The sequence below is a fragment of the Clostridium sp. LY3-2 genome, from assembly GCF_024705715.1.
GTDB lineage: Bacteria > Bacillota > Clostridia > Clostridiales > Clostridiaceae > Clostridium.
Genome location: NZ_JAMDLQ010000018.1, coordinates 1 through 89,976 on the forward strand (window position 1 = coordinate 1; position 89,976 = coordinate 89,976).

The following is an 89,976-nucleotide window of genomic DNA, read 5'->3' on the forward strand; positions in this document are numbered from 1 at the left end:
CCAGATTCAATACTTCAAAAGCCTGGAAAACTTACAGAATCTGAATTTGAAACTATGAAAAAACATACAACTGTAGGAAATGAAATACTTAATTTTAGTAATGATATATTTATACTAGATACCTTTAAATATGCAAGAGATATAGCTTATTACCACCATGAAAAGTGGGGTGGATTTGGTTATCCTAAAGGCTTAAAAGGTGATGAAATCCCTTTAGTTGCAAGACTTATGGCTGTAGTAGATGTTTATGATGCCTTAGTTAGTAAGCGCTGCTATAAAGATTCAGTATCTCACGATGAGGTTATGAAATATATATTTAAAAATGAAAATAATCAATTTGATCCTAGTATTTTAGTAGTACTAGATAAGATCCACCTCGATTTTAAAGAGATATCAATTAAATTTGCAGACTAATTACTATAAAAAGAAAAGCAAGTGAAAAAATCACTTGCTTTTCTTTTTGGTTGTTCTTAATATATCATAATCTTAAAGAATTTAACTCTTTAAATATTTGTTTGGCGGCGCTTACTCCTCTACATAAAACTAGGATATTATTATTGCTTGCAACAGTTCCTGCAATCCTTCTATCCCCTAGTCTATCTATAAGTTCTCCAACTACATCAGCCATACCACTTAAAGTATTAACTGATATAAAGTACTCTTGTACAAATATGCTCACAACAGCATCTTTAAAGATTTTTTGACATCTCTTAGTCACATCTTCATCTGTTACAATTATGTATTTATGTTCTTTATTTTCAAGGCTCTTTCTAACTATGTTCATTTCGCGTAAATCTCTTGATAAAGTGGCTTGTGTTATATTTATGCCACGAGACCTTAATTCTATTACTAGTTCATCTTGTTTGCCTATACATTTGTTTTCTATTATATCTAATATTGCTTCTCTTCTTAAAGATTTATTTGAATTTCCCATAAATTCTCTCCTTTATCCCATAGCTTTGCTTTATATGTGCTAGCTCACTAAAAACCCATATCGTGAGCTAGCACTAAATAATTTATCTAACTATTTTAGTTCCTGATTCACCAGTTAAAGCGCCTTTTGCTTTGCTTAGTGATGCTATAATAGCCATTTTATTATCTCCACTTAAAACAAACTTTTTACAAGCTTCTACTTTAGGAAGCATGCTTCCAGGAGCAAATTGTCCTTCTTCTATATATTTATCAACTTCTTCTAAGTTTATAACTTCTAAAGCTTTTTGATCTGGTTTGTTGAAGTTTACACAAACTCTATCTACTGCAGTTAATACAAGTAATGCATCTGCGTCTAAAATTTCTGCAAGCTTTTCAGCTGCGAAATCTTTATCTATAACAGCTGGAACTCCAATTAAACTATCTCCTTCTTCTATTACAGGGATTCCACCGCCACCGCAAGCGATTACAACGAATCCGTTATCAACCATAGTTTTTATAGCATCTTTTTCTACTATATCTATAGGTTTTGGTGAAGCTACTACCCTTCTGTATCCTCTACCTGCATCTTCTTTCATTACATAGTGCTTTTCTTTTTCTAGGTTTTCTGCTTCTTCTTTAGAGTAGAATGAACCTATTGGTTTTGTAGGATTTTTAAATCCTGCATCATTTTTATCAACAACTACTTGAGTCACTATAGTATCTGCTGATTTTTTAATTCCTCTTTTTATAAGCTCTTCTCTAATAGAATTTTGAAGATGATATCCTATATACCCTTGTGAAAATGCACCAACTACATCAAATGGGAATAATGGATTACTTTTATCTGTTTGGTGTGCTAACTCTACGCTAGCTAAGATTTGTCCAACTTGTGGTCCATTACCATGAACTATAGAAACTTGATGACCTGCTTCTATTAAATCAACTACTGATACAGCAGTTTCCTTACAAGTTTGTAATTGTCCTTCTGCACTTTTATCTTTTGAATCTCTTTGTAATGCGTTTCCGCCTAAAGCTAATACTATTTTCATTAGCGTTTCCTCCTTTATATTTCTCACCTTTTATATTAATTTCTTATTTTAAATTGTTATTGTACCATTTGCTAATAATACTATAGCAATAATCGCAACTACTACAATTACAATAGCTATACCTTTTTCTTTTCCAACAAAAACTTTTGCGTTTGGATCTTTTGCATTTTGTTTTTTACCGATGTAGAAGAATATGATACCTACTGCATATAATATGAAGCAAAGTAGTAAGTATTTTAATCCTGCTGCATAGCATAACCAAATTGCATAGATTGTTGCTATCCAACCGCATATTTTGTCTCTAGTTCTTCCTTGTGGATTTTTATCATAAGTTTCACCTGATAAAGCAAGTTTTAATCCATACATAGCACTTAATAAATATGGAACTAGTATCGCTGTACTTGCAACTGAGTATAGTGCTTGATAAGTACTACTAGCTACTAGTGTAAGTATTAAGAATACCTGTACTAAAAGGTTAGTTATGATTAATGAACCGCTTGGTGTTCCTTTTTTATTTACTTTTGCAAATACTTTAGGTAAAACACCATCTTTTGCTGCAACATATGGAATTTCTGCTGCAAGTAATGACCATCCTAGTAATGATCCGAATAATGAAATAATTAATCCTGCATTTATTAAAACTGCTCCCCATTTACCAACTGCAAATTCTAATACGTATGCCATTGATGGATTATCTAATCCAGCAAGTTTTACTCTGTCCATTACTCCAAGTGCCATAAGAGATATTAACATATAAATTAATAATGTTCCTATAAGTCCTACAACTGTTGCTTTACCAACATCACTTTGTTTTTTAGCTCTTCCTGAAACAACTACAGCACCTTCAATACCTATAAAGCACCATAATGTTACTAGCATTGTACTCTTAGCTTGTTCTAAAATACTTCCTAAGTCTGGTGTACCCCAGAAATCAAAAGTAAATTTGTCAAAGTTAAAAGCAAATAATGCAACTACTATAAATACTAAAATTGGAACTAATTTAGCTACAGTAGTTATAAGGTTTACAAGAGCTGCTCCACTTACACCATTTAAAATTAATAATGTAAATAACCATACTAAAATTGATGCACCTATAATTGCTGCTGTATTGTTACCTTCTCCAAATACTGGAGCGAAATATCCTATTGCACCAAATAATAATACCGAATAAGATACGTTTCCTATCCAAGCACTTAACCAATAACCCCATGCTGAGTTAAAACCTATGTATTCACCAAAACCGGCTTTAGCATAACTATATACACCACCTGTAAGTTCTGGTTTTCTGTTTGCTAATGATTGATATACAAATGCTAATGCAATCATACCAATACCTGTTATAATCCACCCAATGATTACTGCTCCTGTACCTGCTCCTCTAGCCATATCTGATGGTAAGTTAAATGCTCCTCCACCGATCATTGACCCAACTATTAAAGCTGCTAATTGAGCAAAACCTAAATTTCTTTCTTCTCCGCTGTGTTCTGACATCTCAATCACTCCCTTTTATCTTAGTTAAAAAATGGTTTTTTATCAATAATTTTTTCATTTTTTTAGTTGTAACTAATGATAAATTTAATTTATACTCTTTCTTTTTGGTAAATGTATACATCTAAAGAATTAAATAAGGGGAAAACTCATATTAAATTTAGAGAGTTTAACCTTGAGCCTTCCCCTTAAATGATTTTTATTATTTTAAAAATCTATTATTTACCAGCAGTAGCAACCATTACAGCTTTGATTGTGTGCATTCTATTTTCAGCTTCATCAAATACTACTGAGTTTTTGCTTCTGAAAACTTCATCTTCAACTTCTCTAATATCAAGACCTAATCTATTCATCATATCTTTGCATACTTCAGTATCTTCATCATGGTATGATGGTAAGCAGTGCATGAATAAAGTTTTGCTGTTTCCAGTTTTATTCATCATTTCTTTAGTTACTTTGTATGGAGTTAATAATTTAACTCTTTCAGGATATAAGCTTTCATCTTCTCCCATTGATACCCAGATATCAGTGTAGATTACGTCTGCACCTTTAACTGCTTCATCAACGTTATCAGTAAATTCAATTATAGCTCCTGTTCTCTTTGAGTATTCTTGCATTTCTTTCATGATTTCTTCGTCTGGTTCTAAGCTTTTTGGTCCAAGTGCTACGAAGTGCATTCCCATTTTAGCTGCACCATACATTAATGCATAACTCATATTATTTCTTGTATCACCTGTGAATACTAATTTGATATCACTAAGTGGTTTGTGTGCATGTTCTTCTATTGTTAAGAAGTCAGCTAATATTTGAGTTGGATGGTCTGCATCTGTTAATCCATTCCATACAGGAACTCCTGCATATTTTGCAAGTTCTTCAACTGTTGATTGTGCATATCCTCTAAATTCAATACCGTCATACATTCTTCCTAGAACTTTTGCAGTATCTTCTATAGATTCTTTTTTACCCATTTGTGAGTTAGTTAAGAATGTTACGTGAGCTCCTTCTTCAGCTGCTCCACATTCAAAAGCACATCTTGTTCTAGTTGAAGTTTTTTCAAATAATAGAACTACATTTTTACCTTTTAAACTATCACCTAAGATACCTGCTCTTTTTTTAGATTTTAAATCGTGTGAAAGATCTAATAAATATCTTATCTCCTCTGGTGTGAAATCCTTTAATGTTAAGAAACTTCTTCCTTTTAAATTTACTGCCATTTTTAATTCCTCCTACTGGTTAAATAATTTTACGATACATTTTTGCTATTTTTTGAAAGTTAATTTACATATTACTTATGGTTTTCTTATATTTATGTTATTTAATTTAAAATTATATTTCTTCTCTTACTAGAGGCATAGACATACATCTTGGGCCCCCTCTACCTCTTGATAATTCTGATGATGGAATTACGTGAAGTTTGATTCCTTGTTTTTCTAATATTCCGTTAGTTACGTAGTTTCTTGAGTAAACTACAACTTCACCTGGCGCTATTGCAAGAGTGTTTGAACCATCGTTCCATTGTTCTCTAGCTGCGATGATTTCATCTCCGCCACCACATTTTATTAATGTGATTTCTCTTCCAAGGTATTTAGTTAATATGTTTTCTAAAGTATCTACTTCTTTAGTAGTTATTATTTCACCTTCGTTTTTAGGGTCTTTAGTTAATGCAAATACATTTAAAGGTCCTACGATTCCTGGGTGAACAGTGAACTTATCAAAGTCAACTTGAGTAAATACTGTATCTAAGTGCATAAATGCTCTTGTTGATGGTATTTGGAAAGCTAATACTGTTTTAAATGTAGTATCTGGATTATTTAATAATCTCTTAGCTAACTTTTCAACTGAAGCTGAGTCAGTTCTTTGTGAAATACCAACTGCTAAAGTTTCTTTAGAAAGTATTAATTCATCTCCACCTTCTATTGAAGTACTTTCATCTCTGTTAAACCAGAATGGAACTTCTTTATCTTTGAATCTTGGATGATTTCCGAAGATATATTTAGCAAAGATTGTTTCTCTATTTCTAGTTTCTGTTCTCATGTGGTTTAATGTAATACCGTGTCCAATTGTTGCAAATGGATCTCTTGTAAAATAAAGATTTGGCATTGGATCACATACGAATGGGTATGTATTATTTACTTGATCGTATAATGATTCTCTTTGGTAATCTTTGATTTCTTCTTTTCTTACCCCTGCCATCATTTTGTCGATCATTTCTTTATCTTCGAAGCTGTTGAAGTATTTAGTAAGTGCACCCTTTAAACTTTCACTTTCTACTCCAGCTTCATCTATGAATTCACTTATGAATTGTTCTTTTACTTTAGGATCAGTCGCAACAGCTTCAGCTGCTAAAACTTCTAAGTAAAGCACTTCTACTCCAGCATCTCTTAAAGTTTGTGCAAAAGCATCATGTTCTTCTCTTGCTACCTTTAAGTATGGAATGTCATCAAATAATAATCTGTCTAATAAGTCTGGTGTAAGATTTTCTATTTCTTCACCAGGTCTGTGTAATAGAACTGTTTTTAATCTTCCTATTTCAGAAGTTACGTTTAACGCTCTGTTCTCTTTCATAATTCTTCCCTCCACTTTTATCCTAGCTTTGTTTGTTGTAGGTGGTTTGTCCTCCCTACACCTATGTTATACACCCTCTAAAAAACGATTACAAACCAATATTTGTAAATTAATGAATAGGATTTTTCACTTTTATTCATAATAGAATAATATTATGTAAAAAGCTTTTATTGATATTTGCTTTCATATATGGATATAACTAGGAATACCTATATTTTGTATAAATTGAATATAAATTGTATAAAACTAGAATAAAGTTTTTATAATTATTTTTTAAAAATCTTTTATTCATTTTGGTTTTTGAGATTGTGTTAACAAAGTTTAAATTGAAGCCTTTTTTAGTTTCAATTTCTTAATACTTTATATATTCTATACCTTTATATTACCCATTTATTTAAAAATACATTATTTAAAAATAAAAAAAACTGAGTTATTTTTATTAATAACTCAGTTTCTATATTATAATTATAAATTATCTTCTGCCAATTGATGTTTGAACAGCTGATTGTAATTGTGATATAAAATCATCTACTGTCTTTATTCCACCTGTTACGAAGGCATCATACTTCTCTTGTACTGCTTTTCTTGCTGATTGAGCATTATTAACAGCTGGAGTATAGTATGAATATTCTAATGACTCTTCTGCAACTGGGTATAAAGTTCCGTATAAAGATTTTTTATCTGCCATAGCAGCTTTAACAATCTTAGTATCTGCTGAAGATCTTCTAACTGGTAAGTATCCAGTTTCTACAGCGAATTTTGCACTGTTTTCTTTGTTAGTTATGAATTTTATAAATTCATATGCTGCATATTTTTGTTCTGGAGTTGTGTTATTTGTTACAAATACAGAAGCTCCTTGTTGTATAACAGCTTTTTTCTTTCCTTCAAATACAGGAACTTGTACTACACCGATATCGAATTTACCATTAGTTTTAATGTGAGATGCACCTGCTGTTGATCCTTGATACATTAAAATCTTTTGGTTTGAGAATGATGGAGATAAGAATTTATCTTCACCTGGTATTCTAAACGCACCAGATTCATTCTCTTTTTTAAAGTAATCCATAAATGTTTTAACCCAATCGTTATCAACGTTTATAGTACCGTTTAATTCAACGAAATCTTTACCATCCATCTTTAATGATGAAATAAATGCATTTGAACTACTATCGAATCCAAATCCTGCGATTCCTAATTTATCGTGTGCTTTTTTAGCTATTTCAGCTAATTTATCGAATGTTAAGTTTTCTAGATCTTTCATTGAGTATCCAAGCTTTTCTAAAAGAGTTTTGTTTACATAAACAACCTCTGTAGACTTACTTAAAGGCATACCGTATTGTTTTCCATCCCATTGTTTAACTTCGTCAGTAAATGAAGGTATGAAATCTTTTTCGATTTCTTCTTTCATTCCAACTTTAGGATCGTTAATGTAGTCTGATAAATCAAATAACTTACCTTGGTCTATTAAACCTGTAGCTAAATCTGGATACACGTTTATTATAGCTGGTAATGAATCTGATTGTGATGCTGTAACAACTTTCTTGTTTAAGTCTTGGATTCCTCCTTGACTTACTGCTTTAACAGTAATTTCTTTACCGTTAGTTTTGTTGAACTCGTCTACAAGTCCATCAAATACTTCTTGTTGCTTACCTGTCATGTAGTGCCACATTTCTATTGTAACTGGTTTATTAATCTCAGTTACAAGAGCTTCTTTAGGCTTGTCATTTGCATCTTTGCTCCCACATCCAACAAAAATAGATGCTGTCATAGCAGTTAAAACTGCTAATGCTAGAAACTTCTTTTTCATCTTCTTGTTCCCCCTGAACTTTTATTGTATTTGTGTTTTTTATTATAAAAATTTTATAATCTTAACCTTTAACTCCACCTACTGAAATACCATTTATTATTTTCTTGTGTAAGAATACATAAATTATTACTATAGGCATTGTTATTATTGTTGATGCTGCCATTAATAACTCATATTGGCTTCCTGCTTCTGATTGGAACGCTGTAAGTCCATTTGCAAGAACCCTCATATTTTCGTTATTAGTAACAAGTAATGGCCATAGGAATGCATTCCATGAGTTTATACCAACTAAAATACAAATTGTAATTATAGCAGGTTTTGCTATTGGAACTGCGATTTTCCATAAGAATTTCCAATCTGATGCTCCATCTATCTTTGCTGAATAGTAAAGTTGATGAGGTATCTTTAAGAAGAATTCTCTTAGCATATAAATATATAAAACGTTAGCCATATAAGGCACAAATAACGCTTGATAAGAATCTATCCAACCAAGTTCTGAAATAGTTCTAAAGTTTGTTACTATTAAAACTTCTCCAGGTATCATCATTGAAGCTAAGAAAAGTGAGAATATTAAATCTCTTCCCTTAAATTCAAGATGTGAAAATGCAAATGCAGATAATATTGCAACTATTACAGTACTTACTATACTAAGTGCAGTTACTATAATTGTATTTATAAAGTATCTACCAAATGGCGCCATGCTAAATGCTGTTTCAAAGTTACTCCACATTGCTTTATGTGGAACCATTGTTGGAGGTGTTTGAATAACCTCAAATCCTGATTTTAATGCTGATGCTATCATCCAATAAAATGGGAATAATGTTACAACTGCAAATATAGTTAAAAATATATACTTAAATGCAGCTTTATAATTATTTTTCTTTATCATCTTAAGCTTCCCCTTCCTAATAGTGTACTTTGTTACGTGCAATAGTTCTTTGAACTAATGTAACTGTAAGTATGATTATTAGTAATACTACTGATGCAGCAAACGCTAGCGGGAAGTCTTGGTCTCCGTAGAATCTATCGATTATGTACTGAACAACTGTTGAAACTGCCCCGTTTAAATCTCTTCCACCAAAAAGAACATATACTTCTGTATAAACCTTGAAGGCTGCAATTAAGCTGATAATGTAAGTATAAAGTATCATAGGTGATACTAATCTTACTGTAATTTTTCTAAATATAGTGCTATCAGAAGCTTGGTCTATTTTAGCTGCTTGATAGTATTGTGGGTTTATAGTAGCTATACCAGTTGTTAATATTAAAGTGTTAAAGGCAAGTGATTTCCAGACAGCAAATATAATAAGTGCTGGCATTGCCCATTTTGGATCACTTAACCACTGTATAGGGTCTACTCCAAAAAATCCAAGTAAGTGGTTTATAATACCGTACTCACCATTAAATAACCATGACCAAACTACACCTATTGCAACTAATGAAGTTACATAAGGTAAGAAATAAACACTTTGGAATATTCCTCTAACTCTTTCGTTTTTAATATTTACTAATGAATTAGCTAATACAAGTGAAAGTGTTACTGATATAAGTGGTACTATAGCTGCATATACTACAGTATTTAATAATGCTCTTAAAAATCTTGTATCCTTGAATAACGCTTCGTATGTTCCAAATCCAAATACGAACCCTTGTGATTTAGTTTCATCAAAACTAAATATTAAAGTGTTTATTATAGGATATAAAACGAAGATCCCAAGAATAATTATAGCTGGTAGTAAGTATACATATCCTTTAACATTCTTAAGCTTCTTTAACATTTCTTAATGAACGCCTCACTTTCAGAATCAAATACATAGCTCTTACCTTTTTTAGGCATGATTGAAAGTTTTTGACCTTCTTCTGCCTCGAAGTCTTTTTGAACTAACATCTTATAAGTCTTATCGCCATGTTCTAATGTTAATAGTATTTCTCTTCCTAATATCTCTACCGCTTTTACTGTTGTTTCTAGTCCGTTTTCTGAAGGTTCTAAATCCTCAGCTCTAACCCCTAAATCTATAACAGTTTTATCTTCTGGTAATCCATCTATTTCTACTGAACCTATCATACCTTTACCATTTTTAACTTCAACACTTATAAAGTTCATTTCTGGACTTCCTATAAATGAAGCAGCAAACTTAGTTTTTGGGTTCATGTACATTTCTTTTGGTCCTGAGATTTGTTCTATTCTTCCGTAGTTCATAAGAATAACTTCATCTGAAATACTTAAAGCTTCTTCTTGGTCATGTGTAACGAAGATAGCTGTAACTCCAGTTTCTTTTTGTATTCTTCTTATCTCTTGTCTAGTTTCAACTCTTAGTTTTGTATCTAAGTTTGAAAGTGGCTCATCTAATAAAAGAATTTCTGGTTTTTTAGCTAATGCTCTAGCTATTGCAACCCTTTGTTGTTGCCCTCCTGATAATTGAGCTGGTTTTCTGTCTAGTAGTTGATCGATTTTTACTATTTTAGCAACTTCTACAACTCTCTCTTCTGCCTTCTTCTTGTCCCACTTTAAATTATCTAAAGGGAATTTTATGTTTTCTCTAACTGTCATGTGTGGATATAGAGCATAGTTTTGGAAAACTAAGCCAATACCTAGTTCTTGTGGTTCTAAGCCAGTAACGTCTCTATCTCCAAAAATAATTTTCCCACTCTTAGGCTTGTGGATTCCTGAAATAGTGAAAAGTGTAGTCGATTTCCCTGAACCCGATGGTCCTAGTAAAGAAACTAACTTTCCTTTTGGGATATTAACAGTTACATTATCGATAGCTTTAAAGTCACCGAACTGTACTACTAAATTTTCTAGTCTTATTCCCATATATAACGCCTCCTTGGTTTTTTTAAACAACATATTGTGTCTTTATGTAGTCTTTTAAACATTCAATATACATTTTAATGTAACAAAATATACACTGTCAATGAATTTATAGGTTATTATGAGGTTTTTTCTTAATTGTTCATAATTTATCGTAAATTTATCCTATATTCCATTAATTTGTCAACAATCAAGGCATATTTATGGAAATTAATCAATATTTCTCAATTTATTTAAATTAAACATCAATTTAATACCATTTTCTCTAAATAATTAGTTATTTTTTGATTTTATGTAGACCTTTTTGAACTTATACATTATTCTATAAACGAAGGTGGTGTTTGCTAAATGAACAATTTAATTAGCGATTTAGAGATTGATTTAATAAACATAAACATCTTAGATATAGATGAAGAACTTTTAATAAAACTTAAAGAAAAAGATAAAATTACAAAGGATAAATTTTACTTTTATTTGTTAGATAGAATTATAGAAGCTGAAAATTCTAAAGATACAGAAAAAATTTCTTATAGTTACTATTTAATGAGTTATTACTTGTTTTTAATTTATACTCCGTTTTTATACGAGGAGTTATCATATAAATATGCATATAGAGCTTATACTTTATCTGAAGATTTCAAATATAAAGAGTGGATGTTATTTTTTACTACTATAGAAAAGAAACTTTTAGATTCTGATCTCTCTTTAAAAATTGCAAATGAGATTTTAAATGATCATCCTACACACCAAATTGCAAATATGGTTATGTTAATGAACTAATTGTTTTTATTTTGTAATTTCTTAAGACAAAAAGGAGTATAAACTTAAAGAATAAGGAGGTGTATCGGGATTTGAAGAAAATTCTAACTACAATCTCTATGGTATTTGGCGTATTATTTTTAGTCAGTTGCTCTTTAGTCTCTCCTTCTAGTACTAGTGATAAGAGTTCTAATGAGAGTCTTGAAACTGATGAATACAAGTTCAAAAGTAGTAATGCTTATCTTGCAGCTCTAGCTATAGATGCAGCTTGGGACCTTGATAAAGACCTAAATAAAAATCTACAGTATGTAAGTATAGATACTGACACATTTATGGATTTTTCAAAAGATGACACTGCTGAACTTTTTAATTATATCAGTAAAAAATATAATGTTACTCCACTTGATATGAATATGGATGAACTTGAAGAAGCTGGATACGTAAAAGACGGTGAATTTGTAAACGGCATAGTTTATGATGTTTCAAGCTATAAGGAATACTCTAAAAATTCAGTTTCCTTTAGAGGCCGAAAGAGGCGTTCTAATCTCGGGGCAATAGGCTTTACATTTGAAGCTATAAAGGTTAAAGAAAAATGGGTTGTTATAAAATCCTCAGTAAATTGGGTTTATTAAAAAGACGCTAGAAATTTCTAGCGTCTTTTTAAATTATATTTTGATTTCATTTTCTAGTTTTTCTATATAATCTTTAATTCGTTTAAGTTTAGTTTCTTCTTTTTTTGCACTATTTATTGAATTTATATACTTTTTCTTCATTGAAAATGATAGGCTATTAAAAAATTCTTTTGCTTTATCATTTTTATTTAGTGCTTCTTCAAACTCCTTTGGAATTTCAATAACTCTCTCTTCTAAATCTTCTTCTATTTCTACGTTTATTGTATCGCCAAAAGTTTTACTTAACTTTTCCCTTATTTCTTTAGTTATGCCTATCATAAAGCAAGGCATTCCCATTTTGACTATAGACCCTCTATATTCTATTCCATCAAACTTAGCTTTTACTTTAACACGTTTCTTTTTATATACAGCTTCTACGTCAAAGGGGATTTCTATATAAGAAGCGTTCTTTCCTTCTACTTTTATTATCTGCGCTTTAAATTCCTTTTTCATTTTTATAAGTCTCCTTAAATCAAATTTCCACCCTATCTTTACCAAGAGTTTTTGCCTTATAAAGTAATTTATCTGCAAATTTTATCCCTGTTTCTAAATCTATATTTTTTATTTCTTTTACACCAGCTGAAAACGTAAATACTACTCCTCTATCATCCGGGTTAAGCTTTAATTTAGTTCTAATATTATCTAGTATTTTTTTTGCTTCAATTCTATCTTTAGAGATAAATGCAATTACAAATTCCTCTCCTCCATACCTGTAGATAATCTCATCTTTTGAAACTGAATCTTTTAATACTTTTCCAAGTTTTCTTAAAATATCATCTCCGTAGCTGTGTCCTAAACTATCATTTATATTTTTAAAGTTATCTATATCTAAGATAGCTATAGTTACTTTATTATCTTTTAATTTTTCGTGTATTAATTCTTCTCCGTATCCTCTAGTACAGACTCTAGTTAAATAATCAAAGTTAACTAGCTCTTTAAGAGCTTTTTCACTTTCTTGCTTCTCATTTAAAACTTTTCTAAGCTTTAAAGTTATAACTGCTAAAACTATTATGACTATCACTCCAGAAATTGAAACAAATTCTGCTATTGTAAGCTGCCTATTCATAAGGTTTAAAGTTGATTCATTTAACTCGTCGTTTGCAGTTGCCATCTTCGAAATTATACTATTAACTTCACTATTAGCTTCTGTACTTGCTACTTTGTAGTAAGTTTTGTAAATATTCATTCCATTTATTTTTATATTATTTTCTTCTAAATATGTAATAAGTTCGTATAAAACCTTTTTTTCGTTATAATAATCTTTGCCGTCTTTATGCATTTCTATTGCTTTCTCATAATAGGATATAGCCTTTTTTTTATCTCCCTTTTTTCTATAATAAATAGCTAATCCTACATTTGCATCTGCAACTGATTGATTATCTCCTATTTGCTGATTTAAATATTTAGCTCTTTCTATATCATCTTTTCCTTTTTCAAGGTCTCCTATTTCTAGTTCACAAAGACCAACTTCTAATAGAGAAGCATCTGATATGTTTTGATTATAAGCTTCATCTAACCTTTGATTTATCTCATTATACTTTAAAGCATGCTTATAGGCTTCTTTAAAGTCTTTCTTTTTATAAAAGTATTTCATTTTGCTATATTCAACTTTATAGTCGTCTTTTATATTTAATTTTCCTAATTTATTATAATAAAATTCTGCCTTATCCATTATGTTAAACTCCGTATAAACACATAAATACACTGAATAGGCTAAAGCTTCCGCTCTAATAATCTCATCTTCTGATAACAGATCACTATTTTTATTATTTATAATATTTAATAAATCATTTGCAGCATTAAAGCTATCTGTGAATTTCTCAATAGATAACATAGACCAAGATAGATATTCTAATTCTTTGGCTTTAAAATACTCACCACATTTTACTTTACTATATTCTAAAAGTGCGTTATTTGAAGCTTCTTTCATCTTTTCGTATTCATTTTTAGCTGAATAAATTTGCACAAGCGAGCTATAATATACACCCTTTTTGTAGGGGTCAGTTTCTTCTTCTAATGAACTTTTATATCTCTTTTCATAACCTTCTAAATCATTAAAGACTTTATTCCCAACTTGTACTCTATAATTATAAGCTTCATCTACTGCTCTTTTATCAACTGTTTTTTTAGTTAATAAAATGGCTAATAAAACCGTAACTATTATAACAAGTATCCCTATTAACACCTTTTTTATCTTCATATTTATCTCCATATTATTTTTAATATAAAAAGCCTTAACTATAAAAGTTAAGGCTAAAGCTCCTCTTTATAAAGTGCAGCTGGCTGACATAGTTTATAAACCTTAGTCCCTATAGTTTTGCGTAAATAAGATTTCTCTTATTTTGCCTAAATAATTATACTATTAAACGTATAATTATTATTTATTTTAATATATATTAATTTCTTTTTCTATTTAAATTATATACTATATTTAAATTTTATCAAAAATATTAATTATATATTAACTTAAAATCTATTTTTTCATCTTATTTAAAGTGTATAGTTTTATATGATATTTAAAATTTAGGAGACTTTTATGGAAATTTTAAGTGCAATACTTTTTGGGCTTTCATCTAATTTAGATAACTTTATTATTGGAATTTCTTATGAAATAGGAAAAAAGAAAATAACTTTTTTTGATAATCTTTTAATTGCTTTTATTGGAACTTTCGGAACATTTCTTTCAATGGAGGTTGGAAAAATAATTTCTTCGATCTTACCTAATTATATCTCAAACTTTTTAGGAGCTTTTACTATAGTAATTATGGGTGTATATTTTACTATTCAAAGTGTAATCAAGAAAAATTCAGAAGATGCTAAAATAAAAGACCTTAATTTAAAAACTACATTAGTTTTAGCATTTGGCCTTACTTTAAATAATTTAGGAGTAGGTATAGCTGCAAGTGCAACAGGTTTAAATATACCTCTAGTATGTTTTTTAAACTTCATTTTAAGTTTATTGACTATATTTTTAGGTCAAGTTCTTGGAGGAAAAGTTTTTGGAAGACTACTTGGTAAATACGGAGATATAACTTCTGGAATACTTCTTATAGTACTTGGATTAATAGAGATATTTAATTAAAAAATTTAGGGCTTAGTACTAAAATATAGTACTAAGCCCTATTGATTTTAAATTTAGAATCCTAGTGGTAATCCAAATACGAAGAAACCAATTAGTAAAGTTGTCCAGAAGATTAAGAATGCTATTGAGTAAGGCATCATTAATCTAATCATATCCCCTAAAGTATAATCTGGTTTATACTTTCTCATAAACACTAGTATTATTCCAGCGTATGACATAAGTGGTGAAATAACATTAGTTGATGAGTCTGCAAGTCTGTATGCAGCTGAAACTAAGTCTGGTGTTAAATTTTGATTTACGTTATATAACATTGGAATAAATATAGGTCCAAGTAGCATCCACTTTGAAGTTAATCCTCCAACAAATAGATTTATTAAAGCTGTTACTAATATAAATCCTATTAAAAGTAATACAGGATACTTATCTATCCCTAAGTTTTGTAAAAATGATGCACCTAAATACGTTATATACGTTCCAATATTTGAGAAACTTAATAAAGCTAAGAAGTTATATGAGAAGAAAGTTAATACTAAAACATATCCCATTCCTCCCATTTGCTTTGACATAGCTTTTACTATATCCATCGCATTTTTAAACTTTCCAACTTTCTTCCCATAGAATAGTCCAGTCATAAAGAATAAGAAAGTTATTATTAAAATTACATTATCCATTATTGGGTTTACCTTAGTTCCATCTTCACCTATAAATGGTGCAAGAGGCCCTAGTGCTAATCCTATAACTATAGCTAGTCCTATTAATAATCCAATTAATGCACTTTTTAAAGCTTTATTTTCTTCTGGCTTTACTGAAAAGTCATTTAAATTCATATCTTCTGGTATTACGTAAGTTTCTTTTTCAAGTCTAGGCTTTACGAATTTTGCTGTTACAAAATAACCTATAATTGATAAAAGTATAGTTGATGCAACTATAAAGAAATAGTGCATTGTTGCAGGATTTAAAGCTTCTCCTGCTCTTGATACAAAAGGAACACCTTGTCCTTCTGCAAATATCTTTGCATTGTTTCCAACTATTACATCTATAGGAGTTCCTGGGATTAGGTTTGCACTAAACCCGGCTGATACCCCTGCAAACGCAGCTGCCATACCTATTAAAGGATTCTTTTTAAGTCCTACGTATAACAATCCTGCAAGTGGAATTAAAATTATATAACCTGCATCTGTTGCTATACTACTCATTATTCCTAAGAAAACTAAAACTACTGGTAAAAATTTATCTGAAACCTTTAATCCTATTTTCTTAATTAAAGTACTTAAAAGCCCTGATTCTTCTGATAAACCTACTCCAAGCATAACTATAAGAATAGTTCCAAGTACCCCTCCACCGTATGCAAGCCAGTTATTTAATAAAGCATTATCAAAGATCCACCTAAAATTTTCAGCATTTAGCATATTTTTTACGCTATATGTAATATCTGCTCCGTCTGCTCCTAAAGTTGTAAATTCCTTTCCTCCCATAACTAAAGTAAGTACAAAAGTTACTGCGTAAAGTATCATAAATATAATTACTGGATCTGGAATTTTCTTACCAAACTTCTCTATAAAAGATTCTTTTTTTACTTTTCCCATATCTATATCACCCCATCATTGTTTACGTGTAAAATACACTTGTCCTTTTCTGTTCTTTTATGTAATTGATTATATCATATTTAGACGGTAAATATATATATTTTGTTAACTTTATGAATTAAAGTTAACAATTGCAGTTTTTTTGCATTATTTTATCATTTTATAATTTTTAGATATTGTTATTTAACACTTTAATAATAATCTATTTATACATCTTGCCTTTTAACTTAAAGAAAATTGTATTTGAGTAAGTTACCTAATACTCTCACTTTTTAATTTGTAGACTATTTTATTTCAATTACTATTTTTGTAATTTTCTTCATATAAAAAATAGACCTTCAAATTTGAAGGTCTATTTATTAAAAAGTGTTAATTCTTCTATGTATTGTACTATTCTTTTTTCATCATCTTCTGTACTACATAATGATTTAGTACACTTTTTTTCTCTTGACTGTATATCTTTTAAAAGAGAATTTAAATTATTTAATGTTTTAATAGCTTTAAATGTGACATTTTTATCATTTATTGCAATTACACTCTCTAAGCTATCTTTTAGATTTATATATTCTGATTCATTTATTTTAGATACATAGTTGCCCTTTTGAATATTGCTTGCTAAAAATCCAACATAGTTTTTAATCATTTTTTTATCATTTAAAGAAAGTTTTCCTTGATAAGTTTCATAGAATTTATAAGTTTCTTCAAGTTCTTCAATCGATTCTATTCCAGTTTGTAAAACTATCTTTTGAAATTTCACTTTTTCTTTATAATTATAAATACTACTTACAAACAAAATAACTATTATTGAAACTAATATTAAATATATTATATTCCGCTTCCGCGCCTTATCCTCTTTCATATAAATTCTCTCCTTTTACCTTTTTATTAAATACCTACATAATTATAACAAATATAATTTATTTATCAATTTAGTTTAATATTTAACAAAGTTAAAAGTTTTTGTTATTTTTCTAATTCTCCATCAAAGCTTAAAGTCCCACCTGAAACGTTTATAACTTTATAACCTTCTTCTTTTAATTCACTGCAAGCCCTTAAACTTCTCATTCCAGCTTTACATATTATATAATATGTTTTATCTTCTTCTAGGAATTCATCTGGTGCTTCTAATAATTCTTCCATAGGAATATTCTTTGCATTTTTTAAATGCCCTGATGAAAATTCATATTCTTCTCTTATATCAATTAAATTTATATCCTTTAGATTATTTAATTTATTTACTTCTATTGATTTAATGTTTGCCATTTTATATCTCCTTTTATAATTATAATTTTATTTAATTATACAACTTTATTTTTTAATTTAAAACTTTTGGAAATAATTGACAAATACTATTCTATAAACTAAACTTATTTTATATATGTAAAGGATGTGATTAGTTTGGAGCTTTGTGAGATATTATGGAAGAAAGATTATAATAGAGCTGATTCTATTTATTATACTCTAAAAGAAGAGAATGAAAGAATATTTTTTCTTTTAAAAAATTCTAATGAAGAATTTTGTTTTACAAATAAAGCATTAATTCACATTACTAAAGATACCTTTAACCCTAAAATAAATAATATTTTAAGATACTATTATTATAGAAACAAAATAACTAACGTTAACTTGCAGGTAATAGAGGATGTAGATATGTTTTTAGAGTTAAAATTTGATGTTTCGGACACAACAATTCTTTTATCTTTAGATATAAAAGAACTATCAAATATAAACAAACTTTATAAAGCTTTAATAAGTATAGAAGAAATGTATATCCAAAGTGACTTTTCTTTAAATACAGCTAGTAAAAGTTTAGATACTGCTTGCGAAGTTTTATCTAAATCAGCCTCAAAAGAAATGACTTTATCAGAAGATTTTATAGCTATAACAAAGTTTACTGAAGAGTGGATCACAAATGCTCGAGAAAAATATACATTATATGATTTATCTGAGGTCTTTAATAAGTTTAGACTCTAAAAGGATATTCATTATTAGTTTATAAATCTTTATTTTTCACTTTTAATTGTTTATACACTGATTATTTACTTTATTTGTATTTTATTCATAAATATATATTTATTTTTAAATTTTTTAATTATAATATAAATATAACTTGAATTTATTTAATGCCTTAGGGGGTTTATTATGAAAGAAAAAACTGAAGCACTTAAATTTATGTCAGGCATAATTGGAATATTTGTTTTTCTTGTCCTTTTTGGACTTTTTTACGCAAACTTCTTTTTATAATCTTAGTTAATTTATAATTAATGCGATGCATAATATTTTGCATCGCATTAATTATTTAGATCTATTTTAATATTTTAAGTAAATCCTCTGGAGAGTCTAGGTAATAATCGGCTTTTACTTTATCTAAATCGATACACCCCCACTTAGCTAAGGCGAATTCAACTTTTGCTTCTTTAGATGCTAACATATCTGACTCTGTATCCCCTACGTATAGAGCTTCACTAGGGTCTATATTTAATAATTCTAGAGCCTTAAGTATTGGTTCTGGATGAGGTTTATGTTTTTCTGTATCTTCTGCTAAAACTTCACACTCCATATATTTATGTAACCCTGTATCATAAAAGTCTATCTCGTATTGTTTTCTCATCTTTGAACTTGCTATTCCTTGAATAACACCTCTCTTTGAAACTTCCTCTATGACTTTATCAAAATTTTCATAAAGCTTTGCTCCCTTTTCATACTCATTTACATATCTTACCCACTTTTTATATGAGTTTTCAATATCCTTAAACCCTAATTCTTCTATAGTTTTAAGACCAGCATTAGCCCTGTATTTTAAAAGGTCTTCATATTCTATATCCTTTTTTAACTCTTCTTTAATAAGCCTTTGTAGTGGAATAAAATTCATCTCTTCTGTATCTAAAACTGTTCCATCTAAATCATAAATAACGCATTTTTTTCTCATAAAATTCACTTCCCTTCCTTTTACTTAAGTATAAAATATTTAAATTTTTAATTCTATGTATTTTAGGATATTTTTTCTAGTTTGTGTTAAAATAATAAAAAATACGTAAGGAGGATTTTTTATGTTTTATATTATGGCTATAAAAATAACACCTAGAAACAAAATCGCACCAAAGGTTCAAGAAATTTTAACTAAATACGGTTGCACAATCAAAGTTAGACTAGGTCTTCACGAAGCAACTGAAGACGCCTGCTCTCAAAAGGGATTAATCCTTTTAGAACTATTAAACAACCAAGAAGAAATAGCCGCTCTTAAAAAAGAATTAAATTCTTTAGATGGCGTTTCAGCAAAACTTATTGAAATTTAGATTTATTTTTAAAAAATTTTTTTAGTTTTGTCTAAACTCTTTATTTTCTGTCAAAGATAGAAATAAAGGAGTTCATTATGTTAAATTTTTTAAAAGCAAATTCAGTGCACATAACAAAGTTTAAGCTAAAGTTACTTTATATTTTAAATGTTTTTGATATAATTTTTACTCTTCTATTACTTGAGACTGGTATCTTTAAAGAAGCTAACCTCTTTATGAGAAACATTGTAGAGTCTCCTATTTTAAGTATTTTTATCAAAATAGTATTAGTATTCTTTTTAATAAAATATCTTTTAATAAGAATAGAAGATGCAAATCCTAAGCAACTTAAAATATCAAATTATATACTTAATTTCACCTTAGCTGTCTACCTAGCTATTATAATTTCGCATATTTTTTATTTTGCTATAATTTTATATATCAAAATATTTATTTAAACTTTAGCAAAATCTAAGGACTGTCTTATTTTAAGACAGTCCTTTGTTAACGTTTAATGACTTTTTTAACATCTACTTAATAGACTTAACATTTTGTATTTTTCCTATTCTGTTAAATATTTGATTTAATTTCCTAATTTTATTAAAATAGATTTACATACAAAAGAAAATTTAATAGAGAATGTATTAACTAGGTTGAAAGGAGGAACTTATTTCTAAAATGTTTCTGAAATTTCTACCTTAGCTTAATGTAAAACCAATTGTAAACGATTTAATGTTTTAGAGATAAGAAAGTGTTTATGGAAACTTTAAAAACAATCGGAACTGTTATCAATTTTGTAGGTGGTATATTACTCGTCTATTGTTTTATACCTCAAATCATTACATTAATCAAAACCAAAAGTCCTGGAAATAATAGTACTCAATCTTGGGTGATTATGACCTTTGGCATAACTTGTATTGGAATAAACCAATTTATTTGCCAAATTCCAAGAATACAATTAATCATCCAATCAATAAATATAGTATTAAGTATAGTTTGTACTTCTCTTATTGTTTACTACAGTAAGAAAGATGCAAAACTATAAGAATATTTTAGGAGGAAGTTTTTATGGAATCTCTAAAGTCTTTTGGTATTATAGCTCAATTTTTAGGTAGTTGTACTTTACTGTACTCATTCCTACCTCAAATTTATAAGCTATTTAAAAATAAAAATTCCGATGGTATGAATCTTCAATATTGGTCTATACTTACTCTTGGTTTAACATGCATAGCTATCAACTTAGCTATTAATAAGGTCAATTATTTTATTCAAGGAACACAATGGTTAAATATAGTACTAGCTTTAATAGTTTTAGTTTTGTCAGTTAAATACAGAAAACAACCACAAAACTAAATATTCTAAACTACGTAAAAACTTTGACATAATTTTAAGGAGGATATGCTTATGGAAAACAGATTTGACATAGTAGGAAAAGATATTACTAGGGTAGATGCCTATGCAAAAGTTACTGGTAAAGCTAAGTACTGCTCCGATTACACAGAAAGAGATATATTAATTGGTAAAGTTTTAAGAAGCCCTTATGCTCACGCAAAAGTTATAAAAGTTCATAAAGAAAAAGCTTTAAAAATCCCAGGAGTTCTTGCAGTTTTAAGTCACGAGGATTTGCCTCATATAAAATATGCAACAGCAGGTCATCCTTATTCTTTAGATCCAAGTCATAGAGATATAGATGATTATATGATGCTAGCTGACAAAGCCAGATTCGTTGGTGATGCTGTAGCTTGCGTTGTTGCTATAGATGAAGTTACTGCAATACAAGGATTAAAAGCATTAAAGGTTGACTACGAAGTTTTACCTTTTGTAGTAGACCAAGAAGAAGCTATTAAGCCTGGTGCGCCTGTAATTCATGATGAAAGGCCTAATAATATAATAAGTGATTTTGGAATTACAGTTGGCGATCCAGATGAAATATTTAAAAATGCTGATAAAGTGTTTAGTGGTAAATACGAAACTCAAATAGTTCAGCATTGTCAGATGGAAACTCATAACACTATAGCTAAAAGGGATGAAAAAGGAAGAATGCTTATAATATCTTCAACCCAAATTCCTCATATAGTTCGTAGGATTGTAGCTAAAGCTTGTAACTTACCTATAGGTAAAGTTAGGGTTTTAAAACCTTACGTAGGAGGTGGCTTTGGTGGAAAGCAAGATGTAATTATAGAACCTTTAACTTGCGCTATGAGTATGGCTGTTTCAGGAAGACCTGTTAAGCTTTGTTTAACACGTGAAGAAGCTATAGTTTCTACAAGAACAAGACACGCTATGAGGGCCTATATAAAAATGGCACTTGATAAAAATAATAAACTTCTTGCATTTGATATAGAAAATTACGTAAATAACGGGGCTTATGCTTCACACGGGCACTCAATTGCAATGAGTGCTGGAAGTAAGATACGTCCTTTATATGATATAAAAGCAGAAAAATACAGACCTAAAACAATCTATACAAACCTTCCTGTAGCTGGAGCTATGAGAGCTTACGGAATTCCTCAGATGTGTTTTATGCTTGAATCTTTAATAGATGATATCTGTTATAATTTAGAACTTGACCCAGTTGATTTTAGATTGAATAACTTTATAAAAGAAGGTTTTGTAGACGAGCCAACTGGAATAGTTATAAGAACATTTGGTCTTCCTGATTGTTTAAAGCGTGGAAGAAAACTTATAGATTGGGATAAAAAAAGAAAAGAATATGAGAATCAAACTGGCCCTATAAGAAAAGGTGTTGGTATGGCTTGCTTTAGCTACTTCTCTGGAACTTACCCTGTATCTGTTGAAGAAGCTGGTTGCAGAATCGTTATGAATCAAGATGGATCAGTTCAAGTTCAAGTAGGTGCAACTGAAATAGGACAAGGAAGTGATACAGTATTTTCTCAAATGGTTTCAGAAACTTTAAGTATACCTTTTGATACTATAACTTTAGTTTCAAAACAAGATACTGATGTTACTCCATTTGATACAGGTTCTTATGCCTCAAGACAATCTTTTATTGCAGGACAAGCAATAAAAAAAGCAGCACTTGAGGTTAAGAAAAAAGTTTTAGATATAGCTTCTGATAAATCAGGTTTAGATATTGATATGATAGATTTAAAAAATTCTAATATAATATCAAAAAGTTCTAAAAGAATATTATATTCTCTTGAAGATATCTGCCTTGAAGCATATTATAACAAAGAAAAATATGCTCCTATAACTTCTGATTTAACTGTAAAGGTTAGAAATAATGCAGTAGCTTACGGTGCTACTTTCGTAGAAGTTCAAGTAGATACAAGAACAGGAAAAATAAAAGTATTAGATTTATATAATATACACGATTCAGGTACTATCTTAAATAAGAAACTTGCAGAAGGTCAAGTTGATGGTGGAGTTAGTATGGCATTAGGTTTCGCTTTATCTGAAAAATTCATAATAGATAAAAATACAGGTGCGATTATAAATAACAACCTTTTACATTACAAACTTCCAACTATGATGGATACTCCAGATGTCAAATGCGAATTTGTAGAAAAATATGACCCTGAATCAAGCTATGGTCAAAAATCTTTAGGTGAAAATACAACAATCTCTCCTGCACCAGCTATAAGAAATGCTGTATTAAACGCTGTAGGTGTAAAGATAAATAAACTTCCTATGGACTGTCAATCAGTATTTGAAAAGCTAAAGGAAAGCGGCATAATTTTAAAAGGGGTGAAACAAAATGTATGATATTACAGGAATTCTTGAACCAAATAGCTTAGACCAAGCCCTTGAATTATTAAATAACGTAAAAGATTTAACTATAATTGCTGGAGGCACTGATGTACTTGTTAAACTTCGTGAAGAGAGATTTAAAAGTCTTTGCCTTTTAAGCTTAAGGGATATAGAGTCTTTAAAAAAGATAGATATAAATCCTGACGGTTCTATAGAGATAGGTTCTATGACTACATTTACAGAAATCTTTAGAAGCGACATTATAAATAAATATATTCCAACTTTAGCAGAAGCTGCAGTATCTTTAGGAGGTCCTCAAATAAGAAATATTGCAACTATAGGAGGAAATGTTTGTAACGGTGCAGTATCAGCTGATAGCGCTCCAACACTTTTTGCATATAATGCGAATCTTAAATTAAAATCTAGAAACACAGAAAGAATAGTACCTATTAAGGATTTTTATAGGGGTCCTGGTATAGTAAATATATCAAAAGATGAGATTTTAGTTAGCATTATAATTAATAAAGAAGATTATTTTAATAAGTTTGGAAAATACGAAAAGTTTGCAAGCAGAAACGCTTTAGATATAGCACTTATGGGAGTTTCTGTAGTACTTGAAATTGAGGATGATAAATTTAAGGATTTACGTATAGGTCTAGGGGTTTCAGGCCCTACTCCACTTAGATGCGAAACTTCTGAAAATTTAGCAAGAGGTATGGAAATCACAGATGAAAATATGAAACTTTTAGGCGAGACTGCCTTAAAATCATCACATGCTATTGATTTTTGGAATGCCTCAAAAGAATATAAAGAACATTTAATAGAAGTTTTATCCTATAGATGCATCGAAAAGGCTGTAGACAGAGCAAGGGGGAAAGATTATGAGCTTTAAAAAAATGATTCATTTAACAGTTAATGATAAAAAATACGAAATGGAAATAGATATAAGGGAATCTTTATCTGAAATTTTAAGATTTAGATTAAACCTAACTGGTGTAAAACAAGGCTGTTTAGTTGGAGAGTGTGGTGCTTGCACTGTTCTTGTAGATGGCATTCCTACTGATTCTTGTATTTATCTTGCAGTTTGGGCTGACGGTAAAACTATAAGAACAATTGAAGGAATAGAAAAAAACGGCAAACTAAGTAATGTCCAACAAGCCTTTATAGATGAAGGCGCAGTTCAATGTGGATTTTGTACTCCAGGACTAGTATTAACATCTACAGCTTTAGTTGAAAGTGGTAAAAACTTTACTGATAAAGAACTTAGACGTGAATTATCAGGTCACTTATGTAGATGTACAGGATATAACAAAATATTTAAAGCAACTAAAAAGGCTTTATCTATGAGATAGTTCTTTCTTTTAATAATTTATATAAAGAAGCTACCACTTTTAATAAATTAAAGTGGTAGCTTTTTAATTTATTAACGCATAGAAAGGTTTTGATATACTATAAAAATTGTAAGTAAAATCGTAAATATCATTTGTATAATAAAAATTTTATCTACATCTTTTTCCCATCTAGTTTTTTTCTTTAAACCAACCTTTTCATCTTTTTCATCCCTTAATACTTCTTTTAATCTATCTAATTTTTCAAGGTAAAAATCTAAGTTATATACTTTTCCATCTTCCTTTTCTGCTTGAAGTAATACTCTATTATCTACGAAGATTTTCATATTTTCTTTTTTTAGTTTAAAGCTTCTTATAAAGTTACCATACATAGCCCTCTCTACTCCATAAAAACCTTGATTTGTCTTTACTAAAGTTATAAAGAAAGGCCACTCAAAAAACATCGGATTTGAAAGATAACATCCAGGCCCTGCAACTGACATAATAGCTCTTTCACATTTAGCATCTACAGCGCTTCCTGAAATATGATCTATTATATATTCATCCTTAGCTAAAGTTTTAGAAAACTCATCCATAGCCTTTTTAAACTTCATTTGGACAAATGATTCATTTACACTATCATATGCCTCTTTAGCTAAATCTTTAGGTATTTCTTCTTCTTCAAACTTTTTAATCTCTTCGTCAGTTATATAATCTTCTACTATCATGCTTCTCTCTCCTCTCTAATTTCCTCACGTATTTTTCTACACTTATTTCTAAGCCTACTTATCCTTTTATAAAGTGTATCTCTACTTATAAAATATTTCTCTTTTAAATACTCTGTATCACAGTTTTTAATAAATTTATCCTTAAATAAAATTTGATCTTCTCTATCTAATTTTTTATATATTTCATTTATTATTTTTAAATCTTCTCTTTCTATATAAATGTCTTCTACCCCTTTAGACACTGCATCTTTATCATCTAATTCATCATTTTTATATAACCTTTTTAATTTTCTTTTATAATCTAAAGCAGTATACTTTGCTATTGTGTATATCCAAACTCTAAACTCACAGTCTTTTTTATGTTTACTTATATTTTCTAGTGCTTTCATATAAGTGTCATCATAACATTCAATTATAAAATCCTTTTCGTGTGGTTCTTTTAAGATACTTTTGATTATTTTTAAAATAGTTAAGCCGTATTTATTTACTATAAAGTTAAAAGCTTTTTCTTCTTTATTTATCAACCCTCTTATAAGTTCATCTTCTTTCATCCTTCGTCCCTCCTTATACTATATAGACGAATTATCTATATAATATCTGACCATATACTAATTATTTTATTTAAATTTTCATTTTATTACAAATAATAACATCTTTACTTTAAAATCTAAAAAGACTTGCATTCAAAATAGAATTCAAGTCTTTTATACTCATCATTAATTCTTTTTATTTGTAAGTTTTCTAGGATATAAACATAATATTACAGTTAAAATTAGTAATGAAACTATTAATAAAGGCATAGCAATATTCCCTTTGATAATTAAAGATATTATAGTAAATAAAGCACCAAAGACAATAAAAACTTTGCCTCCGAATTTATGAGTCTTTTCCCATATTTCGTCGTTTGATAAAGTTTTAGATGTTCTTATTCCAATTAATTTATTTCTTTTAAGCTTTGGTAAATACTTTCCTAAAATTATAAATCCTACACCTAAAGCAACATATATTAATTTAAAGGAAAATACATCATTTATATTAGTTACCTTATTAAAGCTTGTTATTAGAATCTTCTCCTTCTTATTTACCTGGAGTATCTAAACTCTGAATTCTTAAAAAGAAACTCATTTTTTAGTATAAATCTTAATCATTAAACTAAAAAATATACAATTATAATAGCTAAAATTATTATTAAAACTTCGACTAAAATAGTTTTATTGCTGTTTTTTTCCCACCTAGTCTTTTTTTCTGAACCATTAATAGCTTTATCTATGCTTCCTACAACATTTTCTAACCTTTCTCTTTTTTCAAGGTCGAAGTGAATATTATACTCTCCTAGATCTTCTTTTTTGCATTCTAAAAGAATTCTACCATCTATAAAAAATTTAAAAGTATCTTCCTTTAATTTAAAACTTCTGATATATTTTCCATACATCCCTCTTTCGATTGCATAAAAACCCTTATTAGTTTTTGCTAAAGTAACGTAGATTGGCCAATCAAAAAACATAGGGTTAGAAAGATAACAGCCAGGCCCCATAACAGATGTCATAGCTCTTTTGCAATTTGAATCTACAGCGCTTCCTTGAGCGTAACTTATCATATATTCATCTTTTTCTAAAGTAGCTTTAAAAGTATCTAATGCTTCATTAAATTTTTCACGTTTAAAATCTTTATCTAAAAGCTTATCATTTAATAAAATTTTATCTAAAATTTCACTCTCTGAAGCATCATGTTCTTCAGAACCTTTATAAATATTATCATCCATATTTATTTCTCCTTTTTAGCTTTTATTTTCTTTAAATACCTTTTGACATTATTTATACAACTAAGATTTAATATTAGAAATTCTATCTTTGTTTTATCTTTAAAAATTATCTCTACTTCCATCTTTTTTTCTAGTTTTCTCATAAAAAATATTCCAATTAAAACTGTAAATAAAACACTAAAAATAATTCCTCTATAATCGTTAAATCCAAACTCTAAGAGATAATCAAACAAAAGTGTAAATATTATTATTATAGGTAAAATACCAGCTAAAAATAATATACTTTTACAAATTCTTGTTATAACCGCTAAACGTTTATGCTCTTTGTAATGGTTAAAATAGCTTATCTTTTTGTGTAAATTTTTAGGTTTTACTTTAAATGATTCTATTGAAGATTTCTCATAAATCTTTAATTCTGGACTATTTGAATCACTTAAATGCTCATTTATAAAAATTCTCTCATTTGTTATAAAAATTAAATAATTAAATGCTGATTTATTGAACTTAAGTAAGGATTCTTCTGATAATAAAGATATTAAAGGAAGCGTTTTTAAAGCTTTTTCACTAAAACCTTTTATACAAACTTCTATCTTTTCATCTTTTTTTAGGAGTTTTAGAACTTTTTCTTTAGTTAATTTCAGATTTTCTTCTATAGTTTTATTATAACATGATAATTTATCCAAGCTAACTCCTCCTATTAAAATTTACAATTAAATATCTTATTACCTATTATATGTATACACATACATATTCTTCTATAATTTACCTCCAATTTCATATTGATATTTTTAGATTTACAATTTAAAATATAGAAGTCATTAAATTTCTATGTATCAATGTGATGCAAAAAAAAGAAATAGCGTTCCCCTACGCTATTTCAAAGCTTTAAAGTATTGATTTTTGAAGTTTAAAAAGGCACTATTTTCTCCCCTAGAAAATAGTGCCTTCTTCCATTTTTATATCTTATATTTATCTAAATCTTTTTTAAATTCCTTTGTGATATCTTCAAAATGTGAAATTCTTTCTATTAAATCTTTTATATCGTTAGTGTATGATGTAACATTTGCACTTACTTCTTCTGAAGAAGCAGAGTTTTCTTCTGCGATAGCTGCTAAAGATTCAATACTTGAATATACGTTAGATATTGAAGAAGCTTCAGTATTTAAGCTATTTATAGTATGAATCATAGCACTTGCTACTTCTTTTACTGACTCGTTAGCTTCAAAGCTAATATCTCTTACGTTTCCTAAATTATCTGTCTCAGATTCTAAAATATCGTATTGATCTTCTATTTGTTTAACTAGATTATTTATTTCGTGTCTAAATAATTCTAGGTTTGTATTAATCTCAGAAACTGCATCTTTTGATTGTTCTGCAAGTGATCTTATAGAATCTGCAACTACAGCAAATCCTTTTCCTTGTTCTCCTGCTCTTGCAGCTTCTATAGAAGCATTAAGTGCTAAAAGGTTTGTTTGCTCTGCTATAGCTGAAACTATTTGAACTATTTTAGTTATATCTGATGCTTTATTTTCTAAATCTACACCTTTATTTTTAACTTCGTTAAATTTACTTAAAGTAGTTTGGATGTTTTCACTAGATTTATTAACATGCGTATAACTGTTATTTATTTGACCCATTACTTCTTCAAGTTGAACTTTATTTCCGTTTTCTTTTTTTACTATTCCTTTTAGAGAATTTATATTTTCATTTAAAGATTCAACTGCTTCATCTGTATTTTCAGCTTGAGTAATAGCACCTGTTGCTACTTGTTCTACAACTCCACTTATTTCGTTTGAAGTGTTTTCCATAGAACTTGAAATGTTATTTATATTTCTAGTGAAAGTATTCATTTCGTCTACTATACCCTTAAAGCCTACAAAGTCAGTTTGTATACGACCTTTGTATTTTCCTAAAAGTTTATATATATCTTCAAACTCATCATTAGTTACTATCTCGCTATCAATATCGTATTTATGATTTAATAAGTTATTAATTTCATCTTTAATACTACTAATAGGTGAAGTCAATACTTTTGTAAACACAAATGTAAATGCTGCTACTATTACTGATGATATAAGGGATTTTACTATTCCACTTGTCCCAAATAACAATAAGTTAGGTATTAAACTAAATACAAAAGCTATTATAGAAGTTTTAGCACTTAAACTATTAAAAATACCAAAAGATAATATCTTATTTACTTTAAATGATTTTTTAAAGTATATATCCTTTTCAAAAGTAAGCTTTAAATCTAAAGAAGTATTAGTTTTATTTATTTCTTCTATCTTTACCTTTTCATTAAAATGCTTACAAACTCCATCTAACATTCCTAAAAAGTAATCAAACATTCCTCTATTAGAATTATAACTAAATATAGCCTCTCTCTTTGAAATAGGATCTATCTTTAGTAGTGGTGGTTTAGCCCCTTTAAACCTTTTAGTCATAACTACGTGTACATCAAACATCGATTTTAAAAATGAATATACATTATCATGTTTAAAGAATCCTGGATAATCTTTGCTAAAAGTTATAACATTATCTTGTCCAATCTTTCTCCAAAGCTCATTTGCTTTTATATTGTTTTTGTCTGCAATATATTTTATACATGCACGAACCTTATCATCATCTACATTTTCTATTGGCGAGAATATCTTATCTCTCCCAAAACCTACGCTATCCATAGCTTCATTAACTACATTATCATCAAACAGCTTTCGGTTAGTCTTCATCCATGTTGACACAACTGTCCCCTTCATAACTATCCTCCATTTCAATATTTTTACTACATAAATATTTTCTGTAAATTTTATTATAAGTATATATATTTTTTATAAAATTCATATTTAATTTTACATTCTATTAAACTCTTTTTCAACATTTGATAGATAGAATAAATATTGTTAACAATTTAGTCAAAAATAAAAAAAGCTATCATAAGATAATAATTATCATTATGATAGCTTTTCTATTATTGTTTTAGTAATCTATCTTTATATACCCTTAATGATTTTTTACAAATAACTATTAAAGATATTAATCCTAAAACTAAAAGTATATTAACTATTATTAAGTTATCAAATACTATATCTAAATTAATTAATCCAGTTGCAAAAATTACACAAAGGGTATTATTAATTATATGGACTAGTATAGGTGCTAAAAGTGAGTTTGAATAAAGATATAAAACCCCTAATCCTATTCCAAATATAAATGCATTAATTCCCTGAACAAAATTTCCATGCATAATAGAAAAAATCAATGCTTGAACAATTAACGCTACATACACATTATTATTTTTTAATAGCCTCTTTAAAATAAGTCCTCTGCATAATATTTCTTCAGAAATTGGCCCTAAAATTGCTATTCCTATACATCCTGTAAAAGTTTTAACTGCTCCATCTAAAAAAGATAAATCAACATCAAGCTCTTTAAAAAATTTTGAAATATCATAGCTTATTCCACTACCTATAAATACGCCTATTATACTTAACAAAATTACTAACTTTTTAGAACTCGAATTAAATTTTCTTATATCTAATTTTTCAAATGTTTCTTTTAGATTCGTTTTATAACGATCTTTTAAAATCATTATAATTACAACTATTAAAACTAAAGGTGGTACACTTAAAATTAATCCATTTATTTTTTCAATACCTCCATTTATATATCCTATAGGTCCTAAAACAAACATACATAGTATACTTACTACATAATACAATCCTACTACTTTTATAATAAACTTTGCTGAATCCCAAACTTTATTCATAATTCCCCCTATCTTTTGTAAAACCTTAAATCATTAAGTTCAAACATCTTTATAGTTCCAAAACTTCCAAGAACTATAGATATTATAAGGATTATTACGCCTAATGCTACATTTCCTGAAATTTGAGTAGTAATCACTCCACCTATTAAATTATTAGTCATATGTATAACTATAGGACAAATTAAAGATTTACTTTGAACTAAGCTAAAAGCTAAAAATAGCCCCAAAACAAAAGCATAAGAGCCTTGAATTATATTCCCGTGTGCAAGTCCAAACAGAAGGGCTTGGATTATTGCAGCTATATAAATATTGCAATTTTTCTTTAAGTATCCAAATAAAAATCCTCTAAAGACTAATTCTTCAAATATTGGAGCTATAATAACTAATGCTATAATCCCATATATATTATTATTCATTCCACCTATAAACTCTTCTGTAGCTTTATATGTACCTTGAAATTGACTTAATAATCTCATTATTTGAACTGATATTACAAATGTTCCAAAGCCAATACAAATTGAAAATAAAATACTTTTAAAACTCGTCTTTTTCAGAAAAAATCTATCACTAAAATTCTTCTCTCCATTTAAATAATAATAAACTATATATACTATAATTGTAATTATTAAAGCCGTTAAAAAAGCAATTAACATATATTTATTCGACTTAATTCCAACTAAGGCTGTAGCTAAAAAGCCCCCTATCAAAGTTGAAACTAGATATACTACAAAAGTAACTATTATAAACCCTATAATTTTAAAAACTTTCATCTATTTCCCCCTAATTTAAATTTCCCGTAGAATCTATAACTAATTTAATAGTAACAATAAAATTTACTATAACTAGTACAATTTCTAAGCTGTTTAAAATTAAAGCTACTTTATATATATTTAACTTATCTTCTCTGTAGCTCATTATTGACTTAACTATTCCTATTATATTTATAACAATCCCGACAATCGGAATTACCCAAAGGAATAATCCTGAAATTGCAAGCCTCATGGGCCATCTTTTAATTTGTAAAGTAGTTTCCATAAAATCTCCTATCTTGAATCACTAGATTCTATTTGATTTGCTTGATCTTTGCATCCTTCAACAAATCCACAGCCAAAGTCATAGACTGCATCTGCAATTACAATAATACAAGCTATCATTACTATTGTTTTATATAGTTTTTGCTTCATATTTAATACCTCCCCCTATATTTACAATAAAATTTTACAAATTCCTTATTAACTGGGATTAAACTACATATTATCAAACTGTAAATTTTATCTACTTTTAGTTAATTATCTTAAGAGTTCGTATAATATTTATTAAATATGTTATATTTTAAATATAGATATTAGGAGGATTTAGTAATGGATAAATACGATGAAAAGTTTGAAAAAGATATAGAAAAGAGTAAAAAAACTTTCAATATAAGAGAATCTAAGTTAATATTTGTAGCTAGTATAATTCTTTTAATAGCCGGTTTTATAAACGTAGTCCTTGGTAAGTATATCCCTGGATTAATTTTTATAATTATAGGTGGGCTTTATCTTGGAATAAGTTCTGCTTTTAAGAAAAATAAGGTATAAAATTAGGGCTATTACAAAAATGTAATAGCCCTAAATTTTTTATAGATTTTCACCATTTGATTTTATAACTTCTTTGTACCAATCAAAACTCTTTTTCTTTCTTCTTTCTAAGCTTCCGAAACCTTCGTTATCTTTATCTACATATATAAACCCATATCTTTTTTTCATTTCTCCTGTAGATGCTGATACTAAATCTATACAGCCCCAAGGTGTATACCCGATTAGTTCAACTCCGTCTAGTACTGCTTCTTTCATTTCTTTTATATGCTCTTTTAAATATTCGATTCTGTAATCATCGTTTATACTTCCATCTTCCTCTATTTTATCTACAGCTCCAAGTCCATTTTCAACTATAAATAAAGGCTTTTGGTATCTATCGTATAATGTGTTACAAGTTATTCTAAGTCCAAGTGGATCTATTTGCCATCCCCACTCTGATGCTTTTAAATAAGGATTTTTAATAGTTTCAAATACGTTTCCACCAGTCATTCCATTTAAAACTTCTGGATCTGTACTTGCACATCTACTTGAGTAATAACTAAATCCGATATAATCTACTGTGTTATGTTTTAATATCTCTAAATCCCCATCTTCCATTTCTAATTCTATATCATTTTCTCTAAAGAATCTCTTTGCATACCCTGGATATTCTCCTCTTGATTGAACATCTATAAAGAAATAATTTTCTCTATCATTATCCATAGCTTTTTTTACATCTAAAGGATTTGCTGAATAAGGGTATGTTACACCAGCAGCTAGCATACAACCTACCATAGAATCTTTTATTATTTCGTGCGCTACTTTAGTTGTTAATGCACTTGCAATTAATTGGTGATGTGCTGCTTGATATTTTATTTTATCAGCGTTTTCACCTTCTTTTAAGATTATTCCAGCTCCTAAAAATGGTGCGTGTAATAACATATTAATCTCGTTAAATGTCATAAAGTATTTTATTTTATCTTTGTATCTATTAAAAATAGTAGTTGTATAATTTAAATAAAAGTCTACTAATTTTCTGTTTCTCCATCCTCCATAATTCTTTATTAAGCTAACTGGAAGATCAAAGTGACATAAAGTAACTACAGGTTCTATATCATTTTTTATCATCTCATCGAATAATTCATCATAGAATTTTAACCCATCTTCGTTTGGCTCAGCTTCATCACCATTTGGGAATATTCTAGACCAAGCTATAGAAACTCTTAAACATTTAAATCCCATTTCTTTAAATAATGCTATATCTTCTTTAAATCTATGATAAAAATCAATAGCTTCGTGTGAAGGATAGTACTCTCCATCTACTGGCTCTAAACTATCTATTTTACCCATTAAAACATCAAATCTATTTTTACCTGTAGGGCAAAGGTCTACAGTTGTAAGACCTTTACCTCCATCTAAATAAGCTCCTTCACATTGGTTTGCAGCTAATGCTCCTCCCCATAAAAAGTTTTCATTAAATCCTAAATTTTTCATAAAATTCATCCTCCCTAAATTTAAATTACTACTGTTAGTATTTCATCATTTTTATTTATTTCTTTTTTATCAGTTTCTATAATATCTAAATAACTATCAGAATTTGTTATAACTACTGGAGTTGTTACTGAAAATCCAGCCTTTTCTATATTTTTTATATCAAACTCTAACAATAATTCTCCTTTTTTAACTTTTGCACCTTGTTTTACTTTAGGTGTAAAATACTTTCCTTCTAACTGAACTGTATCCATTCCAACGTGGATAAGAATTTCAGCTCCTGTATCTGTTGTTATCCCTATAGCATGTCCTGTAGGGAAGAATGTAGTAACTACTCCATCACTTGGTGCAAATACCTTTCCTTCTGAAGGCTCTATTGCTATACCTTTTCCTAAAACCCCTTTAGAGAAAGCATCATCTTTTACTTTACTTAAAGGTTCAACTTTTCCATTTAAAGGACTATTTAAAACTTCTCTTTTTACTAAAACGTTTTCTTTAACTTTGTTATCTTCTTCTTTTTCTCCTGTTAACTTAGTGAAGAACATCATTATAAATCCTAGTGCAAATGAAGCTACCATAGAAATTATCATTCCGTAAAAACCTGCATCTATACCGTTTTTAGGATTTATAAATGCTGGTATTTGGAATATTCCAAGTCCACCATTTGTGTAGACTAATGTACCCATAGCACCAAGTATTCCTCCACCTACAGCACCACCTATACAACTTATTATAAATGGCTTTTTACGAGGTAATGTTACACCATAAATTGCAGGTTCTGTAACTCCAAATATACCTGAAATAAATGCTGGTATACAAAGTGATTTTAATTTTTTATCCTTAGTTTTAAACATAATTGCAAGTACTACACCTATTTGTGCAAAAGATGCTGCAAAGATTAAAGCAAGTATTGCATCATAACCATTAACTGCTAAGTTATTAAATCCTATAGGAACAATTCCCCAGTGTAATCCAAATATAACAAAAACTTGCCAGAAGCCTCCAAGTATAACTCCTGCAACTATTGGACTTAAGTTATATGCAGCTACTGTTACTGCACCTAAAAGCTGACTTGCCCAAGTTGCTATAGGCCCTATCACTATAAATGTTAAAGGAACTACTACAAGTAATGTACAAAACGGAACTAAAAAGTTACTAACTACGCTTGGAATATATTTTTTGAAAATGTTTTCTACTTTTCCACCAACAAAACAAGCTATTATTATTGGAATAACACTTGATGTGTAATTCATCAAAATAACTGGAATTCCAAGGAATGTAACGTAAACTGGCGATTCAATTATAGTCCCTCCAAATAAAACAAATAAAGGATCTCCTGTTGTAAGCCCTGCAAGTGCTGGGTAAACAAGTGCTGCACCTATCGCCATACCTAAGAATTGATTTAATTTAAACTTCTTAGCTGCTGTAAATCCTAAGAATACTGGGAAGAAGTAAAATAAACTATCCCCTATAGCATTAAGTATAGCATAAGTTCCAGTATCTGGTGTTAACCACCCTAATGCTACAAACAGTGCATTTAATCCTTTAATCATCCCAGTTGCAGCTAAAACTCCTAAAACTGGAGTGAAAACTCCTGAAATTATATCTATAAATCTATTAAAAGGACTCATCTTTTCTGAAACGGCATCTTCTGACTCTGACATTCCAATTCCACCTACTAAAACTACATCTTTATAAACCTCTGGAACGTGGTTTCCGATTACAACTTGATACTGACCCCCACTTTTTACAACTGTAACTACTCCATCTAAGTTTTTTAAAGCCTCTGTATTTGCAATTTTTTCATCTTTTAGCTTGAACCTTAAACGAGTTATACAATGAGTTAAACTATTAATATTTTCTTTTCCACCAACATACTTTATAATTTCTTTAGCTAAAGCTTCGTATTTCATAATATTCCTCCTTGATTTTATGATTTTTTTATATAAAAAAAGACGAAACCAATATAAGAATATTATGAAATATTCAAAATTTGGTCTCGCCTACTTAAAGTAACAATCCTGATATTTTATTTTGTAATCCTTTGAATGTGAAGCGTTAAATAAAGCATCTCTTCGCTATTTAAATCTGTATCTAAATACTTTTGTATCTTTAACATACACTTATAAGCATCTTGATACTTTTCTTTAACTTGTGATAAAAGAAATTCTTCGCTATCACTATTTTCATTACCCTTTTTTTCTAATCTCTTGAAAAAGAATTTTAAGTGAGTTATGAATCTTTCATAAGATATAGAGCCCTCATCTAGGTTTATACCATAAGTATACTTTACTATATTTAGTATGTCCCCTATCTTTTTGCTCATATTAGAAACGTCTTCTAAACTATCTCCAAAGCCATTTACCTCTGCATTTATTATATGCATTGCAATATTACAAGCTTCATCTTCTGATAAATCTATACCTAATTCATCTTCGATGTATTCAATAGCTTTAATACCTGCCTTAAATTCCTTAGGATATAATTTCTTAATCTCCCATTTTAAAGGGTTATTAATTTCCATTCCTTCTTTATAGAGCTTAATCGCATTATTTATGTGATCCGTTAAAGTAATATAGATATAATCATTAAGCTTAAGATTTATGCTGCTTTTAATATATTCAACAATATCATAGCTTAAAGAAATTAACTCCTCAGAAACATCATCTAATAATAACTTAAACCTCTCTGAAACATCCCCTCCCTTGAAGATAAATTCCTTTTCAACAAGCTTTTCATCAATAACATCACCAACAGATTTTTTAAAAGATAACCCTTTTCCCATAACAACTTTTTCATTGCCTTCACTATCAGTTACTAAAACCACGTTATTGTTAAAGCTCTTTTTTATCCTCATTACACCACCTCATTAAAATATATAGTTACTCGAATTTTAAACAAAAAACCTCAATTAATCAAAAGGATTAAAATATAATCTCTTCTCATTAATTAAGGTTTCGCCTAACTTAAAGTAACGATCTCGGTATTTTGTTGTAATCGTTTTATTGATTATATTTTATTACTTCCTTCACAGCTTGTCAACTATTTTTAAAAATAATCTTTAAAAGAATAAACTTTAAATATTATTTCTAATTAATCTTTTAAATTTCATTTTTAAGTCTAAACTAAAAACATTCTATTAACCTAAAAATTACCAAAGCGTTAACTTAATAATAACATATAATAAAACGGATTATAACCTCTTAAACGGTAGCATTTCTTTATTATTTTAATTATTTAAGCTGTAGTGAATGTAATTGAATTTTTATAGCTATAAATGGAAATTTTTCTATTTTTTATTATAATTCATTAGTGGTATTATCTAGGTAAATTAATACTTAACGAGGTGATTTATATGAGTAACCATGGAGACAGAAAATTTAATCAAGACGCAAGAAAAACTGGCAAAGAAAAAGTTGCTGAAATGAGAAGAGAAGAAGAAAAAATGGAATCAAAAATCAAAGCAAAAGAAAAAGTTGAAGGTGTAATTGCACATCACTAATTAATTGGAGGTAATAGAAATGGAAGTATATGAAGAAATAGATATAGAAAAATTATTTGGTGGAGAAGATAATTTAGAAGACTTCAACAAATTCTTAAAACAATATGGAATAGATGATGGATTTAGAGATATAACTTTAGAACATACAAAAGAAAGATTAGATGCCCTTATTGCTGTAGCTGAAACTGGAACTGACCCTAAATTAACAGAAAAGAAAGCATTTTTAAAAGAACTTTCTGATAATTTAAAAGGTGAAAAAGACAAAATCCAAGCTATGAAAGCTTTAAAGAAAGTTTATTCTGAATTAAATACTACTTACGATATGGACGAAAAAACTTTAGATAAAAAATTAAAACATGCTCTTAAAGAATATAAAAAATATGAGCATTTCAAAAAACACGAACAAGCTATAGCTGATAAATGGATTAGAAACCTTACTAAAAGAGGTAACAAAATAGAAAACTAGTATTTAATTCTAAAAAACCAAGTTATATAGAAAAAAGCTACAATCTTTATATAAGATTGTAGCTTTTTTCTAATTTAAAATATTTTCAATTATTTCTAAGCCTAATTTTCCATTCATAGTACCAAAAACTCTCATATCTATAGGCTCGCAAGGTATATTTTTACCTTCTAAAACTTTGTTTATATCTTTTACTCTGTATCTAACTTGAGGAGATACTAAAATAAGATCAATAAACTTATCTATATTATAATCTCTTATAAAACTATTTGTAACCTTCTCAGCAGGTCCGTAAGCTAAAATAACATCGTACTCTTTAAGCTCTTCTTTTTTAAATGCACGGCTTATAGTGTAGATATCATCTACGTAAACTGACTTTCCTAATGTCTCGTATTCCTTTTTGATCTTGTTACAAAATAATCCTGAAGTTGCACCGCCAGCACAACAAATATAAACTACCATATCTATACCACCATCCCTTATTTGTATAAATAAATTATACCACTTTAAGGGATTATTTACTGCAATAGACCTTTATAGCTTTATTTATAAATTCTGAAAGCCCTTCATAGTCCTTATCTATGTTATTTTTAAACCTTTCATCATAAACATACATATCTCCTAAATTTGATAAAACCTCCTTACTGCAAGTATAAAAATTATTATTTATATAATCATGCCAAACCTTAACTAAATCTTGTGCTTCCTTTGAGTCTTCACCAAATTTCACTGCGTCTTTAAACCTTCTAAAAATCCCGTCTATCTCTTCTTTAAATCTTTCATTATCGTTATTACTGTATCCTTTTTCCTTAAACTCTTTATATTCTAAAGTGTTTCCCCATCTCTCTTTTACTTCTTTTTTATAATTATCTTTCATAAGATTTATTTCCTCCTCTTTAAATTTTTCTAGCCCTAAAATAACGTCATTATTAATATTGTTATCTATAAGCTTTATTAAATCTTCGATTCTATTTTTCTTTTTAATTAGGATTTCTTTTTGCATATTTAATGCATATTTTCTATCATAGCTTGGATTCTCTACTATATTCTTTATTTCTTTTAAGCTAAAATCTAATTCTTTAAAAAATAAAATTTCTTGTAATTTAATTAAACTATCTTCACTGTATAATCTATATCCTGATTCGTTTATTAAGCTAGGTTTAAAAATTCCAATCTCATCATAATAATGCAAAGTCCGAGTAGTAACGCCACAAAGCTTACTCACTTCTTTTATAGTTAGCATGTTTTCCCCTCCTTTATCTTTAGTCTAAACTATTACGTTACGTTATAGTCAATAAAAAATTAAATATTTATTTTCTAATAATAAAGGTTACTATGGATTAATTTGGATTAATTTCTTAATCTTATAAATTTTATGTACATTGTATAAACTTGTTATAAATTATGTATAAATTCTCTTAAATTCGACATTTTTATTGATATAATATTTCTATCTATTTTTTGAAGTGAGGTGGCAAAAACTTTTGAACGCGAACGAAAAAATTCAAGGTATGATAGCAAAATCAATCGTAGCTATATTCATGTTTTTCCAACTTTATTTAAATATAATTTTTACAGATGATCATGCAATGGAAGTGATTTCTGAAGATATTATTGTATTGAGTTTTTTAGGGTTATTTATAACTATTTTAAATATATTTTTCTTAAAAATAGAAATTATTAGAAAAGATGAATCTAATCATCTTTACGGGGCAATGTTATTTGTGTTTCTTATTATTTGGATTTCAAAAAGTACAACTACTATTTCTATGGAAGTGTCAGTTAGTTTCTTTTGGCTACACTTTATAGGGCTTGCAACTTGTTTGATTAATTTCTTTTTGATGATTTTTTATAAACATTAAAGGTGCCTAAAACGAAATTATTTCGCTTTAGACACCTTTTTATTTTTATCTTACTTTTCTATTTGAATCTATTGTTTTGTGCATACTTATTGGTTTAACGTTGATATTTGATCTATATTCTGTTTCAGCCCAATAAACATTTTCTGCAACTTGACACTCAGGGTTTAAATTAACTCCATCTAGTATTATTTCTTTAAACTTATGGTAACCTGCTCTATCTATTAAGTGACCACCGTGTAGATATTCTGGTTTATAATCTAAAGCCCAAGCTGAGAATTTTTGCCAGTTAGCAAACATTCCAAGAACTACTTCTTCTGTTGCAAAGTTTAAGAAAGTTTTACCCATTCTAGGGTTTTGCTTACCTGTTCTTCCTCCGATTACAACTCTGTAGAACTTTTCAGGTCTTCTAGTCCATGCACCTGTAGGACATGCTAAAACACACTCTCCACACCCTACGCAGCAACATGCATCTTTATCTATTGTTCCTCTATCATTTAAGCTTAAAACTCTAGTTGAATGATGCTCGCAAGCTTTAACGCAAGCTCCACAGCTTATACATCTCTCTGGATGATATTCCATTCTAGCTTCACCTATAACACCAAAGTCTTGGAAATGACCTTTAGCACAGTCGTTTGGACAACCTGCAACTGATACTTTGATATGGTAGTTTGATGGGAAAACTAGCTTTTCTATCTTGTTTGCCATATCTTTAGTATTAGCATTTGCCTTTATGCAGTGCGTATTACCGATACAAGCCATAATATTTCTAGCACCAATTGTTGGGTAACCGCTATTATCTACTTCCATGTCACAATTACATTCTTCTACTTGTACTTCTTCGATGTAATTTTTTATATATTCATTAACTTTTTCAATGTTTTCATACTTAATTCCTGGAACGTTGAAAGTTTGTCTCATCCCTATATGGAAAGTTCCATTACCAAATGTTTCTGCTATTTCTTGAACATTTTTTAAGTATTTAGCTTGTACTAATCCTCCTGGAACACGCATTTGCAGCATGAATTCTCCAGGTACTTTTGATTGACGGAAACAATTTATTCTAACTTTTTTGATATTTATATCATGATTCATAGTAATTACCCTCCTAATCTAATAATGTTTTTGCCTTAGTGTAATTAAATACTGGTCCTTCAGTACATACATAAGTTTCATTAATTCTGCAGTGCCCGCATTTACCAACTCCGCAAGACATTTTTCTTTCAAATGAAACCCAAATCTTTTCTTCTGGTACATTTAAGTTTAAGAAATCTAAAGCTGTAAAGTGCATCATTACAGGAGGTCCAACTATTATAACCTCATAGTTATCAGAGAATTTATTTAATGGTAATTTATCTAAATGCTTAGTTACCATCCCTTGCTCAAAACCTTCTTTTACTCCATTATCTAGAGTATAGATTGTGTTAAACTTTTCTTTCCACTTTTCTAATTCATCTTTAAATAATATTCCGCCTTCGCTTTTAAATCCTAAGATAAGATTTACGCTTTCAGCCATACCATCATTTTTATATAATTCATTAATTAAACTTCTTACTGGTGCAACCCCTGTTCCCCCAGCTACTATTACGATATTTTTACCTTTGAATTTATCAATAGGCCATCCTTTTCCGTATGGTCCTCTTAAAAACATTGTATCTCCAGCTTCTAAGTTAAATATGCAATCTGTAACTTTACCTACTGGACGAATAGTAAAGTCTAAGTATCCTTCTCCAAAGGCACTTACAGAAATAGGAGCTTCCCCTACCTTTGGTATTGAAAGTTGTAAAAATTGACCGTGCTCTGGTACTATGTCAGTAGCAACTCTGTATGTATACTCGCTGTCACTTTCTTTAGTCACTTTTATTATTTTATATGGGCTTGGTGTTAAAACATTATCTACCATTACTTTTTACCTCCAGAAATTTCTTCGATTGCTTTTGAAAGTTTATTAATAGTTGCTGTCATTGATATATTTTCAGGACATCTGTCTGTACATCTACCACATCCAACACACATATTAACTCCAAATTTTTGCTTATAATCGTGAACTTTATGAAGAACTTTGTATCTCATTCTATCGCCAGCTGTATTTCTAAAAGAGTGTCCTCCAGCCATAGTATCAAATCCTGCGATTTGGCATGAAGCCTCAACTCTTCTTCTTTCACCAACTTTTCCGTTTTCGCTATAAGCTATATCTCTAGTAGTAAAGCAAGTACAAGTACTACAAGCAACAGTACAGCTACCACAGCTTATACATCTTTTGTTGTACTCTTCCCACATAGGATGTTTGTGAATCATCTCTAAAGTAACTTCGTCTTTGATTTCTGGAATATTTACTTTAGCAGTATTTTCTTTTATAAAATCAATTTTAAATTCTTCTTCTTTTTTATCTTTAAAGTAATCTTTAAATTCTTCATCTTTTAATTCAAAAGAAATTGAATCTTCGTTAAATCTTACTCCTAAACTATAGTTTTCAGTTTTATTAGTATTCATTGCTGTGCAGAAGCAAGTATCAAATCCGTCTACACATTCCATACATACAAACTTAACTCTATCTCTCATTCTCTTATAGAATTTATCTTCGAATCCACCATTTTCAAGATATATTTTATCTTGTCTTTCTTGAGCATTTATATCACAAGGTCTTAAAAATATAAGTATTTTTTTGTTGTGAGCTGGTTTGCTCTCTCTAAATTCGTCTTCTGTAAAATAATAAAGTGTTTGATTTACAGGTGATATTACTTCCTTTGCAGGGAAATCAGATTTTTCTTTATATACTATGTCGTTAAATTCTTTAACTTCTGCATATTTTATTAGATCGGTATCTGAATATCTACCTTCCTTTTCAAATCTTTTTGGTGCATAAATTTTGTACTCTTTTCCTAACTCTTCTAGGAAATTATTGAATTCTTCAATATTAAGCTTGTATCCCATAACAACTCCTCCTTTAACTAAACAAACGTCACACATTAACATTAACGTTTACATTATTTTACTCCTTTTTTCGCATAAGGTAAAATACTAAAACTAAATAATTGTAATAAGTATTTAATTATATATGTTATTTCTTTAACGATTTGTAAAATTAATTTATCTATTGACTTAAGTAATTTTTTAAACTAGAGTAAGTATGGATTTTAAAATTAAAGGGGGAATTTATTTGAAAAGTTACAAAGGTATTATCTATTCAATACTGGCTTCTGTAGCCTTTGGACTTATGCCTATATTTGCAAAATTCGCTTATATAAATGGTTCAAATCCTACTACAGTTTTGATATTTAGATTTGGAATATCATCAATAATTTTATTAGTTTATTCATTATTTAAAGGATTAACCGTGAAAATTCCTGTGAAAAAATTTACAATTTTATTTATCACAGGCTTAATAGGTTACACCCTTACGACTCAAACACTTTTTGTTTCATATAATTATTTAGGAGTTGGGCTATCTACTACGCTTCATTTTATTTATCCAGCATTTGTTTGCATTTTAGAATATTTATTCTTTAAAAATAAAATGAGTAGATCTAAACTATTTTCACTTATTTTTGCAGGGCTTGGAGTTTATTCTTTAGTTGCATTTGAAAATCATACGATGAGTACTATAGGATTATTCCTTGCTATCTTTTCTGGACTTTCATACGGAACTAACGTAATAATGCTTGCAATGGAGTCGATTAAAGATTTACCAAACGAAATAATAACGATGTATTTATCATTCGGTGCAACGGTTGGAATGATTATATATGGACTTTTTACAAAAGAGATTATTTATAGAGTTAATTTTGAAATGGGGATTTCTTATATTCTTATTTCTGTAGTTTCAACGATTTTATCAATAATATTCTTACTTAAAGGTATAGCTTTAATAGGTGCATCATCAGCTTCTATCTTAGGAACTTTTGAACCTATAATAAGCATTATAATGGGAGTTATCTTATTTAAAGAGCCTTTAAGCTTTTCACTTGTACTTGGAACAATTTTAATAATAATTTCTACAGTTATACTAGCTACAGATAAATCATCCTCTGAAACTATAGAAGAGATAATAGAAGAAAAAGCCACTACTTAAAAGTAGTCGGCTTTTTGAATTAACCTTTTGTTAATTCCTTCTCCCCTTTGAAATATATACTTACTGAAGGTGTATAATTAAAGTATAAAGATTGGAGGGGTATTTATGAAAAACTCACTTAAGCTAGAAAACGTATTTAAGTTTTCACTTTTTTCAATCCTGATTTTATATAGCTTTAAATATATTCCTTTCTTTTATAAAAACTATGTACTAAATGACACCTTTAAATATGTTTTATTACTGGTTTCATTAACTTCATTATTTTTTATTGATGAATATTTAACTACTCAATCTAATAATAATGTAATATTTGATTTTTCAATTTCTCTATCACTTTTATATTTTGTATCAAGAATAATACCGATACTAACATTAGTTCTTTATATAGGAATACTATATATGTTTTACAAGCTATGTACACATTACTTTAGTAAATTTAAAGAATCTGACGGAAACTTTTTAGACCTTTTACTATTAATTTTAAGTATATTTGGCTTGATATTTACTTTTCTTATAATTTAAATTAAAAATAAAATAATGAGTCTATTTTTTAAAAACTTTATGTATTTTAGTTAATATTTGTGTTTTTTATAACTTTTTAATATATAATTAGACCATAAAGATTAAACGTTTACAAGGAGCGTTTTAAAATCTTTTAGGAGGTGTAAAAATTATGACTTTAGATTTTATTTTATTTTGTATAGTTATTATTTTTGGAGGAATAAGTATTTATAATTATTTATGGGATAAATATGAACTTAGAACTTTACCTAAGATTTCAAGGTTAGAATCAAAGGTTACATTTTCAATAGCTATTATATATAGCATTATGCTTTTATACAGTTTTTACAATATGGAAAGTAGTATTTCACTTTCTTATATCGGCAAAAGCTTAGCTTTCTTTGGTTTCTTTGTGTTTTTGTTTTACTCATCAATCAAAGAAAAACTTACTTTAAAAAGTGTTTAATATGTCCAGACTAAAATATAAATAAAAAATAACCTCTACAAAATTTATAGAGGTTATTTTTTATTTATCATCTTTTATAATATCAATTTTGTGAGTATATATTTCACTTCCGTCAGCATTTACATACTGGTAAACTACTTTCATTTTATCAGTATTAATTAGCTCTATAGTACTTTGTAGCCCTTCTTTTAATTCAGGTTCTTTTTCTATTAAATTATCTTCCATAGATTTCTTAATCTCATCTGTAACCTTTACTCCCTCTTTTTGTTTGAAGGTATAAGTTAAAGTATTTCCTTTTGCAGTTATCGTAGTATCTTCTGGTAATCCTTCTTCTACCTTTTTTCTAAATTCTTTATTATTCATCATAGCTTCAACTGATTTAAATTTTCCATCTACAATACCAGAATCTTTATCTTTTTGATCTGAAACAGCTGTATCATTAGATGCATCAGTTTTAGGGTTGCTATTACATCCAGCTAAAGTAAAAATTGTTATTCCTATTAAAACAAATGAAATTAGTTTCTTTTTCATAAATTAAATTTCTCCTTTTATTTTAAATAATAGATTTTATTTTAATTATTCGTTTACAAATATGATTCTATCACACTATCTACGTTAATCCCAACTAAAGATGTTAATTATTAAATATAATCTTTCACGTATTTAACATATTATTTAATATTAACTAATATTTACTACATATTGTTAATTTATAATATTATGTAAAGAATCTTGTTTTGAAAGGGGCACAGGCAATGAAACGAAAATTTCTTTCTATACTTTTAATTTCTTCAGTGCTTTTAAGTAGCTTTTTATTTATTGGTTGCAAAGAAGATAAAAATGTAGAATCAAATAATGAACTTAAGACAACAGAAAATCAAGGCACTAATTCTCAAAATAAAAAAGATAACAATTCTACTTAAAAAGAAGAAGAAAAGAAAAAAGAAGATGTTGTAAAAAATACTAAAAAGAAAACAGTCTACTCTGAAAACAGCAATTCAAAAAATCAAAAAAGCGATACTACTACAAAAAATGAAAGTGAACAACCTTTAAATAAGGCTGAACTTGCAAAAAAAATAATTAAAACTGAAACCTCAAAAGATATGACTGTGACTCCAGTTAACGTAATAAACCCTGGTAAGAATTTTTCTTATAGGAAGGCTTCTGAAAGTAGCCTTTACTACTGCAAAGAAGGTAAATTTAACCCTGAAGATTTATCTAACGGCTTTGTTATAGATTTCTTTGGAGAAGCTGAAGACGGCTCTTATCAGTTCAAAATTACTAGCTATGATATGCTAAAAAACGGAGGAGATGGAACAGTAGATTCAGGTACAGCTTATCCAAATGGTAATATTGTTATGAACCATTAATTAATACTAAATAGATTAGAATATTTTCTATCTATTTTAAACTTTTTAGAAAACGTATACACAATAGTATATATTTTATGTTAAATATATACTATAATATAAATATAAGGATATGATAGGAGGTTTTTATATGTCAAAAGATTTTATTAAAGGGACTTTAGTATTTTTTCTAATAGTTTCATTAATTACTATTTTAGTACCATTTACACCTTATGAGTTTAGTCTTTTCAATATATATACACCCCTTATGAATTCAGAATCTTGGATTCAAAATGTAACTATAAACTATAATATAGTCATTCTTTTTATGGTTTTAATATCTTGCATAACATCATTTTCTTTATTTAAAATTAGTAAAAAATAAGAGTAGCTTTAAAGCTACTCTTCTTCTTTATATAAACCGTCTTCTAATATTTTATTTGCTAAAATTCCAATGTTTACTTCCCTAGTATCCATATAAACATCTATAATTCTATCTGCTAAAATTACTTCAACATATTCAATATGCTCTCCATTTTCATCAGTAAAATTTATTACATCAAATGTAAGTATCTCTTCTTTTAACTTCTTTTTAGTTATCATATGTCCTCCAAATAAAAAATAATCGTATTTTTAGATTATATCACAAATCTCTTTATTTATCCCTATACAACTACGCTTATAAGGCTTATTATAAAATAAGCTAAAAAATTTTTAGGAGACACAAATGAAAAAGAAAACTTTAATACTTGGAATAATAATAATTTTTTTAATTCTTTTTGGATTTTATATTTATCAAAACAATATTAATATAATGGAAGTTTTAACAGTTAATAATATAAAAGATTTTGTATTATCTTTTGGCATCTTTGGCCCAATAATAGCTATCCTTATTTGCATTTTAACTTGCATTACTACTTTTATACCTGGGTTTTTAGTAGTCTTTGCACTTTCTGCCTTATACGGATTTATAGGCTCTGTTATTATAACTATGATAGGCTACACTTTAGGGTCTATAGTTTGTTTTATCTTAGCTAAATATTTAGGGCGTGATTTCGTTTTAAAATATACTACTAAAGGAGCTATGAAAAAGCTAGATGACTTCTTAAAAACTGAAGGTTTTATGTCAATTTTGATTTCAAGGCTTTTACCTTTTATACCCTATAACTTAACTAGTTATTTAGCAGGTTTAAGTTCAATAGACCTTAAAAGCTTTATTTTAGGGACAGTAATTGGTCAGATTCCAGGAACTTTAGCCTATGCTTATATAGGAAAACTTTTAACTGGCACTTCAAAATCTATATTTCTTGGGATTTCAATATTTTTAGCCCTTATCTCTTTAACAATTCTTCTAAAAAAAAGATATTATAAATAGTTATTTTAAAGAAACTCTATTTTCTGAGTTTCTTTTCTTTTTGAATAAAGTTATTCCTTATCAGAAATCCTAATAATAAGATTACGATTTTTAGAGGTGTTACTTATGAAAAAATATCCAAAGCTTTTAATTATAACTTTTTTAAGTTTGATCTTTTCTTTATTTTCTCCTTTTCCTGCTTTTTCTTATGATTCTGATGTTACTTTAGTTTTAGATACTCAATACTCTATAGACCTTCCTAAAAATTTTAGAAAATGTGCAGATTCTGAGATATCTAAAATTAATTCAAATCTAAACTTAACTAACTTTGATGATTTAAAAATTTCTGGTAGCGCACAGTTTACGGAGCAATCTTTAGATTTAGTCTTAAACGCTATAGGAAAAACTTATAAGATAATAGATGTAGACTTAAGAGAAGAATCACATGGATTTATAAACGGCCTTGCAGTTAGTTTTAAAAACTCATTAAAGAATGCAAACGCTGGTCTTTCATTAAAAGAAATCACAAATAAAGAAAATGAATTACTATCTTCTATAAAACTAAATGAACCCTTATCTTTAAGCAGTTCATCATCTTCTATAAAAGAAATAATTCCAATTTCAGTAGAAAATGAAGAGACTCTTTGCAAAAAAAGGCTTGTAGATTATTTTAGGATCCCAGTAACAGACGGTAACTTACCTTCTCCTGAAATGGTTTCTAGGTTTGTAAATTTCGTTAATTCACTTCCTGAAAACGCTTGGCTTCACTTCCACTGTAAAGCTGGCGCAACTAGAACTACAACCTTTATGATTATGTACGATATTATGAAAAACTGTGATTTTGTTAGCCTAAACGATATAATCGATAGACAAATCTTTATTGCAAATTTGCCTAAAGCTGATACTGTAGACTTTAAAACTGGTAGGCGTTTAGATTTCTTTACTGAGTTTTATAAAAGCTTTAAACTTAAAAATAGCAAACTAAGCGTTTGCTATTTTTAAATCCTCTGTCTTTTCTAAAACTAAATCCTTGTATTTATATCCTATCGGAATTATATCTTCACAAGAAAAAAAGTTAACCTCAAAAGATTTTTTATCTATCTTTTTAATATCTTCAATATAATTTTTATTAAGTGCAAAAGCTTTGTGGCACCTTATAATATTTTCATCGTCTATGATTTCTAATAACTTTTGTAACCCATAACCCTTAGCTAAAACCTTTCCATTTTTAGTCCTTAAGATGCAGTTCCTATCTATATACTGGATAAAAATTATGTCTTCTAAAAATATCTTTGTTTTTATGGTATTTGATATATTAAAAATGATGCTTTTTCCTTCTTTAGTCGAACTTAAGCTTCCGTTTTTAAAAAGATTAATTATATTTATTATCTTATCTTCTTCAAAATTTTTATTTAAAAAATCATGATTATATCTAGTTTTTAAATTATCTAATATGTATTTTTCTTCTTCTGTAACTAGTATAACCTTAGTTAAAGCATATTTTTCATCTCTTATTATATCTTTTGCAAACTCTATACCTAATCTATCTTGCAAATCTATATCTAAGAAAAATAATGAAATCCTTTTCTTTTTAATGATTTCTCTAGCTTCTCTTACATTTTTTGTAGAGTAAACTCTATAATCCCAAAAGTTTTTCTCTATTGTTTTGACTAATTTTTCCCGAACTAACTTTTTCCCCTCTAAAACTAATATGTTCAACTCTCCACCCCCTATAATTTTTATGATATCCTTTTTAATACTTTTTTACAATATTTTTGAATAATTTATGTTTATATTTTATTCAATTAATTGGAATACTATATTTAATAAATCTTTAGGAGGCTACAATGGATTTTAAGAGTTTTATAACAAATTCAAACAGAATAACAAAATTTCTTTTGATACTTTCTTATTTAAGAGTAGTTACAATAGTTTATAACTCGATTTATATAATCCCTGTAACTCTTTTATTTATATTTCTTTTATTTTTAGCATATAAAAATAAAATTAAATACCAAACTTTATTTAATACCGTTTTAGCTTTATTTATAATAATTTTAACTGTATATATTTTTTATCTAAATTAATTAAGTATTTTTATTAATATTAAAGGGTGGTATCTTAAACCACCCTCATCTAAACTCATCCCTATTTTAATTCAATATAAGCTTTCCCTTTTTCATCTACAGATTTTATAACCACCTTAGAATGTTTAATATCTAATTCTTTATTTATAATTTCAAATGATTCTGAAGACTGGTTTTTATCATAAAAACATATAATAGTAGTTTTATTATTATCTTTAGGTAAACTTATCTTTTGTTTAGAGTACTTTTCAATAGAAATATCGCTTTTAACATCATCTGATACTATTTTAATATTATTAATTGTTTCTCCTGTAGTATTTTCAATCTCAATCTTATTACTTTTATAGTTATAAAATAAAACTCCCAATATAACAATTATAAAAAAAATAATCAGTGAATAAATATATCTTTTTTTAAGCATAAGTTTCCCCCTTAATCAAAATAACTATCTCATAACCTTATTATATATACTTATTTCCATTTTATAACATATATAGTACAATATACAATGTATTTGTATTTTAAGGAGTTTTATATGTTAAATAGTATTTATTCAAAAACTTATAAAAAATTAGATTTAATTTTTGTTTTTACTTATTATTTCTATATATTTATCTTAAGTATGTTATATTTTAAAATAATAACTAATAACATCCATTACTTTAATAATACTTATCTTAAACTTATAGCAAATATAAGTTTAAATTTATTTCAGCTTATTCCAATTATTATATTTATAAGATATAGAGGTCAAAGCTTTAAAGACATCGGAATCTATTTAAATAATATTTATAAATTGATATTTAAAGGTGTACTTTACTTTGTACCACTCCTAATTATCGATATAATCTTTTCAGATCAAAAAATATCTTTTAATACATTATTTAGCATTAATTCAATAATACAATTAGTAACTATAGCTTTAATTGAAGAAATAATTTTTAGGGGCTTTATTCAAAGTAGATTGTTTGGAATATTTAAAAATAAAGTTTTTGCCCTTATTTTAGGCTCATTAATGTTTTCTTTAATTCATTCTAGTAAATTCTTAATTATTGGTTTTACAAATATAAGTCTTATATCTTTTCTAATAGGCTCTTTAAGACTTTCATTAAAACATATTTATTATACCTTTATAACTAACAATACAAATTCTATTATTCCTTCGACTATATCCCACTTCCTAAACAATATTCTCTCTTAAACTAATAAAAACTTCATCAAACCAGATGAAGTTTTTATTGTTATTTAATATACTTTTCAATTCCTTTTATACAAAGAATATGTCTTTTTTTTAGCTTTTCTGCATCTTCTTCTTTCCATACTTCTAGAATCTTATCCATTTTATCATTAAATATTGCTGCTAACTCCTTTGAAGTATAGATGTAATTTAAGTCAAGTTCGTAAAAATCTATTAATCTTTTATCTAAAACTTTGTTCCACTCATCTTTTGATACTATTCCATTTATAGGACTTATCCTATCTTTACAAATTCCATTTATACCAATAAATTTACAAGGCCTACAGATATCATCCTCTTGAATTGTAAGCTTTAACTTTAAATTTTTATCATTAACAATTAAATTTGCAACCTTATAAAAGTCATGATAAAACTCTTCATCAGGTTTAAATATCTCTATTCCTGAACCGTAAAGTTTTATTATATCTAGAAAATGATGTGGTTTTATTGATATGACCATACTTTCCTACCCTCTTTCCTATCTTTCGAAAGGATATTTAATTCCAAATGACTCACGTAGTGAATCCATTATATCCATAACATCAGTAGATAACTCTAATGTGTTTTCTCTTTTATTATTTAAAATAGCATCATTCATATATGCTATTTCATATTCTAAAGCCTTATTAGAATCTCCTGCAATTACTTCTTCTACTCTCCCGTCTAAGTAAGTTATTATCGCTTTATTAGCTCTTGGAAAATCATCTACAGTTATAAACCCATTAGTACAAGCAACTATACCTCTTTTTGGCATTTTAGCTCTCATAGTCAATGTTACTACAGCCATCTCATCATTTTTATTTTTTAAAATGATTCCTGACTGTTCGTCTACTCCAGTTTGATATTTTTTAACTGTTGTTAAAATCTCGCAAGGGTTCTTACTTAAAAAGCTTCTAACAAAAGATAATGCGTAAGTTCCTATATCTAAAAGAGCACCCCCTGCTAAATCCTTATTAAAGAATCTGTTACTCGGGTCATCTTCTTTGCAGCTTCCAAATGTTACGTTTATCATCTTAAGCTCACCAAGTTCTCCTTTTGCTAATTTCTCTTTAAGTTCTTTATAAATTGGCATATGATAGATAGTCATAGCTTCTTCTAAAACTAATCCTTTTTCTTTTGCTATATCTTTTACTTCTTTAAGCTCATTACTATTAACAGTAATAGCTTTTTCGCATAATACGTGCTTTCCTTTAAGTAATGCTTTTTTTATGTACTCATAATGGTTTGAATGTGGAGTTGATACGTAAATTACATCTAAATCCTTATCATCTAAAAGCTCATCGTAGTTTCCAAAAGCTTTAGTAACCCCAAACTCATCTTTAAAATTATTTGCTTTTTCTAAATTTCTAGAACCTACCGCATAAACGTTTCCATTAACCTTATTTAAAGCTTTTGCAAAGTCTTTTGCTATTGTACCTGGTCCTAAAATTCCCCATTTTAAATTTTTCATAGCCTCACCTCATTATTTATTTTTATTTTAAGTATACCACTAATTCTAATTTAAATTAATTACTTATAGATAAAGAAAAAAAATGATGTTTTAAAATATATTTAAAACACCATTTTTCTTTATCTAATTCTATAAAACTCTAAAGATCTCTTAGCTTCCATCCTTATAACTCCACTACTTTTAGATACAATTCTCTCTAATTCATTCTTTCCTTCTAACTTATTAAATGCAGAAAGACAAATTATTAATTTCCACTTCAAAAGATCGTCATTAGAATATTTTTTTAGGGCTAAAATTATTTCTTTAACGTTTTCTTCTGTAGATAAAATCCTATTGTGGTAAACTAAAAATCCTATTGCATCTATAACTTCTGCAATTGCCTTTCTATTCCCATTCCGCAATACATCTAGTAAAACTATCATAACTTCTTTATCCATGTGTCCAAAGGTTCTACTTATTAAATCACGAGGCAGGGGATACGTTTTCTTTCTTGATACAGTTTTAGGAACAGACTTGTATTGGTTATTACCTATTTCGCCTAAGTAATTTACCATAAGCTTGGCCCCTTTTATTCCACTAAGTCTTAAAAATTCGCAGATTTCTAATCTTGTGTATAGTGCTTTTTCTTTTAAAAGCATTTCTAGTAGGTTATGTACAACTTCTAAATCATTGTATTTTTCAAGTTCTATAAGCCCTCGTACGGCCATAGTTCTATCACTTGCAGAATCTGAATTTAATAATTCCTCTAGTTTATCTAAAGGTTTTCCTACTATGCCATCTTCATAAAATCCTCTTTTCTTTAAACTATCATTGTTACTTTTCATGTTCTAACTCCCATCAAATAAAAGGTATTATGTAAAGCAAAATACAATTTTTTCTATATTTATAAAGTATTTTGTTTTTTCTTGATTATATTGTAACATTATTAATAAAGTAATTCTATATTTATCTATTTATCAATAAAATTATTTATTTTTCAAAATATTTTATTCCTATAAGGATTTTAGAAATAAATTTTATCCTAGAACTCATAATTCACATTCTTAAAATAAACTATTTTAACTTTTTGAATATAGATATATTAAGATAAATTATTCGAGGTGAATTTTATGAAAATTGCAGTCAGAGGAGGGCATAATTTTAGTGTTCCAGGGGCTAGAGGTATAATCGATGAAACAACTGAAGATAGAAAAGTAAAAGACTCAATAATTAAATATTTAAAATTTGCAGGTGAGGATGTTTTAGACGTTACTCCTCCAGATAGTTATAATACAGTTTCTAGCGATTTAGTTTACGGAGTAAAAAAGGCAGCAGCTTTTGGTGCAGAGCTTTTTGTTAGTTGTCATTTTAATAAGGCATACGATAAATATGACGGTGCAATCGGCACTGAAGTTTTAGTTTATTCTAAAAACTCTGATATAACTATAGCAGAAAGAGTTTTAAATAATATAACTAACCTTGGTTTTAAGAAGCGTGGCGTAATTGAAAGGCCTGGGCTTTATGAACTTCGAGCAACTTCTATGAGGTCTATGATAATTGAAACTTGCTTTGTTGAAGCTACTAAAGACGTGGAATTGTACCGTTCTATAGGTTTTGATGCTATAGGTAAGGCAATTGCTGAAGCTATCTTAAATAAAAGTATTTCTTCAAACTCAAACCAAACCCAAAAGCCAAATCCTACTCCATCTAAACCAAACCCTGTTATAAAACCAAATCCTACTCCTGAAAAACCTAAACCTAATTTAGAAAAACCTAAAGACAAATGGGTTGGTTTATTACAAGCTGAATTAAATAAACAATATAACGCAGGGCTTTTAGTTGATTCTATTGCAGGCCCTAAAACACTTGCTTCTTGTAAAGTTATAAATAGTGGAGCTAAGGGCAATATAACAACCCTTATTCAAAAAAGACTTATAGAGTTTGGGATTTCTTGTGGAAAGTACGGAGCAGACGGTTCTTACGGCGCTTCTACAAAGGCAGCAGTTATAAATTTTCAAAAGATGAAAGGTCTTTTCCCTGATGGAATAGTTGGAAAAAATACTTGGGCTAAACTATTAAAATTGTAGTTTACTTTTATGTAAACATAACTGTAAATATATTTGTATGCAAAATAAATCCTAGTAAATAATAAAATTTACTAGGATTTTAATTTTAATTTGACGCAGCGGCTGCGGCAGCTGCACCTGCTGCTGCACTAGCAGCTGCTATTTGGATTACTAATTGAATATTTAAAGTAATATTATTTGTAGTATTAATTATCTTTAAAGATTCTTCATCGCTTATTAAAGTAGAATATTTTGATGCTACTATTCCTATAGCAAACATATTTCTAATATTTGATGACATACTAAATGTCCCAAACCCATATTTTTCTTTCATAATTTTTATAGTATCTTTAACTTCTTCTGCAAATTCTTTAGGAGTTCCTGTTATAAATGCTGAAACCCCAATTAAAGGGTAAGCGTAACTATTTAGCCTTATGCCATATCTAGAAAGTTCGTTTGTAAAGGCTGATACCTTTTTAGCCTTTTCACCTACATCCCCATTAAATAATACTAAAATATGAGATAAATTTTGAAGCTTGTTCCCTCCAAAAATATGATCTTCTTTAAGTATTTTGTATTGGGCTTCAATTTCTTCTAAAGTTTTATCAAGATTCTCAGAAGTTACAGCAATCATAGCTGCAGCTGAAATATCTTCGTGTCCTGTTAAAAACCAGTGATTCTTTTTCATAGAATCGTATACATATTTAGTTTTATCTATAGCTTTATAGATATCAATATTATCCCTTGAGTTAAATATTATTTGCGCTGCTAAAACTAAATACTCATTAGAAAAAAAGTTCTTTTTTAACCTTTCATAGATTGCATTAATTTCTCTAAAACTTGTAGTCATATTATTAGTAAGTGATATTGTTACTGCAACATTTAAAAGATTATTTCCTCTAAAATTAGAAAAAACTATAGTGTTTTCTTTTATAATCTTTATAGCTTCAGTTATTCTGTTAGAATTTGCTCTTATTCCCCTTAAAGTTAAAGATAGGGCGGCACATTTTCTAAAACTTGAATTAGTAAATATACCACATGATTTTCTAAGCTCCTCATCATTAAAAACGAGAAGATCAATTTTTTCAGAAACCATATATCTCACCTCTTTTATACCTTTACTAATATTATACAATATTTTAAACAGTTTTTGCTTCTAATCTAATCTTTTCATCAGTTATTCTCAAAAATATTTCCAATAATTCCATTTTATCAATAGAATATTTCAAAATATCGTCTTCAACTCTCTCTCTTTTATAATAATCGTGAGTATATCTATTTCTTAATTTTACTGCTGCTACTAAAAATTTACTTAAATCCTCATCTATAAACCCATAAAGGCAAGATTTCTTAATTAAATCAGGTCCTGAAAGCCTGTCTACATAGTTATCAGTCATTACTAAATATGTTTCAGCCATATCGATTATATATTCTGTAAAATCTTGAAAATATCCTATAATAGCTCTCTTTAAAAATATAGAATCTGTAGTTTTGTATTCTTTTATAGCCCCTTGCATAAGCTTTAAGGTGTCTTTTGCAGAATTAAACTTTAAATTTAAGCTTTCTTTTTTATATTTATAATAAGCTGCCATCTCTATTTTCCTCCATTAATTTAAGGTCTTTATTTATTTTATTATCTAGCCATTCATTTTCTCTATTATATTTATTAATGTATATTCTAAAATCTATTTCTTTATAATGGTCTAATATAAGTTTATCCGTACTATCTATATATTGATTTGCAAAGATAGTATCGTAATCTTTCATAGTTATAAATGTAAGATGAATATCATCATACTCGAAATAATCCTTTAAAATTGGAATTAGTTCTTCTTCAACGTCAAATTCATCCATAACATCATCTCTACATTTTATAAGAACGAGGATATCTATATCACTTATGCCATCTTTAAAAAAATCAGTTCCGTAACTTCCAAACACAGCCATAGAGATAACATTATTTAATTCTTTAAGCTTTAAATCTTTTAAACATTTCAAAATATATCCCACCTTAAATAGATTTAACATTGTTTCTTTATTATTCTTAATTATAACACATAGGCGTTTTTCTATTCTTTAATTTATTTTAGATTTAATTGCTACAGAGAAAAGCCTAAAGTTTTCTTTTAACTTTTTAGAATCCTCTCTGTTACTTAAAAAAGCTGTTTCTATTAGGATTGCTTTCATCTTAGTGCACCTTAAAACTGCAAAGTTTCCTTCTTTAACTCCTCGATTTTTTAAGTTTAAGCTTTTAGATATTTCTAAAGCTATCCTTTCTCCTAAATCTTTAGTTTCCCTATTTTTAAGGTTATAGATAAATACTTCTGTCCCGCTTGCATCCGCATTTAAAGAAGAATTACAGTGAATTGAAATAAATAAATCCCCCTTAAAGCTATTTCCTATATCGGATCTTTCCTTTAAGCTTAAAAACCTATCGTCTTCTCTAGTTAGTTTTACAGTAAACCCCTCTCTTAATAACTCTTCTTTTAAAGCCTTACTTATCTTAAGGTTAATATCCTTTTCTTTAAGTCCATTTGATATAGCTCCAGGGTCCTTCCCTCCGTGACCTGGGTCTATTACTATTTTAAAATTATTAGAGCTTTCTTTTAAATATAAAAGTTCTTTAGTTTTATCCTTTACTACTCCATCTTCTTTTAAGCCTTTTATCTTTTGAAAGAGTTTTACACCCTTAAAAGTTTTAGCTCCAGCGATTCCGTCTACCTTGCCTATATTTATCCCATTTTTAAGTATCATCTCTTGAATAGATTTAATTTCTATTTTTAACTTGTTTAAAGTTTTATCTCCTGCTATCCCGTCTACTGTTAGCTTAAAAGATTTTTGAAACTTCTCTACTCCCTTTTTAGTGTTTTCTCCAAATATAGAATCTAGTCCTTTAGGTGAAAATCCTAAAATATGTAGTCCATATTGCAAAAATAATACATTTTCTCCCTTGCTTCCTTTTTTTAAAACCATAAATCCCCCTATACATTCTTTATTTTTATCTATTACAATTAATAAATATGTATTTATATTTATTAGATTTAAAATTCACATAATTAAATTAAAAGTAACTTTTATAAAAATGTAATATAGTAAAATTATGTTATAATAAATAGAAAAAGGAGGAATCATTATGTTAAATGAAAAAATGGCAACTATGATTAACACACAATTAAATAGAGAGTTAGAATCAGCTTACATATACCAAGCTATGGAGCTTTATTTTGCATCTCATAACTTAGCTGGATTCCAAAACTTCTTCCACGTTCAAGTTCAAGAAGAATTAGCTCACGCTCACCTTTTCATAGATTATTTAAATCGTCTTGGAGGAAAGGTAGAATTAGAAGCTATCTCAAAACCAAACCAAACTTTCGATTCAGTTCTTGAAGTTTTTGAAGCTGCTTTAGCTCACGAAAGAACTGTAACTGGATGGATTTACGAACTTATGGGTGAAGCTATAGACGCTAGAGATTTCTCAACTCAAAGTTATTTAAAATGGTTTGTAGACGAACAAACAGAAGAAGAAGAAACTTTCACTGGAATAGTTGATAAGTTAAAATTCATAAACGGAGATCCACACGCTATACTATTATTAGATAATGAATTAGCAGCACGTACTTTCGTTCAACCTGTTATCTAATTTTTCTATATAATCTTAAAAAAGATAGCTTAAAGCAATTTTAAAAATTGCTTTAAGCTATCTTTATTTTTTTAAAATCTTATTATTAAAGATTAAAATAAAACTAAATCCTGTTATTATTAAACAAACTATTAAAGACGTTGTTAGATTATTATTTGAAAACCTACTTATAATAAAATTTACTATAACTGAAGTAATGCTTCCAAGAACAGAGTAAATTGATAGGATAGTCGCTCTGTTTTTAGTATCTTTTTTCATCCATTTATTTTCTATATCAGTGATTATTGGATAAATCATATAACTTATAGTTTCTACAACTATAATAAATACTATAGATAAAAGCCAGTTGCTTGTACTTATTAAAATACTTAAAGACAAGCCTAATAAAAAAATAAAAGCTAAAATAACTCTTCTTTTCCCAAACTTTCTAGTTAAGACGTTTACTTTATAAGAAAAGAAACCTAAAACTTGAGCCGCTGCACTTATTATTCCAAAATACTCTACAGCTATCCCTGACTTTAAATATTGAAGTTGATTTAAATAAACTACTATATTTGTGCATACCTCAATAAATAAGGTTATAGCAAGCACAAAAATTATCATCTCTTTTAAATTTATTACATCTTTAAATGCTGTTTTTAAACTCGATTTTTTATTAGAGTATGCATCCCTTTTTACATCTTTTAAAAAGAAACATAATATAAATGCCACAAAATAACTAAAAAAAGTTATTAAAACAGTAAGGTCAATACTAAACTTACTTATAAAACCAGATGCTATAGAGGATAACATTATCCCGACTATATAAAAGCTTTGCCAAATCCCATAAGCCTTTTCTCCATCATTTTCACCTATAGAATGGTATAAAAGTGCTGTATCAACCCCAGACCTTCCGGAAATTGCAATCCCCCGTATAAGCATCATTATTGCAAAGGCTTCAAACCCATACGATATATACATAATTAAAAATCCTAAAGCTGAAATTCCATAACCTATTATTAAAGTAGTTTTGTAACTAGTTTTATCTGCTACCCATCCCCAAGGAATTTCAAAAACCATAATTGATATTAAAAGAATAGATTCTAAATTATATATATTATCTAATGATACTCCCCTTGAATTTAGAAATAGTGTTTGAATAGGCACAAAAAATATAAGACCTTGAAATAATCCTATAAAACAAAGCAATAGAAAATTCCTATTTTTTATGTCTATCCCCTTAAAACATATATTCAATTTTTTCGCCCCCTTGTTATCTCTATTATTTTACAACAAAAAAATTAGCCCAAATCTCTTTAAAATTTAAATTTACCTTTTATTAACTTTTTTATTTAATCTTAAAAGGATAAAAAAAAGATAGCTTATATTTGCATTAAATATAAGCTATCTAAAAGATTATTTTTCTTCTAATTCTTCTTTTAATTCCGCTGATTCTTTTAAGATAGATGTACAATGAGGGCATCTAGTTGCCTCTATATTAATCTTACTAAAGCAGAATGGACATTCTTTTTCAGTTTCTTCTACAACTTCTTCTTCATTCTTAGAAGTAAGTGATCTAATTTTACCAAGTTGTCTAATTACAAAGAATATTGAAAAAGCTATAATTAAGAAGTTTATTAAATTATTTAAAAACATTCCGTAGTTTATAGTTGCAGCGCCTGCTGCCTTTGCTGCTTGAAGTGAAGGATATTCCTTTCCACTTAAGTTTATATATAGGTTTGAAAAATCTATCTTCCCTACTAATAATCCAACTAGTGGCATAATTATGTCATTAACTAATGAAGTTACAATCTTTCCAAAAGCACCCCCGACAACAACCCCTATTGCCATATCAACAACATTACCCTTCATGGCAAATTCTTTAAAATCTTTCCACATACCTTAACTCTCCTTTTGTTCTTTTGTTAATTGTATAAATTTTAAATATCAAATTTATAAATTTAATAAAACAGTAAAAAAATTGTAACAAATAAAAATACCTAAATCAATTAAACATTTGTAAACAATATTCTCTTAACTGTTCATAATTTATAAATTACTTATCCTTTTACTGAATGAATTCGGTTTCACCCTTTTCTTTAGTAAAATAGCTAAAATTTTCTTTAATTAATAAAAAAATTATGCGAAGTGCAATTTGTGCACTTTTTCTAAAATAAATACACTTATGTTAATAAATACAAATATGTTAACATTTTATTAAACGTTTACAGTTATTTTAGGCTTTAGGAGGGTATATGAATAAAAGAAATATTAAATTATTAATTTGTTTAGCAATAACTACATCAATAAGTGCAGGGTTAATTGCTTGCAATAATCAAACTTCAGCAAGCAGAGATTCTTCAATTAATTACACAGTTACAGGTGAAGCACCGGAAGAGATGGACATGCTATCTATGGAAAATAGACCTACAGCACCACACTGGTTTCCAAACCAACTTCTAAAATGGAATCCAGGAGAAGATGAAAATATAGAATACAACAAAAGTGTTGTTCCTTTAAAAGAAAGGGTCTCAAAAGATAAACTAAAACCGATAAATAAAACTCAAAACAAAGATATGAATGTTGTTGCTATTTCAATTATGAATGCTTCAACTAGCGGAAACCCATCACAAGGAACTAATAAATTTAGTTCAAATACTTTTACATACTGGCAGTATATAGATAAGCTAGTGTATTGGGGAGGCTCATCTGGTGAAGGAATTATAGTTCCTCCTAGCGCTGATGTTACAGACTCTGCCCACAAAAACGGGGTACCTGTTTTAGGTACAGTCTTTTTCCCAACTACTACTCACGGCGGTAAATTAGAGTGGTTAAATGAATTCCTAAAGAAAGATAAAGACGGTAATTTCCCTATGGTTGATAAACTTATAGAGGTTGCTAAAACTTTAAACTTTGACGGATGGTTTATAAACCAAGAAACAGAAGGAACTGATAAAAATCCTTTAACTAAAGAACACGCAGTTCTTATGCAAGAATTTATAAAACAATTCAAGTCTAAAGCTAAAGATAGCCTTGAAATAATGTGGTACGACTCTATGACTGAAGACGGTAAGATGGATTGGCAAAACGCTTTAACTGATAAAAATGATTACTTTTTAGTAGATGGAAATAAAGAATCAGTTTCAGACAGTATGTTCTTAAACTTCTGGTGGACTGAAAATGAACTTGCAAGTAAAAAATTACTTGAAGCATCAAACAAAAAGGCAAAAGATTTAAATATAAATCCTTATGATTTATATGCTGGAATAGACGTTCAAGCAAACGGAACAAACACCCCTATAAAATGGGATTTATTCGAAGGAAAAGGTAAAACGCCATTTACTTCTTTAGGGTTATATTGTCCTAGCTGGACTTATTTTTCATCTAGTTCTATAGATGAGTTCCAAGATAAAGAAAGTAGACTTTGGGTAAACGAATTTAAAGATCCTTCAAAAGATACGAAGGTATCTAAAGATGAATGGCACGGAGTTTCTAAATATGCTATAGAAAAAACCGTAGTTAACTCTCTTCCGTTTAATACAAACTTTAACGTAGGAAATGGTTATAATTTCTTTATAGACGGTGAAAAGGTATCAGCTTTAGATTGGAATAATAGAAGTTTAGCTGACGTAATGCCTACTTACAGATGGATAATAGAAAACGAAGGAAGTAACTCACTTAAAGGTTCAATAGACTACTCTAATGCTTATTATGGTGGAAACTCAATTAAGTTTATGGGTAAAGTAGAAGAAAATAAATCTTCAACTATAAAACTATTTAGCTCTGATTTAAAATTAGAAAAAGGAACTAAATTCACTTCAGCTTTAAGAGCTGACGGAGAATCTTCTGTTTCTTTAGTTTTAGGTTTTGATGACGGTTCTTTTGAAACTATAGATGGAGATAAAACTATAAATAAAGATTGGTCTACTATTTCTTTTGATGTATCAAAATATAAGGATAAGACTGTAAGTTCTATATCATATAAAGTAACTCCAAAAGCTTCATCAAATAACTTTACTTTTAATATAGGAAATATATCAATAACTTCATCTAAATCATTTGGTAAAGTAAATATTTCTAATTTAAAAGTAGATAATACTAAATTTGAAGAAGAGAATATGTTCTCTGGAGTAAGACTTTCGTACGATGTAGATTCACCTGAAAACTTAAGTCACTTTGAGATTTATAAAATAAATGATGATAAATCAAAATCATTCTTAGGTGCAACTTTAAAAAATAAATTTTACGTAGACTCTTTAAAAAGAGATGAAAACTCAAACTCTACTGAATTTGAAGTAGTTCCTATAAATAAAGATTTTAAAGCCTTCAAACCAAGCACTGTAAAGATGGAGTGGCCAGATAATAATATTCCAAGGGCTGACTTTAAGGTATCAAAAACTATAGTAGCTCCTTCTGAAGCTGTTGAGTTTAAAAACCTAAGTTCAAAGGTTTCTAAAGATTTTGAGTGGACTTTTGAAGGTGCAGATACTGAAAAAAGCACTGACGAAAACCCTATTGTTTCATACAAAAAAGAAGGAACTTACACAGTTTCACTTAAAGCTAAAAATGGAACTCACGAAGACACAAAAGTGATGGAAAAAGTAATAACTGTAACTAAAAACGCTAAAAATTACTCAAACATTTCAAAAGGTAAAGACGTAACTGCATCAAGCTTTGTAAATCCAAACGAAGCAGCTAAATACGCTTTAGATGGAAAGTTAGATACTAAATGGTGCGCAGTTGGTACTCCACCTCACAATATAACAGTAGATTTAGGAAAATCTATGACTGTATCTGAAGTTCGTATGTCACACGCAGAAGCTGGAAACGAAAGCCCTGATATGAATACATCAGATTACACTATAGAAGTAAGCGAAGACGGTAAAAAATTCGAAGAAGTAGCTTCTATAAGAAAAAATAAAGAAAAGATCTCATCAGATACTTTTAAACCTACAAAAGCAAGATATGTAAGAGTTAACGTATCAAAACCTACTCAAGGTTCTGATTCAGCTGTTCGTATCTACGAATTAGAAGTGTTTGGAATTAAGTAAGAAAAAGATGTTTAGCTTTTAAGCTAAACATCTTTTTTAATAATGGATTTAAATATATTTAGGTAATAACATTTTAACAAATTCCATGTTATCAAGTTCTTCTTCACGAACATAGTTTAATAATTCTATCATATATGTTTTGTGATGCCCTACAGCTTTTGAGAATGCAGATATAAATCTTATAATATTATCTTTGTTTTCTTTCTTATCATTTAAATATACTCCGACTAAACAGAATTTTATATAAGAATATCTAATTAAAAGCATCATATATCCATCAAACATATAATCTGATTCTGAAAATGGGAACATATAATTATACATAAAATTAACTAAATAATTTTCAAAAATATAACTAAACTCTTCTTCAAACTTTTCATTGTATTCTTTGTAGCCTTCTATATATTCTTCTTCGATTGAAATATCATCTGAATCTATATTAAACTTAAAGCCATCGTATAGCTTTCTTGCGTATTCTTTAAAGATTTCGTTGTCTATTTCATTAAAAACATCTAAACCTTCTATTAAGTCTTTATAAAATTCTACATTATCAATAAAAGAAATATCACGCATACCGTAATCATCATATATTTTTTTAGTATCGTATGTATTTATTAGATTTTCTAAATTACTAAAATCATTATAATTTTCATACTCTAAAGCATATAAAAATTCACCTAAGATATACATTCTTTCGTTTAATTTAAAACTTCTGTCTTTTATTATATTAATAGATTTTTCTCTTATTTTCTTAAAATATTTTAAAGGAGTTTTACTAAATCTATTATCATTTGTATCTAATTCGCTAGATATTATCCTTTTAGTTAAAACTATCTCTTTATCTATAAATTCTATCCCAGATTCTTTTGATAATAAAATCCTTGAAGCCTCAGGGCAAGAAACATCTAAAGACATCTCAAAACTAGAATCTACTTTGTTTAAGATTCTTGGAAAACAGGTACAAACATTTGATAAATACTCTTCCCCAAGATTTTTATATATGATGCAAAGATTATCTGAGTCTAAGAAAGCACATCTTTTCTTAGGCTTTAATTTAACTCTTCCAAAATCAACGTTATCATCGCTCTTTTCTTTATTTGCATAAAGTTCTTCTTCAAACATTTTTTTCATAACTTCATTGTTTGTGTCTTTATATATTTTGAAGGATTCTTTGTCAATATCTATATCCCAAGCTGTGCAACAGCTATCTTCGCAAGCTCCTCCAATACATTTAAATTCTTCTAAGTATTTTGGGCATTTAATTTTAATCTTTTCTTCCACTAAATTATCTTCCTTTGCTATTTAATCTTTCTTTATTTTACTACAGTTATTAAGGTTTGAATAATATAATTTAAAAATATTTTTAACAATTAATTACATTTTTTATATTTTATGTTGTACTTATATTGTAAAAAAGGGGGGATTTTATGAAATTTTTAAAAAAATTTGCTTGCTATTCATTATTAACATCAATCTTTATTCTATGTTTCCAATTTAATACTATGACTGCTGATGCAAGTCCTGTAAATGTTATTGGAGGTACTTGCTGTTCTAATCATGCAAGAAAAATGCATTTCAATCGTTATGAGTCAGGTACAGTTAAAATTACTAGAAACAATCATACAATTTATGATAGTAACGTTAATAGTACTGGTATTTATTATTATCCAGGTGAACAATTTTATTATGATAGTGTTTATAGATACTATAATTGTAAAAATGAAATGATGTATACTTTTGCTAGTTATGTAAATTCTTCAGGAGTTAGAAGATACATAATGACATCATATGATGGTGGAAACGGCCAAACATATGTAGATGGAATAAATGTATATTAATTTTAATTAAAAACACTTTTTAAAAGGACTATCTCTATTAGATAGTCCTTTTACTATATTTTAAGATTACAATCCCTGATTCACTCGTATACTCGTCTAAATGCAAATCTATCTTAGGGTTGTCTTTTAAAAATAAACTCCTTCCCTTGCCTAGTATAGTTGGAATCATACCTATAATATAAATATCTATAATATCTTCTTTTATAAACGGATCTATTACTACTCCTCCACCAAACAAGAATATATTTTTACCAGACTTTTTAAGGATCTCCATCTTTTCTACTATATTACCTTTTATAAAATGTATATTGTCATAATCTTTAAGGTCTTCTGATGTAGCAACATAAACCTCTTTATTAGTAAAATCTTTGTGGAAATTTTGCTCGTAGCACCTTTTTCCCATTAAAACAACATCTATTCCTTCTAAAAATTTAGAAAAATCAAACTTCTTTTCAGTATCTAAAGAATTATCTAAATCTCCCTTTATCCAATCAAATCCGCCATCTTCGTCTGCTATAAATCCATCAATGCTTATAGCTAAATTTAAAATTATTTTCCCTTCCATTTTAAACACCCTTTCTAATATCTTTAGTTTATCTATAATTATATCAATAATAAAAGAAGTTAAACTATAAAATTTAACTTCTTAATATTTAAATTTATTTATTCTTTACTGAATTTAGATTCATATCTAACTCTATCTCTTACAATCTGGCTTTTTAAAGATTCTTTATACTTTAAAAATACTCCGTCTTCTTTACTTTTCTCTTTTAAGTTAACTTCTTTATTAGAATTAGTTCCACTAACTAATAAAGAGCCATCTTCTTGTCCGTAAGCTGAAAATATATACGTTTTACCTTCTTCTGGAAGTTCATCTCCTTCATAAATCAATATAGATTCTTTATCAGAACTTAAGCCTCCAGCTTTAAAAATTTCTACATCATCTTTTAGCTCACCCTTTATGTTTTCAAGCACTTTTAAAGAATATTTAGTATAAGGGTCCTTGTACTCTTTTACCCCATCTTCAGTTTCAACAGTTACTGGGTCTCTATACTGAGTTCCTTCATATTTTACTACTTTTGCTAAAAAAACATAGTCTGCATCTCCTATAAGAGCATCTATATTATTTACATCTATAGCATATGAAGCGCAAAGGTTTGTCACAGGTAATTTTTTGTAATCTGATACTTTTATATCTTCCTTCTGATTATTACTAAATTTATATACTGTAGCCAAAGTAGAAACAGCTGATAATCCAATTACAAGTGCAATAATAGCTTTCTTATTCATTTTTCAAAACCCCCTTCTAATATTTTTTATATGCTTCATTATAAGAATCTTTGTCATTTTTAGTTAAAGATGATGTAATTATATCGTAGCCGTACATAATATCACTCTTTGTACTGTGTCCAAGCCCTAAAGCATGTCCTATCTCATGAGTTGCAACTCTAGTTATTTGAGTTCCACTTTGTTTATCTAAATTATATTTGTTCATTTTTATATAGCCATCTTTGTAAGTAGTAGCATTAATCGAATCAGCATTACTAACATCTGAAATAAATACATCTTCTATTACAGATAAAGAGTCTGGTCTTATTACGCCCTTCTTATGTGCTTCCCACTTAGATACCCCCGATTTTACGTTTGACATATATTTGCTGTTTCCATCGTAGTCTAAGTGTTTTCCTGAATCTACTAAGTCCCAACCTAGTAAATATGATTTTGCAGTAGCTGCTATAGGTTTTATGCAAATTATCGTCATCCCTATAACTAACCCCATAATAATTTTTCTTTTTCTCACTTATTTTCCCCCTTAAGTTACCATACTAATTATATTGTAGCTTAAAGTTATTTATTGTAAAATAAGTTATTTAATGTTTTTAAAATAAATAATATTTTATCCATAAAAAATTTAAAATAAAAAACTATTTTTAATTTTTTTATTAAATATTCATATTAATTCCATTTTATTTTGTAATCATTTAATAGCGGGATTAAATTTATAGAAAGAATGTGATTTTATGAAAAAAGGTATTATCCTTTTATTATTAGCTTTTTCAGGTTTTACACTGTATGGATGTAGTTCTAACGAAACTTCTACTTCCGCTCCGCCAAAAGTAGCTGAAAGTAACAGTAATGAAGCTAAGACTACAGATACAACTAAAGCTGATGCAACTAAAACTGACTCTGCAAAGGAAACTAAAACAGAAAAACCTTCTAAAAAAGAAACAGAACCTAAAAAGGATTCTAATACTAAAGATTCAAGCGTTACTGAAACAAACAAAACTAAGACTTCAGATTCAAGTTCAAAAGAAACTAAATCTTCGACCAAGACTGATAAATCTGAATCTAAAACTACAAATTCAAAAACTTCAGAAAAAAAATCTTCTAATACTAAAAATACTACTCTTAGTTTAAATAATTTAGCAGAAAAAATCTGTAAAAAAGACCTTGGTGACTTTAAATATATCACTCCTGTAAAAGTTACAAAGTCAGGTGATAAATTTAAGGCAACTAAAGACTCTAATAGTACTGTGTTTTATTGCTCTGACGAGCCTTTAAACCCTTCTGATATTTCAAAGGGCTGCCTAATTCAACTATTAAAGACAGGCGATGATACTTATCAATATAATGCAAAACTAGTAAAAGCTATAGAAAATGGCGGTCATGGAAATATTTCACGCGGAACTATTACATCAAATGGAGTTATTTCTTAATAAAAAAATTGTAGGCTAAATTTTAGCCTACAATTTTTTAATACTCTATTTTTTTTATATCATTTCTCCAATAATCAAAAGCTTTTTCGCATTCACATTTATCTACAGCTTCTAAATCCAAAATATTTTTTTCACTGCATCCACTTCTTAAGAATTTTAGGATATGTTCATCTCTAAAACCTATATCTTGTGCATCTTCTACTGTACATCCAAAATAAACTTTTTTAATATTTGCCCAAATTATAGCTGACATACACATAGGGCAAGGTTCTGATGTTGTATAAAGCTCACATCCGCTTAAATCAAATGTATTTAATACTTTGCAAGCCTCCCTTATAGCATTCATCTCGCCATGTGCCGTAGGGTCATTAGATTTCACTACTGTGTTATGTGCTACAGCTATTATTTTATTATCTTTTACAACTGCTGCCCCAAAAGGTCCGCCTTCACCCTTTTGCATTCCTTCAAGACAACTATTTACGCATTGATCCATAATTTTTTTCTCATACATCTCTATTCCCTCCAGTGAGCCTTAACTTTTAAGTTGATTGTCCAAGTTAATTATACATCTTTTGTAAAGCATTTCAAATATAGTTAAATATTTTTACCTAGCTTTTCTTTCATAATTTTTTCTGCTGTTATAGGTAAATCCCTTATAAATACACCCATTCCATTATAGACTGCATTAGCTATTGCAGGTGGCGGCGTATTTATAACTACTTCTCCTATTGATTTTGCTCCAAAAGGTCCTGTAGGCTCAAAGCTACTTTCAAACTCTACTCTTATATTCCCTGAATCTAATCTTGTAGGAAGCTTATATTGCATAAAGTTATCATTTATCATCCTACCAGTTTTATCATATTTTATATCTTCTAAAAGAGCCATTCCAATCCCCTGAACGATTCCCCCCTCAGCTTGAATTCTAGCTAATGCTGGGTTTATAACTGTACCGCAATCAACTACTGAAACGTAGTCAATCATCTTTACCTTACCGGTTTCTTTATCTATCTCTGTTTCTGCAAGCCCAACCATAAAAGGTGGAGGTGAAACTTTACTTGAGTGTGAAACTGAAACAACTATAAATTGTGTATCTCCAACTAAAAGTCTTTCTGAAAGTTCCTCTAAAGATATTTCACTTTTCCCATCTAAAGCTCTTATAAATTCACCGTCAAACTCAACTTCATCTATTTTTAATCCTAATTCTTTAGAACCTTCTAAACAAATCCTTCTTCTCATTTCTTCGCAGGTTTTAATAAGTGCCATTCCTGTTACGTAAGTAGTACTTGATGCATAACTTCCTACATCATAAGGTGACATATCTGTATCTACCCCGCTTACTGTAATATTTTCTATAGGGCACTCTAAGCAATCTGCTGCCATTTGTGAAAAAATAGTATCTGAGCCTGTCCCCATATCAGATGAAGCTAACATTAGCTGATAGAATCCTCCATCTCCAAGTTTTAATTCAACAGAAGCCTTATCTATATTTTCAATACCTGACCCTTGCATAGTTACAGCTACTCCGACAGACCTTACTTTATTTTTAGATACTTCTCTAAAAGGATATTTTTCATCCCACTTAAATATTTCTTTTGCCTTTTTTAAACATTTATCTAAAGTGCAACTATTTAGAGTTTCTCCGTGGTAAGCTTCAAGGTACTCCCCTTCTTTTACTATGTTTTTTTCCCTAATTAGAGTAGGGTCCATATTAAGCTTTGCAGCAAGTTCGTTTACTATAGACTCCACAGCAAAAGTTCCTTGGGTTGCACCGTACCCCCTAAAAGCACCAGCTGACATAGTGTTAGTGTAAACAACTTTGTAATCAAAGTTGTAAGCTTCAAGTCTGTTATAAACAGTAAGCATCTTTATTCCAACTAAATCTATTACAGTTGGCCCTTGCTCTCCGTAAGCTCCTGTGTTTGATATAACATCTAGGTTCAAAGCTCTTAAAGTTCCATCATTATTAGCCCCTAATTTAACTTTTATCTTCATAGCGTGTCTGCTGCTAGAGGCTGTGAATGTTTCTTGTCTATCATAAATAATCATGGCAGGTTTTCCAGTTTTTAAGGTAACTATAGCTGGATATAACTCTGAACATACTGTTTGTTTTGCACCAAAGCCACCTCCAATACGAGGTTTTATAACTCTTATCTTAGATTTTGGTATATCTAAAGCTCTCGCAAGTATCCTTCTAACATGAAATGGTATCTGAGTCGAACTTACTATAACTAATCTTCCATAACAATCAAAGTGAGTAAATGTCCTCATAGTTTCCATCATAGCTTGAGCGTTTGCCTTAGTAGTATATGTTTCTTCTAATACAATGTCACAATCTTTAAAAACCTTATCTACATCACCTTTTTTCTTATTTCCTGATGCGCATATATTTCTCTTTTGATCTGTACCGAAATCAAAATGCACAAAATAATCATCTTCATCGTGAATTATAATATCACTATCTATAGCTTCTTCTGGGTCAAAGACAGCCTCTAAATCTTCATATTTAACCTTTATGAGTTTCATCGCTTTTAAAACAGCTTCTTCAGTATCTCCTGCAACTATAGCTACAGCATCTCCTACGTGTCTTACCCTATCTTCTAAGATATATCTATCATAAGGCGCAGGTTCTGGATAGGATTGTCCTGCAAGTTGAAATCTTTTCTTTGGGACGTCCTCGTAAGTTAAGATGCATTCGATTCCCGGAACCTTTAATGCTATATCTTTATTTATTTCTAGAATTTTTGCATGAGGCTTTTTGCTTCTTAGAACTTTAACTACTAACATATCTTTAGGTGCTATATCCTCTGTGTAGACAGGCTTACCTGTAAGTAATGCATTAGAATCTACTTTTTCAAAACTTTTATTTACATTTTTCATATTGGTTAGTCCTCCTTTCTAGCTAAATATTTCTCTATAGCTCTTATTTGACCCATATAGCCTGTGCACCTACATAAGTTGCCAGATAAATATTCTCTAATTTCTTCCTCTGAAGGATTAACTAACTCTTTTTCCATAGCTAAAACATTCATAATAAATCCTGGATTGCAAAAACCGCATTGGTCTGCTCCCTCTTTTGCCATAAACTTTGCAAAAACTTCTACCTTTTCTTTTAAGCCTTCTAAAGTAAATATGTGTTTTCCATCCATCCTAACTGCAAGTGTTGAACAAGATAATATAGGTTTATCATCAGCCCAAACTGTGCAAAGACCGCAGTTTGAAGTATCACAACCTCTCTTAACACTCAAGTATCCTTTATCTCTTATATAATCTAACAAAACCTTATCACAAGGAATATCTTCTTTATATAATTTGTTGTTTATCCAAATCTTAGTCATCATAAGTCTCTCCCCCGTTTATAATATCTAAAGCTCTCTTTAAAAACACCTTTGAAAGATATTCTCTATATTCTTTTGAAGCTCTCATATTACTACCAAAATCAAGTTCTTTAATAATTTCTTCTGATGCTCTATCTATCTCTTCATCTGTAGGATTACCTATTAATAAATCACTAGCCTTTTTAGCTAATTCTGCTTTGCTTGGTCTAGCCCCTACAGCTATCTTATATTTATCATTTTCCTTAGAAACTGCCATAGCTATAATAGGTAAATCAGTTTCTGAAAGCCTTTGATTTAAATAAATATTTTTACTATTATTTTTCTTAATTATTATTTTTTCAATTATATCTCTTTCATAATCTCCATTATTAAAATCTAAAATAGAAACTTTTCCCCCATTATGTAAAACAACATAACAATCTAAAACTAAAAAAGCTGTAAGCACATCAGAAAAACCAAATCTAGAATAAATGCTTCCCCCAACTGTTGCTAAATTTCTAAATTGCACCCCGACTATATGCCTAGAGGCTTCTTTAAATATATTTTGAAACGCTAAATTAAGGCTTTCATCAGTCTCTAACTCGCGTAATGTAACCATCGAACCTATCTCAAACTCATCTTCTCTTTCAATAATTTTATCTAAACCTAAATGAGATAAATCAATCCCTACATTAATAGTTCTTTTTCCAAGTCTCATCCAAAGCATTCCGCCAATAATTGCATTTTTTTTATTTTTCATTAAGATTTTATAAGCTTCATCTAATGATTCTGGTCTAACATATTCTTTAATAGTAAACACATTATTTCCTCCTTAGCACTTTAAATTCGTTATCTTAATTTAAAGCTCTATACATCCTAATAAATCTACTTTGCTATATTTTCATTTTTTAATTTATATAGGTTATAGATATTTATAAAAATAATTAATCCATTTGCAATAGCTACAGGATAGGCTTTTATAACACAACCATAAACAACAAAAATAAAACATCCAATACTATTTAGAATCCTTAACTTAACTATATCTGTCATAATTAACGAAATAACAATCATAGCTGATGCTGCATAGCCGATCCATTCCATAAAATTACTACTCATATGAAACCTCCTGAAATTTCAAATTACTTATCAGGATGTATAAAGCTTTTTCACTAAAAAATATTAAGTGTCTAAAATTTATAAGATTTATTTATTAATTTTTTATAAATAACCCCTTTTAGATAGCTTTAAATTTTCTAGTAAACGTTTTCCTTGATAATATCATTATTTACAGTTTTTTTCATTTATCTAATTTTTTCATATCGTTAAATTTTATCCGCTTTCCTTATGTAACTTCTAGCTAAAATAGCTTTTAGGTATGTATAGCGTAAACAAAATGATAATTTATGTTATTATAATAAATCATCTTATTTTGAGATATTTTTGATTTAATTAATAAATTATAAAAAAATGTGTTAATCTAGGTAAATTTATTATTATTCCTCTACCTTTATAGTATCTCTCATTTCCACTACAACATTGTTTTGCTTCTTTGTTGGTATTTTACCAAAATCACATGAATAAAGGCACTTTTTTATGTCCATAATCAAAATAACTAAAAATTATAGAATTTTTCGAGGTGAGATTATGGTACATACATCTGCTTGTCCCCATTGCAATTCAAAACACTTTATTAAATACGGTAAATATAGATGCGTCTAAAGGTATCAATGTAAGGATTGTCTTAAGACTTTTAACGAAGGAACAGGGCTTGTCTGGCATAACACTAGAAAAAGTGTAGACCTGTGGGATAAATATACTCGCCTTATGTTATCTGGTGCTACTATAAGAGATTGTGCAGGTAGACTAAATATCTGTATAGAAACTTCTTTTAGGTGGCGACACAAGATACTAAAGCATATTGGAACTTATACAGATTCTAGAAGAACTCATATAGTTACAGCTATGAGACATACTAAGTTCTTAGAAAACTTTAAGGGGCAAAAGACTCCCCCTGTTTGCACTATTTCTAGAAGAAAAAACATCTTTGTAGCTACAACTATTAACAAAAATAATTACTCTCTAGCTAAGATATCCTTTGATTCTATGAGCCCTACAAAGGAATCTATAGAGAATTTATTAAATGAGTTTAATCCTGTATTTAATACTTACTTTTTACCAGGTAAAGATAGGTTTTCTTATCTTGTATCGAAGAAATTAAACTACACTCTTCATAAAAAGAAAGAACTTGAAATTTCTAAAGAAGAAAGTGAAATTTTACTTAGTAATTGTTCTGATTTTATATTAAATTTAAGAAGATGGCTTAGAAAATTTAGAAGCGTCGCTACAAAATATCTGCAAGTTTATTTGAATTGGTTTGTTTATATTTACGAAGGATCCTATGAAAAACATACTATTTTATCTAATCTTATTAGTTCTATTTTTTGTGTAAAGGTGCTTTAATTTTACTTGTACTTTAATCCTAATATAAGTATATTTTAATAGCTTGTCCTTAGCTCAACTGCTTGTCTACCTTCATTTGTTTTCTATAGCTTGTCTAAATATTTTTTACTTGTCCAAAATATCAAAAATTTACTCAAATATAGCGAAAATCCCTTGTACCAACAATATCTCATAACAATGTTGTAGATAATTTCAAACTACTACTTATACCCTAATCCCCTAATACCTTTTAAAAGTAACTTATCCCCTAAATTCTAGGTAGTATTTTATAGTCTTAAATCCCTAACCTGCTTACACAACTACACTTCAAGACTTTTCTTTTCATAAAAAAAAGACACTATAGTGCCTTTATTTTAGAATTTTTTCAAAGTCTAAATTAATATTATTTATTTCAATACTGTCTTCTAAGACATATAATGGGTGAACTGTATGATAAATTTTGTAGTGACTATAAACTTGTTCTATACCATCTACACCCCAAAGCTTTGATATATCTTTTCCATTTAAAGTTGTTTTGTTAGTCCAATACTGCATACAGTATCCCATCCAATACATTCTTTCTTTTTCATAAAATTTATCTTCATCTTTATATATAAAACTCTTAATTTTGTTAGTTTCAAGAAATTCTTCTAAATAATAATATGGACTTTGAGAAAACCACTGTGGTCTAAAATCTTCTAAACCTTCTTTGTACTCACTATTTAAGGCTTTTAAAATAAATTCAATAGGTTCTAGATTAAAGGTAACTGACGCTTAAAAAAACCTACCTAAATGCCTACAAGCTAGAGTCATTTCATTCATCAAATCTCTCCTCCATTATGGTTTGGGCATTTTATTATATTTTCACTTCCATGATATATTATTAATTCCATATCTATATCCTCTTTTCTTAAGATATCCCTTATTTTAATTATAATATCTTTATTTATTACTAATCACTAAAATAAGCTTAATTGAGTATTTTCGTAATTTCCTTTGTAATCATTTATTATATCTTGCATCTTATATAAAATTCCGTACTTTTCACATTCATTTTTAAATATCTCATAAAGTTCTTTAGACTTCGGAGAATTACAAACGTAGTTTTCTCCAAATTCTTTTTTATACTTTTCTACTATTTCGTCTCCAAAAATATCATTAATCGCTTTATAATAATACTCCCTTTGGTTGTGCCTTAAAGTCACTCCAAATCCAAAGGTATAGATAAATTTTGCCTTGCATTCACTTGCCTTTTTTACAATATTTAATATATTCTCTTTAGTGTCATTTATAAAAGGTAAAATAGGCATTAATAATATTCCAGAATATATTCCATTTTCATTTAATTCCTTTAAAGCTTTAAATCTCTCTGAAGGCTTCGAAACGCTTCTTTCTATAGAGCTAGACAAATCATCATCAAAGGTTGTAATAGTAATCTTTACAATCACTTCGCTATGACACGCTATTTTTTTCAAAATATCTATGTCTCTAGTTATAAGGGAACTTTTCGTTGCAATTCCTACCCCAAAGTTATATTTATCAATAAGTTTTAAAGCTTCTCTTGTTAATTCGTATTTCTTTTCATAGGGATTATAAGGGTCACTCATAGCACCAGTTCCGACTACTCCCTTTTTTCTCTTCTTTTTAAGATCTTCTTCAATAATCCTAGTAGAATCTTTTTTTGCACGTACTGTATCAAAATCTAAAACACCGTAGCAGCTACTTCTAGAATCACAATAAATACAACCGTGAGAACAACCTTTATAAATATTTAAATTAAAGTTTTCTCCAAACCAAAACTCATTTTCCCTATAGCTTGAAACTAATCTTTTTCCTTCAATAAAATCCATATCGTGCCTCCAACCTTTAATTAAATCTATTATACAACATAATTCTTTTAAGAATATACCTTTGTTTTTTCCATTATATGGTACAATATTCTAAAATACATTCTTAGGGGGAATACAATGAAAGGGAAAAAATTAACTTTAATTACTATTTTAATTTTGGGCTTTATTTTGATTTTAGGAGGAACTTTATATTTTAATTCTTCTAAAGGTAAGGACTCGAAAGAGAAAAACTTAGCGATAGAAAAGTTTTATAAATCATATGAAACAAAAGATTTAAATCTTTATAACGAATCTGTTGTAGATGAATTAAAAATTAAAGGCAAAGAAGATGAAGACCTTAGGCTTGCTGTCTATGACGATATACTTTCTTTTAAAGTAAAGGAAATAAAAGAATTAAAAAATGCTTCTTTAGAATTTAACGGAAAGACTTATAAAAAGGATGATATAGCTACTTTTGAAGTTTCTTATGATGTAGATTTTAAGAAAAATCTAACTAGCTCTTCTGAAGGCTCTGTATCAACAACTAAAATCATTACAAGAAAAGACTCTAACTCTCCTTGGTTAGTTGCAGGACAAGAAGGTCACGGCTTATAGAAAATATATCTTTTTAAATTTTGCCCCTTTAAATAATCTATATATTGTTTTATTTTATCAAAGACGATATAATGTATTGATTAAAAATAGAAAAGGGGGAAAACATATGGGGCAAACTTTAAATTTAACAGAAGGTTCTATTGTTAAAAAGCTTATTGCACTTGCACTTCCTATAATGGGAACTTCATTTATTCAAATGGCTTATAATATGATAGATATGATCTGGGTTGGAAGAGTTGGAAGCTCTGCAGTTGCTGCTGTTGGAACTGCTGGATTTTTCACTTGGCTTGCTATGGCTTTTGTTATAGTTTCTAAGATGGGAGCTGAAATTAAAGTATCTCAAAGCGTAGGTAGAAAAGATTATGACAGTGCCAAAAACTACGTACGTGCATCACTTCAAATAAACGTAGCTTTATCAATTATATATTCTTTAGTTATGCTACTTTTTAGAGGACCTTTAATAGGCTTTTTTAAGCTTGGAGATCCAGAAGTTATACATATGGCTGAAGTTTATTTAGCTGCAGTTGTAATTGGACTTCCGTTTTACTTTATAAATCCAGTATTTACTTCAATATTTAATGCAATAGGTAACAGTAAGATGCCTTTTTACGTTAATACATGCGGACTTATAGTTAATATTATTTTAGACCCTATCCTTATTTTAGGGATTGGAAATTTCAAAGGACTTGGTGTTTTAGGTGCTGCTATTGCAACAGTTATAGCACAGGTTGTCGTTTCTTTATTATTCTTATATAACATCTTTAAAAGTAATTATGACTTCTTAAGAGTAAACATTCTAAAAGATTTTAGTTTAAAATATGCAAAGATAATCTGTAAAATAGGAACACCAGTTGCTATCCAAAGTGGTTTATTTACTGTTTTTGCTATGATACTTGGAAGAATTATAGCAGTCTACGGACCTGTTCCTATAGCTGTTCAAAAGGTTGGTTCTCAAATTGAATCTATTTCTTGGATGACTACAGAAGGACTTGCAGTTGCACTTGGTGCCTTTGTTGGCCAAAACTTTGGTGCTAAGAAATTTGATAGAATAATTGAAGGATACAAAACCGTATTGAAAATAGCCTTATGTATAGGTGTTTTCGCATCAATACTTCTTATTTTCTTTGGAAATTATGTGTTTGCAATCTTTATTCCAGAAAGTGATGCTATAGTTCAAGGAACTTCCTACTTAAAAATACTAGGTTATTCTCAAATATTTATGTGTATTGAAATAACTACTTCTGGTATTTTTAATGGTGTTTCAAAAACTCATATTCCATCAATTATAAGTATTGTTTTAACTGGTCTAAGAGTGCCTTTAGCTTATATTTTATCTAGTCCAAATATCTTAGGAATCGACGGTGTTTGGTGGGCTGTAAGTATAACTAGTATTTTAAAAGGTTTTGTAATAATATTCGTTTTAATTAAATACTACAAAAGCAAAAAACTATTTGAGTAATCTCAAATAGTTTTATTTTTTATAAACTTATTTCCCTTTTAATTTCATAGAATGTATTCTATATATCCTGTTAGTATTCGAAAGTATTTTAAAGTATCCGTGTATTATTTTGTCTAAATAAGTCGTAAGGGAGAAATTTGCCTTATGAAATTACATAAAGAATTGTATTATAATTAGTCTCATGGTTTAAAATTTACAAATGAAAAGAAAGGATGATAATTTAATGGAAAAAAATTCATATAATTCCATGCATGAAAATAGATGGATTATACTTATCTGTGTTGTCACAGTTACTTTTATGAACTGTTTAGACGGTAGCATAGTTAACGTAGCCCTTCCTATAATAGCTAATGATTTAGGCGTTTCTATGGCTTCAATCCAATGGGTTGTTACAAGCTATCTTATGGCAATATCTTGTTTAATACTTCTTGCAGGAAGACTAGGTGATGTAAATGGTAAGTGTAATACTTTTAAAGCCGGTATTTTCTTATTTACTTTAGGATCTTTATTTTGCGGTCTATCACACTCTTTACCTTTACTAGTTGCATCAAGGGTTTTCCAAGGTATTGGAGCTTCAATTACTATGGCAAATAGTTTAGGAATAATTACAGATGCCTTTTCAAAAGGCGGTAGAGGACGAGCTGTTGGTTTATCTGGAGCTTCTGTAGCTTTAGGTTCACTAGTAGGGCCAGCTATAGGAGGAATAATTGTTTCTTTAAAATGGGAATTTATTTTCTTAATAAATGTTCCAATAGGAATATTAGCATTTATAGCTGCAGTTAAATTCTTACCTAAAGAAAAACTAGAAAAAGGCAAAAAAATAGATATAGTAGGAACTCTTTTATTTGCAATTTTTGTAGTTTCAATAGTATTCTCATTAACAGAAGGACAATTTAAAGGTTACACAAGCACACCTATACTAATAGGATTCTTAGTAAGTATAGTTTCAATAGTATTATTCTTAATAGTCGAATCAAAAATAGAGTCACCAGTTTTAGATTTAAAGATATTTAAAAATGGTTTATTTTCTATAAGTGTTTTCTGTGGGTTTATATCATTTGTGGCTATCAGTTGTTTCTAAATACTTCTTCCATTTTTCTTACAAGATGTATTGAATCTTACACCTTTTTATGCCGGATTATTTATGATGATATACCCTATCGTATTATCAGTAATGTCACCACTTAGCGGTTCATTATCAGATAAAATTGGTTCAGAACTTATAGCGCTTATAGGGCTTATAATGCTATTTTTAAGTTTTGTACTTATGGCTACAGTTAGAGAGACTACTCCACTTTGGCTAATCGGAGTTTACTCAGGGATAATGGGGATAGGTAACGGTATGTTCCAATCACCTAATAACTCTCTTGTAATGTCTACTGTAGACAGAAGCAAGCTTGGTATTGCAGGAAGCGTTAACGCATTAGTTAGAAATGTAGGTATGATTTTTGGGGTAACTCTTGGAACTACTCTACTTTATAGCAAAATGAGCTCAACACTTGGTTACACAGTAACTAGTTATGTACCTGGACAAAACCAAGTATTTATATCAGCAATGGACTTTGTTTATATAGTCTCAGCTGCAATTTGCTTAATAGGTATAATTGTAAGTGCTACAAGATTTAAAAAGAAATAAATTAAAAAAACTGGTTAATTACTTAACCAGTTTTTTGATTTTAAAAGGGTTTTCCTTATTTTTATAAGTTGATTCTATCTTTGAAGCTAATTTATCTTTTAGACATATAAATTTTTCTTATTTAAAACTCTACTACTGATAAATATAAATCCTATAATGTATATTACTAATATTGCGATTACTGCAAAATATCCTACATAATACGCACCTGTTCTCATTGGTATAATTCCTTTTACGGTATTTAAAATATCATAATAATTTTGGAACAATAAATAAGAGTAAAATCTTATATCTTGAATAAATAAGGTCATCACTGCTCCTACTGTACATAATATTGCAATTATTGATGTAAATGAGTTGTTTTTTATTAATGCTGATATCATAATGCAAAAAGCAACCATACATGCTATAAATATTCCTTGCAGCAAGAAACTTTTTAAAAACAGCTCCCATTGTGGTATTATACTGCCTGTCCCTGTAATTGGAGCTATATAATTATTAAATTGTAAATTTAGCACTTCACTTGATTCATATTTAGGATATATAAGCTCTGGGTAACTTAATGTAGTATATCCTTTAATTGCTACTCCAATAATATAAATAAGTGCTTGGAATAACATCACAAGACCTATGCACACAATAGAACTTGCAATAAATTTAGAAATTATTATTTTAACTCTTTTATAAGGCTTAGTAATTAATACTTTAATAGTGCCATTATTAAATTCGTCTGAAATGGTATCAGATGAGATTATTATAACTACTAACATAGAAACAATTGAAAATGCCATTATTGCCCTTTGTAAAATATCATTACTATCTAAATCAATAGCTGATTTAGGCCTTAAATTATTCTCACTTAAATATTTAATATAATTAATATCTTCATCTACAAATATATTTTCACTAGATTTTTTTTGTTTTTCTAATCTATTTAATTCTTTGCTATATAGCTTTTGTAATTCCGTCATACTACTTTCTTTTGATACCTCATACTGTTTAATATCTCTTTCGGTATCCTTTACCATACTAACTCTCGCTTCTTCGCTTATAGTTGTAGAGTTCTTTATTTCCTCTAATGAGGTCTTCTTCTCTTCAATCCTATTAACTGATCCTCCTAAAACCCAAATACTCGCAATCATTAAAACTATGATGCTAATCCAAATCTTTTTCCTATGTATTATTTTTATTAATTCATTTTTTATAAGTCCCAAAATAGATACCATAATTAAGAATACACCTCCATATATTTTTCTTCTAAGGTTTCTCGATAATTATATATCTCATCTATATCAATTCTTTTTTCTGCTAATTTATAGATAATTTCATAGATATTATCTCCTCTTACATCAACTAAAATCCCATTATCATATTCTTTTATATCTCTAACAATCTCTATTCCTTTTAATACATTTATACAGTCTGACTTTACTCTTGGCATAATAATGACTTGAAGATTCTTGCTTTCATCTAAGATTTCTTTTCTAACTATTTCACCATTATTTATAAATATTACCTTGTCACATAGTTGTTCTAATTCTCCGAGTATATGCGAAGAAATCAAAACTGCAGCACCCTCTTTTATTGAAAAGTTTTTTAAAATATTTCTTATCTCCACAATCCCAACTGGGTCTAATCCATTCGTCGGCTCATCTAATATTAAAAGCTTTGGCTTTGTAATTAATGCTTGTGCTATAGCTAACCTTTGCTTCATCCCTAAAGAATAATTTTTAACCTTTTCATTTATACTTTCTTTTAGATTTACAAGTTCTATAACTTCATCCACAAATTTCTTATCAATTCTTTTGTCACTTCTTAAAATTTGCTTTAAATTTTCATAACCAGTTAAATATGAATATAGTGCTGGACTTTCTATCATATTACTTATACTTTTAAGTGACTCCATCATCCCGTCTTTATCTTTTATATTTTTATCATTTATAAATATATCACCAGATTCAGTACTTAAAATACCTAATATCATTTTGATTGTAGTTGTTTTACCTGCACCATTTGGTCCTACAAATCCAACTATTTCCCCCTTATTAAGCTCAAATGATATATTTTTTAATATTTCTTTTCCTTTGATTTTTTTCCCTATATTCTCTAATCTTAAATAACTCATCTTAACCCCTCATATTTTCTTTTATGTATTTATTTTACATTATTTACTGTTTTTTCTCAATTACTTCTATATTTTGATTTAATTAACATTATATAATTTCAATTTTTTCTATTGCTCAATTTTGCAATTAATATAAATAGCCTTCTTACTCCTCTAGTTTCCTATATAACTAACATAGTTTCCTATAAGCTTTGCCTGTTGAAGTTTATATTTTTGTATATTATAATCAATTAAAAATTCTAAGAGGTGTAATATGAGAAGCATAAGAATAACTTCTAAGGATAGCTTATTTTTTGATGAAGCTATGGAGCTATATAAGACCAGCTTCCCAAAGTTTGAACAAAGAAAAATAGAGCATCATTTAGAAGCTTTAGAACACGAAGATTATAATTGTACTATTATCTGTGAAGATAATAAGCTAGTAGGCTTATTGTTTTATTGGGAAACTGATAAATACAGATATATTGAACATTTTGCTATTCACAGAGGACTAAGAGGTCAAAATTACGGTTCAAAAATTCTAAAAGAATTCTGTACTGACGACAAAACTCTTTTACTTGAAATAGACCCACCAGAGGACCATATTTCAAAAAAGAGATTAAGTTTCTATTCTAAACTTGGCTTTAGAATGCAAGATTTTGATCATTTCCAACCTTCATATAGGGAAGGTCACGAAGGTAACAAATTAAAGATTTTAAGCTTTAATAAAGATATGACTGATAAAGAATACGATGAATTCAATAGATATTTCAATAAAACTGTAATGCAATACACTGAATAATTTAATATTCTATCCTTAAATCCCCTAATCTTTACTTTTTTAATATTTCAAAATTGTAAGGTAAGTGAAATCTAAATCAATACTATTTCTATCCCCCTTTGCATATAATTATTATTGTAGAGAGAAACAAGAAAACAAATTTTTAGGAGTGATTTAGATGAAAAAGATTTTTGAAGTAATTAAAGCAGTTGCACTAGTAACTTTTGTAGGATATGATGAAAGAAATTTAGAAAGATTATAGGGATTATGAGTAAATTAAATATTTTAAATCGGTTAAAAGAACCTATTTAATGGAGAGTTAAAATTTATCCATTACAATAGGTTCTTTTTTGTTTACATAAATTACCTTTTGCCTTAAAATATAAATATATACTTTGGAGGTGACTTTATTTGAAAAGAATTAATTTAAATAGAACTTTAGCCTATTTCTTATTTTTTGTAATCTTTGGTGGGACCCTAACTTTATTTTACTTAGAATCTTTAATAATACCATTTTCAGTAGCTTTGATAGTTTTTAATATCCCTGATAAATTTTTAAATTATCTCCAAAACTTAAATTTAATAAGCCTTAAGTAATATTTCAAAATTGTAAGGTAAGTGAAATCTAAATCAATACTATTTCTATACCTCTTTGCATATAATTATTATTGTAGAGAGAAACAAAAAAACAAATTTTTAGGAGTGATTTAGATGAAAAAAATTTTTGGAGTAATTAAAGCAGTTGCACTAGTAACTTTTGTAGGATATGATGAAAAAAATTTAGAAAGATTATAGGAATTATGAGTAAATTAAATATTTTAAATCGGTTAAAAGAACCTATTTAGTGGAAAGTAAAAAAATATCCATTAAAATAGGTTCTTTTTTTGTGAATTCATTTATCTTATAGCTCTCTTGTAATATAATTACAATAATAACATTAATTCGGAGGTATGTATGAATTCTATAAATTATAAAAAACTCCTAAAAGCTATTTTTACATTGATTTTTATAGTTTTAACTTTTATAAAATTATTTACAGTAACTTTAACTAGTTCGGTGTCAGATATAAGTAAACTCGGCGCTCTGCCTAAGCCAACCCTAACTTCAAATACGATTATAGATAAAGATATAGATAATTACATAAAAGAAAATAATATTACTGTTTTAAATGAAGGCGGCTTAGATTATTTTTATCATTTTGATTTTCTTTATACTTTGTGGTGGATTCTTTTAATAATCCTTATTCTATATTTGATTATGTCTAAAATTAAATCTATCAAATAAAAAAAATTGCTTTATAAGCGCTATCTAATTATCTACTTTTTTTGCTCCAAAAATTTTGGTTTAAAGATATAGTTTAATTGGTGATACATTTATATTTATAATTTCCTATATGCAAAAAAACGTAGCACTAAAATTTAGTGCTACGTTTTTTTAATTTTTCCTATCTTTAATGATAATTCCATCCTTCATTTCTATAACTCTATCACACCTATTTGCAATTTTTTCATCGTGTGTAACAATTATAACAAGCTTACCTTCTTTATTTATTTCTAATAAAAGGTCTATTATCTGCTTTCCTGTTTTACTATCTAAAGCTCCTGTTGGTTCGTCTGCTAGTATTATCTCAGTATGGTTTACTAGTGCCCTTGCAATTGCAACTCTCTGTGCTTGTCCTCCAGATAGAGATGAAATACTACTTTTCAGTTTATCTTTAATCCCTAATTTATCAGAAATATCAATTATTTTAGATTTTCTCATAGATTTTTTTACTTTTCCATGTACTAGCGGAATTTCTATATTATCATAAACATTCAAGTTCTTTATTAGCGCAAAATTCTGAACTACAAACCCAATTAATTTATTTCTATTAAATGCTAATTCTATATCATTTAACTCCTTAGTATTTTTATTTTCTAGTATATACTCTCCCCTAGTTTGGGCTTCTAGGGTTCCTAATATATTAAGTAATGTTGTTTTCCCTGAACCTGAGGCTCCTACTATTGCAATTAATTCTCCTTTTTCAATATCTAAATTAATATTGTTTAATGCTGTAACTTCATTTTCGCCTTTTCCAAATACCTTACATATATCCACAAATCTTATAAAACTCATATTATTCTCTCCCGTTTACCATATCTCTTATACTTATACTTTTTAATTTAGTAATAGGAATGATACTTACAAATACAGAGTAAGCAATGCTTCCTATAAATATTTCTAAAATCAATTTATAATTTAAATTGTTACTTAAAATACTTAGTTCCAATACAAAAATTAGAAATGCTATTCCTATTAAAATTAAAACTTCTCCTAAAATAAAATACATCATTTTTTTAATGGTTGCGCCATTTAAGATGTGTACTCCAAACTCCTTTGTTCTTTTTATAACTGAATTTAATAAAGTTAAAACTATAGTTATCGATAGAAAAATAGTTATTATTATACTTGTTAAGATCGATAGCTCCTTTGAACTCTTTAAATCTTCAATATTATTTGCTAATTCTTTTCCTTCAAAACTCAGATATACAGGTAAATTTGCATCTTTAAAATCTTTTATTATCTTATTAGATTCTCTTTCTATATCATCTAAATTCGTATTTTGATTAAAGTAAATATAATTATTAAATAGTAAACTTAATATACTATTTTTATTATTTATCAATTCTTTATTATTAAATATAATATATTTATCTAAATTAATATCTCTTAAATCTAAAGGGAGTTCCAAGTTTGCCGATATTTCACTTCCCTTTTTTAGAAATCCTATTATCTTTGCTTTTCTTAAAACTTTATCATTCTCAAAATCGATAAATTCAAACTCATCATTAACATGAAAATATTCACTATAATCATACCCTAAAACTACTGGTATAGAATTTGATTCTCCCTCTAAAAACCAACTTCCTTCTTGTATCTCTAGGTTTGCTTTTTCCTTTGCTAAATCATTCATAAAGATTGAATAACTTCTAAAAAAGTCTTTATTATTAACTTCTAATTTATCAGGCGTTGCTTCAAATAAAGAACTATTTTCAAAACTTTTATTATATATAGCTATATTAAAACTATAGGGATACTCAATATTTTTACTACTATCTATGTTATTAATAGCTCTATTTAATTTTTCTAAATCTGCGCTTTTTATAGTTTCACTTTGATTAAAGTATTCATTTCTTATCTTATAAACCTTGCCGTTATTAAATACTCTATCGAATCTATTTATTTCAGAATTTAATCTCTCACTTATATTTATTGAATTATATATTGCAGTTAATCCTAAAACTAGCTGTACAACTAATAAAAAATTCACTAATTTATTATTTAATATGTTTTTAATAATATACTTCATATATTACTCCCCCGCCTTTAGCACTTTTCCAATAGATATTTTGCTAATATTTTTTAATATCATAGGAATAGTTAATACCATAACAATTGCTATAATAAATATGCTTATAGCAAATATATTCAAACTAAAGTTATATTTTATTAGGGATAATATATTAGTCTTAATCAATAAGAATTGAATCATAAAGCTAACTATTACAGATATACTTATCATATAAATATAGTCATTTAAAATTAAAATTGTTATATCCTTTTTAGTAGCACCACAAGCCCTTCTAACTCCTATTTCAAGCTTTATGCTCTCTATCCAATACATTATTGCTCTAATAAAAGATATAAATATGCAAAACAACATAATTAATAAGCTCTTATTATTTTCTAAATTTAAAAGGATACTATCTTGCACTGGACTGAATCTAATAGTTGGCTCTTTAATTAAAATAGATTCTCCACCAATCTCTTCTGCTAATACTATAAGCTCATGTTTGTTAAGCTTATCACTATCTAGGTACCAAGCAATATCATAAACAGGAAATTTTTCACCTTCATTCAAAATTGCTTTTAAGTTGTATAATATTATATCTTCATTTAATTTAATATTTTCTTTATCTCTAACAACCCCAATTACTTCAAACTCCTTATTAGCTCTTATCAAAAAATATTTACCATCTTTCTTTTTGCAATGCTCTAGCACCTCAGAACCTACTACAGCAACTGGCTTCTCTGATTCTAAATCCTTTTCAGTAAAAAACCTACCACTTTCTAATTCCAAGCCAGGATTAGTTATTTTATCACTATATAGACCAGTTACGTTATTCGATCTATAAACAAAATTATCTGGTGAATAATTTCTTATACTTATTCCTTTATTTTTCATTTTCTCTACTATCTTAATGAGTTCTTTTAATTTAACATCATTAAAATTCACTTCTATAGTATTGATATGTATATTACCATTCACCTTTTTCATTGAATTTTGTATCTCTAATGTATTAAATATCATTATTCCTAAAAATACTATGAATATACTTGCAGTTATAATAACAAAACTTTGCTGCTTTATCCCCTTCATATGCCCCCCTTGAAACTACCTTTTTTGCATAAATTTCTTTACAAGTATACAATATCATACTTTATTTTCTTTTTTTGTTTATTTATGTAATAAATTCTTATATTTCTATCGCATTTTTCACCATATTTCTTTTTTTAAAGCTTAATAAAAAAATCATGACTCTAAAATAAAAATTGGATGTTTTATAATATTTATAAAACATCCAATCTAATAATAACTATAAAATTATCATAGGTGAAACTTCCGTATATATAAGTTTCAAGTCCTTTTCATATATCTTTTCCATATGATTAACTAATATTTTTTCATACCCTTCCGTGCTGCAATCTAAAGTATCAATAACCTTTTTATCGTTTAAAATAACTATTTTATCTGCATACCTTAAAGCTAAATTTATATCGTGTAAAGTTATTAAAGTTGTAATATTCTTTTCTTTTATAAGTGATTTAAGAAAATTAAAAAAATCATATTGTTTAACGTAGTCTAAAAAAGTGTTAGGCTCATCTAAAAGAAGCACCTTGCACCTTTGAATAAGGATTCTAGCTAAATATACTAGCCTTCTCTCTCCTCCACTTAAATTTCCTATATTTTTACCCTTTAAATGATATATATTTAATTCCTTTAAAATTTCATCTACTCTTTTATAATGCTCTTTTGATGGCATTTCAAATATATCTAAATGAGGAGTTATTCCCATAATTACTATATCTTCTACTAAGTAATCTTGGCTTGTATGAATGTTTTGAGGAATATAAGATATAAGCTTTGATTTATTTTTGTAATTCATATTTTTTAAATCCTTATCCTCTATATAAATTTCCCCATCTACCTTTTTCATAAGTCCAACTATCGATTTTAAAAGAGTCGTCTTCCCAGCTCCATTTAATCCTAATAATACAGTAAACTTGCCTTTTTCAAGTTCTAAATTTACATCTTCTAATATTTCTTTATCACCGTAACTTGTAGATAACCCTTTTATTTTTAAATTACACATCTTTAAATGTTCCTTTCTTATTTAAAAGATATACTAAAAACGGTGCCCCAACAAAGGAAGTAACTATGCTTATAGGAATTTCAGTCGTTGTTATACTTCTAGCTAATGTATCTGCTAATAAAAGGATTATCCCTCCAGCTAAAATTGTAATTGGGATGTTTTTTGAAATATCATCTTTTGCATAAGATTTTACTATATGCGGTACAAGTATCCCAATCCAACTTATAACTCCAGCTACAGATACGACTGCTGAAACTAAAAGAGTTGAAGCTAAAATCACTATAAGCCTAACTAGTTTTACATTCACTCCTAGAAGTTTTGCCGATTCATCTCCCATAGTAATAACTTTAAGTCTCCACCTAAATAAGTATATTACTATAGTTGAAAATAAGCATAATACTGATACATAAGCTATATTGCTCCACGAACTATTATAAAAGCCCCCCATAAGCCAAAAATCTATTGCTGGTAAATCTTTATATGGATCTGCAAAATACTTTATTATCATTATCATAGAAGAAGTTAAAGCCCCAGTTACTATACCTGATATCACTAAGGCTAAAATCCTATTACTCCTCATCCTCTTTGATAATAAAACAGAAAAAATCACAGCTAAAAGCCCAAAGGTAAAAGATAAACTTTGCACTAAAATAGGAGAAGCACTTAAAAATACTATTCCAAGTGCTGCCCCTAGTGAGCATCCAGACGTTACACCTAAAACGTCTGGTGATATTAAAGGATTTTGAAACATACTTTGAAAAACCATCCCAGATAAAGCTAAAGCACCGCCACTTATAACTACAAGTATGATTCTTGGAATCCTTATATTTATAAGTAAGCTATACTCCCCCATATCTCCTTTTCCAATCAAAGTGTTTAAAATCTCTAAAGGACTTAATTCATATCTTCCAATACATAAAGAAAGTATAGAAAGAATTATTAATATTGTAACGTGAAGTAATATGCTACTTCTTTTTATCATAAACCTATTTCCTCATCGCTTACATCTAAGTTATAAAACTCTTTATAGAAAGCTTTAGCATCCTTTTTAAAGTCGTCAGTGCTATAAACATCACTATGAATATTTTGAAGTATCCAAAGCATTCCAAGTATTGATGAAGGAGTTGGGAAATCCCAAGGTTCTAATTTTGAAGGGAAAGTATATACTTTTTTATTTTTAATAGCATCTACCCCTTTAAGTCTTTCATCATTTAATACATCCTTTGGAGTATATTTTGCATAACCTACTACATATATAACTTCTGGGTTAAATTTTATAAGCTGCTCTACTGAAATATTAGCCCAGTAACCGTCTTTTATATCCTTAGTTACGTTAGTTCCGCCAGATTCTTCTATCATATAATTTTGATACATTTTCCCTGTACAAGTTTTTAAAATATTATCAGTTCCACCTAAATAAACAGTAGGTCTATTTTTAGTTTCCTTTACTAATTTAGATACCTTATCTAATGTATTTTTATAATAATCTAAAAACTTATTTGCTTTTTCATTTGCCCCTGTTGCTTTTCCTATTAATTCAACAGTTTGCATAAATGAATCTAAGTTTTCAGGTTCAATAGCGATAACTTTAATATTTACCTTTTCTAAATCAGGTATAAATTTTTTAAGCCTAGTTGGAATAATAACTAAATCAGGCTTAAGCTTAATACATTCCTCAACATTAATCTCTTTACCAGTCCCAACTGCAGGAAGCTTTAAAAATTCAGGTGCGCACTTTTTATACATCTCCCTGTTTTTAGCTTTCTTCTCAATCCCTACAACCTTATCTTGCAGTCCAAGCCCTATAAGAATAGAAGTAGAAACATAATAACTAGATATTATCCTATTAACATCCCCTTTAATTTCAACCTTTCTTCCTAATTGATCCTCAACTGTGATAGTTTTTTCATTTGCATTCCCCTCCTTAGAGTTTCCAGTACAACCTGCAAAGATCATAACCGAAAATACTAAAGTTAAGACAAACGCAATTCTCTTATTAAGTTTTTTCATAATTCTCATCCCCCTATTGTTATCGTTTACTAAAAGTTCTAAAAAAGATTGTTAAATGCTACTAGCAAATTATTTTGCTACATTTAATTTAGCGGAAGAAAAATAGATATTCTTAGCGAGTTTCATTAAGCTTCTGGAACATATAAATCTCCTTTTGTATGTGCATTTTCCTAGGGATAGGTATATTTATAATGAGGAAGAAGCATCTTGAAAGGAGCTTTAGAATATCATTTTTCTGGAGTTAAATTAAATGATACTAGCAAAATTCTTTTTGCTCTTAGCAAATTATTTTGCTACATTTAATTTAGCGGAGGAAAAATAGATATTCTTAGCAAGTTTCATTAAGCTTCTGGAACATATAAATCTCCTTTTGTATGTGCATTTTCCTAGGGATAGGTATATTTATAATGA

General features: G+C 28.3%; 100 protein-coding genes, 1 pseudogene and 1 riboswitch. Of the genes and pseudogenes, 36 read left to right on the forward strand and 65 right to left on the reverse strand.

Annotated features, from left to right (window positions below; translation table 11 throughout):
• On the forward strand, window positions 1-414 hold a 414-nt coding region (locus M4I33_RS06585), incomplete at its 5' end, for an HD-GYP domain-containing protein (RefSeq protein WP_257916063.1).
• Between the two features lie 64 nt (window positions 415-478).
• Here M4I33_RS06585 and M4I33_RS06590 read toward each other — a convergent pair.
• The 9 genes from M4I33_RS06590 to M4I33_RS06630 all read right to left on the reverse strand — a co-directional run bounded on the left by M4I33_RS06590 (window position 479) and on the right by M4I33_RS06630 (window position 10,636).
• Window positions 479-934, reverse strand: a complete 456-nt coding sequence (locus M4I33_RS06590; RefSeq protein WP_257916064.1) for an arginine repressor — start codon at window positions 932-934, stop codon at window positions 479-481.
• Window positions 935-1,016: 82 nt separating this feature from the next.
• On the reverse strand, window positions 1,017-1,961 hold the full coding sequence (gene arcC / locus M4I33_RS06595) for a carbamate kinase (protein WP_257916065.1): 945 nt from the start codon (window positions 1,959-1,961) through the stop codon (window positions 1,017-1,019).
• Window positions 1,962-2,009: 48 nt separating this feature from the next.
• Entirely contained in the window at window positions 2,010-3,452 is a 1,443-nt protein-coding gene (gene arcD, locus M4I33_RS06600; RefSeq protein WP_257916066.1) for an arginine-ornithine antiporter, read from the reverse strand.
• A 215-nt stretch (window positions 3,453-3,667) separates the two neighbouring features.
• Window positions 3,668-4,663 (reverse strand): ornithine carbamoyltransferase, encoded by a 996-nt coding sequence (argF, locus tag M4I33_RS06605; protein WP_194191492.1) that lies wholly within the window; start codon window positions 4,661-4,663, stop codon window positions 3,668-3,670.
• Between the two features lie 112 nt (window positions 4,664-4,775).
• Window positions 4,776-6,014 (reverse strand): arginine deiminase, encoded by a 1,239-nt coding sequence (gene arcA / locus M4I33_RS06610; RefSeq protein WP_257916067.1) that lies wholly within the window; start codon window positions 6,012-6,014, stop codon window positions 4,776-4,778.
• 472 nt (window positions 6,015-6,486) lie between these two features.
• A complete protein-coding gene (locus tag M4I33_RS06615) occupies window positions 6,487-7,821 on the reverse strand; it encodes an ABC transporter substrate-binding protein (protein ID WP_257916068.1) in 1,335 nt (444 codons plus the stop codon).
• Between the two features lie 61 nt (window positions 7,822-7,882).
• Complete coding sequence (locus tag M4I33_RS06620; protein ID WP_194191489.1) at window positions 7,883-8,710, reverse strand: carbohydrate ABC transporter permease; 828 nt, start codon at window positions 8,708-8,710, stop codon at window positions 7,883-7,885.
• A gap of 16 nt (window positions 8,711-8,726) precedes the next feature.
• On the reverse strand, window positions 8,727-9,599 hold the full coding sequence (locus M4I33_RS06625; RefSeq protein WP_257916069.1) for a carbohydrate ABC transporter permease: 873 nt from the start codon (window positions 9,597-9,599) through the stop codon (window positions 8,727-8,729).
• The gene (locus M4I33_RS06630; RefSeq protein WP_257916070.1) at window positions 9,593-10,636 is read right to left on the reverse strand and encodes an ABC transporter ATP-binding protein; all 1,044 of its coding nucleotides are present in this window, start codon (window positions 10,634-10,636) and stop codon (window positions 9,593-9,595) included. Before M4I33_RS06630 ends, M4I33_RS06625 begins: the two co-directional genes overlap by 7 nt.
• Before the next feature lie 345 nt (window positions 10,637-10,981).
• Here M4I33_RS06630 and M4I33_RS06635 point away from each other — a divergent pair, with 345 nt between their 5' ends.
• Both M4I33_RS06635 and M4I33_RS06640 read left to right on the forward strand, forming a co-directional pair.
• Complete coding sequence (locus tag M4I33_RS06635; RefSeq protein ID WP_257916071.1) at window positions 10,982-11,413, forward strand: hypothetical protein; 432 nt, start codon at window positions 10,982-10,984, stop codon at window positions 11,411-11,413.
• A 71-nt stretch (window positions 11,414-11,484) separates the two neighbouring features.
• Window positions 11,485-12,024 carry a hypothetical protein gene (locus M4I33_RS06640; protein WP_257916072.1) on the forward strand — a complete coding sequence of 180 codons (540 nt, stop codon included), beginning with the start codon at window positions 11,485-11,487 and terminating at the stop codon, window positions 12,022-12,024.
• A 33-nt stretch (window positions 12,025-12,057) separates the two neighbouring features.
• Here the strand turns inward: M4I33_RS06640 and M4I33_RS06645 are convergent, their stop codons facing one another.
• Both M4I33_RS06645 and M4I33_RS06650 read right to left on the reverse strand, forming a co-directional pair.
• Window positions 12,058-12,516 carry a YdeI/OmpD-associated family protein gene (locus M4I33_RS06645; RefSeq protein ID WP_257916073.1) on the reverse strand — a complete coding sequence of 153 codons (459 nt, stop codon included), beginning with the start codon at window positions 12,514-12,516 and terminating at the stop codon, window positions 12,058-12,060.
• Between the two features lie 19 nt (window positions 12,517-12,535).
• Window positions 12,536-14,263, reverse strand: coding sequence for a tetratricopeptide repeat-containing diguanylate cyclase (locus M4I33_RS06650; RefSeq protein WP_257916074.1), 1,728 nt, complete (start codon window positions 14,261-14,263; stop codon window positions 12,536-12,538).
• A gap of 71 nt (window positions 14,264-14,334) precedes the next feature.
• A riboswitch (cyclic di-GMP riboswitch) is annotated at window positions 14,335-14,420 on the reverse strand.
• A gap of 179 nt (window positions 14,421-14,599) precedes the next feature.
• On the opposite strand from M4I33_RS06650, the gene M4I33_RS06655 reads away from it, so the two are divergent.
• The gene (locus M4I33_RS06655; RefSeq protein WP_257916075.1) at window positions 14,600-15,145 is read left to right on the forward strand and encodes a manganese efflux pump; all 546 of its coding nucleotides are present in this window, start codon (window positions 14,600-14,602) and stop codon (window positions 15,143-15,145) included.
• A 53-nt stretch (window positions 15,146-15,198) separates the two neighbouring features.
• Here the strand turns inward: M4I33_RS06655 and M4I33_RS06660 are convergent, their stop codons facing one another.
• From M4I33_RS06660 to M4I33_RS06670, 3 genes are all read right to left on the reverse strand, one after another.
• Window positions 15,199-16,731, reverse strand: coding sequence for an AbgT family transporter (locus M4I33_RS06660; protein WP_257916076.1), 1,533 nt, complete (start codon window positions 16,729-16,731; stop codon window positions 15,199-15,201).
• 352 nt (window positions 16,732-17,083) lie between these two features.
• Window positions 17,084-17,590 (reverse strand): hypothetical protein, encoded by a 507-nt coding sequence (locus M4I33_RS06665; RefSeq protein WP_257916077.1) that lies wholly within the window; start codon window positions 17,588-17,590, stop codon window positions 17,084-17,086.
• A gap of 104 nt (window positions 17,591-17,694) precedes the next feature.
• A complete protein-coding gene (locus M4I33_RS06670) occupies window positions 17,695-17,994 on the reverse strand; it encodes a rhodanese-like domain-containing protein (protein ID WP_257916078.1) in 300 nt (99 codons plus the stop codon).
• A 135-nt stretch (window positions 17,995-18,129) separates the two neighbouring features.
• Here M4I33_RS06670 and M4I33_RS06675 point away from each other — a divergent pair, with 135 nt between their 5' ends.
• Window positions 18,130-18,705 (forward strand): PH domain-containing protein, encoded by a 576-nt coding sequence (locus tag M4I33_RS06675; RefSeq protein WP_257916079.1) that lies wholly within the window; start codon window positions 18,130-18,132, stop codon window positions 18,703-18,705.
• Window positions 18,706-19,036: 331 nt separating this feature from the next.
• On the opposite strand, the gene M4I33_RS06680 is transcribed toward M4I33_RS06675, so the two are convergent.
• Window positions 19,037-19,660 carry an HAD family hydrolase gene (locus M4I33_RS06680; RefSeq protein ID WP_257916080.1) on the reverse strand — a complete coding sequence of 208 codons (624 nt, stop codon included), beginning with the start codon at window positions 19,658-19,660 and terminating at the stop codon, window positions 19,037-19,039.
• Window positions 19,661-19,781: 121 nt separating this feature from the next.
• On the opposite strand from M4I33_RS06680, the gene M4I33_RS06685 reads away from it, so the two are divergent.
• The 6 genes from M4I33_RS06685 (at window position 19,782) to xdhC (ending at window position 25,069) form a co-directional block, all read left to right on the forward strand.
• Window positions 19,782-20,027 (forward strand): hypothetical protein, encoded by a 246-nt coding sequence (locus tag M4I33_RS06685; RefSeq protein WP_257916081.1) that lies wholly within the window; start codon window positions 19,782-19,784, stop codon window positions 20,025-20,027.
• A gap of 77 nt (window positions 20,028-20,104) precedes the next feature.
• On the forward strand, window positions 20,105-20,464 hold the full coding sequence (locus M4I33_RS16920) for a DUF5658 family protein (protein ID WP_374707699.1): 360 nt from the start codon (window positions 20,105-20,107) through the stop codon (window positions 20,462-20,464).
• 610 nt (window positions 20,465-21,074) lie between these two features.
• Window positions 21,075-21,359: a PQ-loop domain-containing transporter gene (locus tag M4I33_RS06690; protein WP_257916082.1), complete on the forward strand. Its 285-nt coding sequence runs from the start codon at window positions 21,075-21,077 to the stop codon at window positions 21,357-21,359.
• 51 nt (window positions 21,360-21,410) lie between these two features.
• Complete coding sequence (xdhA, locus tag M4I33_RS06695; RefSeq protein WP_257916083.1) at window positions 21,411-23,732, forward strand: xanthine dehydrogenase molybdenum-binding subunit XdhA; 2,322 nt, start codon at window positions 21,411-21,413, stop codon at window positions 23,730-23,732.
• Window positions 23,725-24,609 (forward strand): xanthine dehydrogenase FAD-binding subunit XdhB, encoded by an 885-nt coding sequence (xdhB, locus tag M4I33_RS06700; protein WP_257916084.1) that lies wholly within the window; start codon window positions 23,725-23,727, stop codon window positions 24,607-24,609. Before xdhA ends, xdhB begins: the two co-directional genes overlap by 8 nt.
• Window positions 24,599-25,069 (forward strand): xanthine dehydrogenase subunit XdhC, encoded by a 471-nt coding sequence (gene xdhC / locus M4I33_RS06705; protein ID WP_257916085.1) that lies wholly within the window; start codon window positions 24,599-24,601, stop codon window positions 25,067-25,069. The genes xdhB and xdhC overlap by 11 nt, the downstream gene beginning before the upstream one ends.
• Window positions 25,070-25,140: 71 nt before the next feature.
• Here xdhC and M4I33_RS06710 read toward each other — a convergent pair whose 3' ends face one another.
• The 10 genes from M4I33_RS06710 to M4I33_RS06750 form a co-directional block, all read right to left on the reverse strand.
• A complete protein-coding gene (locus M4I33_RS06710) occupies window positions 25,141-25,773 on the reverse strand; it encodes a hypothetical protein (RefSeq protein ID WP_257916086.1) in 633 nt (210 codons plus the stop codon).
• The gene (locus tag M4I33_RS06715) at window positions 25,770-26,324 is read right to left on the reverse strand and encodes a sigma-70 family RNA polymerase sigma factor (RefSeq protein WP_257916087.1); all 555 of its coding nucleotides are present in this window, start codon (window positions 26,322-26,324) and stop codon (window positions 25,770-25,772) included. The genes M4I33_RS06710 and M4I33_RS06715 overlap by 4 nt, the downstream gene beginning before the upstream one ends.
• Window positions 26,325-26,489: 165 nt before the next feature.
• Complete coding sequence (locus tag M4I33_RS16925; RefSeq protein WP_374707700.1) at window positions 26,490-26,867, reverse strand: SdpI family protein; 378 nt, start codon at window positions 26,865-26,867, stop codon at window positions 26,490-26,492.
• Window positions 26,868-26,920: 53 nt separating this feature from the next.
• On the reverse strand, window positions 26,921-27,535 hold the full coding sequence (locus M4I33_RS06720; RefSeq protein ID WP_257916088.1) for a hypothetical protein: 615 nt from the start codon (window positions 27,533-27,535) through the stop codon (window positions 26,921-26,923).
• Between the two features lie 2 nt (window positions 27,536-27,537).
• On the reverse strand, window positions 27,538-28,218 hold the full coding sequence (locus M4I33_RS06725; protein ID WP_257916089.1) for a hypothetical protein: 681 nt from the start codon (window positions 28,216-28,218) through the stop codon (window positions 27,538-27,540).
• Between the two features lie 273 nt (window positions 28,219-28,491).
• The gene (locus M4I33_RS06730) at window positions 28,492-30,291 is read right to left on the reverse strand and encodes a heme NO-binding domain-containing protein (RefSeq protein WP_257916090.1); all 1,800 of its coding nucleotides are present in this window, start codon (window positions 30,289-30,291) and stop codon (window positions 28,492-28,494) included.
• A 212-nt stretch (window positions 30,292-30,503) separates the two neighbouring features.
• On the reverse strand, window positions 30,504-31,301 hold the full coding sequence (locus M4I33_RS06735) for a CPBP family intramembrane glutamic endopeptidase (RefSeq protein ID WP_257916091.1): 798 nt from the start codon (window positions 31,299-31,301) through the stop codon (window positions 30,504-30,506).
• Between the two features lie 8 nt (window positions 31,302-31,309).
• Complete coding sequence (locus M4I33_RS06740) at window positions 31,310-32,071, reverse strand: CPBP family intramembrane glutamic endopeptidase (protein WP_257916092.1); 762 nt, start codon at window positions 32,069-32,071, stop codon at window positions 31,310-31,312.
• A gap of 10 nt (window positions 32,072-32,081) precedes the next feature.
• Window positions 32,082-32,336 (reverse strand): hypothetical protein, encoded by a 255-nt coding sequence (locus M4I33_RS06745; protein ID WP_257916093.1) that lies wholly within the window; start codon window positions 32,334-32,336, stop codon window positions 32,082-32,084.
• Between the two features lie 8 nt (window positions 32,337-32,344).
• The gene (locus M4I33_RS06750) at window positions 32,345-32,485 is read right to left on the reverse strand and encodes a hypothetical protein (protein ID WP_257916094.1); all 141 of its coding nucleotides are present in this window, start codon (window positions 32,483-32,485) and stop codon (window positions 32,345-32,347) included.
• Between the two features lie 177 nt (window positions 32,486-32,662).
• Here M4I33_RS06750 and M4I33_RS06755 point away from each other — a divergent pair, with 177 nt between their 5' ends.
• A complete protein-coding gene (locus M4I33_RS06755) occupies window positions 32,663-32,881 on the forward strand; it encodes a hypothetical protein (protein ID WP_257916095.1) in 219 nt (72 codons plus the stop codon).
• Window positions 32,882-32,920: 39 nt separating this feature from the next.
• Here the strand turns inward: M4I33_RS06755 and M4I33_RS06760 are convergent, their stop codons facing one another.
• The 3 genes from M4I33_RS06760 to licT form a co-directional block, all read right to left on the reverse strand.
• Complete coding sequence (locus tag M4I33_RS06760) at window positions 32,921-34,354, reverse strand: 6-phospho-beta-glucosidase (RefSeq protein WP_257916096.1); 1,434 nt, start codon at window positions 34,352-34,354, stop codon at window positions 32,921-32,923.
• Window positions 34,355-34,374: 20 nt separating this feature from the next.
• On the reverse strand, window positions 34,375-36,264 hold the full coding sequence (locus tag M4I33_RS06765) for a beta-glucoside-specific PTS transporter subunit IIABC (protein WP_257916097.1): 1,890 nt from the start codon (window positions 36,262-36,264) through the stop codon (window positions 34,375-34,377).
• A 116-nt stretch (window positions 36,265-36,380) separates the two neighbouring features.
• Window positions 36,381-37,208, reverse strand: a complete 828-nt coding sequence (gene licT, locus M4I33_RS06770) for a BglG family transcription antiterminator LicT (protein WP_257916098.1) — start codon at window positions 37,206-37,208, stop codon at window positions 36,381-36,383.
• A gap of 498 nt (window positions 37,209-37,706) precedes the next feature.
• Here licT and M4I33_RS06775 point away from each other — a divergent pair, with 498 nt between their 5' ends.
• Together M4I33_RS06775 and M4I33_RS06780 are read left to right on the forward strand one after the other, a co-directional pair.
• Window positions 37,707-37,853 carry a hypothetical protein gene (locus tag M4I33_RS06775; protein ID WP_257916099.1) on the forward strand — a complete coding sequence of 49 codons (147 nt, stop codon included), beginning with the start codon at window positions 37,707-37,709 and terminating at the stop codon, window positions 37,851-37,853.
• A gap of 19 nt (window positions 37,854-37,872) precedes the next feature.
• Entirely contained in the window at window positions 37,873-38,319 is a 447-nt protein-coding gene (locus M4I33_RS06780) for a hypothetical protein (RefSeq protein WP_257916100.1), read from the forward strand.
• 69 nt (window positions 38,320-38,388) lie between these two features.
• On the opposite strand, the gene M4I33_RS06785 is transcribed toward M4I33_RS06780, so the two are convergent.
• Both M4I33_RS06785 and M4I33_RS06790 read right to left on the reverse strand, forming a co-directional pair.
• Window positions 38,389-38,778, reverse strand: a complete 390-nt coding sequence (locus M4I33_RS06785) for a PTS sugar transporter subunit IIB (protein WP_257916101.1) — start codon at window positions 38,776-38,778, stop codon at window positions 38,389-38,391.
• 52 nt (window positions 38,779-38,830) lie between these two features.
• The gene (locus M4I33_RS06790) at window positions 38,831-39,559 is read right to left on the reverse strand and encodes a MerR family transcriptional regulator (RefSeq protein WP_257916102.1); all 729 of its coding nucleotides are present in this window, start codon (window positions 39,557-39,559) and stop codon (window positions 38,831-38,833) included.
• Between the two features lie 241 nt (window positions 39,560-39,800).
• Between M4I33_RS06790 and M4I33_RS06795 the strand changes: the two genes are divergently transcribed.
• Window positions 39,801-40,178: a hypothetical protein gene (locus M4I33_RS06795; protein WP_257916103.1), complete on the forward strand. Its 378-nt coding sequence runs from the start codon at window positions 39,801-39,803 to the stop codon at window positions 40,176-40,178.
• 45 nt (window positions 40,179-40,223) lie between these two features.
• Here M4I33_RS06795 and asrC read toward each other — a convergent pair whose 3' ends face one another.
• Genes asrC through asrA form a run of 3 tightly spaced genes read right to left on the reverse strand, consistent with a single transcriptional unit; the run spans window position 40,224 to window position 43,109 of the window.
• Window positions 40,224-41,270 carry a sulfite reductase subunit C gene (gene asrC, locus M4I33_RS06800; RefSeq protein WP_257916104.1) on the reverse strand — a complete coding sequence of 349 codons (1,047 nt, stop codon included), beginning with the start codon at window positions 41,268-41,270 and terminating at the stop codon, window positions 40,224-40,226.
• 13 nt (window positions 41,271-41,283) lie between these two features.
• The gene (gene asrB / locus M4I33_RS06805; protein ID WP_257916105.1) at window positions 41,284-42,078 is read right to left on the reverse strand and encodes an anaerobic sulfite reductase subunit AsrB; all 795 of its coding nucleotides are present in this window, start codon (window positions 42,076-42,078) and stop codon (window positions 41,284-41,286) included.
• The gene (asrA, locus tag M4I33_RS06810; RefSeq protein WP_257916106.1) at window positions 42,078-43,109 is read right to left on the reverse strand and encodes an anaerobic sulfite reductase subunit AsrA; all 1,032 of its coding nucleotides are present in this window, start codon (window positions 43,107-43,109) and stop codon (window positions 42,078-42,080) included. Before asrA ends, asrB begins: the two co-directional genes overlap by 1 nt.
• Before the next feature lie 226 nt (window positions 43,110-43,335).
• Here asrA and M4I33_RS06815 point away from each other — a divergent pair, with 226 nt between their 5' ends.
• The 3 genes from M4I33_RS06815 to M4I33_RS06825 all read left to right on the forward strand — a co-directional run bounded on the left by M4I33_RS06815 (window position 43,336) and on the right by M4I33_RS06825 (window position 45,214).
• Window positions 43,336-44,247 carry a DMT family transporter gene (locus M4I33_RS06815; RefSeq protein WP_257916107.1) on the forward strand — a complete coding sequence of 304 codons (912 nt, stop codon included), beginning with the start codon at window positions 43,336-43,338 and terminating at the stop codon, window positions 44,245-44,247.
• A 105-nt stretch (window positions 44,248-44,352) separates the two neighbouring features.
• Window positions 44,353-44,769, forward strand: a complete 417-nt coding sequence (locus M4I33_RS06820) for a hypothetical protein (protein ID WP_257916108.1) — start codon at window positions 44,353-44,355, stop codon at window positions 44,767-44,769.
• A 151-nt stretch (window positions 44,770-44,920) separates the two neighbouring features.
• Window positions 44,921-45,214 carry a hypothetical protein gene (locus M4I33_RS06825; RefSeq protein ID WP_257916109.1) on the forward strand — a complete coding sequence of 98 codons (294 nt, stop codon included), beginning with the start codon at window positions 44,921-44,923 and terminating at the stop codon, window positions 45,212-45,214.
• Window positions 45,215-45,274: 60 nt separating this feature from the next.
• Here M4I33_RS06825 and M4I33_RS06830 read toward each other — a convergent pair whose 3' ends face one another.
• Window positions 45,275-45,745, reverse strand: a complete 471-nt coding sequence (locus M4I33_RS06830; protein WP_257916110.1) for a DUF4854 domain-containing protein — start codon at window positions 45,743-45,745, stop codon at window positions 45,275-45,277.
• Between the two features lie 224 nt (window positions 45,746-45,969).
• Here M4I33_RS06830 and M4I33_RS06835 point away from each other — a divergent pair, with 224 nt between their 5' ends.
• The 3 genes from M4I33_RS06835 (at window position 45,970) to M4I33_RS06845 (ending at window position 46,948) form a co-directional block, all read left to right on the forward strand.
• The gene (locus M4I33_RS06835; protein ID WP_257916111.1) at window positions 45,970-46,137 is read left to right on the forward strand and encodes a hypothetical protein; all 168 of its coding nucleotides are present in this window, start codon (window positions 45,970-45,972) and stop codon (window positions 46,135-46,137) included.
• Window positions 46,138-46,323: 186 nt separating this feature from the next.
• Entirely contained in the window at window positions 46,324-46,584 is a 261-nt protein-coding gene (locus M4I33_RS06840; protein WP_257916112.1) for a hypothetical protein, read from the forward strand.
• A gap of 130 nt (window positions 46,585-46,714) precedes the next feature.
• Complete coding sequence (locus M4I33_RS06845; protein ID WP_257916113.1) at window positions 46,715-46,948, forward strand: hypothetical protein; 234 nt, start codon at window positions 46,715-46,717, stop codon at window positions 46,946-46,948.
• 14 nt (window positions 46,949-46,962) lie between these two features.
• Here M4I33_RS06845 and M4I33_RS06850 read toward each other — a convergent pair whose 3' ends face one another.
• A complete protein-coding gene (locus M4I33_RS06850; RefSeq protein ID WP_257916114.1) occupies window positions 46,963-47,166 on the reverse strand; it encodes a hypothetical protein in 204 nt (67 codons plus the stop codon).
• A 124-nt stretch (window positions 47,167-47,290) separates the two neighbouring features.
• Between M4I33_RS06850 and M4I33_RS06855 the strand changes: the two genes are divergently transcribed.
• Both M4I33_RS06855 and M4I33_RS06860 read left to right on the forward strand, forming a co-directional pair.
• Window positions 47,291-47,938, forward strand: coding sequence for a TVP38/TMEM64 family protein (locus M4I33_RS06855; RefSeq protein WP_257916115.1), 648 nt, complete (start codon window positions 47,291-47,293; stop codon window positions 47,936-47,938).
• A gap of 105 nt (window positions 47,939-48,043) precedes the next feature.
• Window positions 48,044-48,919: a phytase gene (locus M4I33_RS06860; protein WP_257916116.1), complete on the forward strand. Its 876-nt coding sequence runs from the start codon at window positions 48,044-48,046 to the stop codon at window positions 48,917-48,919.
• Here M4I33_RS06860 and M4I33_RS06865 read toward each other — a convergent pair.
• Complete coding sequence (locus tag M4I33_RS06865) at window positions 48,899-49,636, reverse strand: LytTR family DNA-binding domain-containing protein (protein WP_257916117.1); 738 nt, start codon at window positions 49,634-49,636, stop codon at window positions 48,899-48,901. The two genes, M4I33_RS06860 and M4I33_RS06865, sit on opposite strands and share 21 nt — an antisense overlap.
• Window positions 49,637-49,764: 128 nt before the next feature.
• Here M4I33_RS06865 and M4I33_RS06870 point away from each other — a divergent pair, with 128 nt between their 5' ends.
• A complete protein-coding gene (locus M4I33_RS06870; RefSeq protein WP_257916118.1) occupies window positions 49,765-50,004 on the forward strand; it encodes a hypothetical protein in 240 nt (79 codons plus the stop codon).
• Window positions 50,005-50,065: 61 nt separating this feature from the next.
• Here the strand turns inward: M4I33_RS06870 and M4I33_RS06875 are convergent, their stop codons facing one another.
• Window positions 50,066-50,425, reverse strand: coding sequence for a hypothetical protein (locus M4I33_RS06875; RefSeq protein WP_257916119.1), 360 nt, complete (start codon window positions 50,423-50,425; stop codon window positions 50,066-50,068).
• 201 nt (window positions 50,426-50,626) lie between these two features.
• On the opposite strand from M4I33_RS06875, the gene M4I33_RS16930 reads away from it, so the two are divergent.
• Window positions 50,627-51,205: a lysostaphin resistance A-like protein gene (locus M4I33_RS16930; RefSeq protein WP_374707701.1), complete on the forward strand. Its 579-nt coding sequence runs from the start codon at window positions 50,627-50,629 to the stop codon at window positions 51,203-51,205.
• Between the two features lie 40 nt (window positions 51,206-51,245).
• Here the strand turns inward: M4I33_RS16930 and M4I33_RS06880 are convergent, their stop codons facing one another.
• From M4I33_RS06880 to M4I33_RS06890, 3 genes are all read right to left on the reverse strand, one after another.
• A complete protein-coding gene (locus M4I33_RS06880; protein ID WP_257916120.1) occupies window positions 51,246-51,701 on the reverse strand; it encodes a DUF1284 domain-containing protein in 456 nt (151 codons plus the stop codon).
• 18 nt (window positions 51,702-51,719) lie between these two features.
• On the reverse strand, window positions 51,720-52,691 hold the full coding sequence (locus tag M4I33_RS06885; protein WP_257916121.1) for a Gfo/Idh/MocA family protein: 972 nt from the start codon (window positions 52,689-52,691) through the stop codon (window positions 51,720-51,722).
• 119 nt (window positions 52,692-52,810) lie between these two features.
• Complete coding sequence (locus M4I33_RS06890) at window positions 52,811-53,515, reverse strand: hypothetical protein (RefSeq protein ID WP_257916123.1); 705 nt, start codon at window positions 53,513-53,515, stop codon at window positions 52,811-52,813.
• 285 nt (window positions 53,516-53,800) lie between these two features.
• Here M4I33_RS06890 and M4I33_RS06895 point away from each other — a divergent pair, with 285 nt between their 5' ends.
• Window positions 53,801-54,757 (forward strand): N-acetylmuramoyl-L-alanine amidase, encoded by a 957-nt coding sequence (locus M4I33_RS06895; protein WP_257916124.1) that lies wholly within the window; start codon window positions 53,801-53,803, stop codon window positions 54,755-54,757.
• 85 nt (window positions 54,758-54,842) lie between these two features.
• Here the strand turns inward: M4I33_RS06895 and M4I33_RS06900 are convergent, their stop codons facing one another.
• The 4 genes from M4I33_RS06900 to M4I33_RS06915 all read right to left on the reverse strand — a co-directional run bounded on the left by M4I33_RS06900 (window position 54,843) and on the right by M4I33_RS06915 (window position 57,709).
• The gene (locus tag M4I33_RS06900; protein ID WP_257916125.1) at window positions 54,843-55,832 is read right to left on the reverse strand and encodes a DUF4003 domain-containing protein; all 990 of its coding nucleotides are present in this window, start codon (window positions 55,830-55,832) and stop codon (window positions 54,843-54,845) included.
• A 43-nt stretch (window positions 55,833-55,875) separates the two neighbouring features.
• Entirely contained in the window at window positions 55,876-56,328 is a 453-nt protein-coding gene (locus M4I33_RS06905; protein WP_257916126.1) for a hypothetical protein, read from the reverse strand.
• Window positions 56,312-56,734: a nucleotidyltransferase domain-containing protein gene (locus M4I33_RS06910; RefSeq protein WP_257916127.1), complete on the reverse strand. Its 423-nt coding sequence runs from the start codon at window positions 56,732-56,734 to the stop codon at window positions 56,312-56,314. Before M4I33_RS06910 ends, M4I33_RS06905 begins: the two co-directional genes overlap by 17 nt.
• Window positions 56,735-56,812: 78 nt before the next feature.
• Window positions 56,813-57,709 (reverse strand): N-acetylmuramoyl-L-alanine amidase, encoded by an 897-nt coding sequence (locus M4I33_RS06915; RefSeq protein ID WP_257916128.1) that lies wholly within the window; start codon window positions 57,707-57,709, stop codon window positions 56,813-56,815.
• A 160-nt stretch (window positions 57,710-57,869) separates the two neighbouring features.
• On the opposite strand from M4I33_RS06915, the gene M4I33_RS06920 reads away from it, so the two are divergent.
• Window positions 57,870-58,376, forward strand: a complete 507-nt coding sequence (locus M4I33_RS06920; protein ID WP_194191418.1) for a ferritin — start codon at window positions 57,870-57,872, stop codon at window positions 58,374-58,376.
• A 63-nt stretch (window positions 58,377-58,439) separates the two neighbouring features.
• On the opposite strand, the gene M4I33_RS06925 is transcribed toward M4I33_RS06920, so the two are convergent.
• Together M4I33_RS06925 and mscL are read right to left on the reverse strand one after the other, a co-directional pair.
• The gene (locus tag M4I33_RS06925) at window positions 58,440-59,612 is read right to left on the reverse strand and encodes an MFS transporter (RefSeq protein ID WP_257916129.1); all 1,173 of its coding nucleotides are present in this window, start codon (window positions 59,610-59,612) and stop codon (window positions 58,440-58,442) included.
• Between the two features lie 159 nt (window positions 59,613-59,771).
• A complete protein-coding gene (mscL, locus tag M4I33_RS06930) occupies window positions 59,772-60,254 on the reverse strand; it encodes a large conductance mechanosensitive channel protein MscL (RefSeq protein ID WP_257916130.1) in 483 nt (160 codons plus the stop codon).
• A 356-nt stretch (window positions 60,255-60,610) separates the two neighbouring features.
• Here mscL and M4I33_RS06935 point away from each other — a divergent pair, with 356 nt between their 5' ends.
• On the forward strand, window positions 60,611-63,406 hold the full coding sequence (locus tag M4I33_RS06935) for a discoidin domain-containing protein (RefSeq protein ID WP_257916131.1): 2,796 nt from the start codon (window positions 60,611-60,613) through the stop codon (window positions 63,404-63,406).
• Window positions 63,407-63,454: 48 nt separating this feature from the next.
• Here M4I33_RS06935 and fliB read toward each other — a convergent pair whose 3' ends face one another.
• Window positions 63,455-64,687, reverse strand: a complete 1,233-nt coding sequence (gene fliB / locus M4I33_RS06940; RefSeq protein WP_257916132.1) for a flagellin lysine-N-methylase — start codon at window positions 64,685-64,687, stop codon at window positions 63,455-63,457.
• A gap of 221 nt (window positions 64,688-64,908) precedes the next feature.
• Here fliB and M4I33_RS06945 point away from each other — a divergent pair, with 221 nt between their 5' ends.
• Complete coding sequence (locus M4I33_RS06945) at window positions 64,909-65,244, forward strand: SH3 domain-containing protein (RefSeq protein ID WP_257916133.1); 336 nt, start codon at window positions 64,909-64,911, stop codon at window positions 65,242-65,244.
• Between the two features lie 37 nt (window positions 65,245-65,281).
• Here the strand turns inward: M4I33_RS06945 and M4I33_RS06950 are convergent, their stop codons facing one another.
• The 3 genes from M4I33_RS06950 to M4I33_RS06960 all read right to left on the reverse strand — a co-directional run bounded on the left by M4I33_RS06950 (window position 65,282) and on the right by M4I33_RS06960 (window position 67,045).
• Window positions 65,282-65,809: a dihydrofolate reductase family protein gene (locus M4I33_RS06950; protein ID WP_257916134.1), complete on the reverse strand. Its 528-nt coding sequence runs from the start codon at window positions 65,807-65,809 to the stop codon at window positions 65,282-65,284.
• A 98-nt stretch (window positions 65,810-65,907) separates the two neighbouring features.
• Window positions 65,908-66,534 (reverse strand): hypothetical protein, encoded by a 627-nt coding sequence (locus M4I33_RS06955; protein WP_257916135.1) that lies wholly within the window; start codon window positions 66,532-66,534, stop codon window positions 65,908-65,910.
• Window positions 66,535-66,550: 16 nt separating this feature from the next.
• Window positions 66,551-67,045: a matrixin family metalloprotease gene (locus M4I33_RS06960; RefSeq protein ID WP_257916136.1), complete on the reverse strand. Its 495-nt coding sequence runs from the start codon at window positions 67,043-67,045 to the stop codon at window positions 66,551-66,553.
• Window positions 67,046-67,265: 220 nt separating this feature from the next.
• Here M4I33_RS06960 and M4I33_RS06965 point away from each other — a divergent pair, with 220 nt between their 5' ends.
• A complete protein-coding gene (locus tag M4I33_RS06965; protein WP_257916137.1) occupies window positions 67,266-67,961 on the forward strand; it encodes a hypothetical protein in 696 nt (231 codons plus the stop codon).
• Between the two features lie 37 nt (window positions 67,962-67,998).
• Here the strand turns inward: M4I33_RS06965 and M4I33_RS06970 are convergent, their stop codons facing one another.
• The 5 genes from M4I33_RS06970 to M4I33_RS06990 form a co-directional block, all read right to left on the reverse strand.
• Window positions 67,999-68,472, reverse strand: coding sequence for a nucleoside deaminase (locus M4I33_RS06970; RefSeq protein WP_194191411.1), 474 nt, complete (start codon window positions 68,470-68,472; stop codon window positions 67,999-68,001).
• A gap of 83 nt (window positions 68,473-68,555) precedes the next feature.
• The gene (locus M4I33_RS06975) at window positions 68,556-70,838 is read right to left on the reverse strand and encodes a xanthine dehydrogenase family protein molybdopterin-binding subunit (RefSeq protein WP_257916138.1); all 2,283 of its coding nucleotides are present in this window, start codon (window positions 70,836-70,838) and stop codon (window positions 68,556-68,558) included.
• A gap of 5 nt (window positions 70,839-70,843) precedes the next feature.
• Window positions 70,844-71,299, reverse strand: a complete 456-nt coding sequence (locus M4I33_RS06980) for a (2Fe-2S)-binding protein (RefSeq protein ID WP_257916139.1) — start codon at window positions 71,297-71,299, stop codon at window positions 70,844-70,846.
• Window positions 71,289-72,095, reverse strand: a complete 807-nt coding sequence (locus M4I33_RS06985; protein WP_257916140.1) for a xanthine dehydrogenase family protein subunit M — start codon at window positions 72,093-72,095, stop codon at window positions 71,289-71,291. The genes M4I33_RS06980 and M4I33_RS06985 overlap by 11 nt, the downstream gene beginning before the upstream one ends.
• 65 nt (window positions 72,096-72,160) lie before the next feature.
• A complete protein-coding gene (locus M4I33_RS06990) occupies window positions 72,161-72,394 on the reverse strand; it encodes a YgjV family protein (protein WP_257916141.1) in 234 nt (77 codons plus the stop codon).
• Between the two features lie 708 nt (window positions 72,395-73,102).
• On the opposite strand from M4I33_RS06990, the gene M4I33_RS06995 reads away from it, so the two are divergent.
• Window positions 73,103-73,738 carry a hypothetical protein gene (locus tag M4I33_RS06995; protein WP_257916142.1) on the forward strand — a complete coding sequence of 212 codons (636 nt, stop codon included), beginning with the start codon at window positions 73,103-73,105 and terminating at the stop codon, window positions 73,736-73,738.
• Between the two features lie 348 nt (window positions 73,739-74,086).
• Here the strand turns inward: M4I33_RS06995 and M4I33_RS07000 are convergent, their stop codons facing one another.
• Together M4I33_RS07000 and M4I33_RS07005 are read right to left on the reverse strand one after the other, a co-directional pair.
• Entirely contained in the window at window positions 74,087-74,272 is a 186-nt protein-coding gene (locus tag M4I33_RS07000) for a hypothetical protein (protein ID WP_257916143.1), read from the reverse strand.
• A gap of 404 nt (window positions 74,273-74,676) precedes the next feature.
• A complete protein-coding gene (locus M4I33_RS07005) occupies window positions 74,677-75,567 on the reverse strand; it encodes a radical SAM protein (RefSeq protein WP_257916144.1) in 891 nt (296 codons plus the stop codon).
• A gap of 117 nt (window positions 75,568-75,684) precedes the next feature.
• Here M4I33_RS07005 and M4I33_RS07010 point away from each other — a divergent pair, with 117 nt between their 5' ends.
• The 3 genes and pseudogenes from M4I33_RS07010 to M4I33_RS07020 all read left to right on the forward strand — a co-directional run bounded on the left by M4I33_RS07010 (window position 75,685) and on the right by M4I33_RS07020 (window position 79,256).
• On the forward strand, window positions 75,685-76,161 hold the full coding sequence (locus M4I33_RS07010) for a DUF4829 domain-containing protein (RefSeq protein ID WP_257916145.1): 477 nt from the start codon (window positions 75,685-75,687) through the stop codon (window positions 76,159-76,161).
• Window positions 76,162-76,267: 106 nt separating this feature from the next.
• Window positions 76,268-77,620, forward strand: a complete 1,353-nt coding sequence (locus tag M4I33_RS07015) for an MATE family efflux transporter (protein ID WP_194191401.1) — start codon at window positions 76,268-76,270, stop codon at window positions 77,618-77,620.
• A 223-nt stretch (window positions 77,621-77,843) separates the two neighbouring features.
• Window positions 77,844-79,256 (forward strand): annotated as a pseudogene (locus tag M4I33_RS07020) (MFS transporter).
• Between the two features lie 98 nt (window positions 79,257-79,354).
• On the opposite strand, the gene M4I33_RS07025 reads toward M4I33_RS07020, so the two are convergent.
• Window positions 79,355-80,482: an ABC transporter permease gene (locus M4I33_RS07025; protein ID WP_257916146.1), complete on the reverse strand. Its 1,128-nt coding sequence runs from the start codon at window positions 80,480-80,482 to the stop codon at window positions 79,355-79,357.
• Window positions 80,483-80,484: 2 nt separating this feature from the next.
• Window positions 80,485-81,381, reverse strand: a complete 897-nt coding sequence (locus M4I33_RS07030) for an ABC transporter ATP-binding protein (RefSeq protein WP_257916147.1) — start codon at window positions 81,379-81,381, stop codon at window positions 80,485-80,487.
• Between the two features lie 253 nt (window positions 81,382-81,634).
• Here M4I33_RS07030 and M4I33_RS07035 point away from each other — a divergent pair, with 253 nt between their 5' ends.
• Window positions 81,635-82,162, forward strand: coding sequence for a GNAT family N-acetyltransferase (locus tag M4I33_RS07035; protein ID WP_194191398.1), 528 nt, complete (start codon window positions 81,635-81,637; stop codon window positions 82,160-82,162).
• Window positions 82,163-83,095: 933 nt separating this feature from the next.
• Window positions 83,096-83,425 carry a hypothetical protein gene (locus M4I33_RS07040; protein WP_257916148.1) on the forward strand — a complete coding sequence of 110 codons (330 nt, stop codon included), beginning with the start codon at window positions 83,096-83,098 and terminating at the stop codon, window positions 83,423-83,425.
• Between the two features lie 150 nt (window positions 83,426-83,575).
• On the opposite strand, the gene M4I33_RS07045 is transcribed toward M4I33_RS07040, so the two are convergent.
• From M4I33_RS07045 to M4I33_RS07070, 6 genes are all read right to left on the reverse strand, one after another.
• Window positions 83,576-84,256, reverse strand: a complete 681-nt coding sequence (locus tag M4I33_RS07045) for an ABC transporter ATP-binding protein (RefSeq protein ID WP_257916149.1) — start codon at window positions 84,254-84,256, stop codon at window positions 83,576-83,578.
• A 1-nt stretch (window position 84,257) separates the two neighbouring features.
• Window positions 84,258-85,490, reverse strand: a complete 1,233-nt coding sequence (locus M4I33_RS07050) for an FtsX-like permease family protein (RefSeq protein WP_257916150.1) — start codon at window positions 85,488-85,490, stop codon at window positions 84,258-84,260.
• Window positions 85,491-85,493: 3 nt separating this feature from the next.
• Window positions 85,494-86,561 (reverse strand): ABC transporter permease, encoded by a 1,068-nt coding sequence (locus M4I33_RS07055; protein ID WP_257916151.1) that lies wholly within the window; start codon window positions 86,559-86,561, stop codon window positions 85,494-85,496.
• Between the two features lie 217 nt (window positions 86,562-86,778).
• Entirely contained in the window at window positions 86,779-87,555 is a 777-nt protein-coding gene (locus tag M4I33_RS07060) for an ABC transporter ATP-binding protein (RefSeq protein ID WP_257916152.1), read from the reverse strand.
• Window positions 87,548-88,537, reverse strand: a complete 990-nt coding sequence (locus M4I33_RS07065) for an iron ABC transporter permease (RefSeq protein WP_257916153.1) — start codon at window positions 88,535-88,537, stop codon at window positions 87,548-87,550. Before M4I33_RS07065 ends, M4I33_RS07060 begins: the two co-directional genes overlap by 8 nt.
• Window positions 88,534-89,565 (reverse strand): ABC transporter substrate-binding protein, encoded by a 1,032-nt coding sequence (locus M4I33_RS07070; RefSeq protein WP_257916154.1) that lies wholly within the window; start codon window positions 89,563-89,565, stop codon window positions 88,534-88,536. Before M4I33_RS07070 ends, M4I33_RS07065 begins: the two co-directional genes overlap by 4 nt.
• Between the last annotated feature and the right edge of the window lie 411 nt (window positions 89,566-89,976).

Bases quoted from the DNA above. Each gene is read 5' to 3' on its own strand.
- M4I33_RS07010 (WP_257916145.1), top strand. From the start codon at position 75,685: ATGAAAGGGAAAAAATTAACTTTAATTACTATTTTAATTTTGGGCTTT.
- M4I33_RS06775 (WP_257916099.1), top strand. From the start codon at position 37,707: ATGAGTAACCATGGAGACAGAAAATTTAATCAAGACGCAAGAAAAACT.
- M4I33_RS06780 (WP_257916100.1), top strand. From the start codon at position 37,873: ATGGAAGTATATGAAGAAATAGATATAGAAAAATTATTTGGTGGAGAA.
- M4I33_RS06745 (WP_257916093.1), bottom strand. From the start codon at position 32,336: ATGGAAACTACTTTACAAATTAAAAGATGGCCCATGAGGCTTGCAATT.
- M4I33_RS06850 (WP_257916114.1), bottom strand. From the start codon at position 47,166: ATGATAACTAAAAAGAAGTTAAAAGAAGAGATACTTACATTTGATGTA.
- xdhB (WP_257916084.1), top strand. From the start codon at position 23,725: ATGTATGATATTACAGGAATTCTTGAACCAAATAGCTTAGACCAAGCC.
- M4I33_RS06895 (WP_257916124.1), top strand. From the start codon at position 53,801: ATGAAAATTGCAGTCAGAGGAGGGCATAATTTTAGTGTTCCAGGGGCT.
- M4I33_RS07005 (WP_257916144.1), bottom strand. From the start codon at position 75,567: ATGGATTTTATTGAAGGAAAAAGATTAGTTTCAAGCTATAGGGAAAAT.
- M4I33_RS06750 (WP_257916094.1), bottom strand. From the start codon at position 32,485: ATGAAGCAAAAACTATATAAAACAATAGTAATGATAGCTTGTATTATT.
- M4I33_RS16920 (WP_374707699.1), top strand. From the start codon at position 20,105: ATGTTAAATTTTTTAAAAGCAAATTCAGTGCACATAACAAAGTTTAAG.
- M4I33_RS06945 (WP_257916133.1), top strand. From the start codon at position 64,909: ATGACTGCTGATGCAAGTCCTGTAAATGTTATTGGAGGTACTTGCTGT.
- M4I33_RS06790 (WP_257916102.1), bottom strand. From the start codon at position 39,559: ATGCTAACTATAAAAGAAGTGAGTAAGCTTTGTGGCGTTACTACTCGG.
- M4I33_RS06685 (WP_257916081.1), top strand. From the start codon at position 19,782: ATGTTTTATATTATGGCTATAAAAATAACACCTAGAAACAAAATCGCA.
- M4I33_RS06900 (WP_257916125.1), bottom strand. From the start codon at position 55,832: ATGGTTTCTGAAAAAATTGATCTTCTCGTTTTTAATGATGAGGAGCTT.
- M4I33_RS06635 (WP_257916071.1), top strand. From the start codon at position 10,982: ATGAACAATTTAATTAGCGATTTAGAGATTGATTTAATAAACATAAAC.
- M4I33_RS07025 (WP_257916146.1), bottom strand. From the start codon at position 80,482: ATGGTATCTATTTTGGGACTTATAAAAAATGAATTAATAAAAATAATA.
- M4I33_RS06935 (WP_257916131.1), top strand. From the start codon at position 60,611: ATGAATAAAAGAAATATTAAATTATTAATTTGTTTAGCAATAACTACA.
- asrB (WP_257916105.1), bottom strand. From the start codon at position 42,078: ATGGTAGATAATGTTTTAACACCAAGCCCATATAAAATAATAAAAGTG.
- M4I33_RS06845 (WP_257916113.1), top strand. From the start codon at position 46,715: ATGTCAAAAGATTTTATTAAAGGGACTTTAGTATTTTTTCTAATAGTT.
- M4I33_RS06590 (WP_257916064.1), bottom strand. From the start codon at position 934: ATGGGAAATTCAAATAAATCTTTAAGAAGAGAAGCAATATTAGATATA.
- M4I33_RS07050 (WP_257916150.1), bottom strand. From the start codon at position 85,490: ATGAAGTATATTATTAAAAACATATTAAATAATAAATTAGTGAATTTT.
- M4I33_RS07000 (WP_257916143.1), bottom strand. From the start codon at position 74,272: ATGCAGTATTGGACTAACAAAACAACTTTAAATGGAAAAGATATATCA.
- M4I33_RS06965 (WP_257916137.1), top strand. From the start codon at position 67,266: ATGAAAAAAGGTATTATCCTTTTATTATTAGCTTTTTCAGGTTTTACA.
- M4I33_RS06710 (WP_257916086.1), bottom strand. From the start codon at position 25,773: ATGATAGTAGAAGATTATATAACTGACGAAGAGATTAAAAAGTTTGAA.
- M4I33_RS06905 (WP_257916126.1), bottom strand. From the start codon at position 56,328: ATGGCAGCTTATTATAAATATAAAAAAGAAAGCTTAAATTTAAAGTTT.
- M4I33_RS06825 (WP_257916109.1), top strand. From the start codon at position 44,921: ATGACTTTAGATTTTATTTTATTTTGTATAGTTATTATTTTTGGAGGA.
- asrC (WP_257916104.1), bottom strand. From the start codon at position 41,270: ATGAATCATGATATAAATATCAAAAAAGTTAGAATAAATTGTTTCCGT.
- M4I33_RS06870 (WP_257916118.1), top strand. From the start codon at position 49,765: ATGGATTTTAAGAGTTTTATAACAAATTCAAACAGAATAACAAAATTT.
- M4I33_RS06755 (WP_257916095.1), top strand. From the start codon at position 32,663: ATGGATAAATACGATGAAAAGTTTGAAAAAGATATAGAAAAGAGTAAA.
- asrA (WP_257916106.1), bottom strand. From the start codon at position 43,109: ATGGGATACAAGCTTAATATTGAAGAATTCAATAATTTCCTAGAAGAG.
- arcA (WP_257916067.1), bottom strand. From the start codon at position 6,014: ATGAAAGAGAACAGAGCGTTAAACGTAACTTCTGAAATAGGAAGATTA.
- M4I33_RS06920 (WP_194191418.1), top strand. From the start codon at position 57,870: ATGTTAAATGAAAAAATGGCAACTATGATTAACACACAATTAAATAGA.
- M4I33_RS06995 (WP_257916142.1), top strand. From the start codon at position 73,103: ATGTTATCTGGTGCTACTATAAGAGATTGTGCAGGTAGACTAAATATC.
- M4I33_RS06860 (WP_257916116.1), top strand. From the start codon at position 48,044: ATGAAAAAATATCCAAAGCTTTTAATTATAACTTTTTTAAGTTTGATC.
- licT (WP_257916098.1), bottom strand. From the start codon at position 37,208: ATGAGGATAAAAAAGAGCTTTAACAATAACGTGGTTTTAGTAACTGAT.
- M4I33_RS06820 (WP_257916108.1), top strand. From the start codon at position 44,353: ATGAAAAACTCACTTAAGCTAGAAAACGTATTTAAGTTTTCACTTTTT.
- M4I33_RS07070 (WP_257916154.1), bottom strand. From the start codon at position 89,565: ATGAAAAAACTTAATAAGAGAATTGCGTTTGTCTTAACTTTAGTATTT.
- M4I33_RS06680 (WP_257916080.1), bottom strand. From the start codon at position 19,660: ATGAGAAAAAAATGCGTTATTTATGATTTAGATGGAACAGTTTTAGAT.
- M4I33_RS06735 (WP_257916091.1), bottom strand. From the start codon at position 31,301: ATGAATAAAGTTTGGGATTCAGCAAAGTTTATTATAAAAGTAGTAGGA.
- M4I33_RS06665 (WP_257916077.1), bottom strand. From the start codon at position 17,590: ATGAAAGAGGATAAGGCGCGGAAGCGGAATATAATATATTTAATATTA.
- M4I33_RS06875 (WP_257916119.1), bottom strand. From the start codon at position 50,425: ATGCTTAAAAAAAGATATATTTATTCACTGATTATTTTTTTTATAATT.
- M4I33_RS06955 (WP_257916135.1), bottom strand. From the start codon at position 66,534: ATGAATAAGAAAGCTATTATTGCACTTGTAATTGGATTATCAGCTGTT.
- M4I33_RS07035 (WP_194191398.1), top strand. From the start codon at position 81,635: ATGAGAAGCATAAGAATAACTTCTAAGGATAGCTTATTTTTTGATGAA.
- M4I33_RS06655 (WP_257916075.1), top strand. From the start codon at position 14,600: ATGGAAATTTTAAGTGCAATACTTTTTGGGCTTTCATCTAATTTAGAT.
- M4I33_RS07065 (WP_257916153.1), bottom strand. From the start codon at position 88,537: ATGATAAAAAGAAGTAGCATATTACTTCACGTTACAATATTAATAATT.
- M4I33_RS06830 (WP_257916110.1), bottom strand. From the start codon at position 45,745: ATGAAAAAGAAACTAATTTCATTTGTTTTAATAGGAATAACAATTTTT.
- M4I33_RS06660 (WP_257916076.1), bottom strand. From the start codon at position 16,731: ATGGGAAAAGTAAAAAAAGAATCTTTTATAGAGAAGTTTGGTAAGAAA.
- M4I33_RS06975 (WP_257916138.1), bottom strand. From the start codon at position 70,838: ATGAAAAATGTAAATAAAAGTTTTGAAAAAGTAGATTCTAATGCATTA.
- M4I33_RS06645 (WP_257916073.1), bottom strand. From the start codon at position 12,516: ATGAAAAAGGAATTTAAAGCGCAGATAATAAAAGTAGAAGGAAAGAAC.
- M4I33_RS06670 (WP_257916078.1), bottom strand. From the start codon at position 17,994: ATGGCAAACATTAAATCAATAGAAGTAAATAAATTAAATAATCTAAAG.
- M4I33_RS06715 (WP_257916087.1), bottom strand. From the start codon at position 26,324: ATGAAAGAAGATGAACTTATAAGAGGGTTGATAAATAAAGAAGAAAAA.
- M4I33_RS06615 (WP_257916068.1), bottom strand. From the start codon at position 7,821: ATGAAAAAGAAGTTTCTAGCATTAGCAGTTTTAACTGCTATGACAGCA.
- M4I33_RS07040 (WP_257916148.1), top strand. From the start codon at position 83,096: ATGAATTCTATAAATTATAAAAAACTCCTAAAAGCTATTTTTACATTG.
- M4I33_RS06740 (WP_257916092.1), bottom strand. From the start codon at position 32,071: ATGAAAGTTTTTAAAATTATAGGGTTTATAATAGTTACTTTTGTAGTA.
- M4I33_RS06880 (WP_257916120.1), bottom strand. From the start codon at position 51,701: ATGGTCATATCAATAAAACCACATCATTTTCTAGATATAATAAAACTT.
- M4I33_RS06915 (WP_257916128.1), bottom strand. From the start codon at position 57,709: ATGGTTTTAAAAAAAGGAAGCAAGGGAGAAAATGTATTATTTTTGCAA.
- M4I33_RS07030 (WP_257916147.1), bottom strand. From the start codon at position 81,381: ATGAGTTATTTAAGATTAGAGAATATAGGGAAAAAAATCAAAGGAAAA.
- M4I33_RS07060 (WP_257916152.1), bottom strand. From the start codon at position 87,555: ATGTGTAATTTAAAAATAAAAGGGTTATCTACAAGTTACGGTGATAAA.
- M4I33_RS06690 (WP_257916082.1), top strand. From the start codon at position 21,075: ATGGAATCTCTAAAGTCTTTTGGTATTATAGCTCAATTTTTAGGTAGT.
- M4I33_RS06625 (WP_257916069.1), bottom strand. From the start codon at position 9,599: ATGTTAAAGAAGCTTAAGAATGTTAAAGGATATGTATACTTACTACCA.
- argF (WP_194191492.1), bottom strand. From the start codon at position 4,663: ATGGCAGTAAATTTAAAAGGAAGAAGTTTCTTAACATTAAAGGATTTC.
- M4I33_RS06760 (WP_257916096.1), bottom strand. From the start codon at position 34,354: ATGAAAAATTTAGGATTTAATGAAAACTTTTTATGGGGAGGAGCATTA.
- M4I33_RS06785 (WP_257916101.1), bottom strand. From the start codon at position 38,778: ATGGTAGTTTATATTTGTTGTGCTGGCGGTGCAACTTCAGGATTATTT.
- M4I33_RS06720 (WP_257916088.1), bottom strand. From the start codon at position 27,535: ATGGATGATAATATTTATAAAGGTTCTGAAGAACATGATGCTTCAGAG.
- M4I33_RS06765 (WP_257916097.1), bottom strand. From the start codon at position 36,264: ATGAAATACGAAGCTTTAGCTAAAGAAATTATAAAGTATGTTGGTGGA.
- M4I33_RS07015 (WP_194191401.1), top strand. From the start codon at position 76,268: ATGGGGCAAACTTTAAATTTAACAGAAGGTTCTATTGTTAAAAAGCTT.
- M4I33_RS06650 (WP_257916074.1), bottom strand. From the start codon at position 14,263: ATGAAGATAAAAAAGGTGTTAATAGGGATACTTGTTATAATAGTTACG.
- M4I33_RS07055 (WP_257916151.1), bottom strand. From the start codon at position 86,561: ATGAAGGGGATAAAGCAGCAAAGTTTTGTTATTATAACTGCAAGTATA.
- mscL (WP_257916130.1), bottom strand. From the start codon at position 60,254: ATGTGGAAAGATTTTAAAGAATTTGCCATGAAGGGTAATGTTGTTGAT.
- M4I33_RS06620 (WP_194191489.1), bottom strand. From the start codon at position 8,710: ATGATAAAGAAAAATAATTATAAAGCTGCATTTAAGTATATATTTTTA.
- xdhA (WP_257916083.1), top strand. From the start codon at position 21,411: ATGGAAAACAGATTTGACATAGTAGGAAAAGATATTACTAGGGTAGAT.
- M4I33_RS06885 (WP_257916121.1), bottom strand. From the start codon at position 52,691: ATGAAAAATTTAAAATGGGGAATTTTAGGACCAGGTACAATAGCAAAA.
- M4I33_RS07045 (WP_257916149.1), bottom strand. From the start codon at position 84,256: ATGAGTTTTATAAGATTTGTGGATATATGTAAGGTATTTGGAAAAGGC.
- M4I33_RS06950 (WP_257916134.1), bottom strand. From the start codon at position 65,809: ATGGAAGGGAAAATAATTTTAAATTTAGCTATAAGCATTGATGGATTT.
- M4I33_RS06630 (WP_257916070.1), bottom strand. From the start codon at position 10,636: ATGGGAATAAGACTAGAAAATTTAGTAGTACAGTTCGGTGACTTTAAA.
- arcC (WP_257916065.1), bottom strand. From the start codon at position 1,961: ATGAAAATAGTATTAGCTTTAGGCGGAAACGCATTACAAAGAGATTCA.
- M4I33_RS06970 (WP_194191411.1), bottom strand. From the start codon at position 68,472: ATGTATGAGAAAAAAATTATGGATCAATGCGTAAATAGTTGTCTTGAA.
- M4I33_RS06980 (WP_257916139.1), bottom strand. From the start codon at position 71,299: ATGATGACTAAGATTTGGATAAACAACAAATTATATAAAGAAGATATT.
- M4I33_RS06730 (WP_257916090.1), bottom strand. From the start codon at position 30,291: ATGAAGGGGACAGTTGTGTCAACATGGATGAAGACTAACCGAAAGCTG.
- arcD (WP_257916066.1), bottom strand. From the start codon at position 3,452: ATGTCAGAACACAGCGGAGAAGAAAGAAATTTAGGTTTTGCTCAATTA.
- M4I33_RS06990 (WP_257916141.1), bottom strand. From the start codon at position 72,394: ATGAGTAGTAATTTTATGGAATGGATCGGCTATGCAGCATCAGCTATG.
- M4I33_RS06890 (WP_257916123.1), bottom strand. From the start codon at position 53,515: ATGAAAAGTAACAATGATAGTTTAAAGAAAAGAGGATTTTATGAAGAT.
- M4I33_RS06855 (WP_257916115.1), top strand. From the start codon at position 47,291: ATGAAAAAGAAAACTTTAATACTTGGAATAATAATAATTTTTTTAATT.
- xdhC (WP_257916085.1), top strand. From the start codon at position 24,599: ATGAGCTTTAAAAAAATGATTCATTTAACAGTTAATGATAAAAAATAC.
- M4I33_RS16930 (WP_374707701.1), top strand. From the start codon at position 50,627: ATGTTATATTTTAAAATAATAACTAATAACATCCATTACTTTAATAAT.
- M4I33_RS06835 (WP_257916111.1), top strand. From the start codon at position 45,970: ATGAAACGAAAATTTCTTTCTATACTTTTAATTTCTTCAGTGCTTTTA.